At 67.1% G+C, this 108,511-nt stretch carries 121 protein-coding genes and 2 tRNA genes (2 of these 123 cut by a window edge); 83 read left to right on the forward strand and 40 right to left on the reverse strand.

What is annotated here, in order from left to right:
- On the forward strand, positions 1-471 hold the 3' portion of the coding sequence (locus E6N53_RS07930; RefSeq protein WP_142858240.1) for a S26 family signal peptidase. The gene continues 108 nt to the left of window position 1, outside the view; the window shows 471 of its 579 coding nt (coding positions 109-579); the start codon falls outside the window, past its left edge; its stop codon occupies positions 469-471.
- Between the two features lie 52 nt (positions 472-523).
- On the opposite strand, the gene E6N53_RS07935 is transcribed toward E6N53_RS07930, so the two are convergent.
- Together E6N53_RS07935 and E6N53_RS07940 are read right to left on the reverse strand one after the other, a co-directional pair.
- Positions 524-1,525, reverse strand: a complete 1,002-nt coding sequence (locus E6N53_RS07935; protein WP_136589379.1) for a cation diffusion facilitator family transporter — start codon at positions 1,523-1,525, stop codon at positions 524-526.
- A gap of 56 nt (positions 1,526-1,581) precedes the next feature.
- Positions 1,582-2,118: an HIT family protein gene (locus E6N53_RS07940; RefSeq protein WP_142858243.1), complete on the reverse strand. Its 537-nt coding sequence runs from the start codon at positions 2,116-2,118 to the stop codon at positions 1,582-1,584.
- A gap of 139 nt (positions 2,119-2,257) precedes the next feature.
- On the opposite strand from E6N53_RS07940, the gene E6N53_RS21615 reads away from it, so the two are divergent.
- On the forward strand, positions 2,258-2,458 hold the full coding sequence (locus tag E6N53_RS21615; protein WP_136589377.1) for a DUF7835 family putative zinc beta-ribbon protein: 201 nt from the start codon (positions 2,258-2,260) through the stop codon (positions 2,456-2,458).
- A 60-nt stretch (positions 2,459-2,518) separates the two neighbouring features.
- On the opposite strand, the gene map is transcribed toward E6N53_RS21615, so the two are convergent.
- Positions 2,519-3,409 (reverse strand): type II methionyl aminopeptidase, encoded by an 891-nt coding sequence (gene map, locus E6N53_RS07950; protein WP_136589376.1) that lies wholly within the window; start codon positions 3,407-3,409, stop codon positions 2,519-2,521.
- A 248-nt stretch (positions 3,410-3,657) separates the two neighbouring features.
- On the opposite strand from map, the gene E6N53_RS07955 reads away from it, so the two are divergent.
- Positions 3,658-4,353, forward strand: a complete 696-nt coding sequence (locus E6N53_RS07955) for a metallophosphoesterase family protein (protein ID WP_136601047.1) — start codon at positions 3,658-3,660, stop codon at positions 4,351-4,353.
- Between the two features lie 32 nt (positions 4,354-4,385).
- The gene (ppk1, locus tag E6N53_RS07960; RefSeq protein WP_142858245.1) at positions 4,386-6,665 is read left to right on the forward strand and encodes a polyphosphate kinase 1; all 2,280 of its coding nucleotides are present in this window, start codon (positions 4,386-4,388) and stop codon (positions 6,663-6,665) included.
- Between the two features lie 19 nt (positions 6,666-6,684).
- Here ppk1 and E6N53_RS07965 read toward each other — a convergent pair whose 3' ends face one another.
- Positions 6,685-8,355 carry an NADH-quinone oxidoreductase subunit D-related protein gene (locus E6N53_RS07965; RefSeq protein ID WP_142858247.1) on the reverse strand — a complete coding sequence of 557 codons (1,671 nt, stop codon included), beginning with the start codon at positions 8,353-8,355 and terminating at the stop codon, positions 6,685-6,687.
- A 108-nt stretch (positions 8,356-8,463) separates the two neighbouring features.
- On the opposite strand from E6N53_RS07965, the gene E6N53_RS07970 reads away from it, so the two are divergent.
- On the forward strand, positions 8,464-9,129 hold the full coding sequence (locus E6N53_RS07970; protein WP_142858249.1) for a helix-turn-helix domain-containing protein: 666 nt from the start codon (positions 8,464-8,466) through the stop codon (positions 9,127-9,129).
- Between the two features lie 21 nt (positions 9,130-9,150).
- Here the strand turns inward: E6N53_RS07970 and E6N53_RS07975 are convergent, their stop codons facing one another.
- Complete coding sequence (locus E6N53_RS07975; RefSeq protein ID WP_142858251.1) at positions 9,151-10,059, reverse strand: isoaspartyl peptidase/L-asparaginase; 909 nt, start codon at positions 10,057-10,059, stop codon at positions 9,151-9,153.
- A 143-nt stretch (positions 10,060-10,202) separates the two neighbouring features.
- On the opposite strand from E6N53_RS07975, the gene icd reads away from it, so the two are divergent.
- Both icd and E6N53_RS07985 read left to right on the forward strand, forming a co-directional pair.
- Complete coding sequence (gene icd, locus E6N53_RS07980; protein ID WP_136589371.1) at positions 10,203-11,465, forward strand: isocitrate dehydrogenase (NADP(+)); 1,263 nt, start codon at positions 10,203-10,205, stop codon at positions 11,463-11,465.
- Between the two features lie 221 nt (positions 11,466-11,686).
- On the forward strand, positions 11,687-12,400 hold the full coding sequence (locus E6N53_RS07985; RefSeq protein WP_136589370.1) for a sugar phosphate nucleotidyltransferase: 714 nt from the start codon (positions 11,687-11,689) through the stop codon (positions 12,398-12,400).
- Positions 12,401-12,425: 25 nt separating this feature from the next.
- Here the strand turns inward: E6N53_RS07985 and E6N53_RS07990 are convergent, their stop codons facing one another.
- On the reverse strand, positions 12,426-12,845 hold the full coding sequence (locus tag E6N53_RS07990) for a VOC family protein (protein WP_142858253.1): 420 nt from the start codon (positions 12,843-12,845) through the stop codon (positions 12,426-12,428).
- A 106-nt stretch (positions 12,846-12,951) separates the two neighbouring features.
- Between E6N53_RS07990 and E6N53_RS07995 the strand changes: the two genes are divergently transcribed.
- Positions 12,952-13,854, forward strand: a complete 903-nt coding sequence (locus E6N53_RS07995; RefSeq protein ID WP_142858255.1) for an ADP-ribosylglycohydrolase family protein — start codon at positions 12,952-12,954, stop codon at positions 13,852-13,854.
- 13 nt (positions 13,855-13,867) lie between these two features.
- Here E6N53_RS07995 and E6N53_RS08000 read toward each other — a convergent pair whose 3' ends face one another.
- The 3 genes from E6N53_RS08000 to E6N53_RS08010 all read right to left on the reverse strand — a co-directional run bounded on the left by E6N53_RS08000 (position 13,868) and on the right by E6N53_RS08010 (position 15,379).
- Entirely contained in the window at positions 13,868-14,266 is a 399-nt protein-coding gene (locus E6N53_RS08000; protein WP_136589928.1) for a DUF2238 domain-containing protein, read from the reverse strand.
- Between the two features lie 152 nt (positions 14,267-14,418).
- Entirely contained in the window at positions 14,419-14,862 is a 444-nt protein-coding gene (locus E6N53_RS08005; RefSeq protein WP_236642319.1) for a DUF2238 domain-containing protein, read from the reverse strand.
- 172 nt (positions 14,863-15,034) lie between these two features.
- On the reverse strand, positions 15,035-15,379 hold the full coding sequence (locus E6N53_RS08010; RefSeq protein WP_136589367.1) for a cupin domain-containing protein: 345 nt from the start codon (positions 15,377-15,379) through the stop codon (positions 15,035-15,037).
- Positions 15,380-15,431: 52 nt separating this feature from the next.
- On the opposite strand from E6N53_RS08010, the gene E6N53_RS08015 reads away from it, so the two are divergent.
- On the forward strand, positions 15,432-15,950 hold the full coding sequence (locus E6N53_RS08015; RefSeq protein WP_136589366.1) for a DUF5817 domain-containing protein: 519 nt from the start codon (positions 15,432-15,434) through the stop codon (positions 15,948-15,950).
- Between the two features lie 17 nt (positions 15,951-15,967).
- Here the strand turns inward: E6N53_RS08015 and E6N53_RS20675 are convergent, their stop codons facing one another.
- Both E6N53_RS20675 and hmgA read right to left on the reverse strand, forming a co-directional pair.
- Entirely contained in the window at positions 15,968-16,123 is a 156-nt protein-coding gene (locus E6N53_RS20675; RefSeq protein ID WP_161596526.1) for a hypothetical protein, read from the reverse strand.
- Between the two features lie 130 nt (positions 16,124-16,253).
- Complete coding sequence (gene hmgA, locus E6N53_RS08020; protein WP_142858257.1) at positions 16,254-17,501, reverse strand: hydroxymethylglutaryl-CoA reductase (NADPH); 1,248 nt, start codon at positions 17,499-17,501, stop codon at positions 16,254-16,256.
- A gap of 109 nt (positions 17,502-17,610) precedes the next feature.
- Here hmgA and E6N53_RS08025 point away from each other — a divergent pair, with 109 nt between their 5' ends.
- Together E6N53_RS08025 and pyrF are read left to right on the forward strand one after the other, a co-directional pair.
- Entirely contained in the window at positions 17,611-19,173 is a 1,563-nt protein-coding gene (locus E6N53_RS08025; RefSeq protein ID WP_142858259.1) for an amidohydrolase, read from the forward strand.
- Positions 19,174-19,243: 70 nt separating this feature from the next.
- Complete coding sequence (gene pyrF / locus E6N53_RS08030; RefSeq protein ID WP_136601059.1) at positions 19,244-20,047, forward strand: orotidine-5'-phosphate decarboxylase; 804 nt, start codon at positions 19,244-19,246, stop codon at positions 20,045-20,047.
- 24 nt (positions 20,048-20,071) lie between these two features.
- Here pyrF and E6N53_RS08035 read toward each other — a convergent pair whose 3' ends face one another.
- Complete coding sequence (locus tag E6N53_RS08035) at positions 20,072-20,179, reverse strand: C2H2-type zinc finger protein (protein ID WP_136589362.1); 108 nt, start codon at positions 20,177-20,179, stop codon at positions 20,072-20,074.
- Positions 20,180-20,357: 178 nt separating this feature from the next.
- Here E6N53_RS08035 and E6N53_RS08040 point away from each other — a divergent pair, with 178 nt between their 5' ends.
- The 3 genes from E6N53_RS08040 to E6N53_RS08050 all read left to right on the forward strand — a co-directional run bounded on the left by E6N53_RS08040 (position 20,358) and on the right by E6N53_RS08050 (position 23,719).
- Positions 20,358-20,858, forward strand: a complete 501-nt coding sequence (locus E6N53_RS08040; protein ID WP_142858261.1) for a J domain-containing protein — start codon at positions 20,358-20,360, stop codon at positions 20,856-20,858.
- A gap of 108 nt (positions 20,859-20,966) precedes the next feature.
- Positions 20,967-22,565 (forward strand): GTPBP1 family GTP-binding protein, encoded by a 1,599-nt coding sequence (locus E6N53_RS08045; protein WP_142858263.1) that lies wholly within the window; start codon positions 20,967-20,969, stop codon positions 22,563-22,565.
- Between the two features lie 47 nt (positions 22,566-22,612).
- Positions 22,613-23,719, forward strand: a complete 1,107-nt coding sequence (locus E6N53_RS08050; RefSeq protein ID WP_142858265.1) for a hypothetical protein — start codon at positions 22,613-22,615, stop codon at positions 23,717-23,719.
- A gap of 40 nt (positions 23,720-23,759) precedes the next feature.
- Here E6N53_RS08050 and E6N53_RS08055 read toward each other — a convergent pair whose 3' ends face one another.
- Genes E6N53_RS08055 through E6N53_RS08070 form a run of 4 tightly spaced genes read right to left on the reverse strand, consistent with a single transcriptional unit; the run spans position 23,760 to position 26,337 of the window.
- Positions 23,760-24,434: an HAD family hydrolase gene (locus tag E6N53_RS08055; RefSeq protein ID WP_142858267.1), complete on the reverse strand. Its 675-nt coding sequence runs from the start codon at positions 24,432-24,434 to the stop codon at positions 23,760-23,762.
- 58 nt (positions 24,435-24,492) lie between these two features.
- Positions 24,493-25,023 carry a double winged helix-containing putative transcriptional regulator gene (locus tag E6N53_RS08060; protein WP_142858270.1) on the reverse strand — a complete coding sequence of 177 codons (531 nt, stop codon included), beginning with the start codon at positions 25,021-25,023 and terminating at the stop codon, positions 24,493-24,495.
- Between the two features lie 9 nt (positions 25,024-25,032).
- Positions 25,033-25,986 (reverse strand): methenyltetrahydromethanopterin cyclohydrolase, encoded by a 954-nt coding sequence (gene mch, locus E6N53_RS08065; RefSeq protein ID WP_142858272.1) that lies wholly within the window; start codon positions 25,984-25,986, stop codon positions 25,033-25,035.
- Positions 25,987-26,025: 39 nt separating this feature from the next.
- Positions 26,026-26,337, reverse strand: a complete 312-nt coding sequence (locus tag E6N53_RS08070; RefSeq protein ID WP_142858274.1) for a thiamine-binding protein — start codon at positions 26,335-26,337, stop codon at positions 26,026-26,028.
- Positions 26,338-26,454: 117 nt separating this feature from the next.
- Between E6N53_RS08070 and E6N53_RS08075 the strand changes: the two genes are divergently transcribed.
- The 5 genes from E6N53_RS08075 (at position 26,455) to E6N53_RS20685 (ending at position 28,860) form a co-directional block, all read left to right on the forward strand.
- Positions 26,455-27,534 (forward strand): YihY/virulence factor BrkB family protein, encoded by a 1,080-nt coding sequence (locus E6N53_RS08075; protein WP_142858276.1) that lies wholly within the window; start codon positions 26,455-26,457, stop codon positions 27,532-27,534.
- A gap of 48 nt (positions 27,535-27,582) precedes the next feature.
- Complete coding sequence (locus E6N53_RS08080; protein ID WP_236642320.1) at positions 27,583-27,882, forward strand: DUF7130 family rubredoxin-like protein; 300 nt, start codon at positions 27,583-27,585, stop codon at positions 27,880-27,882.
- A 74-nt stretch (positions 27,883-27,956) separates the two neighbouring features.
- Positions 27,957-28,127, forward strand: a complete 171-nt coding sequence (locus E6N53_RS20990) for a hypothetical protein (RefSeq protein ID WP_201741096.1) — start codon at positions 27,957-27,959, stop codon at positions 28,125-28,127.
- Between the two features lie 166 nt (positions 28,128-28,293).
- The gene (locus E6N53_RS20680; RefSeq protein ID WP_161596527.1) at positions 28,294-28,470 is read left to right on the forward strand and encodes a hypothetical protein; all 177 of its coding nucleotides are present in this window, start codon (positions 28,294-28,296) and stop codon (positions 28,468-28,470) included.
- A 216-nt stretch (positions 28,471-28,686) separates the two neighbouring features.
- Positions 28,687-28,860, forward strand: coding sequence for a hypothetical protein (locus E6N53_RS20685; RefSeq protein ID WP_161570014.1), 174 nt, complete (start codon positions 28,687-28,689; stop codon positions 28,858-28,860).
- 95 nt (positions 28,861-28,955) lie between these two features.
- Here the strand turns inward: E6N53_RS20685 and E6N53_RS20690 are convergent, their stop codons facing one another.
- Positions 28,956-29,093, reverse strand: coding sequence for a hypothetical protein (locus E6N53_RS20690; protein WP_161569869.1), 138 nt, complete (start codon positions 29,091-29,093; stop codon positions 28,956-28,958).
- A gap of 463 nt (positions 29,094-29,556) precedes the next feature.
- Between E6N53_RS20690 and E6N53_RS08085 the strand changes: the two genes are divergently transcribed.
- Complete coding sequence (locus E6N53_RS08085; RefSeq protein WP_142858278.1) at positions 29,557-30,117, forward strand: cytochrome c family protein; 561 nt, start codon at positions 29,557-29,559, stop codon at positions 30,115-30,117.
- A 23-nt stretch (positions 30,118-30,140) separates the two neighbouring features.
- On the opposite strand, the gene E6N53_RS08090 is transcribed toward E6N53_RS08085, so the two are convergent.
- A complete protein-coding gene (locus E6N53_RS08090; RefSeq protein WP_142858280.1) occupies positions 30,141-31,283 on the reverse strand; it encodes a tyrosine-type recombinase/integrase in 1,143 nt (380 codons plus the stop codon).
- A gap of 166 nt (positions 31,284-31,449) precedes the next feature.
- Positions 31,450-31,520: transfer RNA gene (locus E6N53_RS08095), tRNA-Gly, on the reverse strand.
- 171 nt (positions 31,521-31,691) lie between these two features.
- Here E6N53_RS08095 and E6N53_RS08100 point away from each other — a divergent pair.
- The 29 genes from E6N53_RS08100 to E6N53_RS08240 all read left to right on the forward strand — a co-directional run bounded on the left by E6N53_RS08100 (position 31,692) and on the right by E6N53_RS08240 (position 49,435).
- Positions 31,692-32,036, forward strand: coding sequence for a nuclear transport factor 2 family protein (locus E6N53_RS08100; RefSeq protein ID WP_142858282.1), 345 nt, complete (start codon positions 31,692-31,694; stop codon positions 32,034-32,036).
- Between the two features lie 293 nt (positions 32,037-32,329).
- Positions 32,330-33,187 (forward strand): putative RNA uridine N3 methyltransferase, encoded by an 858-nt coding sequence (locus E6N53_RS08105; protein WP_142858284.1) that lies wholly within the window; start codon positions 32,330-32,332, stop codon positions 33,185-33,187.
- Between the two features lie 5 nt (positions 33,188-33,192).
- Positions 33,193-34,209 carry a 50S ribosomal protein L3 gene (locus tag E6N53_RS08110; RefSeq protein WP_142858286.1) on the forward strand — a complete coding sequence of 339 codons (1,017 nt, stop codon included), beginning with the start codon at positions 33,193-33,195 and terminating at the stop codon, positions 34,207-34,209.
- The gene (rpl4p, locus tag E6N53_RS08115; RefSeq protein WP_142858288.1) at positions 34,209-34,952 is read left to right on the forward strand and encodes a 50S ribosomal protein L4; all 744 of its coding nucleotides are present in this window, start codon (positions 34,209-34,211) and stop codon (positions 34,950-34,952) included. Before E6N53_RS08110 ends, rpl4p begins: the two co-directional genes overlap by 1 nt.
- Positions 34,949-35,203, forward strand: coding sequence for a 50S ribosomal protein L23 (locus E6N53_RS08120; protein ID WP_136589348.1), 255 nt, complete (start codon positions 34,949-34,951; stop codon positions 35,201-35,203). The genes rpl4p and E6N53_RS08120 overlap by 4 nt, the downstream gene beginning before the upstream one ends.
- On the forward strand, positions 35,204-35,935 hold the full coding sequence (locus tag E6N53_RS08125; protein ID WP_136589347.1) for a 50S ribosomal protein L2: 732 nt from the start codon (positions 35,204-35,206) through the stop codon (positions 35,933-35,935).
- Positions 35,936-35,937: 2 nt separating this feature from the next.
- Complete coding sequence (locus E6N53_RS08130) at positions 35,938-36,360, forward strand: 30S ribosomal protein S19 (RefSeq protein WP_136589346.1); 423 nt, start codon at positions 35,938-35,940, stop codon at positions 36,358-36,360.
- Positions 36,361-36,363: 3 nt separating this feature from the next.
- Positions 36,364-36,822: a 50S ribosomal protein L22 gene (locus E6N53_RS08135; protein WP_136589345.1), complete on the forward strand. Its 459-nt coding sequence runs from the start codon at positions 36,364-36,366 to the stop codon at positions 36,820-36,822.
- Positions 36,822-37,769: a 30S ribosomal protein S3 gene (locus tag E6N53_RS08140; RefSeq protein ID WP_142858290.1), complete on the forward strand. Its 948-nt coding sequence runs from the start codon at positions 36,822-36,824 to the stop codon at positions 37,767-37,769. Before E6N53_RS08135 ends, E6N53_RS08140 begins: the two co-directional genes overlap by 1 nt.
- Positions 37,770-37,976 carry a 50S ribosomal protein L29 gene (rpmC, locus tag E6N53_RS08145; RefSeq protein ID WP_136589343.1) on the forward strand — a complete coding sequence of 69 codons (207 nt, stop codon included), beginning with the start codon at positions 37,770-37,772 and terminating at the stop codon, positions 37,974-37,976.
- Positions 37,976-38,470: a ribonuclease P protein component 1 gene (locus E6N53_RS08150; protein WP_142858292.1), complete on the forward strand. Its 495-nt coding sequence runs from the start codon at positions 37,976-37,978 to the stop codon at positions 38,468-38,470. Before rpmC ends, E6N53_RS08150 begins: the two co-directional genes overlap by 1 nt.
- Positions 38,461-38,787: a 30S ribosomal protein S17 gene (locus E6N53_RS08155; RefSeq protein WP_136589341.1), complete on the forward strand. Its 327-nt coding sequence runs from the start codon at positions 38,461-38,463 to the stop codon at positions 38,785-38,787. The genes E6N53_RS08150 and E6N53_RS08155 overlap by 10 nt, the downstream gene beginning before the upstream one ends.
- A complete protein-coding gene (locus E6N53_RS08160) occupies positions 38,787-39,185 on the forward strand; it encodes a 50S ribosomal protein L14 (RefSeq protein ID WP_136589340.1) in 399 nt (132 codons plus the stop codon). The genes E6N53_RS08155 and E6N53_RS08160 overlap by 1 nt, the downstream gene beginning before the upstream one ends.
- A gap of 13 nt (positions 39,186-39,198) precedes the next feature.
- Positions 39,199-39,576, forward strand: a complete 378-nt coding sequence (gene rplX / locus E6N53_RS08165; RefSeq protein WP_136589339.1) for a 50S ribosomal protein L24 — start codon at positions 39,199-39,201, stop codon at positions 39,574-39,576.
- Positions 39,573-40,289 (forward strand): 30S ribosomal protein S4e, encoded by a 717-nt coding sequence (locus tag E6N53_RS08170; RefSeq protein ID WP_142858294.1) that lies wholly within the window; start codon positions 39,573-39,575, stop codon positions 40,287-40,289. Before rplX ends, E6N53_RS08170 begins: the two co-directional genes overlap by 4 nt.
- Positions 40,289-40,825 carry a 50S ribosomal protein L5 gene (locus tag E6N53_RS08175; protein ID WP_136589337.1) on the forward strand — a complete coding sequence of 179 codons (537 nt, stop codon included), beginning with the start codon at positions 40,289-40,291 and terminating at the stop codon, positions 40,823-40,825. The genes E6N53_RS08170 and E6N53_RS08175 overlap by 1 nt, the downstream gene beginning before the upstream one ends.
- Positions 40,822-40,995 carry a 30S ribosomal protein S14 gene (locus tag E6N53_RS08180; protein ID WP_103426607.1) on the forward strand — a complete coding sequence of 58 codons (174 nt, stop codon included), beginning with the start codon at positions 40,822-40,824 and terminating at the stop codon, positions 40,993-40,995. Before E6N53_RS08175 ends, E6N53_RS08180 begins: the two co-directional genes overlap by 4 nt.
- A gap of 2 nt (positions 40,996-40,997) precedes the next feature.
- A complete protein-coding gene (locus E6N53_RS08185) occupies positions 40,998-41,390 on the forward strand; it encodes a 30S ribosomal protein S8 (RefSeq protein ID WP_136589336.1) in 393 nt (130 codons plus the stop codon).
- Positions 41,391-41,392: 2 nt separating this feature from the next.
- Positions 41,393-41,932, forward strand: a complete 540-nt coding sequence (locus tag E6N53_RS08190) for a 50S ribosomal protein L6 (RefSeq protein ID WP_136589335.1) — start codon at positions 41,393-41,395, stop codon at positions 41,930-41,932.
- Entirely contained in the window at positions 41,933-42,655 is a 723-nt protein-coding gene (locus tag E6N53_RS08195; RefSeq protein ID WP_142858296.1) for a 50S ribosomal protein L32e, read from the forward strand.
- Entirely contained in the window at positions 42,652-43,107 is a 456-nt protein-coding gene (locus E6N53_RS08200) for a 50S ribosomal protein L19e (protein ID WP_136589333.1), read from the forward strand. The genes E6N53_RS08195 and E6N53_RS08200 overlap by 4 nt, the downstream gene beginning before the upstream one ends.
- Positions 43,107-43,661, forward strand: coding sequence for a 50S ribosomal protein L18 (locus tag E6N53_RS08205; RefSeq protein ID WP_136589332.1), 555 nt, complete (start codon positions 43,107-43,109; stop codon positions 43,659-43,661). The genes E6N53_RS08200 and E6N53_RS08205 overlap by 1 nt, the downstream gene beginning before the upstream one ends.
- Complete coding sequence (locus E6N53_RS08210; protein ID WP_142858298.1) at positions 43,658-44,314, forward strand: 30S ribosomal protein S5; 657 nt, start codon at positions 43,658-43,660, stop codon at positions 44,312-44,314. The genes E6N53_RS08205 and E6N53_RS08210 overlap by 4 nt, the downstream gene beginning before the upstream one ends.
- Positions 44,314-44,778 carry a 50S ribosomal protein L30 gene (locus E6N53_RS08215; RefSeq protein ID WP_142858300.1) on the forward strand — a complete coding sequence of 155 codons (465 nt, stop codon included), beginning with the start codon at positions 44,314-44,316 and terminating at the stop codon, positions 44,776-44,778. The genes E6N53_RS08210 and E6N53_RS08215 overlap by 1 nt, the downstream gene beginning before the upstream one ends.
- Positions 44,775-45,293, forward strand: a complete 519-nt coding sequence (locus E6N53_RS08220; RefSeq protein ID WP_136601073.1) for an uL15m family ribosomal protein — start codon at positions 44,775-44,777, stop codon at positions 45,291-45,293. The genes E6N53_RS08215 and E6N53_RS08220 overlap by 4 nt, the downstream gene beginning before the upstream one ends.
- A gap of 3 nt (positions 45,294-45,296) precedes the next feature.
- Positions 45,297-46,769, forward strand: a complete 1,473-nt coding sequence (gene secY / locus E6N53_RS08225; RefSeq protein WP_142858302.1) for a preprotein translocase subunit SecY — start codon at positions 45,297-45,299, stop codon at positions 46,767-46,769.
- Positions 46,770-46,849: 80 nt separating this feature from the next.
- On the forward strand, positions 46,850-48,148 hold the full coding sequence (locus E6N53_RS08230) for a nickel pincer cofactor-dependent isomerase, group 22 (protein ID WP_142858304.1): 1,299 nt from the start codon (positions 46,850-46,852) through the stop codon (positions 48,146-48,148).
- A gap of 74 nt (positions 48,149-48,222) precedes the next feature.
- The gene (locus tag E6N53_RS08235) at positions 48,223-49,011 is read left to right on the forward strand and encodes an SDR family oxidoreductase (RefSeq protein ID WP_136589326.1); all 789 of its coding nucleotides are present in this window, start codon (positions 48,223-48,225) and stop codon (positions 49,009-49,011) included.
- Between the two features lie 79 nt (positions 49,012-49,090).
- On the forward strand, positions 49,091-49,435 hold the full coding sequence (locus tag E6N53_RS08240; protein WP_142858306.1) for a cupin domain-containing protein: 345 nt from the start codon (positions 49,091-49,093) through the stop codon (positions 49,433-49,435).
- 1 nt (position 49,436) lies between these two features.
- Here the strand turns inward: E6N53_RS08240 and E6N53_RS08245 are convergent, their stop codons facing one another.
- The 4 genes from E6N53_RS08245 to E6N53_RS08255 all read right to left on the reverse strand — a co-directional run bounded on the left by E6N53_RS08245 (position 49,437) and on the right by E6N53_RS08255 (position 53,836).
- Positions 49,437-52,172 carry a cation-translocating P-type ATPase gene (locus E6N53_RS08245; RefSeq protein ID WP_142858308.1) on the reverse strand — a complete coding sequence of 912 codons (2,736 nt, stop codon included), beginning with the start codon at positions 52,170-52,172 and terminating at the stop codon, positions 49,437-49,439.
- 135 nt (positions 52,173-52,307) lie between these two features.
- Positions 52,308-52,904: a DUF2238 domain-containing protein gene (locus tag E6N53_RS08250; protein ID WP_142858310.1), complete on the reverse strand. Its 597-nt coding sequence runs from the start codon at positions 52,902-52,904 to the stop codon at positions 52,308-52,310.
- Between the two features lie 99 nt (positions 52,905-53,003).
- Positions 53,004-53,162 carry a hypothetical protein gene (locus E6N53_RS20995; RefSeq protein WP_201740125.1) on the reverse strand — a complete coding sequence of 53 codons (159 nt, stop codon included), beginning with the start codon at positions 53,160-53,162 and terminating at the stop codon, positions 53,004-53,006.
- A 41-nt stretch (positions 53,163-53,203) separates the two neighbouring features.
- Positions 53,204-53,836 carry a dienelactone hydrolase family protein gene (locus tag E6N53_RS08255; protein ID WP_142858312.1) on the reverse strand — a complete coding sequence of 211 codons (633 nt, stop codon included), beginning with the start codon at positions 53,834-53,836 and terminating at the stop codon, positions 53,204-53,206.
- 136 nt (positions 53,837-53,972) lie between these two features.
- Between E6N53_RS08255 and E6N53_RS08260 the strand changes: the two genes are divergently transcribed.
- The 5 genes from E6N53_RS08260 (at position 53,973) to E6N53_RS08280 (ending at position 60,563) form a co-directional block, all read left to right on the forward strand.
- Positions 53,973-54,521: a phosphopantetheine adenylyltransferase gene (locus E6N53_RS08260; RefSeq protein WP_236642321.1), complete on the forward strand. Its 549-nt coding sequence runs from the start codon at positions 53,973-53,975 to the stop codon at positions 54,519-54,521.
- Positions 54,522-54,739: 218 nt separating this feature from the next.
- On the forward strand, positions 54,740-56,350 hold the full coding sequence (locus E6N53_RS08265) for a COG1361 S-layer family protein (protein ID WP_142858316.1): 1,611 nt from the start codon (positions 54,740-54,742) through the stop codon (positions 56,348-56,350).
- Between the two features lie 9 nt (positions 56,351-56,359).
- Entirely contained in the window at positions 56,360-58,885 is a 2,526-nt protein-coding gene (locus tag E6N53_RS08270) for an efflux RND transporter permease subunit (RefSeq protein ID WP_142858318.1), read from the forward strand.
- Between the two features lie 346 nt (positions 58,886-59,231).
- Positions 59,232-59,807, forward strand: coding sequence for a TetR/AcrR family transcriptional regulator (locus E6N53_RS08275; RefSeq protein ID WP_142858320.1), 576 nt, complete (start codon positions 59,232-59,234; stop codon positions 59,805-59,807).
- A 48-nt stretch (positions 59,808-59,855) separates the two neighbouring features.
- Positions 59,856-60,563 (forward strand): hypothetical protein, encoded by a 708-nt coding sequence (locus E6N53_RS08280; protein ID WP_142858322.1) that lies wholly within the window; start codon positions 59,856-59,858, stop codon positions 60,561-60,563.
- Positions 60,564-60,593: 30 nt separating this feature from the next.
- Here the strand turns inward: E6N53_RS08280 and pfkB are convergent, their stop codons facing one another.
- A complete protein-coding gene (gene pfkB, locus E6N53_RS08285) occupies positions 60,594-61,517 on the reverse strand; it encodes a 1-phosphofructokinase (protein WP_142858324.1) in 924 nt (307 codons plus the stop codon).
- A 206-nt stretch (positions 61,518-61,723) separates the two neighbouring features.
- The gene (gene nadE / locus E6N53_RS08290; protein ID WP_142858326.1) at positions 61,724-63,490 is read right to left on the reverse strand and encodes an NAD(+) synthase; all 1,767 of its coding nucleotides are present in this window, start codon (positions 63,488-63,490) and stop codon (positions 61,724-61,726) included.
- A gap of 660 nt (positions 63,491-64,150) precedes the next feature.
- On the opposite strand from nadE, the gene E6N53_RS08295 reads away from it, so the two are divergent.
- From E6N53_RS08295 to E6N53_RS08325, 7 genes are all read left to right on the forward strand, one after another.
- Positions 64,151-64,348 (forward strand): hypothetical protein, encoded by a 198-nt coding sequence (locus tag E6N53_RS08295; RefSeq protein WP_136589314.1) that lies wholly within the window; start codon positions 64,151-64,153, stop codon positions 64,346-64,348.
- Positions 64,349-64,543: 195 nt separating this feature from the next.
- Complete coding sequence (locus tag E6N53_RS08300) at positions 64,544-64,918, forward strand: DUF8159 domain-containing protein (protein WP_136589313.1); 375 nt, start codon at positions 64,544-64,546, stop codon at positions 64,916-64,918.
- Positions 64,915-65,814 carry an alpha/beta hydrolase gene (locus E6N53_RS08305; RefSeq protein ID WP_161596528.1) on the forward strand — a complete coding sequence of 300 codons (900 nt, stop codon included), beginning with the start codon at positions 64,915-64,917 and terminating at the stop codon, positions 65,812-65,814. The genes E6N53_RS08300 and E6N53_RS08305 overlap by 4 nt, the downstream gene beginning before the upstream one ends.
- A 66-nt stretch (positions 65,815-65,880) precedes the next feature.
- A complete protein-coding gene (locus E6N53_RS08310; RefSeq protein WP_142858330.1) occupies positions 65,881-66,375 on the forward strand; it encodes a hypothetical protein in 495 nt (164 codons plus the stop codon).
- Positions 66,376-66,656: 281 nt separating this feature from the next.
- On the forward strand, positions 66,657-67,775 hold the full coding sequence (locus E6N53_RS08315) for a glutamate-cysteine ligase family protein (RefSeq protein WP_142858332.1): 1,119 nt from the start codon (positions 66,657-66,659) through the stop codon (positions 67,773-67,775).
- A 57-nt stretch (positions 67,776-67,832) separates the two neighbouring features.
- Entirely contained in the window at positions 67,833-69,101 is a 1,269-nt protein-coding gene (locus tag E6N53_RS08320) for an ornithine cyclodeaminase, nickel-pincer nucleotide-dependent (RefSeq protein WP_142858335.1), read from the forward strand.
- Between the two features lie 111 nt (positions 69,102-69,212).
- Complete coding sequence (locus tag E6N53_RS08325) at positions 69,213-69,488, forward strand: amphi-Trp domain-containing protein (protein WP_136589309.1); 276 nt, start codon at positions 69,213-69,215, stop codon at positions 69,486-69,488.
- Between the two features lie 114 nt (positions 69,489-69,602).
- Here the strand turns inward: E6N53_RS08325 and E6N53_RS08330 are convergent, their stop codons facing one another.
- A complete protein-coding gene (locus tag E6N53_RS08330; protein ID WP_142858337.1) occupies positions 69,603-70,007 on the reverse strand; it encodes a universal stress protein in 405 nt (134 codons plus the stop codon).
- A gap of 225 nt (positions 70,008-70,232) precedes the next feature.
- On the opposite strand from E6N53_RS08330, the gene E6N53_RS08335 reads away from it, so the two are divergent.
- Entirely contained in the window at positions 70,233-71,237 is a 1,005-nt protein-coding gene (locus tag E6N53_RS08335) for a DUF7490 domain-containing protein (RefSeq protein WP_142858339.1), read from the forward strand.
- Positions 71,234-71,683 (forward strand): DUF8060 family membrane protein, encoded by a 450-nt coding sequence (locus E6N53_RS08340; RefSeq protein WP_136589306.1) that lies wholly within the window; start codon positions 71,234-71,236, stop codon positions 71,681-71,683. Before E6N53_RS08335 ends, E6N53_RS08340 begins: the two co-directional genes overlap by 4 nt.
- A gap of 12 nt (positions 71,684-71,695) precedes the next feature.
- Here the strand turns inward: E6N53_RS08340 and E6N53_RS08345 are convergent, their stop codons facing one another.
- Entirely contained in the window at positions 71,696-72,124 is a 429-nt protein-coding gene (locus E6N53_RS08345) for a universal stress protein (RefSeq protein WP_142858341.1), read from the reverse strand.
- Positions 72,125-72,249: 125 nt separating this feature from the next.
- Here E6N53_RS08345 and E6N53_RS08350 point away from each other — a divergent pair, with 125 nt between their 5' ends.
- Positions 72,250-72,789 (forward strand): VIT1/CCC1 transporter family protein, encoded by a 540-nt coding sequence (locus tag E6N53_RS08350; RefSeq protein WP_136601095.1) that lies wholly within the window; start codon positions 72,250-72,252, stop codon positions 72,787-72,789.
- Positions 72,790-72,800: 11 nt separating this feature from the next.
- Here E6N53_RS08350 and E6N53_RS08355 read toward each other — a convergent pair whose 3' ends face one another.
- Both E6N53_RS08355 and E6N53_RS08360 read right to left on the reverse strand, forming a co-directional pair.
- Positions 72,801-73,658, reverse strand: a complete 858-nt coding sequence (locus E6N53_RS08355; protein ID WP_136589303.1) for a ZIP family metal transporter — start codon at positions 73,656-73,658, stop codon at positions 72,801-72,803.
- Between the two features lie 50 nt (positions 73,659-73,708).
- A complete protein-coding gene (locus tag E6N53_RS08360) occupies positions 73,709-74,389 on the reverse strand; it encodes an SDR family oxidoreductase (RefSeq protein WP_142858343.1) in 681 nt (226 codons plus the stop codon).
- A gap of 97 nt (positions 74,390-74,486) precedes the next feature.
- Between E6N53_RS08360 and E6N53_RS08365 the strand changes: the two genes are divergently transcribed.
- The 4 genes from E6N53_RS08365 (at position 74,487) to E6N53_RS08380 (ending at position 79,185) form a co-directional block, all read left to right on the forward strand.
- Positions 74,487-75,989, forward strand: coding sequence for a phytoene desaturase family protein (locus E6N53_RS08365; protein WP_142858346.1), 1,503 nt, complete (start codon positions 74,487-74,489; stop codon positions 75,987-75,989).
- Between the two features lie 4 nt (positions 75,990-75,993).
- Positions 75,994-76,887: a prenyltransferase gene (locus tag E6N53_RS08370; protein ID WP_142858348.1), complete on the forward strand. Its 894-nt coding sequence runs from the start codon at positions 75,994-75,996 to the stop codon at positions 76,885-76,887.
- A complete protein-coding gene (gene cruF / locus E6N53_RS08375; protein ID WP_142858350.1) occupies positions 76,880-77,719 on the forward strand; it encodes a bisanhydrobacterioruberin hydratase in 840 nt (279 codons plus the stop codon). The genes E6N53_RS08370 and cruF overlap by 8 nt, the downstream gene beginning before the upstream one ends.
- A gap of 62 nt (positions 77,720-77,781) precedes the next feature.
- Complete coding sequence (locus E6N53_RS08380; protein ID WP_142858352.1) at positions 77,782-79,185, forward strand: PAS domain S-box protein; 1,404 nt, start codon at positions 77,782-77,784, stop codon at positions 79,183-79,185.
- 66 nt (positions 79,186-79,251) lie between these two features.
- Here the strand turns inward: E6N53_RS08380 and E6N53_RS08385 are convergent, their stop codons facing one another.
- Positions 79,252-80,247, reverse strand: coding sequence for a phytoene/squalene synthase family protein (locus E6N53_RS08385; RefSeq protein ID WP_142858354.1), 996 nt, complete (start codon positions 80,245-80,247; stop codon positions 79,252-79,254).
- Between the two features lie 159 nt (positions 80,248-80,406).
- Positions 80,407-80,529 (reverse strand): HVO_2523 family zinc finger protein, encoded by a 123-nt coding sequence (locus E6N53_RS21440; protein WP_268952118.1) that lies wholly within the window; start codon positions 80,527-80,529, stop codon positions 80,407-80,409.
- Positions 80,530-80,669: 140 nt separating this feature from the next.
- On the opposite strand from E6N53_RS21440, the gene E6N53_RS08390 reads away from it, so the two are divergent.
- From E6N53_RS08390 to E6N53_RS08410, 5 genes are all read left to right on the forward strand, one after another.
- Positions 80,670-82,220 carry a molybdopterin-dependent oxidoreductase gene (locus E6N53_RS08390; RefSeq protein ID WP_142858356.1) on the forward strand — a complete coding sequence of 517 codons (1,551 nt, stop codon included), beginning with the start codon at positions 80,670-80,672 and terminating at the stop codon, positions 82,218-82,220.
- A gap of 30 nt (positions 82,221-82,250) precedes the next feature.
- Positions 82,251-82,526: an ArsR/SmtB family transcription factor gene (locus tag E6N53_RS08395; protein ID WP_136589295.1), complete on the forward strand. Its 276-nt coding sequence runs from the start codon at positions 82,251-82,253 to the stop codon at positions 82,524-82,526.
- Positions 82,527-82,529: 3 nt separating this feature from the next.
- On the forward strand, positions 82,530-82,826 hold the full coding sequence (locus E6N53_RS08400) for a DUF8036 family membrane protein (protein ID WP_136589294.1): 297 nt from the start codon (positions 82,530-82,532) through the stop codon (positions 82,824-82,826).
- 42 nt (positions 82,827-82,868) lie between these two features.
- A complete protein-coding gene (locus E6N53_RS08405) occupies positions 82,869-83,387 on the forward strand; it encodes a hypothetical protein (protein ID WP_136589293.1) in 519 nt (172 codons plus the stop codon).
- A gap of 103 nt (positions 83,388-83,490) precedes the next feature.
- Positions 83,491-83,847 (forward strand): hypothetical protein, encoded by a 357-nt coding sequence (locus E6N53_RS08410; protein WP_142858358.1) that lies wholly within the window; start codon positions 83,491-83,493, stop codon positions 83,845-83,847.
- Between the two features lie 12 nt (positions 83,848-83,859).
- Here E6N53_RS08410 and E6N53_RS21000 read toward each other — a convergent pair whose 3' ends face one another.
- Positions 83,860-84,846, reverse strand: a complete 987-nt coding sequence (locus E6N53_RS21000) for a coiled-coil domain-containing protein (RefSeq protein WP_201741097.1) — start codon at positions 84,844-84,846, stop codon at positions 83,860-83,862.
- Positions 84,847-85,088: 242 nt separating this feature from the next.
- Here E6N53_RS21000 and E6N53_RS08420 point away from each other — a divergent pair, with 242 nt between their 5' ends.
- Positions 85,089-86,330 carry an FG-GAP repeat protein gene (locus tag E6N53_RS08420; RefSeq protein WP_142858360.1) on the forward strand — a complete coding sequence of 414 codons (1,242 nt, stop codon included), beginning with the start codon at positions 85,089-85,091 and terminating at the stop codon, positions 86,328-86,330.
- A 192-nt stretch (positions 86,331-86,522) separates the two neighbouring features.
- Positions 86,523-87,302: a spondin domain-containing protein gene (locus E6N53_RS08425; protein WP_142858362.1), complete on the forward strand. Its 780-nt coding sequence runs from the start codon at positions 86,523-86,525 to the stop codon at positions 87,300-87,302.
- A gap of 114 nt (positions 87,303-87,416) precedes the next feature.
- On the opposite strand, the gene E6N53_RS08430 is transcribed toward E6N53_RS08425, so the two are convergent.
- Entirely contained in the window at positions 87,417-90,560 is a 3,144-nt protein-coding gene (locus E6N53_RS08430) for an adenosylcobalamin-dependent ribonucleoside-diphosphate reductase (RefSeq protein ID WP_142858364.1), read from the reverse strand.
- A gap of 667 nt (positions 90,561-91,227) precedes the next feature.
- Between E6N53_RS08430 and E6N53_RS08435 the strand changes: the two genes are divergently transcribed.
- The 3 genes from E6N53_RS08435 to E6N53_RS08445 all read left to right on the forward strand — a co-directional run bounded on the left by E6N53_RS08435 (position 91,228) and on the right by E6N53_RS08445 (position 93,539).
- A complete protein-coding gene (locus E6N53_RS08435) occupies positions 91,228-92,751 on the forward strand; it encodes an FAD-binding domain-containing protein (RefSeq protein WP_161596529.1) in 1,524 nt (507 codons plus the stop codon).
- A gap of 63 nt (positions 92,752-92,814) precedes the next feature.
- Positions 92,815-93,288: a hypothetical protein gene (locus E6N53_RS08440; protein WP_142858368.1), complete on the forward strand. Its 474-nt coding sequence runs from the start codon at positions 92,815-92,817 to the stop codon at positions 93,286-93,288.
- Positions 93,289-93,335: 47 nt separating this feature from the next.
- Positions 93,336-93,539 carry a DUF8029 family protein gene (locus E6N53_RS08445; RefSeq protein ID WP_136589282.1) on the forward strand — a complete coding sequence of 68 codons (204 nt, stop codon included), beginning with the start codon at positions 93,336-93,338 and terminating at the stop codon, positions 93,537-93,539.
- A 114-nt stretch (positions 93,540-93,653) separates the two neighbouring features.
- Here the strand turns inward: E6N53_RS08445 and trpG are convergent, their stop codons facing one another.
- The 4 genes from trpG to trpD form a co-directional block, all read right to left on the reverse strand.
- Positions 93,654-94,277, reverse strand: a complete 624-nt coding sequence (trpG, locus tag E6N53_RS08450; RefSeq protein ID WP_142858513.1) for an anthranilate synthase component II — start codon at positions 94,275-94,277, stop codon at positions 93,654-93,656.
- 89 nt (positions 94,278-94,366) lie between these two features.
- Entirely contained in the window at positions 94,367-96,013 is a 1,647-nt protein-coding gene (gene trpE, locus E6N53_RS08455) for an anthranilate synthase component I (RefSeq protein ID WP_142858370.1), read from the reverse strand.
- A complete protein-coding gene (locus E6N53_RS08460) occupies positions 96,010-96,672 on the reverse strand; it encodes a phosphoribosylanthranilate isomerase (protein ID WP_136589280.1) in 663 nt (220 codons plus the stop codon). The genes trpE and E6N53_RS08460 overlap by 4 nt, the downstream gene beginning before the upstream one ends.
- A gap of 6 nt (positions 96,673-96,678) precedes the next feature.
- Positions 96,679-97,704, reverse strand: coding sequence for an anthranilate phosphoribosyltransferase (gene trpD / locus E6N53_RS08465; protein WP_142858372.1), 1,026 nt, complete (start codon positions 97,702-97,704; stop codon positions 96,679-96,681).
- A gap of 561 nt (positions 97,705-98,265) precedes the next feature.
- Between trpD and E6N53_RS08470 the strand changes: the two genes are divergently transcribed.
- The 3 genes from E6N53_RS08470 to E6N53_RS08480 all read left to right on the forward strand — a co-directional run bounded on the left by E6N53_RS08470 (position 98,266) and on the right by E6N53_RS08480 (position 101,083).
- Complete coding sequence (locus E6N53_RS08470; RefSeq protein WP_142858374.1) at positions 98,266-100,293, forward strand: DUF7289 family protein; 2,028 nt, start codon at positions 98,266-98,268, stop codon at positions 100,291-100,293.
- A 124-nt stretch (positions 100,294-100,417) separates the two neighbouring features.
- Positions 100,418-100,492, forward strand: a tRNA-Val gene (locus E6N53_RS08475).
- A 315-nt stretch (positions 100,493-100,807) separates the two neighbouring features.
- Positions 100,808-101,083 (forward strand): hypothetical protein, encoded by a 276-nt coding sequence (locus E6N53_RS08480; protein ID WP_142858376.1) that lies wholly within the window; start codon positions 100,808-100,810, stop codon positions 101,081-101,083.
- 19 nt (positions 101,084-101,102) lie between these two features.
- Here the strand turns inward: E6N53_RS08480 and E6N53_RS08485 are convergent, their stop codons facing one another.
- The 3 genes from E6N53_RS08485 to E6N53_RS08495 form a co-directional block, all read right to left on the reverse strand.
- Positions 101,103-101,966, reverse strand: coding sequence for an ABC transporter permease (locus tag E6N53_RS08485; protein WP_236642322.1), 864 nt, complete (start codon positions 101,964-101,966; stop codon positions 101,103-101,105).
- On the reverse strand, positions 101,963-103,021 hold the full coding sequence (locus E6N53_RS08490; protein ID WP_142858378.1) for an ABC transporter ATP-binding protein: 1,059 nt from the start codon (positions 103,019-103,021) through the stop codon (positions 101,963-101,965). The genes E6N53_RS08485 and E6N53_RS08490 overlap by 4 nt, the downstream gene beginning before the upstream one ends.
- A gap of 73 nt (positions 103,022-103,094) precedes the next feature.
- Positions 103,095-104,372: a YncE family protein gene (locus E6N53_RS08495; protein WP_142858380.1), complete on the reverse strand. Its 1,278-nt coding sequence runs from the start codon at positions 104,370-104,372 to the stop codon at positions 103,095-103,097.
- A gap of 1,459 nt (positions 104,373-105,831) precedes the next feature.
- On the opposite strand from E6N53_RS08495, the gene E6N53_RS08500 reads away from it, so the two are divergent.
- Together E6N53_RS08500 and E6N53_RS08505 are read left to right on the forward strand one after the other, a co-directional pair.
- Positions 105,832-107,553, forward strand: coding sequence for a GMC family oxidoreductase (locus E6N53_RS08500; protein ID WP_142858382.1), 1,722 nt, complete (start codon positions 105,832-105,834; stop codon positions 107,551-107,553).
- A 126-nt stretch (positions 107,554-107,679) separates the two neighbouring features.
- Positions 107,680-108,511, forward strand: partial view of an NAD-dependent epimerase/dehydratase family protein gene (locus E6N53_RS08505; RefSeq protein ID WP_142858384.1) — the 5' portion only. It continues 158 nt past the right edge of the window; 832 of the gene's 990 nt are visible here — the first part of the coding sequence; its start codon is at positions 107,680-107,682; its stop codon lies beyond the right edge, outside the window.

Genomic DNA, 108,511 nt, shown 5'->3' on the forward strand with positions numbered 1-108,511 from the left:
TTCGTCGCCGTCGAGAGCGGGAGCATGGAGCCGCATCTCGAACGCGGTGACCTCGTGTACCTGACGGCGTCGGAGCGATACGCGCCCGAGTCAGCGACGGCGGCAGGCGTCGTCACTCGTGCTGCAGCCGTCGACTACCATCGACTCGGCGGGCGTGGCGACGTCGTCGTCTTCGCTCCGCCCTCACGCGGCGGTTCGCCCGTCATCCACCGGGCACAGTTCCACGTCGAGCGCGGTGAGAACTGGTACGACGAGGCCGATGCCGACTTCCTCCCGGCGTCGGTCGACGGCTGTGACGAACTCGCGCACTGTCCCGCACCGCACGCGGGGTACGTCACGAAGGGCGACGCGAACCCCTACTACGACCAGGCGGGCGAGCTCGCCCCGGTCCGCCCGTCGTGGCTCCGCGGGAAGGCGCAGACCGCGATTCCGTGGGTCGGACATCTCAGGCTGGCCCTCGCTGGCAGATGAGTTCACACGCCCGTAGCGCACGGCCGTAGACGGGCGAACGACGACGACGGCGTCACGGCCCGCTCGGGTCGGTGTCGTGGACGGCCGACGCCGAGGAGACTCCACGCTCCGACCCGGCTCCGGCTTCCGTCCCCTCGTCGTCCACCTCCCGGGAGAGGAGTTCCGTCGTCTCGTCCTCCTTCCACTCGCCCAGTTCCTTCGGGTCCACGTGGACGAAGACGTCGTCGACCTGCGGGAGCGACCGGATGGATTCGATGACTTCCGTCTCGATATCGTGCGCTTCGAGCAGCGTCATGTCACCTTCCACCTCGATGTGGAGGCTCACGTCGATCTCGGGGCCGACGTAGTGGGCGACCACGTCGTGTGCGCCCTTCACGTCCGGGTGTTCGAACGCCCGGCGGAGGATCTCGACCCGCAGCGACTCGGGCGGGGCGGCTCCGACGAGGTAGTTGACGTTGTCACGGACGATCTCGTATCCCGTGTACAGGATACCGAGCGAGACGAGACCAGCAGCAGCCGGGTCGAGGATGGGTGCGCCCATCGACGCGCCGACGACACCGACGAACGCCGCGCTCGCGGTGAGGATGTCGTTGCGGTTGTCGAGCGCCGTCGCCTCCAGTGCGGGCGAGTGATAGCGCTCGCCTACCCGGAGACAGTACCGGTAGAGGCCGAACTTCACCGCAGCGCTCGCCCCGAGGACGGCGAGGCCGAGCGGCCCGGCGGCTCCCCCGTAGTTCCCGGTGAGCACCGACGAGGTGGCCTGCCAGAGAACGGCGAACCCCGCAGCGAAGACGCCGAGAGCGATGACGAGCGAGACGAACGGCTCGATGCGTTCGTGCCCGTGCGGATGCTCGAAGTCCGGCGGCTGGGTCGTGAGGTACAGCCCCGCGAGGATGACGACGCTGTAGACGACGTCGGCGAGGCTGTTGACCGCCTCCGACCCGACCGCGAGGCTCCCCGTGAGGAACCAGACGCCACCCTTGGCGGCGACGAGCGCGACGTTCACCACCAGGATGACTGCACCGACCCGCCGTACCGCGTCAGACCGGTCCATCGACCGTCGTTGGACCGAGAGGGACAAAGACGCTTCGCCCGACGCCGCGGCGTGACTCAGTCGAAGTGGAGCCGAACCGCGCCGCTGTCGGCGACGGCCGCTCCCGGTTGTGCGCCGAACGCCTCGTGGACGCGCTCGTAGGTGTCGTCGATCGCCTCGACGATGACCGAGGTGTCCGAGACGACGGGCATGAAGTTCGTGTCGCCGTTCCACCGCGGGACGACGTGGGTGTGGAGGTGGTCCTCGATGGAGCCGCCGGCCGGGCCACCGAGGTTCAACCCGGCGTTGAACGCGTCGGGACCCAGCGCCGCCTCCAGCGCGTCGAAGGTCCGGGCCTTCAGCCGGGCGTGGTCGAGGAGTTCCGCATCGGAGAGGTCGCCGTACGTCCCCGTGTGTCGGTACGGGATGACCATCACGTGGCCCGGGTTGTACGGGTAGTTGTTGAGGAGCACGAACGCGCGGTCCGAACGGGCGACGACGTTCGTCTCGACGTCCGCCCCGCGCTCGGGGAGCGCACAGAACGGGCACTCGTCGCCCCCGTCGCTCTCGCGTTCGACCCACTCGATGCGCCACGGCGCGAAGATCTGGTCCATACGACCGGGAACGACGGCGGGCGCTTAGTCCTGTCCGTCCCCACGGTGGCCCCCCGTCCTCGGGCCGACCGCAGACCGGTATGATTCCTGGCGTGTGCAGGAAGTAAATTAATGAGAGATGAATCCTTAGGTCCGGTCGATGGCTACGCGACCATCAGACACAGACGGCATGACCGAACCCTGCGAGGAGTGTGGCCGTGAAACACTCCACCAGGTGCAGGTCGAGCTTCGAACGGAGAGTTCGAAGCCGGAGAACGCGGAGTACTCGCGCGAGCCATATCGCGTGTCCACCTGCTTCGAATGCGGTGTGACCTCCGCTCAGCGGATGAACGACGCCTAGTTGGGGCAGGCGTTTCACCTTCTTTCGACGTACCGGTGCTCGCGACCGAGTAGCCGCGTCTCAGGCGGTCGTAATCTCACAGCCGTCTTCGGTGACGATGACCGTGTGCTCCGCCTGGCTCACCATCCGACCCTCCTCTTCTTTCAGCACCGGGTAGCCGTGGAGGACGCCCTGTCTCGATAGCCGGGAGATGGCCATCTCAGCCCGGGGGGTGTCGACCCACCGTGCCGCGAAGGGCAGCGTCCGGTAGTGTTCGGTGACGTGTTCGAGCACCTCGCGGGCCTGGCGGTTGCGGACCGACCGCTCGCGTTCGAGGCTGTATATCTCCTCTTTCGACCCCTCGCCGACCTTTCCGCGCCCGTCGGTCGCGAACGGCTCGACGGCGACGACGTCACCGACTTCGAGTTCGACGCCGCGCTCGGTCCCCCGGTTGGGGATGTTGGGCCCGGTGTGGGCGTCGTACTGGGCGACGCCGTGGCCCGAGAGGTTGAGGACGGGTGTGAAGCCGTACCCGCGGATGACGTCCTCGATGGCCTGCCCCACGACGCCCGTCTCCACGCCCGGGCCGATCTCGTCGAGGGCGGCGTCGAGTGCCTGCTCTGCGGCCTCCGTCAACTGGTCCTCCCCCGCGAGGTCTACCGTGACGGCCGCGTCGGCGATGTAGCCGTCGACGTGCACGCCGAGGTCGAGACAGACGAGGTCCTCGCCGAAGGTGGTCTCGTCGTCGCGGGCGGGCGTCGAGTGCGAGGCCTCCTCGTCGACCGAGATGTTCACCGGAAAGGCACAGCCGTCGGCGAGTTCGTCGATGCGAGACTCGGCGTGTTCGGCTACTTCGAGATGGGTCACCCCGGGTTCGACCAGTTCGCGTGTCTCGTCCATCACCGTCTTCAACACCTGGCCTGCCTCGCGGTACTTCTCGACCGTGTCGTCGTCGAGGGGTCCGATGCTCATAGCCTCCGCTTTGAGAGAGGAGCGGAAAGAGGTTGCGGGCCACCCGGCGCGACGACCGAGCGTCGCAGCCCGAACGCTCACCCTTTCGCGCGACTCCTCGGTCAGCCGTGCGACGGTCACGGTCGCCCGCCTCGGATGCGTCCCGACTCGAGACCACGTGAGGCGTCACCGTGGCATCGTTTATCTATATAGTTAACTTAGCAATCCTTTAGATGCGTTCGGCCCAGGCATCTACAAGACATCTACTTATGACCGTCCCCGTGTTCAACCATAGCGTCGAGGCCCAGCACACTCGAATCGACGCGGACGAGTGGGATGACGTCTACGTCGTCGGCGACGTCCACGGCTGTCTCCGCGAACTCCGGACGCTCGTCGACCGCATCGGTCCGTCGGACCGGGACCTGTTCGTGTTCGTCGGCGACCTCGTCCGGAAGGGCCCCGACAGCAAGGGTGTCGTCGACTTCGTTCGCGAGCACGACAACATGGTCACCATCCGCGGCAACAACGAGGAGAAGCTCCTCCGGGGGACGAAAGAACTGCCCGAACTCACCCACGACGACCTCGCGTGGATCCGCTCGCTCCCCGTCGCCATCTCCTTCGAGGACGCCCTCGTCGTCCACGGCGGCGTCGACCCGCGCAAGCCGCTGGACGACCACGACGTCGACGAACTCCTGGAGATGCGGTCGCTGTCGAGCGGCTACGAGCGGCCCTTCTGGTGGGAGACACACGACGGTCCACAGACGGTGTTCTTCGGCCACACCCCCCTCTCGGCTCCCGTCGTCCGCGAGCACGCCGTCGGGCTCGACACGGGCTGTGTCTACGGCGGGTCACTGACGGCGTACAGCTGGTACGACGAGGAGGTCCTCGAACTGGGGACCGACCGGACGGTCGAACACCGGCCCGCGTCGAAGTTCGTCGCCCCCCAGCTGCAGGCCTCCCCGTGAACTCAAGACGTCCGGCGGCGTAATGACCGACGATGTCACAGGAAGAGGTGTCCGACGACCCCACGACGTCGGACGACGGCGACGTCGGCACGGGCACCGACACCGACACCGGGACCGGCACGGCGGTCGACACCCACGTCGCAGTTGACCTCGACGACCCGGGCGCGGTCGACCTCGACGACCCGTCGCTGTATCTCAACCGCGAACTCTCCGAACTCGCCTTCCAGCGCCGCGTCCTCCACGAGGCGCTCGACGAGCGGAACCCCCTCGTAGAGCGCGCGAAGTTCCTCGCCATCGTCACGCGCAACATGGACGAGTTCTTCATGAAACGGGTCGGCGGCCTGAAACAGCAGATGGACGCCGGCGTCACGGAGCTGACGCCGGACGGCCGAACCCCCGACGAACAGTGGGACGCCATCCTCGAGGCGTCGCGCGCGCTCTTCTCGCGGCAGGCCGACTGCTACGCCGACGTCAGGGCGGCGCTCGCCGCCGAGGGCGTCCGCATCGTCGACTGGGACGACCTCTCGGCGGGGGAACAAGCCGACCTCGCGGACTACTTCGAGCAGTCGGTCCTCCCCACGCTCACGCCCTTGACCTTCGACCCCGCCCACCCGTTCCCGTTCATCTCGAACCTCTCGTTGTCGCTGGCGGTGCTCACGAGCGACGGCTCGGACGTGAAGTTCTCGCGGGTGAAGATTCCCCGGAACCGTCCCCGACTCGTCCCCCTCGGGGACGACGCTCGGTACGTCCGGCTCGAACACGTCATTGAGGCGAACCTCGACCGGCTCTTCCCCAACGTGGAGGTCGTCGACACCTCGCTGTTCCGGGTGACGCGCAACGCCGAGGTGCGACGGAACGAGGAGGTCGCCGAGGGGCTAATAGACATGATCGAGGACGTCCTCCGTCAGCGGCGGTTCGCGACGGTGGTCCGGCTGGAGGTCTCCGCCGACACCCCCGACCGGGTGCGTGACCTCCTCGTCGAACAGCTCGGCGTCTCCGAGCGCGAGGTGTTCACGCTCGACGGCCTCCTCGACTACACCGCCCTCTTCTCGCTCGCCGACCTCGGACGCTCCGAGTTGACGCTCGAACCGTGGTCGCCACAGGTCCACCCGCGCTTCGCCGGCGTCGACCCCGAGGACCCCGACGAACTGTTCGCCGAGATACGCGAGAAGGACGTCCTCGTCCATCACCCGTACCACTCCTTCTCGACGACGGTCCAGTCGTTCCTCGACGCTGCCGCCTCGGACCCCGACGTCCTCGCCATCAAGGCGGCCATCTACCGCACCGCGTCGGACTCGAAGGTCATCGAGAGCCTCATCGAGGCGGCGAAGAACGGCAAGCAGGTGGCGGTGATGGTCGAACTCAAAGCGCGGTTCGACGAGGAGAACAACCTCCGGTGGGTCAAACGACTCGAAGAGGAGGGTATCCACGTCGCCTACGGCACCATCGGGCTGAAGACGCACTCGAAGACGGCGCTCGTCGTGCGCGAGGAAGACGACGGCGTCCAGTTGTACTCGCACGTCGCCACCGGCAACTACCACTCCGAGACGGCCAAGACCTACACCGATCTGGGCCTGCTCACGACGGACCGCGACATCGGCCAGGACCTGGTGAAGCTGTTCAACTTCTTCACCGGCCACTCGCTGCACGAGTCGTACCGCAAACTGCTCGTCGCGCCCGAGAACATGCGTCGGGAGTTCACCCGACTCGTCCGCCGCGAGGCCGACCACGCCCGCCAGGGGAAAGAGGCGAAGGTCGTCGTGAAGATGAACTCGCTGGAGGACCCCGAGATGGTCGAAGAACTCTACCGTGCGTCGATGGCCGGCGTCGACATCGACCTCGTCGTCCGCGGTATCTGTCGGCTCCGCCCCGGCCTCGCGGGCGTGAGCGAGACGATCGACGTCTCCTCCATCGTGGGTCGGTTCCTCGAACACTCGCGGGTCTTCTACTTCGCGAACGACGGCGACCCCGAGTACTACATCGGCTCGGCGGACTGGATGACGCGCAACCTCGACCGGCGTGTCGAGGCTGTCACCCCCGTCGAGGACCCCGACCTCCGCGAGGAACTGCAGTTCGTCCTCGACGCGGCCCGCGAGGACAACCGCAAGCGGTGGGCCATGGCCGCCGACGGGAGCTACGAACAGGTCCGCCCGGCCGAGGGAGAGCCGGTTCGCAGCAGCCACCAGCGGCTGATGGAGCGCGCCCGGGCGGCGGTCCCCGACGAACATCCCACGTCCGTCATCCAGGCACACGGGGGCGCGAAACGCGAGTCCAGCGTCGACTTCACGGACGTGTTCACCGACGACAGTTGAGTCGACGCGCGTCGAACCGTCAGCGGTCGACTTCGCCCATAATCGTATCCAGACTCCCCAGCGACGCGATCATATCCGCCACGTACTCACCCTCCGCCATCTCGGGCAGTGCCTGCAGGTTCGAGAAGGAGGGACCGCGAATCTTGAACCGCGCCGGCGTGTCCGTCCCGTCGGCGCGCAGGTAGATGCCGAGTTCGCCCTTCGCCCCCTCGACCGCCCGGTAGAGTTCCGTGTCGTCGTCCGGGCGGATGGTCCGGGGCACGTTCGCCTGAATCTCCCGTTCGGACTCGGGCCAGTCCTCGAGCAGGTCGACGCACTGTTCGATGATCTTCGCCGACTCCTCTATCTCGCGCAGACGGACCAGCAGGCGCGAGAAGTTGTCGCAGCCGTCCTCGGTGACGACGTCCCAGTCGAGGTCGGCGTAGTAGCCGTAGGGGTCGTCCCGACGGAGGTCGTAGTCGATGCCCGACCCGCGGGCGACCGGCCCGGTCGCGCCGTAGGACTTGGCGACCTTCGGCGGCAAGACCCCGGTGTCGAGCGTCCGTAGCTGCATGAGTTCGTTCGCCGTCAGCAGGTCGTGGTACTCCGAGAGTGCCGTGGCGAGGTGGTCTGTGAGGTCCCGAACCTCCTCGAAGAAGTCCTCGCGGGGCTCGGGGAGGTCCCAGACCACTCCCCCTAACCGGAAGTAGTTGAACATCAGCCGTTGACCAGTGAGGTCCTCGAGGACGCTCTGGACCTTCTCGCGGTCGCGAATCGCGTACATGAACGTCGCCGTGAACTCGCCGACGATGTCCAGCGCGTAGGTCCCGACCGCGAGGAGATGCGAGAGGACCCGGGAGAGTTCGGCGCTCATCGTCCGGACGACCTGCGCGTAGTCGGGCACCTCGATGTCGGCCATGTCTTCGGCCACTCGCGCGTACGCCCACTCGTTCAGGAGGCCGGCCCCGCTCCAGTCCCAGCGGTCGGGGTACGGCATGATCTGATAGCGGTAGGTCCCCTGCTGGCACAGTTGCTCCTCACAGCGGTGGATGTAGCCGAGGTCGGGTTCGAGGTCGACCACCTGCTCGCCACTGAGCGTCGCCTCGACGTGGAGGACGCCGTGGGTCGCCGGGTGGTGGGGACCGACGTTGATGAGCATCGTCTCGCCGTCGTCCGCCTCCGCGTCGGCCTCGATGGGGTTGCGGTTCTCGGTGTAGGGGACGATCTGCGGACGATTTTGGTCGTAGTCGAGGCCGAGGGGGTGACCCTGCCACGTCTCGGGGAGGAGGATGCGTCGGAGGTCGGGGTGACCCTCGTACTCGATACCGACCAGGTCGTACGCTTCGCGCTCGTGCCAGTCGGCGGTCCGGAACACCGGTTCGGCCGTCTGGCTCTTGGGGGCGTCCTTGGCGGTGGGGACGACGACGCTCGCCTCCCGCGTGCGGTCGTCGTAGGAGGTGAGGTGGTAGATGGACTCGTAGCGGTCCTCGTACTCCTGTGCGGTGACACACGAGAGGTGGTCGAAGCCGGCCTCCTGCTTGAGCGTCGAGAGGACGTCCTGGACGGCGTCGGGGCGAATCTCGAAGCCGGGCGCGTTCAGGTGGTCGTCGCGCCTGATGACGTGGTCGTCGACGAGCGACGCAGCGTCATCGAGCGGGGTCGAGTCGGCTGTTCGGCGGTCGAGGGACGAGGAGGTGGATGCGTGCGACATGGTCGGGGAAACGCCGTCGAGGGCGTCTCCCCGTTCGCCCGTCTCGAGCGTGGGCGTTCTGCCACACGCGTGAGGTCATTTATATACTCTCCGCCGCACCTCGGGAGCATGAAGACGCTCCGGCTTCGCCTCGAACTCGACGAGGCGACGATCCATCCGATGCACGCCTTCGTCTGCCGGCGTGAGGAGTTCTCCCGGAGTCGCTTGCTCCACTGGAACGTCGGGGGCGACGGGACGGTGTCGATGATCTTCCACGTCAACGGGACGGCCCCCGACGCGTACGCCGCCGCGCTCGCCGAGGTCGAGTCGGTCGCGGCCCACCAGGTGGCCGTCCGAGGCGACGAGTCCTTCTACGTCTACGTCCGAGACGACCTGCGAGACGCCGACCAGCGGCTCCTGGGAACGTACCGCGGCGACAGTCTGGTGATCGTTCCGCCCGTGACGTACCGCGCCGACCGCTCGATGCTGTTCACGCTCGTCGGAACGGCCGAGGCGGTCCAGGCGGCCGTCTCGGAGACACCGGACGACGTCGCGGTCGACGTCCTCTCGGTTCGCCCGTACGACGCCGGCGCGGTCGACTCGCTCCTTCGGCTCACGGACCGACAGCGTGCGGCCGTCCGCGTCGCAGTAGACGTCGGCTACTACGGGGCGCGACGAGCGGGCTCTGTCGCGGCCGTCGCCGAGGAGCTCGGCTGTTCGACGGCGACGGCGGCAGAACACCTCCGGAAGGCGGAGGCCGAAATCATGTCGCGGGTCGTCGACCGGCGGCTGTGAGGCGGGCCAGCGTGACGGGAGTCACCGCCGGGCGACAGCGGTCTGCATCGCCTCGCTGTTGTAGGCGCTCCCGACGCCGTCAGCCGAGAGCACGATGAGCCCCGCCGTCGACTCGGTCTCCGCCGCGAACCGTTCGAGTGCCGCCTCGGCGGCCGCCTGTGGGTCTTCCCCGGCTTCCAGACCGTCGACCGCTCGCCGCGCCAGCGTCGCGCGGGTGATGTCCTCGCCCGCCCCCGTCGCCGAAGCGCCGCCGGCGGGCGTGCAGTAGAAGCCGGACCCGGCCTGTGGGACGTCGCCGACGCGCCCGGCGAGCGCGAACCACCGGCCGCCCGTGGAGGTCGCCGCCGCGAACCGGTCGCCGTCGCCCGCGACGGCCCCGACAGTGTCGTGGTCCGTTCCCCTGGTTCCGTCGCCGTCGCCGTCTCCGACGGTGGGGTCTGCCCCGCCCGTGTCGTCGCCGAAGTGGTCGCGGACCCACGCGACCTGTGCGCTCGGCTCAGACGGGGGGTCAGCGGCCGCGAACCGCTCGCGGGTCGCCGCCGTGAAGAGGTCGACGTCGGTCTCGACGCCGACGTGCTCGGCGAACGCCACCCCGCCGTCGCCAGCGAGCAGGACGTGCGGTGTCTCCTCGCAGACGGCACGGGCGACCGTGACGGGATGTTCGACACCGGTGAGCGAGGCGACGGCACCGACCGCTCGCGTCGAGGTCATCACGCCGGCGTCGACGCGTACCGTGCCGTCGGCCTGGACGGCGCCTCCGCGGCCGGCGTTGAACCGCTCGTCGTGTTCGAGCACTCGAACCGCGGATTCGACCGCGGCCAGCGGTGTCGACGTCGCGGCCCCGGCAGCGGCTGCGTCGTCGAGGACGCCCTGTCTCGCCGTCGGCGCGGCCGGCGCGCTGCCAGCCCCGCCGTGAACGATGACGTGCATGCGCCGGTGCTCTCGCGGCGACGACTAAACACTGGCTCTCGCTGGCCACGGACGGCCGCACCGACCGTCCTGGTCGCTCGGTGTCAGCTCCCGGACGGAGAACGGCAGGCATTTTAGTGAGCTACGGAAATCCGTGATTGTTCATGAGCTACGACAAGGTCGAGGTCCCCGAAGACGGCGAGGCCATCACGCTCGCCGACGAGGAGACCGGAGAACTCGACGTACCGGACAACCCCATCATCCCGATCATCCACGGCGACGGCATCGGGACGGACGTCGGGCCGGCGGCCCAGCAGGTGCTCGACGCCGCCGCCGAGGCGACGGGCCGTTCCATCGCGTGGATGCGCCTGTACGCCGGTGCCTCCGCCCGCGAGAAGTACGACGAGAACCTCCCCGAGGACACGGTCACGGCCATCCGCGAGCACCGCGTCGCCATCAAGGGGCCGCTCACGACGCCGGTCGGTGCCGGCTTCCGCTCGCTGAACGTCGCGCTCCGACAGAAGCTCGACCTCTACGCCAACGTTCGCCCCACCTACCACCTCGACGGCGTCCCCTCGCCCGTGAAGAACCCCGGCCAGATGGACATGGTCACCTTCCGTGAGAACACGGAGGACGTCTACGCCGGCATCGAGTGGGAGGCCGAGACCGACGAAGTCGAGCAGGTCCGCGAGTTCGTCGAAGACGAGATGGGCTTCGATTCGACCATCCACGACGGCCCGGTCGGCATCGGTATCAAGCCCATCTCCGAGTTCGGTTCGAAGCGCCTCATCCGCGAGGCCATCGACTACGCACTCGAGAACGACCGCGACTCCGTCACCCTCGTCCACAAGGGGAACATCATGAAGTTCACCGAGGGCGCGTTCCGCGACTGGGGCTACGAGGTCGCAGAAGAGGAGTACGGCGACCACGTCATCACCGAGGACCAGCTGTGGGAGGAGTACGACGGCGAGGCCCCCGAGGACACGCTCGTCGTCAACGACCGCATCGCGGACAACATGCTCCAGCAGCTGCTGACCCGGACGGGTGACTACGAGGTCATCGCCACGATGAACCTCAACGGCGACTACATGTCCGACGCCGCCGGCGCGCAGATCGGCGGTCTCGGCATCGCCCCCGGTGGCAACTTCGGCGAGGGCCTCTGTCTCGCCGAGCCGGTCCACGGCTCCGCCCCCAAGTACGCGGGCGAGGACAAGGTCAACCCGACGGCGATGATTCTCTCGGGCCGCATCATGCTCGAGTACATGGGCTGGAAGGACGCCGCGGAACTCGTCAAGGACGCCGTCGAGCAGACTATCTCCGCCGGCACCGTCACCTACGACCTCCACCGCCAGATCGAAGGCGGCACCAAGGTCGCCACCAGCGAGTTCGCCGACGCCGTCTGCGAGAAGATTCACGAACTCGCGTAAGCGATTCGTGAGCCTGCCCGGCGTAGCCTGACATCGTCGAAGAACTCGCGTACGCACCCCGGCCGACCACACTCGGTTCTTTATGCCGCGCCGCGCTCGGACAGCGACGCCGCCGGCGTGCGTTCGCGTCCACCCGGTGGTCGGCGTGGGCGGGCGAACCGGTGACGCCTGGCCGGGCCGCGGCCGCGACGTTTTACCGACGCGACACGCTACTGGACGGTGTGTACGGCGTCGTCCCCGCGGCCGGCGAAGGCACCCGCCTGCGCCCGCGCACAGCCTCGAAACCGAAGGGCCTCGTCGAGGTGGCCGGCCGGCCACTCTTGACGCACTGCTTCGAGACGCTTCGCGCGCTCGGCGTCGAGCGCCTCGTCGTCGTCGTGGGCTACCGGGGGGACGACATCGTCGCCCACTACGGTGACCGCTTCGCGGACGTCCCGCTCACCTACGTCCGCCAGGACGAACGGACGGGGCTCGCAGACGCGCTCCGCACGGTCGAACCCCACGTCGACGGTGACTTCGTGTCGATGAACGGTGACAACGTCTGCCGGGCGAACCTCGCGGCCGTCGTCGACAGACATCGGGACTGCCGTGCGGACGCGACCCTGCTCGTCGACCGGGTGTCACGGGAGGCCGCCGCGAACACGGGCGTCCTCGCGTTCGACGACGCCGGGCGGGTGACCGGCCTCGTCGAGAAGCCCGCGGAGCCGCCGTCGACGACGGTTCCCCGGGGCTTCTTCGCCTTCTCACCGCGGGTCTTCGAGGCGTGCCGCGCCATCGACCCCGCCCCGACCGGGGAGTACGAACTCACAGCCGCGGTCGACTGGCTCGTCTCCCGGGGTGGTCGCGTCGAAACCGTCCCCCTCGACGGGTGGTGCGTCAACGTGAACACCGAGGCCGACAGGCGGCGCGCGGCGGCCCTGCTTCGAGACGGGTGAGACGCGCCCGTCCGACGCGGCCCGCTCAGGGCTCCAGCACTTCGACGAGGTTCCCCTCCGGGTCGCGGAGGAAGCAGATCTTCGTGCCGCTGGCCGTCCGCTGGGGCGGGCTCTGCGTCTCGACGTGGTCGGGGAGCGACTCGTAGAACGCGTCGAGGTCTGCCGTCGAGAGCCCGACGTGGACCGCGCCGGGCTGGTTCACGACCTGCTCGTCGCAGTTGTCCCCTTCGGGGTCGTACGAGACCAGTTCGATTCGAGCGCCGCCGGCGTCGAGGTGTGCGAACTCGGCGCTCGCCCCGTCGACGCCGACACCCGTCGCGAACGCCTCGCCGTCGACTGAAAAGCGCGCGAGCACGTCGAGGCCGAGGACCTCCCGGTAGAAGTCGACGACGCGGTCGAGGTTCGCGACGGTGACGCCGACGTGGTGGGCAGTGAGTTCCGGCATGGTTGATGCCCGGTGGGTCGCCGGATACCGGTTTCGGTCCGGACCCCGAAACCCCGCCGGGTTCGGCATCACGTACGTTTTTGGTCGATAGGGTCAGATGTCGGGTATGCAAGACGACCGCGCAGCGGGGGTGCTGGTCGGCCTCGCCTGTGGCGACGCGCTCGGCCGACCGGTCGAGTTCGAGACGCCCGCCCGCATCCTCGCCCAGTACGGCGAGGTGACGGAGATGCTCGGAGACGGGACGTGGAGCAAGCCCGCGGGGACGGTCACCGACGACACGGCCATGGCGCTGTGTCTCGCACGGAGCCTCGTGGACCGGGGAGAGTTCGACCCGGCTGACGTCGCCGCCCGCTTCGTCGCGTGGTACGATTCGGGGCCGTTCGACGTCGGGAACATGACGGCCAACGCGCTCTCGCGGATTCGGGACGGCGAGTCGTGGGACGTCGCCGGCCGGCACGTGTGGGAGCAGTCGCCGGAGGGCTCGAACGCGGGCAACGGGAGCGTGATGCGGGCAGCGCCGCTCGCCGTCGCCTTCGCGACCGACGAGGGGCGGCTGGTCGACGCGAGCGAGGCGAGTTCGCGGATCACCCACGCGGACCCGCGCTGTACCGCGGGTTGTGCCGTGTTGAACCTCACCGTCGCCGGACTCTGCCGCGACGGTGCCGACCCGCTGGCTACTGCGCTCGACCGGGTGTCTCTCCCGCCCGCGCTCGACGAGGCGCTTCGCCCGGTCGTCGCCGGCACCCTCGACCCCGACACCCTCTGCTCGACGGGCTACGTCGTCGACACGCTCCAGACCGCGCTCTGGCACGGACTCCACGCCGAGTCGCCCGAGGCGGCCCTCGTCGACGTGGTCAACATGGGCGGTGACGCTGACACGGTCGGGGCGGTCACCGGAGCCCTCGTCGGCGCGCGGTTCGGCGCGGACGCGCTCCCCGCGCGGTGGCTGGACGAACTCGACGAGTGTGCGGAACTCCGTTCGCTCGCGACCCGCCTCGGCGCGCTCTGACCCGGGCGTCGAGTCAGAGCCGCTGGGGGCCATCCGGGTAGCCCCACACCCGGCTCCGGACCCAGAGGAAGAGCGAGAAGACGACGGCACCGGCGGTGTCGGCGACGAGGTCGACGCCGGTGTCTTCGAGATAGAACGCGCGGCTCCAGTTGACCCAGAAGTCGGTGAACAGTCTCTCGTAGACCTCGAACCACGTCCCGATGGCGAGCACCAGCAGGGGTAAGACGACGAAGACGGCGAACGCGCCGCGGGCGAGTTGTGGGCGGTAGACGTAGAGGACGGCCGCCACGCCCAGCCCCGAGAGGGCGTGGACCATCACGTCCCACCACCAGATCTTCGAGTAGAGGAACAGTCCCATGCTGGCGAAGTGTAGACCGGTGACGCCGACGCCGAACCCCCCGACCGCGTACACGTCTTTGGGGCGAAGCGCTCGGCGTCGACTGAACGCCTCGACCCAGCGTGTCGAGCGGGCGAGCGCGTCGGAGCGCGGAAGCATACCTCCCCCTCGGAGAGGCGACAAAAAAGCGTTTGCCCCCGGTTATCACGACTGGCGACGACGGCCCGTCACGACCGCCGGACGCGGCTGTACAGCCTGAGGACGACACCGAAGGTGACCGCCCCGAGCGTGTCGACGACGAGGTCGACGGCGGTGTCTTCGAGGTAGAAGGCGTTGGACCAGCCGTACCAGAAGTCCTTGAACACCCGCTCGTACACCTCGAACCACGTCCCGATACAGAGGACACAGACCGGGAGGACGACGAAGAGGCCGACCCGCGAGCGGAACCCCTCGGTCCAGGCGAGATACAGCAGGGCGGCGACGCCGAAGCCCGACGTGAAGTGGGTGAGGAGGTCCCACCACCACAGTTCGGTGTAGATGCCGTACGCGAGACCCGCGAAGTGGAGGGCACTGACGCCGACACCCCAGGCGAGCGCCGCCGCCCACGCCCCCCGGCGGTGGCGACGGTAGCGGACGTCTATGTCGCTGACTCGGGTGTCCGTCAGCGACATCGCTCCCCCTCCACACGAGCGAACCGCGGTCGTCGACGCCGACGCTGGCGGCGCTGTCGCCGCGCCGTCTCGCGAATGGAGGGGCTCGCCGCGCCGACCCACGCCGGACGTCTGCGCATACTCCTCTCTCGTTCACCCGGACGTAAATACGTGTCCGGCGGTCCACAGCGGCCTAGTCTTCGCCGTCCCAGTCGGGGTTCACTCTGGGCGGTGCGAAGATATCCACGCCCTCCACCGTCGTGTCACCACGGTTCTCCACTGCGTGTGGCTCCCCGCCCGGAATCGCGTAGGAGTCGCCGGCCGAGACGGTGAGTTCCTCGCCGTCGACGAGGAAGGTGAGCGTTCCGGCCGTGAGGTAGCCGGTCTGTTCGTGCGGGTGGCTGTGCTCGGGGACCGTCGCGCCGGCCTCGATGCGGAAGTGCTGGACGCTCATCTCCGTCCCGGCGGCGAGCTGTGCGAGGTGGACACCGTCGACGGCCTCGGTGGCCTCGACGGCGGACAGTGGAACGCGCTCCATGGCAGTCCCGCGACGGCGAGCGATATAAGGGTGGGGGCCGCAGAGTGAGGGTATGTACGCGGTCGTCGGCTGTACCGACTGTGCGGCGCTGTGGCTGGTCTCCGACCCCGAGTCGTCGAAGACGGCGCGGTGTCCTCGCTGTGGCCGCCGCCACCAGACCCGAACGTTGCGACGCTTCTTCGAGTCCGACGACCGGGACGCCGCCCGACAGGCGCGAGCGGCGTTGCTCGCGAAGAAACAGGGCGCATCGGAGGCGTTCTCGAGCCTCGACTCCGTCGCGCAGATGGAGGCACAGACGGACGAACCCGTCGTCGACGACCGGGAGTATCTGGAGCGGTCGGGGCTCGACGCCGACGAGGTGGCGGCCGCGGGAACGGAGACGCAGCAGTCGCGCACCCGTGACCAGGTGGTCCGCGACGCCATCCGCGAGGGCGACCGCCCGGACGAAGACCGAGTCGTCGCCTACGCGGTCGACAACGGCGTGCCCGCGGAGGCCGCCCGCGACCTCCTGGAGAAGCTCACGCGCCGCGGCGAGGTCTCGGAGAGCCGCGGTCGCTACCGACTGCTCTGACTCCGTCTTTCGACGGCTCAGACGACTCCCAGCAACCGAAGCGCCGTCAGGGCCGAGACGAGGACGCCCAGGGCGAGTTTCGCGAGTCGGAGTGTCAGGACCGCTCTTCGATAGTCGTCACGCCCGTCGGTGGCGTCGCTCGCGCGGGTCGGGTCTGTCGTATCTGTGCGCATGGTGGACGCGCCCGCCGGTGCTCGCCGACGGGCGCGTGACGACCATCGAGCGCGAGGTGAAAAAGCGCGAGCCAGCCGCGTGGTGGAAGTGGAAGTGAAAGTGGGAGTGAACCTGAAACGGTCTCGGCGGCTACCGGCCGAGGGACTCGTGCGCCGACGAGAGGTGTCTCGACGCCAGCGCCGACAGCAAGGAGAGTTCGCCCGCGAGCGCACCGACCGCGATGCACTCGGCGAGCGCGTCGGCGTTCGCTCCCGGCGGGTCGCCGCCGCCGCGGACCCCAAGCACGTCGAGGCCCTCCGCCTGCGTCGGGAGCTTCGTCCCGCCGCCGACGGTGCCGACCTCGAGTGAGGCGAGTGAGACCGACGCGTAGAGTCCCTCCTCACGGACCTCGGCCGTGGTGATGGCGTTCGCGCCTTCGACGACCTGCGCCGCGTCCTGTCCCGTCGCGAGGAACATCGCGGCGACCACGTTGGCGACGTGGGCGTTGAAGCCGAACGACCCGGCCTTCGCGCTGCCGACGAGGTTCTTCCGGGTGTTGATCTCCGCGACCGCTTCGGGCGTGGTGTGCAGGCGCGCTTCGACGACGTCGCGCGGGATGAGTACGTCCGCGGTGACGCTTCGGCCCCGCCCCTCGACGGCGTTGATTGCGGCGGGCTTCTTGTCCGTGCAGAGGTTCCCCGACAGGGCCACGAGCGAGGCCGGCGTCTCCCGTTCGACCACCTCGCACGCCGCCTGTGTGGCGATGGTCGCCATGTTCATTCCCATCGCGTCCTTCGTGTCGTATCTGAACCGCAAGAAGACGTTGTCGCCGACGACGTACGGCTTCACCGCGTCTAGCTCCCCGTGGCTCGTGGTCTCCTCGGCGGCCTCTTTCAGTTTCGACCCGTTGTCGCGGACCCACGACGCGAGCGCCTCACCCTCGACGACCGACTCGACGCGGAAGACGGGCGCGCGGGTCATCCCCGTCGCGGTCACGCGGGCAGTGGCCCCCCCGGCGCGGTCGATAACGGAACAGCCGCGGTTGACGGAGGCGAGCAGTGCACCCTCGGTCGTGGCCATCGGGAGGTAATACTCGCCGGCGGCGGCGCCGCCGTCGACGGAGACGGGGCCGACGACGCCGGCGGGAATCTGAACCGTGCCCGTCATGTTCTCGATGTTCGCGTCGGCGTCGGCCGCGTCGAACGAGTAGGCACCGACGTGGTCGAGCGACGCGCCCGACTGCTCCTCGACGAGGAGTCGCCGGACGCTCGTCGCGGTGTCGGCGTCGGTGTGCTCCTCGAGCGCGTGAAAACGGATGTCGCCCGCGCGGACGCGTTCGGCGAGCGCTTCAGCCTCTGCCTCCGCCTCCCCCTTCGTGTCCGTGTTCGAGTCGGTCATACGCCCACGTCTCCCTCGCGGGGCTAACGCTTGTCGGTCCACTCTCGACGCCGTCTCCTCGTTTCCCGACTCCCGAACGTTCTTGCCCCTCCATCACACCTGAGGGTGTATGACCGCGGCCGCCGACCTCATCCTCACCGACGCGGAGGTACACACCCTCTCCGACCCCGACGAGACGTACGAGGCCCTCGCCGTCCGCGACGGTCGAATCGTCCGCCTCACGAACGCCTACGACGTCGACTTCCTCGCCGGTACCGACACCCGCGTCGTCAGCCTCGACGGCCGAGTGGTCCTCCCGGGCTTCGTCGACGCCCACACGCACCTCCCGATGGTCGGACGACGGCTCGTCCACGCCGACCTCTCCGTCGACGCTCGAGACGACGCGCTCGACCGCCTCCGCGAACGCGCGGTCGCGGTTGCCGTGAGAGATGACGGCCGGGACGAGGCGGCGCGGGGACGCGAGTGGGTCCAGGGCTTCGGCTACGACGAGTCACGCTGGGACGACGACGGCTATCTCACCCGGGCGGAACTCGACGCGGTGTCCGACTCCCTCCCAGTCGTCGCCTTCCGCGAGGATATGCACGTCGCCTCCGTCAACTCGGCCGCACTCGACCGGCTCGGTCTCGCCGCCGGCGACCACGGGGGTGACGTACAGGGCGACGACGAGGCGACCGGCGTCCTCGTCGAGTCGGCGGTCGACGACGTCTGGGACGCCGTCGCCCCCTCCCGCGCGGAGACGCGCGACCTCCTGGCGGCCGCACAGCGCCACGCCAACGAGCGCGGCGTCACCGGTGTCCACGACATGGTTCGGAACTCTCACGCCCCCGAGGTGTACCGCGACCTCGAAGCCGCGGACGAACTCTCACTCCGCGTTCGACTCAACTACTGGTCGGACCACCTCGACTGCCTGACCGACGTCGGCCTCCGGACGAACCACGGGGCGGGGCTCGTCACGGTCGGTGCCATCAAGACCTACACCGACGGGAGCTTCGGCGGCCGGACGGCGAAGCTGTCCGAACCCTACGCAGACGCCGACACGACCGGGCAGTGGGTCGTCCCGCCCGAGGAACTCCACGACCTCGTCCGTCGGGCCGACGCCGCGGGCTTTCAGCTGACGGCGCACGCGATCGGCGACGAGGCGGTCGACGCCGTCCTGGACGCGTTCGAGGCCGTCGACGGCGACGGACAGCGACACCGCATCGAACACGCGGAACTCACCGACGACGAGGCGATCGAGCGGATGCGAGCGGCCGGCGTCGTCGCCTCGGTCCAGCCCAACTTCCTGAAGTGGGCCGACGAGGGCGGACTGTACGAGCGACGACTCGGCGACCGACGAACCGAGACGAACCGCTACCGCGCGATGGTCGACGCCGGCGTCCCGCTCGCGTTCGGGAGCGACTGTATGCCGCTCGACCCGCTGTTGGGCGTCGACCACGCCGTCACCGCCCCTGCCGCGGAACAGCGCCTCACGGTCACCGAGGCGCTCCGGGCGTACACCGTCGGCGGCGCGTACGCGGGCTTCGACGAGGACCGACTCGGGACGCTCGCGCTCGGCACTCGGGCGGACCTGGTCGTCCTCGACGAGTCACCGTGGGATGCGGGACGCATCCGCGACATCGACCCCGTGTTGACCGTCGTGGACGGGCGGGTGGTGTACGACGCACTGGCGTGACGGCCCAACAGTCACGGCACACACGGCCGAACCCGAACCCTCTTTGAGTCCCCGGGGAGGATACGCGGCAATGACCGAGCGCTTCTTCGACCGCCTCCGCGACCGTATCACCCGCGTCGACAGCGTCGTCTCCGTCGGACTCGACCCCGACCCCGCGCGTCTCCCCGACCACCTCCACGAGTACGACCTGCCGCGGTGGGCGTTCAACCGCCGCATCATCGACGAGACGCACGAACACGCCGCCTGCTACAAGCCGAACGTCGCCTTCTACGAGGACGGCGACGGGTGGCGCGCGCTCCGTGAGACCATCGCGTACGCCCACGGAAAGGACGTCCCCGTCCTCCTCGATGCGAAGCGAGCCGACATCGGCAACACCTCCCGACAGTATGCGAAACTCCTCGAGTACGCCGACGCGATTACGCTCAACCCCTACCTCGGACGGGACTCGCTGGAGCCGTTTCTCTCCCGAGCAGACAAGGGCGTGTTCGTCCTCTGTCGCACCTCCAACCCCGGCGGGAGCGACCTGCAGGACCTCGAACTCGCCTCGGGTGACCGGGTGTACGAGCGGGTCGCCGCGCTCGCAGAGCTGTGGAACGGGAACGAAAACGTCGGCCTCGTCGTCGGGGCCACCACGCCCGAGGAACTCGAGTCGGTCCGCGAACAGGTGCCCGACCTTCCGTTCTTGGTTCCTGGCGTGGGTGCACAGGGTGGCGACGCCGAGGCCGCGGTCACCCACGGCCTCGCCGACGGGGTCGGCCTCGTCAACTCCTCTCGCGGCATCATCTTCGCCGGCGAAGACCAGGGGGAGGCGTTCGCCAAGGTGGCCGGCGACGCGGCGAAGCGACTCAAGAAGCGGCTCAATCAGTACCGCTGAGCGCCGCTCGCCCCGTGTCCGCGCTCAGTCGACGAGTCCGACGGCGTGGACGTGGGCTCTGAGGGCGCGCTTCGTCTCGAACTCCTTCCCACAGACCTCACACCGGTACGAGTCGCTGTCGTCGCCGTACATACTCTCGTGTCAATCGACGGCACATCGACATGAGCGTTCCGCCCGGTGGTCGACGCCACACACAGCCGTCGTCGTCACTGGGAGTCTGCCCGGCATCGGTGTCGGCGGACGCACGCCACCCTCGTCGTGGCGTCGCCGGGTGCGAGACGCTTACAATCCCGCGCGCCCAAGCGGGGGTGTGGACCGAGACCGACTCGTCTTGGGGCTCGCGGCCGTCTTCGCCGGCCTGACCGTCCTCCTAGTGGTGCTCTCGTTCACCCAGCAGCTGTTCTTGCTCGTCCTCGCCGTCCCGTTCGCCGCGACGACCTACTTCATGTGGTATCAGGCGAGCGGCCGACTGCAAGAGCGGACGCGGACCCGGCGCGTTCGGGCCGGCAGTCGATTCCGCGGCCCACAGGGTGGCCAGGCCGGGCCCACCGGGCCCGGCGGGTTCGGTGCCGGTGCCCAGCGCCAGGGACAGAGCCAGTCCCGATTCGGCGGCCAACAGGCGTCCTCGGGGCCCTCACAGCGCGAGGCGTACCGGACGCTCGGACTGGACCCCGGTGCCGACGAGGCGGCCGTTCGGAGCGCGTACCGTGAACGCGTCAAGGAGGTCCATCCGGACCGCCCGTCGGGCGACGAGGACGAGTTCAAACGCGTCAACCGGGCGTACGAGCGACTGACCGAGGAGCCGACGTGACCGCTCGGCTCGGCCGACTCGCTTCCGGCCCCCGTTCACGAGCGCTCCTGTGACACGAGGACTCGTACCACGGAAAGTCTTAACGTGGGTGGTTTCCTACGCGCGGACATGAGCGCTGACCGGGCCGTTCTCGACGAGGCCCTCGAGCGCGGAGAGGAAGAGGGCGGCTACATCGAGTTCAAAGAACGGCTGTCCCGCAGCGTCCATCTCTCGGAGGGGCGGATGGAGAGCCTCGCAGCACAGTTGCGCCACCGCGTCCTCTCGGGCGACGGCACGGCGACCTACGTCATCGGTGTCACCGACGACGGTGGCATCGCCGGTATCTCCCGGGAGGAGTTCTCGGAGTCGATGGACGTCCTCTCGCTCCTGGCGGAGGAGGCGGGCGCCCACATCCACGACGTCGAGACGTGGGGTGTCGGCGACGACGGCCTCGTCGGCGTCGCGACCCTCCACGAGGGAGCGATGCTCGACGGCGACGACGACCACATCGTCGTCGGCACGGCCGGTCACGTCGACCACGGCAAATCGACCCTCGTCGGTTCGCTCGTGACCGGCCGGTCGGACGACGGCGAGGGCGCGACTCGTTCGTTCCTCGACGTCCAACCCCACGAGGTCGAACGCGGGCTCTCCGCCGACCTCTCGTACGGCGTCTACGGCTTCGACTCGGACGGGCCGGTGCATATGGAAAACCCACACCGGAAGGCCGACCGCGCGCGAATCGTTCAGGAGGCGGACCGCCTCGTCTCGTTCGTCGACACGGTCGGCCACGAGCCGTGGCTCCGAACGACGATCCGTGGACTCGTGGGCCAGCGACTCGACTACGGCCTCATCGTCGTCGCCGCGGACGACGGGCCGACCCGGACGACGCGTGAACACCTCGGTATCCTGCTCGCGATGGAGCTCCCCACGATCGTCGCGCTCACCAAGGTCGACGTGGTCTCCGACGAGCGCGTCAGCGAGGTCGAACGGGAGGTCGAACGGCTCCTTCGCGACGTCGGGAAGACGCCGCTCAGAATCGAACGCCACGGGGTCGAGACGGCCGCTGAGGAGATCGGCGACGCCGTCGTCCCCATCCTCAGGACCAGCGCCGTGACGAAACAGGGGATCGACGAACTCGACTATCTGTTCGAGTTCCTGCCGAAGACGACCCGTGAGGACGGCGACTTCCGGATGTACATCGACCGCTCGTACTCCGTCACGGGCGTCGGGGCCGTCGCCTCCGGGACGGTGAACGCCGGGACTGTCGAGGCCGGTGACGAACTCCTCGTCGGCCCGATGGCCGACGGTGCCTTCCGGGAGGTCGAAGTCCGCTCCATCGAGATGCACTACCACCGTGTCGACCGCGCGAAGGCCGGCCGTATCGTCGGCATCGCGCTCAAGGGTGTCCGCGAGGCCGACCTCGAGCGCGGGATGGTCCTCCTCCCGGCCGACGCCGACCCCACGCCGGTCAAGCGGTTCGAGGCGGAGGTGATGGTGCTCAACCACCCGACCAGAATCGGCTCGGGCTACGAGCCGGTCATCCACCTCGAAACCATCAGCGAGGCGGCGGTGTTCCGGCCCGCGGGTGGGCAGTTGCTCCCCGGCGACAGCGGGACGACGGATATCGAATTCAAATTCCGCCCGTACCTGGTCGAGGAGGGTCAGCGCTTCGTCTTCCGCGAGGGACGGAGTAAGGGCGTCGGGACGGTTACGCAGGTCTACGACTGACTTGGTATAGCCGGGATTTACTACTCGACGGCTATTCGTGCAGCGGGATGACTGATTCCGATAACGAAGGGATCAACTCCATGCGTAGCCGATTAGGATGGTACCTCGGCTGGCTCTTGGTGTTCGTTGGTGGGCTGCTTCTCGCGGCGACATCTCCGACGAAGACTGCGGTGTCAGAGCGGACACCACACTCAAATACAGCCGTAGAATCAGGCACCGATGCGGACGTCGAGGCGGAATCCGAAACGAGTGCACTACTCGGGGCGTTCTGGGGGACCAGCCTCTCCGGTGCACTTCTCTATTTAATCGTACTGACAGTTGCCATCTTGGTCGACCACCTGTTCGGTGTGTTGGACGGCCCGCTCCCCTTGGCCGGTATCCCCCTCTCCCAGCCACTCACTGGACTCCTCGTCCTGGTTAGCATTGCCTTCGTTTCCCTCTGTCTCTGGGTGGGACTCGTCTTCGCCCTCGTACAAGCCAAATTGGTTTTGCCTACGCACGCGGCTGACGGCCTCCCTGCCGCGCTGAAAGCCCACTTCCTTCTCGGACTTCCGGTGCTCGTCGGGCTCATTTACGTGTTCATCATCTTCCTGCTGCTCCGGACAGGGTCAGTCTTGCCAGCAGTCGGTGGACTGTTCCTCTGCACGTTTGTGATTGCCTGCCTGTTGTACGTCGGTGGAGGGGCTGTTTCGATTGATTCTGAAGAACGTGTCGGCATCGCGGTGGTGACCGGAATCGGGCTGCTTGTCGTGACTGTTCCTCTCGTGGCACCCGGTGCGATCGCCGACGTCCTCAACACGGTATTCGGGCTGGAACTCCCGACGAAGTACGACCTGGCGACTAAAGCACAGTTGTTTGCTGCAACCGTCCCCGTGGCCGTTGGCAAGATGTTTGCGGCACTCGTCCACGCATCCTCGCTTGCGAGCCTCCAGCGGGGTGGACAACGAGTATTGGTGATGCTCTCGGAGCTCCTAGTGGGGGCCGTCGTCGCGGTGGTTGCCTTTCTGCTCGTCGTTCTGTTCGGCTCGCTGATTACTTCAGCTCCGCTCCCCTCTCGGATTTCGGTGGTCGCGTTCGCCCTCACGCTGTTTATCGGCTTCGTCGCCGACCTCTCACGGAACGGCCTTGTCAGCGTGACTACGGACGAGCTTTGAAGATCACCTCAAGACGGGCGGGGTAGGACCCATCGTATCCTCACCATGATAGGTTTTGCAACGACCAGAGGGAATCGAGACGGTAGTGCGGCTTGATCGTCGCCTCCTCCTCGTACGCGGGAATCCAGACACTCCGGAGCCCCGCCGCGTGTGCGCCGGCCACGTCGGACGCGAGCGAGTTGCCGACGTGGACGGCCGTCTCGGCGTCCGAGTCGAGCGCCGACAGGGCCCGGCGGAACGGCTCGGCGGCCGGTTTCGGCTCGGTGTCGTGACCGGCGAAGACGACCGTCTCGAACGTCTCGTCCAACTCTGCGCTCGCGAGCTTCGGCCGCTGGACCGCCGGCATCCCGTTCGTCACGATTCCCAGTCGATACTCGCCGGCAAACGCGTCGAGTACCTCGCGCGCGCCCGGCAGGAGCCTGACGTCGCCGTGGTCGCGACGCGCGTTGAACGCCCGGGCGACGTCGCGGCCGAGCGTCGAGTCGTACCCGTTGTCGGCGGCGATGGCGGAGAAACACGCCTCTCGAAGCCCCTCGATGGAGTCGGTCACCGGCAGGAACTCCTCGTAGCGCGAGAAGTACGCCTCGGCGGCGAAGAACGGGTCGACGCCGACGGCCGCGAACGCCTCGTCGAGCACCTCGGCCGTGCTCCTGTTGTAGGTCACCAGGGTGTCGTCGAGGTCGAACAGGACGGTGTCGACCGGGGGGTTCGTCATCAGTGTGCCGTAGGGGCGGTTCGGAGAAAAGCCGTGTGCCCGGCGGGTGGGTGCGTGGTCAGCGCCCGCAATCTGCCCCGTCGCTCCCGACCGAGCGACCGGTCTCGTCGACGACGTACCCCTCCGCACGGCGCTCGGCGAGACCGAGCAGGACGAGCCAGTCGAGGATGAAGCCGACGCGTTCGCGCCACGTCTCGCGCCACCCCGACGGGTCCTTGTGGTGTTCCCACACCGGAACGCGCGCCTCGAACCGCGCGAAGACGGCGTCGGCGTCTCGCGGCTCCGCGGTGAGGGCGTCGCGCACTTCGCGCGCGCCGTACACGCGGTCGAGAAACGCGCTTCGGAGATGCGCCGGTGTCGGCTCCTGTGAGCGACGGACGAACCCCGTCTCGCGTTCCTCGGCGAGTTCCAGTGCGCGGAGGAACGTGAGCCACGTCCGCGCCACGTCCCGGCTCGGGAACTCGAGCCGTCGCATGAGCCGTGCACAGCAGTCGTCCTCGGTGCCCGGGACGAGCGGGACGGCACGCTGTGCCTCGGCGACCGCCTCGACGCGCTCGGGTGGCTCCGGAACGAGTTTGAACCGCGTCATCTCGACCCCCTACGCGAACCCGAACGACTCCGCGAGCAACTCCTCGTCGGTCCCGCCCAGCACCCGCGTCGGGCCGTCGACGACGTCGACGGTGACCTGTGCGGGGGCGAACACCGACCCGGGGACTTCGTAGAAATCCCAGTCGGCCTCCTCGAAGACCGTCTCGAACGGGGTGCCGTACTCCTCGGCGGCGGTCGAGGGGAGTTCGTCGAAGACGTCACTGTCCTCGCGGACCTGTATGTACACCTGCCCGCCGTACGCGAGCGCGTCGTTCGTCCGACCCATCGCGACGCCCTCGTCGTAGCTGACGGGCGCGACGGGTGCCGACCCCGAGACTGTGAGCACGTCCGTCGGGTCGTAGCCGAGTTCGAAGAGACGGAAGACGGCGAGTTCGGCTGCCCGTGCGGCCATCGTCACGCTCCCGACGGTCGACCCGGTGGCGAACGTCGGCAAGAAGACGCCCGACGGCTCGACGCCCGTGAGCTCCGAGACGTGTTCGGCGACGGCGTCGTCGGGCAGGTCGATGCTCTCGACGGTGAGAACGGTGAGGTCGAACTCGTCGTAGTAGCCGACGGCCTGGAACTCGCTCTCTTGACCGACCAGCGCACGGGCCGGGCCGGACCCGAGGCCGTCGAACCCCGGCCCCCCCTCCTCGCCCTCGAACGCGAGTTCCCAGCCGGCCTTCTGCGAACAGAGCAGCGCGAGTGCCGGGTGGTCGGTCGTGAGTTCGACGTGGGGGACGGGCGCGCCCGCCACCTCGTCCATTCGCGTCTGTACGGTCGCGAGACCAGCCGTCTGCACCTCCGTGAGGAGGAGGCCCGCCTCCAGGCCGGCCTCGGCGTCGACGCCACAGTCGATGACCGTCGCGCCGGAGTCGAGTTCGTAGACGACGACCCCGAGTTCGTCGGCGAAGTCCAGCACCTCGTCGACGAGTTCGATGGCCATCCGGTTGAGACTCTCCATACCTCGTCTTCCGCGGCCTCGGATAAATGGTGCCGGGTTCTATCGGGTGCGTCTCGCCTCGCGCCCCAGTTCCGCTTCGACCCGGCTGACCTTCTCGCTCGCTTCCTGCGTCCGGGTCCGCTTGTCGTCGATCTTCAGGAACGTCGAGACGCGGTCGCCGTCGACGGCCTTGTGTGCCGCAGCGACGGCGTCGAGGAGGGTGTCGACGTCGTCGGCCTCGACGACGGTCCCCATCGGGTTCGTCTCGTAGGCGACGTCGAAGTCGTCGAGCGCGGCGATGGCCTTCGCCACCTCCGAGGCCATGCTCCCTTCGATGACTGGTGCCACACTCAGCATCGCGATGACGGTCATGGTCGGGAGACGCGGGCAGAGAACGTAACTGTCGGTGGTCGGGTGACGCCGCGCCGCGACCGCGCCGACACCCGTGTGCCCTGTCAGGTTATCTTCCTCCCGACCGTATCCGATTCGATGTCCGTCATCTCTCGCGCCGTCGCTGCAGACCCGCGGGTCGAGCGTGCGTTCGTCCTCCTCCGCGCCATCGTCCACGAGATCCGTGCCGAGCGACTCACCTTCATGGCCGGGAGCATCGCCTACCACGCGTTCGTCTCGCTGCTCCCACTACTGCTCTTGGTGCTCGCCGTCGTCGCCCGCATCGGCGACCAGAGCCTCCAGGCGGCATTCGAGCGGTTCGTCGCCTCGGTCATCACGCCCGGCGCAGCGCCCATCTTCGTCGGCGAACTCTCCCAGGCTGGCGGCTCGGCGGGGCTGTCGCTGTTCGGACTCGTCTTCCTCGTGTGGGGGACCCTCCGCATCTTCCGCGGGCTCGACACCGCCTTCTCCGATATCTACGAGTCCGAGGCGGCCAACACGTTCGCCGATCAGGTCTCGGACGGCATCCTCGTCCTCGTCGTCTTCGGCGTCACCATCGTCGTGGCCATCGTCGTCGAATCACAGCTGTCGTTCGGGGCCTCCGGGGTCGCCTGGGTCGCCCACCGCCTCGTGCTCGTCGCCCTCATCGGCGTCGCCCTCTTCCCGATGTACTACGTCTTCCCCGACTCGGACGTCAGTGTCGTCGAGGTCCTCCCCGGCGTCGCCTTCGCCGCCGTCGGTCTGGCGTCGTTCGAGACGCTCTTTCAGCTCTACGCCTCCGTCAGCTCGAAGGCCCAAGACCCCAGCATCGTCGCGGGCATCCTCGTCCTCCTCACCTGGCTGTACTTCTCGGGGCTGGTCATCCTCCTCGGCGCGGCCATCAACGCCGTCCTGTCGAACCGCTCCCGCGACGTCAACGTCCGGCCCCTCCTGGGCGGCGTCGACTACGACAACTCGACGGGGCCCGCTCGCGACGAGGTGACCGACGCGCTCGAAGCACTCGAACACGCCCTCGAGGCGGCCACCGAATCCGCAGAGAGTGACGAGGTCGTGGTGACCGTCGGCAACCGCCGAATAACCCTTCCCCTCCCCGACGCCGTCGTCGCCCGGACCGACACCGGCCTGTTCGCCGGTCCGGTCACGCTCGAACTCACCTGGTCGCCACGAGAGTCAGAGTAACCGACGGGTACGCTCCGTGTTTAATATTATGGCGTGCGTCTCGCTACCATGGCTGTTCGAACACCGAGCCCGATGACCCCGGGGACCGTCCGTCACGAGGAGCACACCGAGACCCAGACGCAACGGTTGGTCGACAGCGGGACGGAGACGGCTAGCGCGGTCACCGAGTCGCGCGCGGTTCGACCGCCCGTCTCGGTGCGAAACAAGCGGCTCCCGAACGAGTTCGGCGAGGCGTTCCTCGTCTGGCGCTGCCTCGACTGTGGCGCGCTCGGGTCGCTCGATGCCCTCCCCGCACGGTGTGAGTGTGGCGCTCGGCGCGAGGACCTCGTGTACGTCCTCGAGGACTGAGACCGTCCCCGACTCGTCGCCGACGTATCGGCTCCGAAGATAGTTTCAAATACGCCTCGGGCGTAGGGGCGAGTATGGCGATCACTCGCCGCTGTTCTGGCTGTAACGCGCTCTTGCAGACCAAGCGCGACCTGACGAAACTCGAAGGCGTGACGAAGCCCTCGTGGCGCTGCCGTCGCTGTCAGACGACCGTCCCCGGTATCGTCGCCGAACGCCTGAAACACCAGAAGCAACACGAGTTCTGACGCCGCGGCGTCGACGGTGCCGACGGTCGTAACCCGCGCAGACGGCGCTCGCTCGAACCGTGTGTGCCCGTGTCGTTCACGGGTAATCGTGCTCGTCTGTGGTCGTCCGTGATAGTTTACTACTGAAATAGTAAACGTTTAACGTTCGAGTCGGCTCCCATCGAGTATGAGCCGTATTCTGACACTCACGGAGTCGCTCCGCGGCTTCGACGCCGGTACCGAGTTCGACCGTGTTGCGACGTACGACCACTGGCACGTCTCGACCGCGAAGCTCGAAACGGTCGACGGAACGGGCCGCCTCGAGGTCACCGCCGACGAACTCCTCAAGTTCTTCGCCGCGTAACCGGTCTGCACACCCGTTCGAGCGGTGCAGTCTCAGTTTTCGCCACGCGTCACGCCCACAGAGCGTCGGCTGACCGGCATTCCGGACGTCGTGGGAGTCGTCTGAGATAGAATCTCTCGAACGTCTACCGAATGTGGCCGTTCCTGAACGAAGATGAATATTTTAATTCGTTTCATAGTAAGTCTTTAACCCTCGAAGCGCGTTCGAACGGATGTGATGAACAAAATCACCCTCCAGAAAGACTACCGCGGCTTCGAGGCCGACACCGAGTTCGAGCGCGTCGCCGAGTACGGCAGCTGGCACGTCTCGGCCGCGAAGCTCGAGACGGTCGACAGCACGCGCCGGCTCGAGGTCACCGACGAAGAGCTCACGCAGTTCTTCGCGGCCTGAACGCCTCGTCCGCTCCGCTCGACGTCCGCCTCGGTCGTCGGCCCGTTCGTCACTGGGACGACGACCCGCTTACGTTCGACCGGAACGCTCCTGTGTCACTCGTGGTCCGCCTGCGGGCTGTGGGTTCTCCGGTACATCGCGACCATCCGCCACAGCGTCCCCTCGACGTCACCGTCTGTCGTTTCCGTCTCGAGCTGGGTGTAGAGCTCGTCCGAGATGGTGAGTTCGGGCATCCCACCTGTGGTAACACGGCACAGGAACAAGTATTTTGAGTTACACGTTCTCGAGTGAACGTCTCGGCGACGCGTCGAGTGAGGTCGTGAGTCACGGGCGGTCCACTCGCTGGTCGCTCGACGACCTTCACGCACCGACTCTCACCAGCGCGAGCGACACGCGGAGCGGTCGCTCGCCGTCTTGTGTTCGAGAGAAGTGCGCTGGCTGGGATTTGAACCCAGGTTGTGACCATGGCAAGGTGTTCTGCGATACCCTCGAAAATACGCGCTGAGAGGCATTATTTCGAGCGATGCCGTCGATACAGTGGACAGAATCCGGAAATCACTAATTGAGTTCATATCCCTCTCGTGAGCCTAATTAGGAGTCCACTGGAAATCATAGTATTCTGATAATCCAATGGTCGGTCAAGGTTAACTGTATTCCACGAAAGTTCTATTTCCCAACAGAACCACTCCGATAATAATGCGACGCATAGCTATTCTCTCAGTAGTCGCCCTGGCACTCTTCTCAGGTATCTCAGTGTCACCAGCACTGGCACAAGATAGCCTATCGTGTAATGCTCAGGAGAACTCTGAAATTTGTATCACTGAGTTCAATATAACTCAAAATGTGATAAAAAGGGGTTCAAATGTGGAAGGGGTGTTAGAGGTCAAGAATATCGGAAACGCTACTGGGGAGGCAGTCATTCTGGTTGCGACTGACAGACCAGATGCTATGACAAAATATCAAGAATATAAACAATTTTCGCTCGATGCGGGACAAACCAGGGAGATACCGTTGGCGTTCACCACGGGGGAAAGCTCTCTCGGAGAGCATCGAGTGAATGTTCTCGTTTTGGACGAGGACAGTAACCACCTGTACGATGCAACAGGCTACTCACAGTCGGTGATAATTAAAAAAGACCCACTGACCTTGAGCGAAATAGCCGAGTTCATCCAGACTACTCGTGCCCTTTGGGTATTGGTGACTGGCGTCCTAACCTTTCTCGCATTTCTAATAGGTAAGGGTGGGTCTAGACGGTGACTTGTAACAAATCAGCCACAGTCTCACCACATCGAGTCGGCCTTCTCTCCCCGAATCTTTGAGTCAGAGTGGACGTATCGCATAGTCGTACTACTACTCTTGTGACGCAACTGGTCGCGGGCGTGGTGGATTCCCTCGTTGTTGGCCCACAGAGTCGCAACACCGTGGCGAATCGAGTACCACGAGAGGTCGCGCCCCTGGCTGTCTATGTCAGCTTCTTCCAGCAATTTGTCAAGCAAGTAGTTGAGCGAGTTCGAGTCGTAGGGGTTCGCGCGTTGAGTCAGCCAGAGGTCGTCACGGCCGTCGTAGTCTTCGTAGACCTGCCGTTCGTTCATCCAGCGTCCAAGCGCATCGACCGTCTTCTGTGAGAGGGCGCACGACCAGTTCTCGTAATTCTTCGTCGATTCTTCTTTCGGGATATTGAGTTCCCCATGTTGGAGGTTCACCCAGTCGACCGTCGCGCGGCCGACCTCGATGGGCCGAAGTCCAGTATCAAGCGTGACGGAAACAAGAGATGGGACCTTCCAACAGTTCGCCCGTTTGAAGTGGTCGGGACTGATATGTTCCTTCTCGACTCCGAACCGTTGCGCTAAGTGAATTTTCAGATTCTCCCGCTCTTCAGGTGTCATCGTGCTGTTGTTGTAACTCTTGACTGTGTTGTACGAGAGTGCCGCTTCATAGAGCGCGGGGAATTCGCTCTGACGGAAGTAGTCCCGAGTGTTACTGGTGGTCGCTTGTGAGAGCTGAACCTTGCAGTCCCACTCGTGGTCAGTGTTCTCCTGATGGTTCTTGTACTTGAACAGGCGTTTGATTGCCTTCACGAAGGTCAGGAGGGTCGAGTCGGCGTAATTACTCATCAACGCTAACTCTTCCATCATCTCGTCCGCGTGCGTGGGACCGAAGTTGAGACTGTACTTCCCTTCAGTGCGCCAGAGCCAGCGGTACGCTTTATCGACCTTGTAGTTCGTCGTCTTGAGTGTCGTAGCTGAGTATCCTCGGCGGCGGGTCGGGTTCTTCCCCAGAGTGGAGAGCCACTTCAGGAAGTCCTGTTTGAACTTGCGATAATCTGCATCGACGCGCGGGCCGAACTCATCGAGCGCGGATTCAGTCTGCTGTGCGACGATACGGAAATCGTAATCCGGGGATTCGTCTGTGTTTGAGTCCATCGAGCGGGTGTGAAACTGCTATAGTGTCTGTAGGAAGCCCTACAGTAACGGTAATCGCGTGACTACGGAGGGTTCGAAAATTAGCGTCTTCTGGATTCTTCGACGTTCATTGTTGCGCCACCAAGGTCAGCGAAAAATGGCGTCAGAGTGCCCACAAGGGCGGAAGTGCGCTGGCTGGGATTTGAACCCAGGTTGTGACCATGGCAAGGTCACGTGATACCACTACACTACCAGCGCGTCCTGCGCGTTCTACGCATTAACTGCTAATGCCACGGTCATATAAAAATCCGTCCTTTCACCGACGCCGTGGCAGAGAAACACAGGACGAGAGCCTCGCTGTGACACTGTTCGCTCCCCGAACCAAACATTGATGATAGTTCTCACCCATTGACATATGAGGCACCCTACATGACGACGAAAGAGATTCTGGACCACCACTGGGATGCGTTCACGACACAGGACCTCGACATGGTGATGGAAGACTACGACGAGGGGTCTGTCGTCATCACGAACATGGGCACGTTCCGTGGACTCGACGAGATCGAGGGCCTGTTCACGAACATCTTCGACGAGTTCTCACAGGCGGGGTCGACGGCCGAACTGGAGATGGAAGAGATCGAAGGCGACACCGCGTACATCGTCTGGCACGGCGAGACGCCCGACAACCACTACGCGTTCTGCACGGACACGTTCCGCATCGAGGACGGGGTCATCACGATGCAGACGTTCGCCGGCGACGTCCAGCCGAAGTAAGCCAGGCGGGGGACGAGCGCCACCGAACGAGAACCGCTGCGAACGACTCTCCGTCCGACTCTCCTCGGCTTTCGGTTTCTCTGATTCGCGCCCGCGCGCGAGGAGTTATTCTCTGCACGCCCCTCGGGATGTCCCCCGAACGCGTGTGGGGCCCCCACACGTGAACTCTACACACGGATTCTCGTGTTTACGAGACTGTCAGGGCCTCACACCCCCACACACGATTCGCTACCCTTTTCAACGAGGCTCAGGTACGTTGGGTACAGTCTAGACGCGACGATGGACGGCTCGGCATGACACTCAGCGTACTCGTGCCGTCTTCCCTCGTCCGGGAAGCCGAGGACCAACGCGAGGCGACTCGCAAACTCGGCTACGTCGCCCGTGCGGCGACGGTGTTCCGGGCGGACCGCCTCGTCGTCTTCCCCGACCGGGAAGGCGAGACGAGGTGGGGAGGCGGGTTCGTCGAAACCGTACTCCGGTACGCCGCCACACCACCCCACCTCCGAAAGGAGGTGTGGGACAGGCGGGACGAACTGGCGTACGTCGGTGTCTTGCCGCCCCTCCGAATCGCGTCTACGACCGGCTCCGACTCGGACGAGTCGGGGTCGTTAACACAGGGAATCGTGACTGAGGTCGGACCTGAAGGCCGCGTTCGGGTCACTTGCGGACTGCAACACCCGATCTCGCTCCTCGTCCCCCCCGAGATGGCGGTCGAGGAGGGAGAGCGCGTCACCATCAGGATCTCTTCGAGAGAGCCGGTCCGTGCGCGGATCGTCGACGCCCCACAGCCGGGGTACGACGTCGCCCGTATGGACCTCGCGGAAGCGTTGGCCCGCCCCGACGCCGGGATTCGCGTGGCGACATCCCGCTTCGGGCGGCCGTTGTCCGCCGACGGTGTGGCGGACCTCTCCCGACAGGTCGCCGGAGGCGCGACAGTCGCCTTCGGCGCACCGGGTCGGGGCCTTCCGGACATCCTCGGCATCGAGACCGAGGCCGTCGCCGCCGCGGAAGGTGGCGAAGTCGAACCCGACGATCCGGGGTTCGACCTCTGGCTGAATACGATTCCGAATCAGGGCAGCGAGGTCGTGCGGACCGAAGAAGCCATGTTCGCCTCCCTCGCGTCCCTGACACTCCCAAGCCAGACGGAGTAACACACATGCCACAACCAAGCAGACCACGCAAAGGCTCGATGGGCTACAGCCCGCGAAAGCGCGCGGAGAGCGAAGTTCCGCGGTTCCGCTCGTGGCCCGACGACGAGGGGTCCCCTGCACTGCAGGGATTCGCCGGCTACAAGGCCGGAATGACCCACGTCGTCATGGTCAACGACCAGGCCAACTCCGCCCGCGAGGGGATGGAGGAATCCGTGCCGGTGACCGTCGTCGAGACGCCGCCGATGCGCGCCGTCGCCCTCAGAGCCTACGAACAGACGTCGTACGGTATGAAGCCGACCACCGAGGTGTGGGCGAGCGAGTTCCACGAGGACCTCTCGCGTACGCTCTCGCTGCCGGCCGAAGACACGTTCGACGAGGACGCCGACGACCTCCGTGCCCTCCTCGACGAGGGGGCGGTCGACGACCTGCGGATGATCACCCACACGGTCCCCGGCGCCCTCGCGAACGTCCCGAAGAAGAAGCCCGACGTGATGGAGACGCGCGTCGGCGGCGGCTCGCTCGACGAGCGCGCCGACTTCGCGCTCGACCTCCTCGCCGAGGGCGGTGAGCACGCCGTCAACGACGTGTTCCGCCCCGGTCAGTACCTCGACGTGTCGGGTATCACGAAGGGGAAGGGCACCCAGGGCCCCGTCAAGCGCTGGGGCGTCCAGAAGCGCAAAGGGAAGCACGCCCGCCAGGGGTGGCGCCGACGTATCGGCAACCTCGGCCCGTGGAACCCCTCGCGCGTGCGCTCGACCGTCCCCCAGCAGGGGCAGACGGGCTACCACCAGCGCACCGAGCTCAACAAGCGCCTCATCGACGTCGGGGACGGCTCCGACGCCAGCGTCGACGGCGGGTTCGTCAACTACGGCGAGGTCGACGGCTCGTACGCGCTCGTGAAGGGCTCGCTCCCGGGGCCGAACAAACGGCTCCTCCGATTCCGCCCGGCCGTCCGGCCGAACGACCAGCCGCGCCTCGACCCCGAGGTGCGCTACGTCTCTACCGCTTCGAACCAAGGATAATGAACGCAACAGTACGCGACCTGAACGGCGACGATGCGGGCGAGGTCGACCTCCCCGACGTGTTCGACACGCCCTTCCGCCCGGACCTCATCCAGCGGGCGGTCGTCTCCGCACAGGCCAACCGGAAGCAGGCGTACGGCGCCGACCCCTTCGCCGGGATGCGAACCCCGGCCGAGTCCATGGGTAGTGGGCGCGGCATGGCCCACGTGCCCCGTGAGAACGGGCAGGGCCGCCGCGTTCCCCAGACCGTGGGTGGCCGCAAGGCCCACCCGCCGAAGGCCGAGAAGGACCAGGGGAAGCGAATCAACGACAAGGAACGGCAGCTCGCCGTGCGGTCGGCCATCGCGGCCACTGCCGACGTCGACCTCGTCCGCGAGCGCGGGCACCAGTTCGACGACGACGTCGAACTCCCGCTCGTCGTCAGCGACGAGTTCGAATCGCTCGTCAAGACGAAAGAGGTCGTCTCCTTCCTCGAGGCCGTCGGCCTGGACGCCGACATCGAGCGCGCGGACGAACGGAAGGTCCGTGCCGGCCGCGGGAAGACCCGCGGTCGCAAGTACACGCGCCCCACGTCGATCCTCTTCGTCACGAGCGAGGAGCCGTCGAAGGCCGCTCGGAACCTCGCCGGCGTCGACGTCGCCACCGCGACGAACGTCTCCGCCGAGGACCTCGCGCCGGGCACCCACGCCGGTCGACTGACCGTGTGGACCGAGAGCGCCCTCGCGGAGGTGGCAGAGCGATGAACGGTGTCATCCACCACCCGCTCGTCACGGAGAAGGCGATGAACGAGATGGACTTCGACAACAAGCTCCAGTTCATCGTCCACCTCGACGCCACCAAAGACGAGATCAAAGCGCAGGTAGAGAGCCGATACGAGGTCACCATCGACAAAGTGAACACGCAGGTGACTCCGAAAGGTAAGAAGAAGGCGACCGTGCGTCTGTCCGAGGAGGACGACGCGCAGGAGATCGCCTCCAGAATCGGGGTGTTCTAGATGGGACGACGAATCCAGGGACAGAAACGCGGGCACGGCTCCTCGACGTACCGAGCGCCGTCGCACCGATACAAGGCTGAACTGTCGCACAAGAAGAGCGAGGAGAAGGACACCGTCTCGGGCACGGTCGTCGACATCGAGCACGACCCCGCCCGCAGCGCGCCCATCGCCGCCATCGAGTTCGAAGACGGCGACCAGCGCCTCGTCCTCGCGCCCGAGGGCATCACGGTCGGCGACACCATCCAGGTCGGTGTCTCCGCCGAGATCAAGCCCGGAAACACGCTCCCGCTCGCGGAGATCCCCGAGGGGGTTCCGGTGTGTAACGTCGAGTCGTCCCCCGGCGACGGCGGGAAGTTCGCCCGCGCGTCGGGCACCTCGGCACAGCTCCTGAGCCACGACCGCCGCGTCGCGGTCGTGAAGCTCCCCTCGGGCGAGGTCAAGCGCCTCAGCCCCGAGTGCCGAGCGACAATCGGCGTGGTGGCCGGCGGCGGTCGAACGGAGAAGCCGTTCGTCAAGGCCGGTAACAAGTACCACAAGATGCGCTCGCGCGGCTCGAAGTATCCGCGCGTTCGCGGCGTCGCGATGAACGCCGTCGACCACCCGTTCGGTGGCGGCGGTCGACAACACCCCGGCAAACCCAAGTCCGTCTCGCGTAACGCGCCGCCGGGCCGCAAGGTGGGCGACATCGCCTCCAAGCGGACCGGTCGTGGCGGCAAGGCAGGGAACAAGTAATCATGAGTTCGGAATACCGTACCGGCCGCGAGGGTGACTTCACCTACCGCGGTCACACGCTCGACGAGTTGCAGGATATGGAGCTCGACGAGGTCGCGGAACTGCTCCCCGCTCGCCAGCGGCGAACCATCACCCGAGGGCTGACGGCCCAGCACGAGAAGCTCCTGGAGAACGTCCGCGACGCGGACCCCGAGGAGACGGCCAACAACCCGATTCGGACGCACCTGCGCGACATGGTCGTCGTGCCGTCGTTCGTCGACAAGACGTTCGCCGTCTACAACGGCCAGGAGTTCGAGCGCGTGCGTATCCAGCCCGAGATGATCGGGCACTACCTGGGCGAGTTCCAGCTGACGCGGACGTCCGTCGAGCACGGCCAGGCCGGCATCGGTGCGACCCGCTCGTCGAAGTTCGTGCCACTCAAGTAAACCATGGGAATCAACTACAGCGTCGAGGCCGACCCGGAGACCACCGCCAAGGGGATGCTCCGCGACCGGCCCATCAGCCTCAAGCACAGCAAGGCCATCTCCCGTGCCATCAAGGGGAAGACGGTCACCGAGGCCGAGGCGTACCTCGAGGCCGTCATCAACGAGGAGCGCTCGGTCCCGTTCAAACAGCACAACTCCGGTGTCGGACACCGCTCCGACATCGAGGGCTGGGACGCGGGTCGCTACCCCGAGAAGGCGTCGAAGGATTTCCTGAAGCTCATCGAGAACGTCCGCAACAACGCGGACGAGCAGGGCTTCGAGGGGTCGGAGATGACCATCAAGCACGTCGCCGCCCACAAGACGGGCGAGCGTCCCGGCCGCAAACCGCGCGCGTTCGGTCGCGCCGACCCGTGGAACACGACGCTCTGTGACGTGGAACTCATCATCGAGGAGGCCCAATAATGGCAGACGAACACCAGTTCATCGAGAACGGACTTCAGCGCTCGCAGATCGACGAGTTCTTCGCGGACGAACTCGGTCGCGCCGGCTACGGCGGGATGGAGGTCGCGAAGACGCCGATGGGCACCCAGATCGTCCTCAAGGCCGAAAAGCCCGGGATGGTCATCGGGAAGGGCGGGAAGAACATCCGCAAGGTGACCCGCGAACTCGAAGACCGGTTCAACCTGGACGACCCCCAGATCGACGTCCAGGAGGTCGACGAACCCGACCTGAACGCCCGCATCGTCGCCGACCGCCTCGCCAACGCGCTCGAGCGCGGCTGGTACTTCCGGAAGGCCGGCCACACGACCATCGACCGCATCATGGAAGCCGGCGCACTCGGCGCCGAGATCGTCCTGAGCGGGAAGGTCACGGGCGCTCGCTCGCGCGTCGAGAAGTTCAACCGCGGCTACATCAAGCACAACGGTGAGCCCGCGGAGGAGATCGTCGACGAGGGTCAGGGCGTCGCCGTCATGAAGCTCGGTACCATCGGTGTCACGGTGAAGATCATCCCGCCGGGAGCCGAACTCCCCGACGACTTCTCCATCGAGGAGGACGTCGAGGTCGAGGCCGTCGAGCAGGTCGCCGAGACCGGCGGCGAGAGCGTCGAGGAACTCCTCGAGGAAGAGCCCGAGGAGGTCCCCGACTTCTCCGAGGAAGACGTCGAGGTCCCCACCGACGAGCCCGACGAGGTGCTCGACGAGGAGGTCGTCGAGGTCGAAGAGGAAGTCGTCGACGAGGCCGACGAGGAAGTCGTCGACGAGCCCGACGACACCGAGGCCGACGAAGCGGCTGCCGAGGCAGCCGCCGAAGAGGCGCTCGACGAGGAGGTCGAGGCGGAAGCCGCCGACCTCGTCGCCGAGATGGAAGCGGCCGACGACGACGAAGCCGACGAGGAGGAGGACGCGTAGATGGCGATCCTCTACACCGCGGAGATCCGCGACATGACGCCCGCCGAGCGACAGGCCGAAGTCGAGGAGCTCGAGACCGAGCTGCTCAACGCGAAGGCCGTCCAGGCGGCGGGTGGCGCGCCGGACAACCCCGGTCGCGTGAAGGAACTGAAGAAGACCATCGCCCGGATCAAGACGATCCAGACGGAAGAAGGCGACCTCGAATAATGCCGCTCACGCCCGAGACCCTGACTCGACACGAACTCAACGGCCTCCCCGTGGAGGTCAAAGCGGCCGCGAACCCCGACCTGGTCGGGATAGCGGGGCGTGTCGTCGTCGAGACGATGCGAACGCTCCACATCGACGATGGCTCTCGGGTGCGGCAGGTCCCCAAGCAGGGGACGACCTTCGAGTTCCGCCTCACGACCGCAGAGACGGCCGAAGCCCGGCCAGGCGACGCCCCTACCGTCGCCGCCGGTGCTCGGTCACGACCCGCAGACACAGATGAAGCCGCCGAAGCTGCGAAGGCTTCGGGGACCGCGTCCGAACTGGTTTCGGGACCCGCAGAATCCGCCACCGACGCCGACTCCAACGGTGAGTCGGTCGAGGCGGCACGGGTCGAAGCTGGCGAGGGCGTGGCCTACGTTACGGTGGATGGCACACAGCTGCTCTCACGACCCGCGCTCCGCACGGAGAACGCAGGTGAATCAACATGGCGTTAGGACTTAACGTACCAGAACCGGAGGAGGCCTGCTCCGACCAGCACTGTCCGTTCCACGGATCGCTTTCCGTGCGCGGACAGACGCTGGAGGGCACCGTCGCCTCCACAGACATGGACAAGACCGTCGTCGTCGAGCGCGAGTACGACGTTCGCGTCCCCAAATACGACCGGTACATGAAGCGTCGGAGTCGGATTCCGGCCCATGCACCGCCGTGTCTGGGACTCGAGCCCGGCGACACGGTCCGTATCGCAGAGACACGACCGCTCTCGAAGACGAAATCGCACGTGGTCGTCGAACGCGTCGGGGGTGACGACTGATGGAGGCACTGAAGGCCGACGTCACTCGTGGCCTCAATCGCGGCGCGCTCGTCACGTGTGCGGACAACACCGGAGCCCGTGAGCTGAAGGTCATCAGCGTCCACGGCTACTCCGGCACGAAGAACCGACAGCCCTCGGCGGGTATCGGCGACAAGGTGACCGTCTCGGTCACCAAGGGTACCCCCGAGATGCGCCGTCAGGTGCTCGAGGCCGTCATCGTCCGACAGCGGAAGACGATTCGACGACCCGACGGCACGCGCGTGAAGTTCGAAGACAACGCGGCCGTCGTCATCGACGAGATGGAAGAGCCGCGTGGGACCGAGATCAAGGGTCCCATCGCGCGCGAGGTTGCCGAACGCTTCGGGAGCATCGCATCGACAGCGACGATGATCGTCTAACCATAGAACAGCAATGACGAAACAACCACGAAAACAGCGAAACCGGACGCGCGACGCGCCGCTCCACGAGCGGCACAAGCAGGTCCGTGCCACGCTTTCGGACGACCTCCGCGAGGAGTACGGTCGGCGCAACGCCCGTGTCAACGAGGGCGACACCGTCGAAGTGCTCCGCGGGGACTACGCCGGCGAGTCCGGCGAGGTCATCGCGGTCGACCTCAAGAAAGCGGTCGTCCACGTCGAGGACGTGACCGTCGAGAAGGCCGACGGCGAGGAAGTGCCGCGGCCGCTCGACGCATCGAACGTCCGCATCACGACACTCGAGTTCCACGAGGACGACGACCGCCGCGAGGCGCGACTCCGCGCGACGGAAGCGGAGGAGGATAACGAATGACGCGACACCAGAAGCGACTCTCGGTCCCGAACACGTGGCCGGTCGAACGGAAAGAATCGACCTGGACCGTCAAGGCCGGCGCCGGCCCGCACGGTGAGGCGGGGGTTCCCCTGCTCATCCTGCTGCGGGACGTCCTCGGCTACGTCGACTCCAAGAAGGAAGCGCGCTACGCGCTCAACCAGGACAGTGTGCTGGTCAACGGCGTCGCGGTGTCGGACGAGTCCCGTCCCATCGGGATGTTCGACATCGTCGCCTTCACCCAGCGCGACGAGTACTACCGGGTCTTCCCCGACGAAGGGGGCCGCCTGGCGCTGACGCCCATCTCTGCCGACGCGGCCGACAGCCGCCTCGGCAAGGTGGTCCGCAAGCAGCAGGTGAAAGGTGGTGCCTTCCAGCTCACGCTCCACGACGGGACGAACGTCCGCGTCGAGGAGGGGAGCGACTACTCGACGAACGACTCCGTCGTCGTCGACAACGAGACGAAGGAGATCGTCGCCCACTTCGGCTACGAGGAGGGCGCGCTCGTCACGGCCGTCGACGGCCAGCACGCCGGCGAGATCGGCGAGGTCGCCGAGATCACGGTCACGCCCGGCAGCGGCTCCAACACCGTCCGCGTCGTGCGCGACGACGACAGCGAGTTCGAGACCATCGAACAGTACGTCGTCGTCATCGACGAGAACTTCACCGGCGGGTCGGAGGAGGGTGACGACTGATGTCGTCTGACTCCGACGCGGGCTTCCACGAGATGCGACAGCCCGCCGTCGAGAAGGTCGTCGTCCACATGGGCGTCGGCACCGGCGGCCGCGAACTCGCGAACGCCGAGGACATCCTCGGCGAGGTCGCGGGCCAAGAGCCGGTCCGGACGCAGTCGAAGCGTGCCAGCCAGGACTTCGGTGTCCGCCGGGGCGAACCCGTCGGCGCGAAGGTCACCCTGCGCGGGACGGTCGCCGAGGAGTTCCTCGAGACGGCGCTGCCGCTGACGGAACTCTCCGCCACGCAGTTCGACGAGTACGGGAACTTCAGCTTCGGCGTCGCCGAGCACACCGAGTTCCCGAGCCAGGAGTACGACCCCAACATCGGGATCTACGGGCTGGACGTGACGGTCAACCTCGTCCGCCCCGGCTACCGCGTGCGCAAGCGCGACAAGGCAGCCAGTTCCATCCCGTCGCGCCACAAGCTCACTCCCGAGGACGCCATCGCGTTCGTCGAGAGCGAGTTCGGCGTCGACGTGGAGGTGAGCGAAGAATGAGCGAAAGTGAGACAGAGACGGGCGAGCACGCCTCGCGACGCACCGGCATCGAGCGCGAGTGCCGTCGCTGCGAACGGAAGCAGGGCCTGGTCGGGAAGTACGACATCTTCCTCTGCCGGCAGTGCTTCCGCGAGGTCGCCCGCAACATCGGATTCAAGAAGTATCGATAACCATGGCGGACAACGATCCACTCAGCAACGCGCTCTCCGGCGTGAACAACGCCGAGAGCGTGGGCCATCTGAGCCACACGGTACAGCCCGCCTCGAACGTCATCGGCTCCGTCCTCGAGGTCTTCTACGACCGCGGGTACATCGACGGCTTCGAGTTCGTCGACGACGGCAAGGCCGGTAACTTCGAGGTCGAACTGAAAGGCGCGATCAACAAGTGTGGCGCCGTGAAGCCCCGGTACACCACCGGAGCCGACGAGTACGAGAAGTGGGAGAAGCGATACCTCCCGGCCCGCGACTACGGGACACTCATCGTCTCGACGAGTCACGGTGTCATGAGCCACTACGAGGCCCGTGAGGAGGGCCTCGGTGGCCAGGTGATCGCCTACGTCTACTGATCATGACGCGAATAGAACTCGACATCCCCGACGACGTCTCCGCCGAGATGGACCACCTCACGCTCACCGTCGAGGGGCCGGAAGGAAGCGTCTCCCGACGCCTCTGGTACCCCGACATCAGCGTCAGCGTGGACGACGGCGTAGTCGTCATCGAATCGACGGCCGAAGACGCAAAGACCAACGCGACCGTGGGCACGTTCGAGAGCCACGTGCGGAACATGTTCCACGGCGTCACCGAGGGGTGGGAGTACAAGATGGAAGTCTTCTACGCTCACTTCCCGATGCAGGTCTCTGTCGACGGTGGCCACGTGGTCATCGAGAACTTCCTCGGCGAGAAGGCCCCGCGCCGCGCGCAGATCCGCGGCGACACCGACGTACAGGTCGACGGCGAGGAAGTCACCCTCTCCGGTCCGAACAAAGAGGACGTCGGCCAGACCGCGGCCGACATCGAGCAGCTCACCCGTGTGAAGGACAAGGACACCCGCGTGTTCCAAGACGGCGTCTACATCACGGAGAAGCCGACGGCGGCAGGAGGTGCCTAGATGTCCGCTGACGAAGAAGGACCCATCGAACTCGAAGACATCAGTGGTGTCGGCCCGTCGAAAGCGGACGCGCTCCGCGAGGCCGGCTACGAGTCGGTCGAGGACGTCAAGGCCGCGAGCCAGTCCGAACTCTCGGAGGTCGACGGTATCGGCAACGCGCTCGCCGCGCGTATCAAAGCCGACGTCGGCGGCCTCGAAGTGTCCGAGGAGACCGAGGCAGAGGTCGAAGACGAGACCGAAGCCGAGGTCGAAGCCGAAGAGGCCGAAGACGTCCCGACGAAGACCGTCCCCCGCGGCCACGCGGACAAGACGCCGGAACTGGACGACGCGACCGAGCGGGCGCTCACGCAGAAGCACCGCGAGGGCAAGCCGCAGTTCAACCGGCAGGACTACCACATGAAGAAGCGGACGCCGACGTCGTGGCGGAAGCCACGCGGTAACCTCTCGAAGCAGCGCCGCGGCTACAAAGGCAAAGGCGACATGGTCGAGGCGGGCTTCCGCTCGCCGAAGGCCGCACGCGGACTGCACCCCTCGGGCTTCGAGGAGGTCCGCGTCCACAACACGGACGACCTCGAGGGTGTCGACGGCGACACCCAGGCCGTCCGCATCGCCTCGTCGGTCGGTGCCCGCAAGCGCGAGCGCATCGAAGACGAGTGCGAGGACCGTGAGATTCGCGTCCTCAACCCGACCTACATCGAGGTCGAAGTGGAGGGAGACGAATGACGGACCTGAAAGCCCAGCGACGGATGGCCGCCGACGTCCTCGACGTCGGTGCCGACCGCGTCTGGATGGACCCCGAGGAACAGGCCGAGATCGCCGACGCCATCACCCGCGAGGACGTCCGCGACCTGGTCGACCAGGGAACCATCCGCGTCAAGGACGCGAAGGGCAACTCGAAGGGACGCGCGCGCGAGCGCAAGGCCAAGCGCGACTACGGCCACCGCAAGGGTGCCGGTTCACGTCGCGGGAAGGCGGGTGCCCGCCAGAACAAGAAGAAGGCATGGATCAGCCGGATTCGCGCACAGCGGAAACGTCTCCGCAACCTGCGCGACGACGGACCGCTGTCGGCCTCCGAATACCGCACGCTCTACAACAAGGCGAGCGGTGGGGAGTTCGACAGCGTCGACCGGCTCGAATCGTACATCGAGACGCATTACGGATACGAGGTGAAATAATGGCGACAGGACCACGGTACAGAGTACCGATGCGTCGTCGCCGCGAGTCCCGAACCGACTACCATCAGAGGTTGCGCCTGCTGAAATCAGGTAAGCCGCGGCTTGTCGCTCGCGTGAGCAACAAGCACGTCAGGGCGCAGCTGGTCACCCCGGGACCGCAGGGCGACGAGACACACGTGAGTGCCTCGAGCGAGGACCTCGCCGACTACGGCTGGGAGGCTCCCACGGGGAACCTTCCGAGCGCCTACCTCACGGGCTACCTCGTGGGCCTTCGGGCCCGCGAGGCCGGCCTCGAGGAAGCGGTGCTCGATATCGGCCTGAACACGGCGACGCCTGGCAACAAGGTGTTCGCAGTACAGGAAGGCGCAATCGACGCCGGGCTCGACATCCCGCACAACGAGAGCGTGCTGGCGGACTGGTCGCGTAACCGCGGCGAGCACATCGCCGAGTACGCCGAGCAGCTCGACGAGCCGCTCTACAGCGGGGAGTTCGACGCCACGACACTGCCCGAGCACTTCGACAGCGTGCTCGAGCGACTTCAGGAGGACGCATGAGCAGAAGCAACAACGGATGGGAGCCGCGCACGCGGCTCGGCCGTATGGTACAGGACGGCGACATCACATCGATGGACCAGGCCCTCGAGTCGGGCCTCCCCCTCAAGGAGCCCGAAATCGTCGACCAGCTCCTCCCCGGACTGGACGACGACGTGCTCGACATCAACATGGTCCAGCGCATGACCGACTCCGGCCGCCGGGTGAAGTTCCGGTGTGTCGTCGCGGTGGGTAACCGCGACGGCTACCTCGGCTACGCCGAGGGCCGCGACGACCAGGTCGGCGGCGCGATTCAGAAGGCCATCGAGGTCGCCAAGCTGAACATCATCAAGGTCGACCGCGGCTCGGGCTCGTGGGAGGACCGCGCCGGCGGGACCCACTCGCTCACCCGGAAGGCAGAGGGCAAGGCCGGCTCCGTCACCGTCGAGATCATCCCCGCCCCGCGTGGGCTGGGGCTCGCGGCGTCGGAGACGACCCGGAGCATCCTCGAACTCGCCGGCGTGCAGGACGCGTGGACGAAGTCCCACGGCAACACCCGGACCACCGTGAACCTCGCGAAGGCCACCTACAACGCGCTGCGCAACGCGTCGCAGTCGCGCACGCCGCGCCGCGCGCGGCAGGTCCAGGCCGACGCCGAAGGGGAGGTGTCCGAGTGATGCAGGCCATCGTCCAGGTCCGCGGCGAGGTCGACATGAGCTCGGGCGTCCGCGACACGATGAAGATGCTCAACCTCCACGGGGTCAACCACTGCACGTTCGTCCCCGAGGAGGACACCTACCGCGGCATGATCACGAAGGTGAACGACTGGGTCGCTCACGGTGAGCCCTCGGTCGACGTCGTCGAGACGCTCCTCAGAAAGCGCGCCGAGCCCATCGAGGGCGACGCCGACCTCGACGAGGCGTGGCTCGCAGACAACACCGACTACGACGACTTCGCCTCGCTCGCGGCGGCGCTCGTCGACGAGGAGACGACGCTGCGTGAGCAGGGTCTCTCTCCCGTGCTTCGGCTTCATCCCCCGCGTGGGGGCCACAAGGGCCTGAAGCACGCCGCCCCCGAGGGTGGTCAGCTCGGTAAGCACTCGACTGAACAGATCGACGACCTCCTGGAGGCCATGCGATGACATCGAAGAAACGACGCCAGCGTGGCTCCCGGACGCACAGTGGCGGCACCCACAAGAACCGGCGTGGCGCCGGTCACCGTGGCGGTCGCGGCCGTGCGGGTCGGGCCAAACACGAGTTCCACAACTACGAACCGCTCGGCAAGCACGGCTTCAAGCGTCCCGAGGAGACGACGGACACCGTCAGCGAGGTTCGCGTCCAGAAGCTCGACGAGGACGCCGCACTCCTCGCTGCGGACGGGGTCGCCGAGGCCGACGGTGACGCGTACCACATCGACGCGCGCGACGTCGCCGAGGACGGCTACTCGGTCGACGTCGTCAAGGTGCTCGGCGGCGGGCAGGTCCGCAACGAACTGCACGTCGTCGCCGACGCCTTCACCAGCGGGGCGCGCGAGCTCATCGAGGAGGCCGGCGGCAGCGCCGAGCTGACAGAGCGCGCACAGGAAGCGGCCGAGGCCGAGGCCGACGCCGAGTCGGAAACCGAAAACGCTTCAGACGACGAGGCGAACGGAGAGTAACCCATGGGATGGAAGGAGGCCGCCGAACCGGTGCTGACGCGGATGCCCTCGGTCACCCGCCCGGAGGGGCACGTGCCCTTCCGCCGCAAGCTCGGGTGGACCGCGGGCATCCTCGTCCTGTATTTCTTCCTGACGAACGTCACCCTGTTCGGGCTCGCGACGGGCTCGGAGGACTTCTTCGGGCAGTTCCGCTCGATCCTGGCGGGGTCACAGGGGTCGATCCTCCAACTGGGGATCGGTCCCATCGTCACGGCGAGCATCGTGCTCCAACTGCTCGGCGGGGCCGACCTGCTCGGCCTCGACACGTCCGACCCCCGCGACCAGATCCTCTACCAGGGGCTGCAGAAGCTCCTGGTCGTGGTGATGATCGTCCTCACGGGGCTGCCGATGGTGTTCGCCGGGAACTTCCTCCCCGCGGACCCGGCGGTCGCGCAGTCGCTCGGCGTCGGTTCCAACAGCGTGAAGGGGCTCATCTTCGCGCAGATCGCCGTCGGCGGCATCCTCATCCTGTTCATGGACGAGGTCGTCTCGAAGTGGGGCGTCGGCTCCGGTGTCGGGCTGTTCATCATCGCCGGCGTCAGCCAGCAGCTCGTCGCCGGGCTGTTCAGCTGGGAGGCGCTCGGCCGGACCTCGGGCTTCTTCCCGACCTGGTTCGGCATCATCACCGGCTCCACTGAACTGCCGTCGGTCCTCACCGCCGAGGGCCTCCAGGCGCTGTTCCTCGGACAAGGGCAGATCCTCGCGCTCATCACGACGCTGCTCATCTTCGGCATCGTCGTGTACGCCGAGTCCGTCCGCGTCGAGATTCCCCTCTCGCACGCCCGCGTGAAGGGTGCCCGCGGTCGGTTCCCGGTGAAGCTCATCTACGCGAGTGTCCTGCCGATGATTCTCGTTCGCGCCCTGCAGGCGAACGTCCAGTTCCTCGGCCGGATTCTCAACTCCCAACTCGCGGCGATGCCGGCGTGGCTCGGTCAGTACAACGCGAACGGACAGGTCACCGGTGGCCTGTTCTACTTCCTCGCGCCCATCCAGACCCGTGCGGACTGGATGTGGTTCCTCGGGCTCACGTCGAACGAGCCGTGGGAGATCATGATCCGGATCCTCGTGGACCTGACGTTCATGATCATCGGCGGTGCCATCTTCGCCATCTTCTGGGTCGAGACGACGGGGATGGGCCCCGAAGCGACGGCCCGGCAGATCCAGAACTCCGGGATGCAAATTCCCGGCTTCCGGCGGAACCCACAGGTCATCGAGAAGGTCATGGAGCGGTACATCCCGCAGGTGACGGTCATCGGCGGGGCGCTCGTCGGCCTGCTCGCCGTCGCGGCGAACATGCTCGGCACCATCGGCCAGGTCTCCGGAACGGGGCTGCTGCTGACGGTCTCCATCACGTACAAACTGTACGAGGAGATCGCCGAAGAGCAGCTGATGGAGATGCACCCGATGATGCGCCAGATGTTCGGCGGCGGTAACTGACCACTGCCTGCCGACCCTTCTGGCGGTTCTTTCTTCCCGGCGCGAGGCTCTTTAGTCGCGCGTCCGTGTTCTCACGCGAGATGGAGTTTCCCGACCGCGACGTCGTCGCCTCGCTCCTCGACGCCCAGCCGCTGCCGTCGTTCGTCCGCGTCGACCACGACCCGTCGTCGACGACACTCTCCGAGCCGACGACCCACGTCCGCGATGCGCTCGCGCGGCTCGACCTCGATTCGCTCGCCCCCGGCGCGCGCGTCGCCGTCGGTGTCGGGAGCCGCGGCATCCACCGCATCGACGAGTACGCGGCAACCGTCGTCACCGCACTCACCGAACGGGGGTTCGACCCGGTCGTCGTCCCGGCGATGGGGAGTCACGGGGGAGCCACCGCCGAGGGCCAGCGCGAGACTCTGGCGTCGCTCGGTGTCACCGAGACGCGCGTCGGTGCCCCCATCGACGCGCGGATGGACGTCGAGCGGGTCGACGAGGTCCGCGTCGGGGAGACGTCGTATCCGGTGTTCGTCGCCTCGGCCGCACTCGACGCGGACGGGGTCGTCGTCATCAACCGCGTGAAGCCCCACACGAACTTCTCGGGCCGCATCGAGAGCGGCCTCTGCAAGATGCTCGTCGCGGGGCTCGGTAAACAGCGGGGCGCGAGCGCCTTTCACGCGACGGCGCTCACCGAGGGCTACGTCCCGGCGCTGGAGGCGGCGTTCGCGGCCATCTCGTCGGCCGTCCCGCTGGTGGGCGGCATCGCACTCGTCGAGAACGCCGACGAGGAGACCGCACACGTCGAGGCCCTCTCCGGGGCCGAGCTACTCGACCGCGAACCCGCGCTGCTGGCACGCGCCTCCGAGGAGATGGCGACCCTCCCGGTGGACGATATCGACCTGCTCGTCGTCGACGAACTCGGCAAGGACGTCTCGGGGGCGGGGATGGACACGAACGTCATCGGTCGCTACCGCGTCCTGAACGCGCCCGACCCCGACACCCCGCGAATCAAACTTATCTACGCACGGGGGCTCACCGACCGCACAGAGGGCAACGGCAACGGAATCGGCCTCGCCGACCTCACTCGCCGGGTCGCCGTCGACCAGCTCGACTTCCAGAAGACGTACGCGAACGCGCTGACGAGCGGGTCGCTGGCCAAAGCGAAGCTACCCGTGGTCGCGCCCGACGACGAACTCGCGCTTCGCATCGCGCTGTCCGCGCTGGGGAGTCCCGCCCCCGAGACGGTCCGGGTCGTCTGGATACACGACACACAGGAGCTGGGTGAGCTGTTCGTCTCCAGCGGCGTCGTCGACGACCTCCCGGACACGGCGACGGTGACTGGCGAGGTGGCACTCGCGTTCGACGACGGGACGGCCCGGTTCGACCCGCGCTGACGCGCCGTCGGCTCGGCTCCGACCCGATTTCCGCTACGGCTAGTTTTTCACCGCTCTCGGGGGTACGGCGTGACATGGACTTACACATCGAGGGAAACGCGGCGCTCGTGACCGCGTCGTCCAGCGGGCTGGGAAAGGCATCCGCGAAGGCACTCGCCCGCGAGGGGGTGAACGTCGTCGTCAACGGACGTGACGAGGCGCGCCTCGCGGACGCGGCGGCCGAGGTCCGGGAGGTCGCGACCGGCGAGGTCGTCGCGCAGCCGGGAGACATCACGGACCCCGAGGACGTCTCGACGCTGGTCGCGACCACCGTCGAGGAGTTCGGCGGGCTCGACCACCTCGTGACGAGCGCCGGTGGGCCGCCGTCGGGCGCGTTCCTCGACACCGACGACGAGGACTGGTACGACGCGTACGACCTCCTCGTCATGAGTGTCGTCCGCCTGGCACGCGAGGCCGCCCCGCACCTGCGTGAGGGTGACGGCGGCACCATCGTCACCATCACCTCCCGGAGTGTCAAGGAGGCGCTCGATAGCCTCGTGCTCTCGAACTCGGTCCGGATGAGCGTCATCGGGCTGGAGAAGACGCTCTCGAAGGAGTTCGCCCCCGAGGTTCGGGCGAACGCCGTCCTGCCGGGCGCACACGAGACAGCGCGCATCCGCGAACTGGTCGAACAGGCCGTCGACCGCGGCGAGTACGACTCCTACGAGGCGGGCGTCAGCGGGTGGGCGGACAACCCCCTCGAACGCGTGGGCGACCCGATGGAACTCGGCAACACGGTCGCGTTCCTCTCCTCGCCGCAGTCGGGGTTCATCAACGGCACCGCCATCCCCATCGACGGCGGGAGTTCGGGGTCGAACCTGTGATGAAGAGTGTCGTACGTCAGCGCGGTACTCCGCCGGTCCCGCAGTCGGCGGCACCCGATGAACAGGGACAACAGTCCTCATGAAGCCCGTCGACTTCGACGACGCGGCGTCGTACGAACCGGACGAGGGCTGGCGTCGCGTCGCGCTGGCGGGGAGCGACCAGTTCTCGTTCGAGTGGTTCGAGAAACCGCCGGGACACGCCTCGCCGATGCACGACCACGAGAACGAGCAGGTGTGTGTCTGTCTGGAGGGGGAACTGACGGTCGAGACCGATTCGGGGTCGGTCTCCCTCGGGGCGTACGACTCGGTCCTCTTGGAGGCGGGGGAGCCACACCGCGTCGAGAACACCGGCGACGAACGGGCCGTCGGGCTCGACGTCTTCGCGCCGGGCCGGTCGTTCGACTTCTGGACCGACCGGGACTGACCTACTTCTCGCGGTTCTCGCGGTTCTCGCGGCCGACGAGAAGGAGGTTGACGCCGAGAACGACCGCCACCGCGACACCGATACGCGTCCAGTCGGCGGGCGTGGGCACCACGACGCCGAAGAGCCCCGACAGCGGGGTGTAGAGGACGAGCGCGTGTAAGATGAGCGACGCGGCGACGGCCGCGAGCAGCCAGGGGTTCGACGCGAACGAGTGGCCGAACCGCCGGCGGATGATCTGGACGAGTCCCATCTCCGAGACGACGAAGAAGGTGAACAAGACGGTCTGTGCACGCGCGAGCGACCCGAACGTCGAGAGCGACTCGAAGAAGAGGACGACCCCCACGGCGGCGAGCGTCAGTCCGATGGTGATGATGGACACGGCGACCCCGCGGTCGATGACGCCGTCGTCGGCCTCCCGGGGGTCGCGTTCGAGCACGTCTTCGGCGGTGGGGTCGACCCCGAGCGCCAGCGCCGGCGGGCCGTCGGTGACGAGGTTGATCCACAGGAGCATCACCGGGGTGAGAATCAGTGCCTCGGTCTGGGCGGCGAACAACTGCGGGAAGAGGATACTGCCGACCAGCACCCCCACGAACACCGTGAACACCTCGCCGGCGTTCGCAGAGAGGAGGAAGGTGACGAACGCCCGGATGTTGTCGAAGATGCCTCTCCCCTCGGAGACGGCGTCGCGGATGGTGGCGAAGTTGTCGTCACGCAGCACCATGTCCGAGGCGTCGCGCGTGACGTCCGTCCCGCGCTGACCCATGGCGACGCCGACGTCGGCCGTCCGGACCCCGGGCGCGTCGTTGACCCCGTCGCCCGTCATCGCGACGGTGTGTCCGTTCGCCTGGAGCGCCTTGAGGACCCGGACCTTCTGTTCGGGGGTCGCTCGGGCGAACACCTCCACGGACTCGACGCGGTCGCGCAGTTCCTCGTCGGACAGGGCGGCGAGTTCGGTCCCGGTCATCGCGCCCGTCGGGTCGAAGCCGACCTCCGCGCCCACCGCCTTCGCCGTCTCGACGTTGTCGCCGGTCACCATGACGACGCGGATGCCCGCCTTCCGGCAGTCGGCGACGGCGTCGGGCACCTCCTCCCGTGGGGGGTCGATCATCCCCTGCAGACCGAGGAAGGTGAGCCCCGTCTCGAGTTCCTCCTCGTCGGCGTCGGGGTCGACACCCGCCTTCGAGGCGAAGCCGAGGACGCGCAGCGCGTCCCCCGCGAACTCGTCGACGGACGCGAGGAACTCCTGGCGGTGCTCGTCGGTCAACTCCCGTGTCTCTCCGTCGACGAGGACGGTGTCACAGCGGTCGAGGACGACCTCTGGTGCGCCCTTCGTGTAGGCGGTGTGGTCCCCCTCCTCCCGGACGACGACCGTCATCCGCTGGCGCTCCGAGGAGAAGGGGACCTCGGCCACTCGCTCGCTGTCGTCTTCGACACCCGCCTTCAGCGCCGACACGAGCAGGGCGACCTCCGTCGGGTCACCGATGTACTGCTTCTCGGCGTCACCACTCGCGTCCTCGACGCGTTCGGCGTTGTTACAGCAGAGGCCACAGCGGAGGATGGGTTCGAGGGGCGACACCGACGCGGACTCGCCGTCGACGTGGAACTCCCCGTCGGGGTCCAGTCCCGACCCGGTCACCTCGTACGTCGTCTCCCCGGTCGCGATGCGCGTGACCGTCATCTGGCTCTCGGTCAGGGTGCCGGTCTTGTCCGTGAGGATGACGTCGACGGAGCCGAGGCTCTCGACGACGGGGAGCCGTCGCACGAGGGCGTTGCGGTCGACCATCCGCCGCGCGCCGAGTGCGAGCGTCAGCGTCACCACGGCCGGCAACCCCTCGGGGACGGCCGCGACGGCGAGCGTGATGGCGGTCAACAGGACGGCGACGACGTTCGCCTCCGTGAGGAGCAGTTGGACGGCGACGACGAGCACGATGAGCGCGCCGACACCGAGGCCGATACGGCGACCGAGCGTGTCGACCTCGCGCTGGAACGGCGTCTCGTTGTCGGGGGCCGACTGCAACTGCGTCGCGATACCGCCGACCTCGGTGTCCATTCCGGTGTCGACGACGACGGCGACGCCGCGGCCAGCGACGACCGTGGTGTTCATGTAGACCATGTTCTCCCGCTCGGCCAGCGGGGTCTCCGCGTCGACCTCGCCGGTCGTCTTCGAGACGCTCGCGCTCTCGCCCGTCAGCGCCGCCTCGTTCGCCGCGAGCGCCCCCGCCTCGACGAGACGGGCGTCCGCGGGGACGGCGTCACCCGCCTCGAGGACGACGACGTCGCCCGGAACGACGGTCGTCGCGTCGACGACCTCCCGTGTTCCGTCCCGGACGACGGTCGCGTCCGGCGTCGACATCGCTCGAAGCCGCTCCAGTGACTGCTCGGCGCGGTAGTCCTGGACGAAGCCGAACACGCCGTTGCCGAGGAGGATGAGCAGGATGAGGCCGGCGTCGACGTAACTCGGCTCTTCTCCCGGCAGGAGTCCCGTCGCGAGCGAGAGCCCCGCGGCGAGGATGAGGAGGTAGATGAGCGCGTCCTGGAACTGGGCGACGAACAGCGCCAGCGGTGAGACCTCCGTGTCGTCGTGAATCTCGTTGGGGCCGTACTCGTCGAGTCGACGCGCCGCCTCCTCGTCTGTCAGACCCGACTCGCTCGTCTCGAACGCGCCGAAGACCTCGTCGAGCGCGCGTGCGTGCCACTCACCCTGCTCGTCCCTCGGACGTGTCTGTGCCTCACTCATCCGTGACCCAGGCTGTGTCGGGGTTCACCGTTCCGCGGCGATTCGAACGTGCAGGTGGTGACGGCGAAGCGGACATAGCGATTCCTGTCGGTACAGTCACAGGGATGTGGTTTAGCTACTGCGCCGCCGACTGCGTCACTCCTCGGCAGGGTCGACCGTGTCGGCGTCGTGGCCGCGGAAGTTCTCGAGCAGGCCGTCGGCGAACACGACGACCACGAGCGCGCCGACCAGGTCGAACACCAGGTCGAGGGCCGTGTCGACCCGTCCGTACGAGACGAGGACCGGTTCGATGCCGACACGCCGAGAGAGCCAGTGGGTGATGTACTCGGCGACCTCCCAGAGGACGCCCCCGGCGACGACGCCGGCGAGGACGTGCGGCCGCGGGTCGCGCCCCATGCGTCGCGCGACGGTGTGGGTGAGGCCTCCGAGGAGTGTCGCCGCGTGGACGTGTGTCAGGTGGTCCCACCACCAGACGTCGTCGTAGGGGCCGAGCATGCCGACGGCGTGCGTGAGCATCGCCGACTCCGTGTAGACGCGCTGCCACGGGCGAAACGCCACCGGGTAGCGCCGCTCGACGACGTCGGGCAGGAAACTCCCCGCGAGCGCGAGGAGCGCGTTCACGACCGCGCCGTAGTCACGCCGGCGGATTCCGACGGCGAGGACCGCCACGATGCCGACGCGGATGGCTCGCTCCACCGTCCGCGTGACCGCTTGCCGGATATCACTCGACACGTTCGCTCACCGTCAGTGTGACCCCGCGGGGGTGAAAACGTTCCGTCCGACCGACCCGCCGGTGGCGTTCGGGCCCGGCGTGCCGTGTCGCGCCGCCGCTCACCGGCTGAACCGGAGCTCCTTCGCGGGGTCTTCTGCGACCACCCACCAGCGGACGTCGGCCTTCGGGTGTCGGCGCTCCACGTGGCTCTCGAGTTCCTCGCCCGTCTCGAAGTCCCGTCCACAGAGGTTACAGCGATGGTGTCGTTTCGATGCCATGTGTCGAGGGAGGCCGTCCACAGTAATGACGGTTTCTCCGGTCAGGCGAGTCGCGTCGCGAACCAGTCCGCCGCGAGGTCGGCCACTCGTTCGAGTTCCCCGGGCCCCTCGAAGAGGTGTCCGGCCCCGTCGACGACTTCCAGTCCCTTCGCGCAGGTGAGGCGCTCGTAGGCGTCGCGGTTGAGCGCCAGCACGTCGGTGTCCGCGCCACCGACGATGAATAGCGTCGCGGCCGTGACGCGCGGCAGGTGGTCGGACGCGAGGTCGACCCGCCCGCCGCGTGAGACGACCGCCCCGACGTCGTCGCCGCGCTCGGCCGCGGCGCGGAGTGCGGCGGCCGCCCCCGTGCTCGACCCGAAGTAGCCGAGGTTCATGCGCGCCGTCTCCGGGCGTTCGCGCAGCCAGTCGGTCACGCCGAGCAGGCGCTCTGTCAGGAGGTCGATGTCGAACCGCGTCTCGTACGTTTCGTCCTCCTCGGCGGTGAGGAGGTCGAACAGGAGCGTCCCCACCCCGTGGTCGCGAAGGACCGACGCGACGGCGGTGTTGCGTGGGCTGTGCCTGCTGCTCCCGCTCCCGTGGGCGAACACGACCAGTCCCGTCGCGGCGTCGGGGATGCGGAGTTCGCCGTCGAGGCGGACCGCGTCGACGGGAATCTCGACTGTCCGGGCTGTCATGCGTGGAGTGACGCGCGCGGAACATGTCAACGTATCGTCGGGCGGGTGGAACGGGTCGGCGACCCCGCCTGCGTCCGGCCACCGGCTCCCCGCAGTGACAGGTACCTATACCACCGTGGAGCCAGAAGACGCCGCTGTGACGGACACTGACCGCACGGCCATCCTCGGCGGGACGTTCACACCGATCCACAACGGTCACCGTGCGCTCTTACACGCGGCGTTCCAGACTGCCAGCCACGACGGGCCCGGAGACGGGCACGTCGTCGTCGGGCTCACGTCCTCGGACCTCGCCACGCGGACCCGAAGCGACCCCGAACAGGCGGCCCTCTTCGGTTCCTACGCCGAGCGCCGCGCCGCGCTCGCCGACGAACTCGACCTGCTGAGCCGCGCGTACACCGCCTCCTACGAGATTACGAAGCTGACCGACCCGCGGGGGCCGGCCGCGACGGACGACGACATCGACGCGCTCATCGCCTCGCCCGAGTCGAAGGCACAGCGCCGTGCCCACGAAATCAACCGCCAGCGGCTCGAACAGGGGTTGTGTCCACTGGAGGTCCACACCGCCCCGTTCGTCGTCGCCGAGGACGGCACCCGAATCAGCAGCACGCGCATCCGCCGCGGCGAGATAGACGTCCACGGTCGCGTCCTGGGCGGCCGCGGCGAGGACTCGTCGCCGACGGGGTGAGCGAACGGTGTCGGCCGTGTTCCGCCGTCGCGCCGTCGTGTGAACGGTCGGTTCGTTCTTTCACCGACGAGAGACGCCGCCGAGCCGTCCGTTCGACGCCGGTAGCTCTGTCGCCATCGTCTGTGACAAACTCGTTCGCAGTTTATTCACGTTTCACACCGCTTAAGTCTCCACCGCCGATTGACTAACCGAACGCTCGTTCAGTTCACACAGTCCATATGAAACCGACAACAACTGCCCTTCTCGGGCTCTGTCTCGCGGTCGTCTTCGCGTCGGCGGGAGCGCCGCTCGTCAGCGCCGAAGAACAGGTGATCGGGCGTCCGAACGTCGACGTGTACGTGCCGAACAACCAGGTCACACCCGGCGAGGAGACGACGCTCGACGTCTTCCTCTCGAACGACGGTGAACTCCGCCAGGACGGCGCTCCGGAGTACGTCGACCGCGTCACCACCGCGCGCGGGACCGTCGTCGAACTCGACGCAGCGAACAGCCCCATAACGTTCGACACGGGCGCGATTCCCGTCGGCACGCTCCCGACGGGGACCGCCGGCCCACTCGAGGTCTCGCTGACGGTCCCCGAGGGGACCCCACCGGGGACCTACGAGGTACCCGTGGAGGTCCGCTACAGCTACACGCGCCTCGTCACGTACGGTGACGGGGAGCCCGAGTTCTCCGAGTCCTCCTTCTCGGGCGAGCAGACCGTCACGATTCGCGTCGTCGACGCCCCGCGCTTCGAAGTCGTCGACACCCAGTCGACGACACAGATCGGAGACCGCGGCGAGGTCACGCTGACGCTCCGGAACGTCGGGACCGAACCCGCACGGGATGCGCGGGTCTCGCTCGCGTCGTCGAGTGACGAACTCGCGTTCGGGACCGATTCGAGCAGCGCCGACTCCTTCGTCGGAAGCTGGCGTCCCGGCGAGACGAAGCAGGTGACCTACGCGCTGTCGGCGACAGACGACGCCATCGAGCGTGAGTACTCGCTGACGTCGACGGTCGACTACACGGACGTCGACGGCGTTCGACAGACCTCCACCGAGCTCGTGACGGGCGTCACCCCGCGCGCCGAGCAGTCGTTCGCGCTGTCGGCGCTCGACTCGACGCTCCGTGTCGGCCAGGAGGGGACCATCTCGGGCACCATCACGAACGAGGGCCCCTCGACGGTCACCGAGCCCGTCCTCGTCGTCTCCGGCGGGTCGCAGAACCTCGACTTCACCGAGACGGAGTACGCCCTCTCCACGCTCGCGAGCGGCGACAGCGAGTCGTTCTCGTTCGAGGCGGACGTGAGCGACGCGGCGACCGCGGGTCGCCAGCAGTTCAGCTTCCAGGTGCGATACCAGAACGGCGTCGGTGACGACCGCACCAGCGACACGCTCCGACGGGCCGTCGACGTGGACACACAGCGTGACCGCTTCACCGTCGAGCCGGTCCAGTCGACGCTCGAACGGGGCGGCTCAGACACGGTCACGCTCCGTGTCACCAACAACGGTGCCGAGCCGGTGACCGAGGTCAGCGTGAAGACGTACTTCACCGACCCGCTCTCCAGCAGCGACGACGAGGCGTTCGTCCCGTCGCTCGACCCCGGCGAATCGGCCGAGATTCAGGTGGCCGCCAGCGCCGGTAACGACGCGCTCACGAAGCAGTACCCGATGTCGGCCGACATCCAGTACACGACTCCCGACGGCGATACGGAGCTCTCGAACACGTACAAGGTCGCCATCGACGTCGTCGCCGCGGACGGTGGGGGTGGCGGCCTGCCGCTCCCGGCCATCTTCGGTGTCGTCGCCGTGGCCGCCGTGGGACTCGTCGTCTGGCGTCGCCGGGGGTAAGCTCCCTCGATGAGGCACCAACAGCTCATCGACCGTGTCGACGACTGGATCGTCAACCGCCCGCGGGCGGTCATCCTGGCGTTCGTCGTCGTCACGCTCGTCATGTCGTCGGGGCTCGGAATGACGGCGACCGAGTCGGGGACCGACCAGTTCACCGAGGACATCCCGGCGCAGGAGGCCGCCGAGGAGATCAACGAACGGTTCGAGACCGAGAGCTTCACCGACGGGACCGCCTCGACACAGCTCATCCAGTCGAACAGCAACGTCCTCTCGAAGTCGAGCCTGTTGCGGATGCTGGAGGCACAGCACCGTCTCGAAGAGACACCCGACCAGCGCGTGGTCGCCACCGCGAGCGTCGCCCGCGCGGTCGCACAGGAGATCGACCCGGAGGCGACCACGCTCGACGCACAGATCGACGCGCTCGAACGCACCCCGGCGTCGACGGTCCGCGCGCACACGCGGTCAGTGCTCGGTGACCGACCTGGACTGGTCGCCCTGCTCAGCGAGGACTACAACCGCGAGTCGGTGACCGCGTCGGCGACCATCGGCACCGTGACGCACTCGCTGCCGGACGCCGACAGCGGTGGCGGTGGTGGTGGCGGTGACAGCCCCGCCCAGGCGATTCAGCTCCAGGCCGAAGACATCGTGGCGACCGCCGGCGGCGACATCCGGGTCTTCGGCTCCGGGCTGCTCTCGGCCGAGTTCGGCAACGTCATCGGCGACTCGCTGCTCATCGTCGTCCCCGCCGCGGTGACGCTCATCTTCGTCTTCCTCGTCTACGCCTACCGCGACCCCCTCGACCTCCTCGTCGGGGTGGTTTCGCTCGCGATGGCCATCCTCTGGACGTTCGGCTTCATGGGACTCGCGGGCATCGCGTTCACGCAGATGCTCATCGCGGTGCCGCCGCTCCTCTTGGCCGTGGGAATCGACTTCGGCATCCACGCCGTCAACCGCTACCGCGAGGAGCGCGTCCAGGGCATCGGTATCGTCGACTCGATGCGGACCGCCACCGACCAACTGCTCGTGGCCTTCTTCATCGTCACGGGCACGACCGTCATCGGCTTCAGCGCCAACCTGACGAGCGCGCTCCCGCCCATCCAGGACTTCGGCCTCGTCGCCGGCATCGGCATCATCTTCACCTTCCTCATCTTCGGCATCTTTCTCCCGGCTGCGAAGGTGTACGCCGACCAGTGGCGGGCGCGAGTCGGCTTCCCGCAGTTCGGGAGTCAGCCGCTCGGCACCGAGGAGTCGGTGCTCGGGAAGGTCCTCCCCGCCGGTGTCACTATCAGCCGGGTCGCGCCTCGGCTGTTCCTCGTCGTCTTGATCGTGAGCACGAGCGGCCTCGCGTACTACGGGTCGGGCGTCGACTCACGGTTCACGCAGGAGTCGTTCCTCCCGCCCGAGGACAACCCCGACTGGCTCGAACAGCTCCCCGAGCCCTTCGCGCCCAGCGACTACGACACGCCGGCTGTCCTCAACTATCTCGAAGAGACGTTCGAGAGCGGCGAGGACGACACGGTCACGGTGTACGTCGAGGGACCGTTGCGCCAGGACGACGCCCTCGAACAGCTCGCGCGGATGGGCGAGACCGCGCCGGAGAGCTTCGTCACCCGTGATGGGCGGACGGACTCGACGAGCATCGTCACGGTCATCCGCGAGCGCGCCGCCAGAGACGAGGAGTTCGCCGCGCTGGTGCGGCGGAACGACGCGAACCGAAACGGCATCCCCGACGACAACCTCGAGACGGTGTACGAGGCGCTGCTCTCGTCGCCCGCGCGCGACAGAGCGCTCAACTACATCACCGAGGATTACCGCAGCGCGCGCGTCCAGTACGCGGTGAAAGCCGACGCCTCACAGGCCGAGATCACGCGCGATAGCCGCGAGGTCGCCTCTCGCATCCGCTTCGAGGCGACCGCGACGGGGACCATCATCGTGTTCAAGGCCGTCTCGGACGTCATCACCGACTCCGCGCTCACGAGCCTCGCGCTCGCGCTCGGAGCGACCGCGGTGTTCCTCGTGGGCATCTACTGGCTCCTCGAGGGGCGGCCGCTGCTCGGCATCGCCAACACCGTCCCCATCGCGGTCACCGTCGCGGCCATCGCCGCCTCGATGCGCTACGGGGACATCCCGCTCAACGCCCTGACCGGGACCATCCTCTCGATCGCTATCGGCCTCGGCATCGACTACTCGGCCCACGTCGTCCACCGCTTCTCCGAGGAGTTCGACGACGACGACGACGTCTACGAGGCGCTCGAGGCGACGGTCCGCGGGACCGGTGGGGCGCTCACCGGGAGCATGCTCACCACGGTCACGGGCATCGGGGTGCTCGTGTTGGCCATCACGCCCATCCTCGGCCAGTTCGGCCTCCTCACCGGGTTGAGCATCCTCTACTCGTTCCTGGCCTCCATCTTCGTCCTCCCTTCGACGCTCGTCGTCTGGGCGCGGCTCACCGGCCGCGGCGGGACCCCGGCCGACGACGCGCCCGCGGCTCCCAACTCGACCACCCCCGCTGACGGCACCCCCTCCAACGCATGACCCCGACACCATCTGCGACCGCAACGGCCGTCCGCTCCGCCGTCGAGTCCCGACACGGCTCGCGACGGTCACGGCCGTCACCCCCCTCGCTGACGCGTTCCCCCCTCCACCCCCACCCTCATCCCCACCGCCCCCTCCACTGCGGTCCCGCTGACGCGCGTTCGCCCCTGGCTCTCCACCACACCCGTGGCCGCCCCTCCGACACGACACCTCGTCTCTCGTCCGTCTCGGCGACGACCCAGTCCACCCCGGCCGCCGCGCGGTTCACGACCCTCCGAACGACCCACGCTCATGACACACACTACGACACGGTTCGAGAACCGACCCCGAGAGAGGGCAGAGACCGATGACCTCGACTGAAACGCGGATCATGGAGGCGACGTTCCGCGTCCTCGTCGAGGTCGGCTACTCCGGCCTCTCGATCAGACGCATCGCCGACGAGTTCGACGGGAGTCAGTCGGCCATCTACTACCACTACGACGACAAGGAGGACCTCCTCGCGGGCTTTCTCGCGTACCTCCTCGACGAGTTCGAGTCCCAGATCGAGGCGATCGAACCCGCCGACCCCGTCGACAGGCTCACCGCGCTCGTCGAACTGGCCGTCCCACAGGCGGACGACCCCGCGCATCTGCCGTTCCAGCAGGCGCTCGAGGAGATTCGGACGCAGACGCCGTATCACGACCGCTACGACGACCTGTTCCGCGACATCGACGCGACGCTCCAGACGGAACTCGAGACGACCATCCAGCGCGGAATCGACGAGGGCGTCTTCACCGGTGTCGACGCCGAGACCGCGGCGGACCGACTCATGTTGCTGCTGTACGGTATCTCGACCCGGTACGTCCCGATGCGCGACTGGGAGGGTATCGAACGGTCCCAGGCGCTCGTCGAGGCCGACATCGAGTCGTGGCGCGTGGACTGACCGCGCCCGCCGCTCGTTTTTTGTCCCTTCGCGGCGCGCTCTCGACCGATGGGTACGCTCGCACTCGACATCGAGACGGCCAGCCCGTTCGAGTCGCCGGGTGGCGACGACTTCGACGACACGCGCTACTTCGAACTCGTCGCCGTCGCGCTCGGATACCGCGCCGCCCCCGACGCCGACCCGGAGACGACGGTCCTCCTCCGGCAGGGTGACTGGGCGGACGAACACACCGCGGCCCTCCTCGAGCGAGCGATCGCGTGGTGTACGGCGCGGGAGGTCGACCGCCTCCTCACGTACAACGGCGAGGGGTTCGACCTCGTCCACCTCCGCCACTGGGTCGACGAAGCCGAGGCGGCCGGACACACGCCGCTCGTGGAGCCGTTCGACCGCCTCGCCGCCGTCCATCGGGACCTCAAACACCCCGCGACAGAGCGGTATCGTGACCGGCTCCCCGGGCGTGCGTCGTTCCACACGCTCGAGCGCGTCTGTCGATGGGAGGGGGTCGACGTCACGGAGACGCGCTACGCCGACTACGACCTCAACCCGGACTTCCTCCGGGGGGCGAGCGTCCCCGAACACGACGCCGTGGTCGAAGGGAGACACGTCGGACGCGGTCTCGGGGCGGCCTACGTCGAGGGGATCGCCGCCGGCCTCGACGACAGGCTCACGTACCGCGAACTCGGGCGACTCCTCCGCGACTACGCGCGGTCGGACGTCGCGGTGCTGTTCGGCCTGGCGGACGCGCTCGGCAACTGAGCGACCGGATGACCGACGCTCGCCGCCGGCTCAGCGTGGCTGGACGCCGCGGTCGTCGGTCCCGACGAGATTCGCGACGGCCGAGGCGGCGGTGCCAGCGGTGCTGACGACGCACGCCGCGACGTCGACGCCGAACTGGAGGGCTGCGTCGTCGTCGTCCCCGCGCACCCAGCCCGCGAGGACGCCTGACAGGAGCGCGTCGCCGGCACCGACCGTGTCGACGACGTCCACGTCAGCCGCGGGGACGTGCGTGCACGTCGCCTCGGAGACGAGGAGCGCGCCGTCGGGGCCGAGCGAGGCGACGACGCGCTCGTACCCCCGTTCGCGGAGCGCCTCCGCGGCGTCGATGCAGTCGTCGACGGTCTCGACGGGCAGTCCGGTCGCCTCGTGCAGTTCCTCCCGGTTGGGCTTGCACGCGGCGTACGTCGCATCGAGGCGAGCGAGGGCGGTGCCGTCGACGTCGACGACAGTCTCCCAGCCGCCCGCGTCGGCGATGGCGTCGACGACGCTGACGTCGAGCCCCGGTGGGAGGCTCCCGCCGACGACCACGGTCTCGGGACCGTGCGCCTCGATGCGGTCGATGACGCGTGCGACGGCGTCGGCGTCGACCGTCGGGCCGTCGTGGTTGACCTTGTACTCGGCGTCGGAGGTGGAGAGGGTCACGTTCAGCCGCGTGTTCCCGGGGATGGAGACGAAGTCGTGAGCGATGTCGGTCTCGTCCAGGCGGGTGCGGATGAACGACCCGGTAAAACCGCCGAGGAGACCTGTCGCCACCGACGGGACGTCGAGTGCGTGGAGGTACCCGGCGACGTTGATTCCCTTCCCGCCGGCGTCGAACCGGGCGTCGTCGGTCCGGGCGACCTGCCCGTCGGCGAGGGGGCCGGTCCGGACGGTGTAGTCGATGGCCGGGTTGAACGTGACGGTGACCACTGGTGGGGAGTCGGCGTCGTCCATCGTCATCGTCCCCGCGTGCGGGCCACGTGGTCGCGTCCGGGGGTCGGAGCGCGCGCGTGGTCGGACGCGACCTGGTCCGTGAGTCGGTACGGGTGGACTGGTGGACTCATCTCGCGCGACCGTTCACGCGGTCCGGCAAAAGTACTGGTGAACGTGTTCGTTCTCGAGGACACGCGTGGAACGACTCGGGCCCGGTCGCCGAGACGTCACCGACCGTCCCAGCCGTTGATGATCGGCTCGCGGAAGTCGGTGCCGAACGCGCGGCCGGAGACGGCGACGACCGGCGGCGTCTGGACGCGCTTGAACGTGTTCTGTTTCATCCGGCGGTAGGTGTCGTAGACGACTGTGGAGAACCCCTCGGCGTCGAACTTGTCGTACACCGTCCGGCCCTCGTCGTCGGGTCGGTACCGTTCGGGGTCCAGCGCTCGCCGCTCGAACCGCGCGACGACCTCGGCGGGGCTCAGCCGGCCTTCGAGGAGGTCGCTGACGACGGGCGCGACGACGTCGTAGTCGAAGGGGTCGACCTGGTCGGCACTGAGTTCGGCGCTCGGGGGGATGTCGAACACCGCCTCGGGGATGACCGCCTCTCCGGCCCGTTCGTTGACGTACCGCGCCACGTCGTAGACGTCGCGCTTCGAGAGGTCACCCAGGATGGAGAGCCCGCCGCAGGCGTCGCCGTACAGCGTCACGTAGCCGAGCGCCATCTCCGTCTCGTTGCCGTTCGTCACGAGGAGCCCGCCCGAATCGTTCGAGGCCAGCATCATCAACAGGCCGCGCACGCGTGCGTAGAGGTTCTCCTTCGCGACCCCGCGGGAGACAGGGCCGGCGTGGGACTCGTAGGTGTCGAGGAGTTCCTCGAACGACGACTGGACCGGGACGACGCGGTAGTCGACGCCGAGGTTCGCCGCCAGGTCGGCGGCGATACCCTTCGTCGTCTCGGTGTTGACCGAGGAGGGGAGGTTGTACGCGACGACGTTGTCGGGCCCCAGCGCCTCGACACAGATGGCGAGGCCGAGCGACGAGTCGATTCCACCCGACACCGACTCGATGACCGTCTCGAATCCGGTCCGCCGGGCGTACCCCCGCAGCCCGAACGCGAGCGCCTCGAACAGCTCTCTCTCCCGCCGCTCCGGCTTCACCGTCTCGCCGGCCGGCACGAGCGGACCGTCGGCGGCGGCGACGCCCCCCGAGACGTGCTGTCCGACGCCGTCGTCGTCGAGTGTGACGGTGAGCAGGTCGGTGTCGAACTGCGCGCCACGAGCGACGAGCGCGCCCGTCGCGTCCACCGCGAGGGAGTCGCCGTCGAAGACGATGACGTTCCGGCCGACGTCCGCGACGCCGGCGGTGTTGACGTACAGGACGGGAACGCCGGTCGCGTCGACGTGGTCGCGGACGACGCGCGCGCGGTCGGCTCGCTTGCCGACCTCGAACGGCGACGCGTTGAGGTTCACGACCACGTCCGCACCGCCGTCGACCAGTTCTCTGACCGGTCGGCGGTCGTACGCGTCGTCCCACAGGTCCTCACAGACAGAGACGCCGAGTGAGACCGTCGTGTCCCCGACGTCGACCGCGATGGGGGCGACCTCCTCGCCCGGCTCGAAGTACCGCTCGTCGTCGAAGTAGCGGTAGTTCGGCAGGAGGACTTTTCGAGCGGTGCCCGCGACCTCGCCGTGCTGGCAGACGGCGGCGGCGTTGTACCGCGCCTCGCCGTCGCGGTCGACGAATCCGACGACGGCAGCCGTCTCACCGGTGCGTGTGGCGAGTTCCGACAGCGCCTCGCGGTTCCGGTCGACGAACGTGTCGTCCTCGACGAGGTCGAGGATGCAGTAGCCGGTGACCGCCATCTCGGGGAAGACGACGACGTCCGCGCCCGCTCGAACCGCGCGGTCGTACGCGTCTGCCAGTAAGCCGGTGTTGTGGCCGATGTCGGCGGTGGTCGGGCCGAGTTGGGCGAGTGAGACGGTGAGCGTCATGCGAGAGATACTCCCTGGTGGCGTGACCCACCGTTGCTGATGGGGGGTCAGTGTCCGAGCGGCTTATACTGTCGGTCGGTTCGCTCGGGGCGGCCGTTCGGTGGGGGGCGGTCACCCGACCCGGTGGTGTCGACTCGGTACCGCGCCAGCGCCGCCGTGCCGAGCCACTCGTAGTCGGTGTCGAACGTGAGCGCGTCGAGGAAGTACGTGCCGGCGACGGCATCGAGCGCGACTGCGCGCGCGTGACCAACACCGCGCGACAGCCACGCTCGCGACGAGGCCCACCGCCGCGTTGGCGGCGTGGTAGCGGACGAACAGCGCGTGGAGACGGAGGACGTCGAGCGGGTCGACCGTCTCTCCGACGCTGGCGACGGTCCACGTGGCGTACACCGCCGTCTGGTGGTGGCGACGCGGCTGAGCCCCGGCCCGCCCGCACCCTGTCGATTCTCTCATTTGATGGCGAATTTCGTGGAAAAAGACGTATCCGGACGCCGCCGCGCTACTGTATTCTCACCCACGATAACCGGTACCACACGTTTATATACCGAAAGGTCACAGGTGTATCTGTGCCCGGCACGGGGGCACCAGCGGAAACCACACCCACCACAGACAACACCCAACCGCCCCCGTCGGGACACCCACCAACCCCACCACCAGACCATGAGCGCCATCGAACCGTCGAAACAGAGCCAGCACACCCACCTCGAGGAACTGCCGCAGTTCGACCTCGAATACCTCTTCGACGACGACGAGAGTCCGACAGAGGTAACCGTCTTCTCGGACGACCCCGAGAGTCTCTCGACGCGATGGATCACCATCGACCGTGAGTTCTCGGTCCCGCTCGAAGAGGTCCGCTGACGCTCGAGCCGACGGTTCCGGTCTCGTGTGTGACGGTCAGCACAGTCCGACGACCACCATCGATTCACCGATCACCCTGCCAGCCACGCCGTGCGGGACACGGCACTCGGCTTTTCATGTGACCACTCGACGCGAGCGCAGCGACCGCCGCGCGCCGCGGCAAGGATTTAGCCATCCCCTGACATAGTGGCAGGTATGTCAGACGTCGTCGACGGCCTCGAGGGAGACCTGCGAAGCAACGGAATCAGTGTCGAAGCGCTCAGTGTCGACGAACGGGTCGACCTCACGTATCTCACCGCGTTTCCCGGCGCGCGAGTCAACCACCAGGAGATGGGCCGGGCGTGCAACACGTTCATCGACCGCGCCGAGACCGGCGACTGGTCGCCTCGTCGGGTCGAAGCGACAGTGCTGCGGTCGGACGACGACGTCCTCGGGTCGTGGCACATCGAACCCGAGTGGATCACGGGGTACACCGAGTACCGCCTCAGCGACGAGGACTTCTCCGAACGCGTCCTCGACACGCTCACCCACGAACACGAACACGAGGGGGAGACGGAGGCCCAGTCGTGAGCACCCCGCGCCCCCGCCTCGTCGACCGTCCCTCGAAGTTCGACTACTCGCGCGTCACCGTCACCTTCGATAGCGCCGGAGACGCGTGCACCGGCTGGCTGTACCGCCCCGACCGCCCGGCGGACGCGCCCGTCGTCGTGATGGCCGGCGGCCTGGCGCTCCCGCGGACCGTCCTCGAACCCATCGCCGAACGGTTCGCGGAGGCGGGCTACGCGGCGTTCGTCTTCGACTACCGCGGCATCGGCGACAGCGACGGTGACCCGCGCGGCCTGCTCGCACCCGCCCGCGGCGTCACGGACTGGGAGGAGGCCGTCGCGCGCGTTCGCGAACTCGACGGAATCGATACGAGACGGCTGGTGCTCTGGGGCCACTCGCTCGGCGGGTCGTACGCGCTCTCGGTCGCGGCCGACGACCCGCGGGTTCGCGCCGTCGTCGCGCTCGCGCCCGTCCTCTCCGGCACGACATTCCTGCGTGCGCGCCCACTTTCGGGCGTGGTGAAGGCGCTCGCTGCGGGCGTCCGCGACACGGTCCAGGGACGGCTGCCGCGTCTGGGACCGCACACGGTTCCGCTCGCCGGCGACGACGAGAGCGGGGCGCTCGTCCCCGACACCGGGTTCCGCGGGTCGTACCGGCGGCTCACCGACATCCCGGACGTTCCGGCCCGGTCGTTCCTGGCGCTCTCGGGCTACGGAGTCTCGCTCGACGAGGTCACCTGTCCCACACTGTTGATCGCCGGGAGCTACGACGACCTCGCGCCCGCGGACGCGCTCGCGGACGCCGCCGCCGAGCGCCCCGACGCGACGGTCCTTCGCGTCCCCGCCACCCACCTCGACCTCCTCGACGACGAGGGCGCGCTCGAACACGCGCTCGTCTTCCTCGACGGCGTCTTCGGCTGACGAGTCAGTTTCGACGTTGAGAACCGGGCGCGAACCCTTATGAGCTCACCTCTCCTCAGCAGTCGCATGACACTCAGTGTATCGAGAACGACTGCGCTCGTCCTCGCGGCTCTCCTCGTCGCGAGTCTCGCGACGCCGGCCGCGGCACAGCAAGAACAGCCGTGGGACGAGGAGCTCTACGACCGGATGGTCGAGATGCGCGAACCGTACAACGAACAGGCCGCGTCGCTCGACCTCGGTCTCGCGGACGGGATGCTCGCGGACGAGCGCATCACGTTCGAGGTGACCCGAGGGGCCGAGACGGAGTACTTCTGGCTGGAGACCGACGGACAGAAGCGAATCACCGAGATGGACCGCGGCCAGCACCCGAATCCGACGCTCGTCGCGAAGACCGACTACCAGACCATCCGCAGCGTCGCGTCCTCTGAGATGCCCGCCTCCGCCATGGCCTCGGCCGTCGAGTCAGGCGACATCACCTTCACCGGACAGGGTGCCGGCAAGTGGACCGCCACCACGGTGTTCAACATCGCGCTCAGCGTGAAGAACGCCCTCGGGCTCTGAACCGGCGCTGCCGTTCGACCAGTCGACCCACGTTCTCTCCGTTCTGCGCCGTCCACTGGTGATGTTCAGCGCGGGTCGTCCGTCTCGCGTACAGATACTATGTATCTTCGGTTAATCGGCAACTCGGGGGTTGTTTTCTCACACTTCTGAGGACTCGTTGGATGAACGTCGAAGAATTCATGTGGTAGTTGTACGTAGGGGGCTTCGACGGAGCCAGTCACCGGTCGCGTGGTCGGTCGCTGGCCGCGCGGGCGGTCCGCTGCAACCGAACCGAGGAAACCGTGTCAGTATCCGAGTCCGGACCGATCAGACGGAGCATCGAGGTCGAGTACTGGGTCATCGACCGCGAGGGACGACTCACCGAGCCGGGAGCGCTCGTCGAGACGTCGCCCGGCGTCGAGCGGGAGTTCGTCGCACCACTCCTCGAGGTCAAGACGACACCGTGTGAGACGACATCGGCGCTCGAGGCAGAGCTGTACGACAGGCTCGGGCGGCTCTTGCAGCGAGCCGACGAACTCGGTCTGGGGCTCGTCCCGCTCGCGACGCCGCTGAACCACGAGGAGGTCGAGGAACGCCCGAGCGAACGAACCCGGGTGCAGAACCGGGTCGTCGGCGAGGCCTTCGAGTACGTGCGACACTGCGCGGGGACACACGTCCACGTCGAACAACAGCCCGGCTCCGAAGTCGACCAGTTCAACACGCTCGTCGCGCTCGACCCCGCGCTCGCGCTCGTCAACACCTCGCCGTACTTCCGCGGCGAGCGGCTGTGTGCCGGCGCGCGCTCGAAGCTCTACCGCCGGATGGGGTACGACGACGTCCCACACCAGGGCTGGTTGTGGCGGTATCTCGACAGCGTCGACGAGTGGGACCGCCGCCTCGAACGCCGGTACGACGACTTCGTGCGGCGAGCAATCGACGCGGGTGTCGACCGCCGGACGGTCGAGTCGAGTTTCGACCCCGAGAGCGCCGTCTGGACGCCCGTCCAGTTCCGCGCGGCGTTCGATACGGTCGAGTGGCGCTCGCCCGACACCGCCCTCCCGAGCCAGGTGGTTCGGCTGGCCGACAGCCTCGCCGGCGTCGTCGAGCACCTCCACACGACGGACGCAACCGTCCGAATCGAGGGTGACACGGGACGCGTGACCGACGACGCGGTCGTCCTCCCCGAGTTCGACGCGGTCTTGAGATACGTCGAGGCGGCGATGGAAGACGGCCTCGAATCGCCGGCTCTGCGGTCGTACCTCGACCGGATGGGGTTCGACGTCGGGGCGTTCGAGCCACTGTCACACGAGTTCGACCGCCACGACCCCGTCTCTCGCGAGGAAGCGCGGGAGCTTCGACTCCAGTACGCCGAGCGACTCGAACGGGACGTCTCGCGCGCGACGCCGGTCCGCAGCGACTGAGACACCCGCCACCGCCGACCCACAACTCTCATACCCCCGACGCACGTCCCTCCGTCGATGACAGCCTCCCGCACGGTCGAACTCGAAGGCCACATCATCGACTCGGGGATGATGCAGCAGGCCTTTGGTATCGTTATGGATATGGGCGGCAACTTCGACGTCGAGGAGTTCGACGTCGGGACCCACAAGGAGGCGGAGTCGTACTGCCGGATGGCGGTGTTCGCCGACTCCGACTCCGAGTTACAGGAGATCCTGCACGAACTCCACCAGATCGGCGCGAACCTCACCGACCCCGTCGACGCCCACCTCGAAGCCGCGCCCGCAGACCGCGTCGTCCCGACCGGCTTCTACTCGACGACGAACCACCCGACGCAGGTGCGGTACCAGGGCGAGTGGGTCGACGTCGAGAACATCGAGATGGACTGTGCCATCGTCATCGAGGACGGCGACGACCCCCGCGCGTACACGAAAGTCCTCAACGCCATCCGCGAGGGCGACCTGGTCGTCACCGACGAGGCGGGCATCAGAGTCGACCCGCCCGAACGCCCCCGCGACTCCTCTGGCCCGTTCGGCTTCATGCAGGGTGGTGTCTCCTCGGAGCGCCCCTCCGAGTCACTCATCCGGCAGGTGGCCGACGCGATGAAGCAGACGAAGGAAGCGGGCGGAAACATCCTCGTCGTCACCGGCCCCGCGCTCATCCACGCCGGCGCTGGCGACGACCTCGCCCGCCTCGTTCGAGAGGGGTACATCGACATGCTCTCGGCGGGCAACGGCTTCGCGGTCCACGACATCGAGCGTGGGCTCTACGGGACGTCGCTCGGGATGGACATGGAGACGCTCGAACACCCGCGAAAGGGCCACAAACACCACATCTACACCATCAGCGAGGTCATCCGAGCAGGCGGCATCGCCGAAGCCGTCGACGAGGGCCTCATCGGCGAGGGCGTGATGTACGAGTGCGTCACGAACGACGTGCCGTACGTGTTGGCGGGGTCGATTCGCGACGACGGGCCCCTCCCCGACACCATCACCGACTCCGTCGAGGCGCAGAACGCCATCCGCGAGCAGGCCCATCAGGCCGACATGGTACTCATGCTCTCGACGCTGTTGCACTCTGTCGCCGTCGGCAACTGCCTCTCCTCGACGACGCGCGTCGTCTGCGTTGACATCAACCCCGCCACGGTGACACAACTCCTCGACCGGGGGAGTTCGCAGGCCATCGGGATGGTGACCGACATCGGGACGTTCATCCCGACGCTAGCAGAGCAGGTCCTGGGTGAGGTCGAACCCGAAGCCGCGAACGACGCCGCCGCGGACGACGACTGAGCGCGACGCTCGCCGTCCCGGCGTCTCGATGCTCATATTCCAGCCGTCGTCTCTCGCGTTCGGTCGAGTTACTGCGCGTCTTTATGTGTGTAGACGCCGACTAGTCTGTGCATGCCAGAAGAGACCTTATTCAAGTCCGAGACCGTTCACGACCGCGGCGAGGTCGCCGACTACCTCCGGCGGGTCGCCGACACCCTCGACGCCGGTGAGGGCCTCACCCTGACTGCCGGCGACCAGTCGGTGACGATGGACCCGCCGCCGCGCCTCACCTTCGAGGTGAAAGCCGAGCGCGAGGGGCCAGCGGGCCAGCCCGGCGAGTTGAGCGTCGAGTTCGAGTTGGAGTGGGACGAAGACGGCGGCAGCGACGGGCCACTCGAAATCGAGTAACCCGACGGCGACAGCCTCGTCGGCGCGCCTCGGTCCGTCTCCAGTGGTGCGTCTCACCGCTGGGGTGCACCGCGGCGACCGACCACGGCTCGAAGCGCCGCCGAGCGGACCGCCTCACGCGTCCCGTGTGAGCGGGACGACGGCCATCGGGACCGACGAGTTCAACAACACGGCCTGCGCCGTCGAGCCGAAGACGACCTTCGAGGTCGGGTTCCGTTTGCGGATGCCGATGACGAGTTCGTCAGCGTCGAACTCCTCGGCCGCCTGGAGGAGGTCCTCCTCGGGTTTCTGGTCGCGGATGTACTGGTGGGTCTCGACGGTACAGTGCGCACCGAGACGCGAGGCGACCGCGTTGAGCGCGTCCTCACCGTCGCGAGCGTCCTCCGCGGAGGTGTCGTCACCCCCCTTGAGGGAGTTGACGGCGACGACGGTGTCACCCTCTCCTACGCGGGTCTGCAGGTAGTCACAGAGCGTCGCGGCGGTGTGGACGGATTGAGCTCCGACGACGTAGGTCGTCATATCTGACGGAGTGCGACCCGGGACCAAAAAACCGCCCCTCGGTTCTCGATTCTCGGCGCGTCCGCCGGTGGCCGCCCCGACACACTCCCCCTCGGCAGTCGGTCGAGGCCGGTTCGGACGGACCTCGAACCAGCCGTCCTGCCCGTTCGCGGACACCGCTGCGCGTTTCTTCCGCCCCACCCACTGCAGAAGACATATACCGGAGAGTGTTTTGCTCGCACACGTATGCCCCGTGACAGAACGCTAGCGGCGGGGGCGGTCGGACTCGTCACCGTGGCGCTCCTCGTCGCCGCGGTGGTTCCCGGCGTCCTCGCCGACCCCACCGACGACGGCCCGACTCGTCCCGGTCCGGTCCGCATCGCCGAGACGAGTATCGCCCCCGGGACGGTGTCGGGTCAGACGACCGTCCTCCACGTCCAGACCCGACTCGACCACCGCGGGAATCCCACGCCGAACGTCACCGTACGCTTCCGCGCGACCGACGCCGACTCGGGCTTCGTCGCCGCCACGGAGACGGTCGACGTCGGGACCCTCGACGGCGACGGCGAGACGCTCGTCGAGACGAACCTCACCGTCGAACGCGAGGGCGGTTACCGCATCGAGGCGACCGTCTTCCGCGACGGCGAGCGCATCGGTTCGGGCGGCAAGACCGTCTCCGGCCTCCAGGCGCTGACCCCCGAGTACGCTCGGACGAGCGTCGGGTTCACCGAGTCCGCGGCGCTCCCGCCGGTCTCGTTCTCCGTCGCCTCGGTGAGCCAGAACCGAACGACGCTGGACCTCGCGTCGACGCTGACGAACCGTGGTGACGAGCCTTCCGAGGACCTCCGCGTCACCGTCGTCCTCCGGCAGGCCGACTCGAACATCGTCGCCGCGCGCTCGGAGGCTCCCGTCGGGACCATCCGCCCCGGGCGAACCGAGACCGTCGAGACGCAGGTGACCGTCCCCTCCGAGTACAACTACTACATCGACGCCGTGCTCTGGAAGGACGGCGTCGTGGTCGACACCGCCCGCTCGGCGGCGAACCTCGACCCCACAGAGCGGATCAGCGTCAACGAGACCGAACGCGAGGTCGAACTCCGCGTCGAGGACTTCTCGGGGAGCGACGACGAGCGCCCGCGACCCGAGGCCACCGAGGCAGCGACCTCGACGAGCGCGCCCGGGTTCGGCGTGGGCGTCGCCGTCGTCGCCCTCCTCTCGCTCGCGCTCCTCACCCGGAGGTGGGACGCATGAGCGACACCGAGCCTGAGTCGTCCGAGCGCGACACCGCCGGGCGCGTCCGCCGCGGGCTCGACTACGCCCTGCTCGGCGGCCTGGTCCTCCTCGGCGCGTTCGCGGCCATCCAGTTCTACTTCGCCGCCGACCGCACCATCAACGTCTGGGTGACGAGCGAGTACCGGCCGCCGTTCAAGATGCTGTTCAACCTCGTCGTCCTCCTGGTGGTCGGCATCGGCCTCTCGCGACAGGTGCGGCGGCTGACGACCGCGGACGACGCCACCGGCACCGACGCGAACGACGAGCGCGACGCGGGCACCGATGCGACCGCCGACGGCGGTGTCGACTCGGCGTCGACGGACGCGGCCGAACGGTCCGCCCCGACACCCACGACCGCACGCGAGCGCGCCGAGGACGCGGATGCGCCGGGCGACGAGCCCCCCTCGGACGCCGACCGCTCCTGACCCCGCGTTCGCTCATCTGACGACCGTCACGGGCACCGGCGAGTGGCGCATCACGGCCTCGGCAGTGCTCCCCATCACGAGTCGCGAGACGCCCGTGCGACCGTGGCTCCCCATGACGACGGCGTCGGCGTCGTACTCGTCGACGGCCTCGAGGATTTTGCGCTCCGGTTTGCCGGTCGCACTCGCCGTCGTCACGTCGCCGGCGTGGTCGGCGGCCGTCGATTTGGCTTCCTCGAGGAGACGCGTCGACACGTCCGCGACGTCGTCCGGCCACCGCTTTGCCTGGGCGGGGCCGCCGAACTCGGCTTCGTACACCGCGTACACCGGATCGACGACGTAGAAGACGAGGAGGTCGTCGTCGGGGAACTTCCTGAGGGCGTACTCGAGGGCGCGCTGAGCGAGCGGTGAACCGTCGTACGCGACGAGCGCGAGGTCTCCCATGCGACTCGTACAACGGTCAGTGACAAGTACCCACATGCTCGACCGGGGTCCGCCATCGCGTGGCGTGTCCGTGCTCGCCGGTGGGTCTATGCGAGCCGCAGGCGTCGGTAAGTGTCGAACGACCCATGCTCGAGACGCTTCTCGGTGACGACGTCGACGATTCGGGAAAGTACCTCGCAGAGGTCATCTACGGGGCGAACGACGGCATCGTCACGACGTTCGCGGTCGTCGCCGGCGTCGCCGGTGCCGCACTGAGTCCCTCGATCGTCCTCGTCCTCGGCATGGCGAACCTCCTCGCCGACGGGTTCTCGATGGGGATGAGCAACTACCTGAGCCGACGCTCCGAGATGGACTACCAGCGCGCCCGCGGGACCCACGACGCCGGCGACGACGGGGGTAAGTCGCCGGCGTCGACCGCGTTCGTCACCTTCCTCGGGTTCGTCCTCGCCGGTGGAACACCGCTCGTCCCGTACGCCCTCGCGCTCGAACCGCTCTTCCCGCTGTCGATCGTGTTCACCGGCGTCGCGTTCTTCACTGTTGGGGCGAGTCGGAGTCTCGTCACGGCGCGTCGGTGGTACATCAATGGCGGAGAGATGTTCGTCGTCGGGATGGCCGCGGCGACGGTCGCGTTCGTCGTCGGAACGCTGCTGAAAGGAATCGCGTGACCGGGGGTGACTCAGGCGAGCGTGAGCCACGCGACGAAGACGACGAGGCCGCCGAGGACGGTGCTGGCGACGGCGTGGAGACGGAGTCGGTCGAGCAGGGCGTGCGCGTCGCCGTCGACGGAGAGGGCGTCGTGGACCTCGCTACCCAGTTCACAGCGCGGCAGGAAGTCCATGGCGACGTGGAGGAAGATGCCGGTCGCGAAGCCGAAGACGATGCCGCGCAGCGCGGGGTTCGTCGGTAACTGGAGCGAGGCGGCCGTGATGGCGGTGAGGCCGACCCCGACCGACGGGAGGAGGATGGCGGAGACGTTCCCGCCGTCCCGTGCGAGTCGGGAGGCCGCCGCGTAGCCCGCCGGGCCCTTGTGTGAGACGATGGAGAGTCCTAAGAGGAGTCCGAGGTCGGGCATGTTGCCGTAGACGACGCCGATGACGACGCCCGCCGCGAGCGCGTGCGCGGAGAGTTCGGCGACGGTGCGGTCGAGCGGCATGTCGAGGTGAGCGAGGCGGTGGCCGATGGAGTGTGACCCGAAGCCGACCAGCACCCCGAGCGCGACGCCGAACCCGCCGAACTGGGCGTGGTGACCGATAGCCGAGGGGAGCAAGAACACCGCCGCGGAGGTGATCATCGCACCCGAGGCGAGGCCGTACCCCCACACGAGGACCGTCGGGCTCTCCCCGCGGGTCCGCCCGCCGAGCGCGGCCGCGCCGGCCATCGCGGCGAACGCAGCCCACGATATCCCGAGCAGCTTCCACAGTCCCGCGGAGACGGCGTACGCCGAGAGCGCGACGAGGAGCCCCACGGCACCGAGGCCGAGCCGCGAGCCCTCCGGGTTGGATATTAACTCCCGTGTCTCGGTTGTTAATCCCATGGTTAACAATCATCTCGCCCTCGTTAATAAGGCCTCTGGTCGGAGGGCGTCTAGCGTGTCGCTTTCTTCCACGCCCGCAGGTCGACGACCTGTCCGTCGAGGTCTGCGGCGGGGCAGTCGGTCGCCGCCCACAGGAACATCGGTGCCACGTCCTCGGCCTCTCGCCCCTGGCCGCCGGTGACCTCCGTCGCGACGAGGCCGGGGTCGACGATGCCGACCGACTGGTCGATGTCGGTGGCGAACCCTCGGACCAGCGCCTCCGCGCCCGCCTTGGAGATGGCGTACGCGCCCATCCCCGGCTTCGCCTCCCGAGCGATGGAGCCGGAGGGGACGAGCAGTCGCGCCCCCTCGGAGAGGTGGGGGACGGCCTCCTTGATGGTCGTGAAGACGCCGCGAACGTTGGTCCGCAGCGTGTCGTCGAACCGCGAGTACGGCTCCTCGGCGAGGTTCATCTGCCCGGGGGGTCCGTGGTTGATGCCCGCGTTGGCGACGACGACGTCGATGGTGCCACCGAGTCGCGCCGCGGTCTCCATCAGCCGCTCGACGTCGTACTCGTCGCGGACGTCGGCTCGGACGGCCTCGACCGTCTCGAACTCGGCCGCCATCGTCTCGATGGCATCGGTCTCTCTCGCGCACGCGACCACCGTCGCGCCCTCGCTCGCGAACGCCCGGACGCAGGCCGCGCCGATGCCGCTGCTCCCACCGGTGATGACTACTGTCGTGTCGTCCATAACGTGCCGTAGGACGGACGCGACTTGACCTCTTCCCCTCCTCACCGATTCCCGCTCCGGTCAGTCGATTTATGCCCCCGACGCCCTTAGCCGAGGTATGAATTCGGTCTCGGACCTGTCGGCGCTCGACGGTGCCTCGGTTGTCGTCGTCGGGGGCGGTTTCGGTGGACTCTCTACTGCGTGTTATCTCGCGGACGCCGGTGCCGAGGTAACGCTCCTCGAGAAGAACGACCAGCTCGGCGGGCGCGCCTCCCGGCTCGAACGTGACGGGTTCCGCTTCGACATGGGGCCCTCGTGGTATCTCATGCCCGACGTCTTCGAGCGCTTCTTCGGGTACTTCGACCGGACGCCCAGCGACTACTACGGGCTCACGCGCCTGGACCCGCACTACCGCATCTTCTTCAAGGACGGCGACCGGGTCGACATGGTCCCGGACCTCCAGGAGAACCGCGAGACGTTCGAGGCGTACGAACCCGGCGCGGGCGCGAAGTTCGACGAGTATCTCCGCAAGTCGGAGCGGAACTACCAGATCGGGATGGAGCACTTCGTCTACGAGGACCGCTCTCGCCTCCGGGACTTCCTCGACCTCGACGTGGCGAAGAACGCGTGGGGGCTCTCGCTCATCGGGTCGATGCAGGACCACGTCGAGAAGTACTTCTCGCACCCGAAGCTCCAGCAGATCATGCAGTACACGCTGGTCTTTCTCGGCGGGTCGCCGAAGAACACGCCGGCGCTGTACAACCTCATGAGCCACGTCGACTTCAACCTCGGCGTCTACTACCCCGACAACGGCCTCGGTGGGGTCGTCGACGGCATCGTCGAGATGGCCGAGGAACTCGGCGTCGACTTCCACACGGGGACGCCCGTCGAGGAGATTCGGGGACGGTCGGGCGCGTTCGTCGTCCGCACCGCGAACGGTGAGTTTCTCGCGGACTACGTCGTGAGCGACGCCGACTACGCCCACACCGAAAGAGAGCTCCTGCCGCCGGAGAAACGGCAGTACTCCGACGCCTACTGGGAGTCGCGGACCTACGCCCCCTCCGCGTTCTTGCTCTACCTCGGGGTGGAAGGCGACGTCGACCCGCTCGCACACCACACGCTCGTGCTCCCGACCGAGTGGGACGAACACTTCGAGAAGATCTTCGACGACCCCGCGTGGCCGGACGACCCGGCGTACTACCTCTGTGTCCCCTCCGAGACCGACGACTCGGTGGCCCCGGCGGGCCACTCGAACCTCTTCGTGCTCGTGCCCGTCGCCGCCGGCCTCGAGGACACGCCCGCGCTCAGACGGGAGTACCGCGAACTCGTCCTCGACGACATCGCCGCCAACACGGGTGTCGACCTCAGAGACAGAATCGTCGTCGAGGAGTCGTTCTGTGTCTCCGACTTCGCCGCCCGATACAACGCGACGAAGGGGACCGCGCTCGGTCTCGCACACACCCTCCGGCAGACCGCCATCTTCCGCCCGCCGAACGCCTCACAGAAGATGGACGGGCTGTTCTTCACGGGGTCGTTCACCCAGCCCGGTATCGGCGTCCCCATGTGTCTCATCAGCGGACAGCTCACGGCAGAACGGATGGCCGAGACAATCGGTGAGTGACGGGATGGACACGAGCACGACCACCGAGGAGGGACGGGCGAACGCCACCTCGAACGGGGGTGTCCAGGAGACGGGTCGCTATCTCCTGACCCTGTCGCGGCCGCGCTTCTGGCTGTATCTCGCCGGCCCCGTCGTCGTCGGTGTCGCCGCCGCCGCTCGCACGCCAGGGGAACTGTTCGCCCCGCTGGCCGTCGCCTTCTTCGCGTACTTCCTCGTCCCGGCGAACCTCTTCCTGTACGGCGTCAACGACGTCTTCGACGCCGACGTCGACGCGGAGAACCCGAAGAAAGAGGGCCGAGAGGCGCGCTGGCAGGGTGACCGGACGGTTGTCGCCACCATCCTCGTCTCGGGCGCGCTCGGCTTCGGACTCACCGCCGCGACGCCCGCCGTCGCGTGGCCGTACCTCGCCGGCTTCTTCTTTCTCGCCGTCGAGTACAGCGCGCCACCGCTGCGGTTCAAGACGACGCCGTTTCTGGACTCGCTGTCGAACGGGCTGTACATCCTGCCCGGGGCGGCCGCCTTCGCCACCCTGACGGGGACCCACCCGCCGCTGGGCGCGCTCGTCGGCGCGTGGCTCTGGACGATGGGGATGCACACCTTCTCGGCCATCCCCGACATCGAACCCGACCGCGAAGCGGGAATCGCAACGACGGCGACGGTCCTCGGCGAGGAGCGGACGTACGCCTACTGCGGGGCGGCGTGGCTCGCCGCGGCCGTCGCCTTCGCCGTCGTCGACGCGCGCATCTCCTTGCTCCTCCTCGCGTACCCCGTCGTCGTCTTCGCGCTCTACTGGTCTGACGTGCCGACCGACCGCGCGTACTGGTGGTACCCCGCGTTGAACACGCTGGTCGGGATGGTCCTGACCATGGGGCTGCTGTGGAGGCTCATCTATGGATAGACACGACGTGGAGGCCCGACTGGAGCGACTCGTCCGCGAGAACCGCTTCACCATCTCCGTGTTCTTCCCGCTGAACGGGGCGGTCCTCCTCGTCGCCAGCGCCGAGGGCCTCCTCCCGGCACCGCTGTCGTTCAACCCGCTTCTCATCCTCTTTGGGACGCTCGTCATGCGGTCGCCGCTCGTCGTCGGTGTCCTCCCGCTCGTCGCCCGGCGGGCGGCGCTCGCGCTCGGCGCGCTCGTCGCGTACTCGTACGCCATCGAGTACATCGGTGTCCACACGGGCTACCCGTACGGCGAGTTCTTCTACGGCGTCGACCTCGGCCCCACCCTGTACGGGGTGCCGCTCGGCCTCCCCGTGTTCTTCATCCCGCTGGTGATGAACGCGTACCTGCTCGTCTCGCTCCTCCTGGGCGAGAAGGCGGCGTCGCGACCGCTCCGGCTCGTCAGCGTCATCGCCGCCGTCCTCGCGATGGACCTCGTCCTCGACCCCGGGGCCGTCGCACTCGGCTTCTGGGTGTATCCGGCCGGCGGACTCTACTACGGCGTCCCGCTGTCGAACTACGCGGGGTGGGTGCTCTCGGCGACCGTCGCCGTCGTCGCCCTCGACGTCGCGTTCTCCCGTGAGGCGCTCCTCGACCGCCTCCGGTACACCGAGTTCATGCTCGACGACCTGGTGAGCTTCGTCATCCTCTGGGGCGGTATCAACGCCTGGTTCGGCAACTGGGCCGCCGTCGCCATCGCCGCCGTCTTCGGCGTCGGCCTCGTCCGGACCGAACGCTTCGACTCCCGGCTGCTCCGGGTCCCGCGCCCCCGACTCGACCGGTTCTGGTAGGGTGACGTGACCTTCTCTGAGAACGTTATGTATATAAGATATCCAATAAAACATGAGAGTCGATGACCGCTGGAGAGGGGGAGATACAGTCATGTGCGGGGTATCGCGCGTTGCTCGACCACGTCTCGGACCTCGTGCTGCTCGTCGACGACGCCGGGACGGTCAGCTACGCCAACGCGACAGCGGCGCGCACGCTCGGTGTCGACCCCGACGCGCTCGTCGGTGAGTCGCTTCTCGACCGCGTCCACGAGGCAGACGTCGACGAACTCGAGTCGCTGCTGGCCGCGACCGAGGCGCGGGCGGCCGACGAACGTCTCAGCGCCGAGGTGCGCGTCAGGACCGGAGACGGCGAGTGGACCTGGCAGTCGTTCAGCCGCGAGGGCACCCAGCCGACGTCGCTCGACGGCGTGGTCGTCACCGCCCGCGACGTCACGGCACAGCGACGTATCGAAGAACGGTTCAGACACCTCGTCGAGACGGCCTCCGACCTGTTCGTGGTGCTCGACGAAGACGGCACCGTGACGTACGCGACGCCCGCGGCGAGTCGCGTCCTCGGATACGAACACGACGAACTGGTCGGGGAGAACGTCCTCGAGCATATCCACCCGGACGACCGCGACGCGGTCGCCACGGAACTCCACCACGGACTCGACGACCCCGGCTACACCGCTACCATCGAGCACCGCTTCCGAACGAAGAGCGGCGAGTGGCGCTGGCTCGAATCGCGGGGCCGGAGCCTCCCCGACGCGCCCGCACTGGAGGGCCGTGTCGTCGTGGTCACGCGCGACATCACCGACCGCCACCGTCGCGAGCGACAGATCACCGCACAGAACGAGCGGCTGAACGCCTTCACCGCCATGGTCTCACACGACCTCCAGAACCCGCTCGCCGTCGCCAGCGGGAGCCTCGAACTCTACCGGCAGACGGGTGACGAGGCCGCCCTCGACCGCGTCGACCAGGCCCTCCGGCGGACGTCGGAGCTGACGTCGGACCTGCTCAGCCTCTCTCGTCAGGGACGCACCGTCGAGGACCCCGTCCCGGTCGACATCGCCGACTGTGTCACCGCCGCGCTGGAGACGAGTCCCCTCCCGGCCGACACCGTCACCGTCGCCGCGGGGCTCCCGACGGTGCGCGGAGACGAGAGTCGCGTCCGGTCGCTGTTCGAGAACCTCTTCCGCAACGTCGCCGACCACGCCGGTGACGACCCGCGGGTGTGGGTCGAACCGCTCGCTGGCGCCGATGGGGTGGGTTTCGCCGTCGAAGACGACGGTCCGGGCATCCCGGTCGACGCCGCCGACTCGGTGTTCGAACTCGGCCACTCGTCGGACCGCGACGGCACCGGCATCGGGCTGTACATCGTCGACACCATCGCGGCGGCGCACGGCTGGGACGTCTCGGTCACGACGGGGCGAGACGGTGGCGCGCGCTTCGAATTCACGGGCATCGACGTCGTCTCGGCGGCGTAGTCGCGCGGCAGAAGAGCCAGCGCCGACACCGTCGTGTCGAACGCGGCATAAGCGGTAGCGACAGCGTCAGATGAGGTCGCGGACCCACGAGGCGAAGCGGTCCCCACGCCCGCTGCCGGGGCGTCTGTCGGGGTCGCGTGCGGTGTGGGTGCTGGGATATGGGACGACGCTGACCCGCCGGAACACCGTCTCGGGGTCGCGCGTCCGCATCCACGCCAGCCGCGTCCGCGCGAGGAGCCAGAGCTTCCGGGGGGTCGACAGCGAGGGGGTCGTCGACAGCACGTCGTAGTCGTGGCGCCGGATGGCGCGGTGGTGGTCCGCGTACAGCACCGCCGCCAGCAGGACCGCGAACTGGCAGTCGTCGGGGAGGTACTTGATGCCCGCGACGCCCTCGCGGTAGAGTTCCTCGGTCCGGGCGAGTTCGTCCTCCATGACGGCGCGGAACCGCTCGGAGAACTCGAACGCCTTGACCTCCTCCTCGCTCACGCCGTGTCGACGGAGCGTCTCCTGGGGGAGGTAGACCCGGTCGCGCTCGACGACGTCCTCGCGGACGTCACGGAGGAAGTTCGACATCTGGAACGCCTCTCCGAGTTTCGTCGCGTGCGGGAGTGCGCGCTCGCGTGCCGGCGGGTCGGGGTCCATCACGGCGGTCATCATCCGGCCGACGGCGGCGGCCGAGCCGTCCATGTACGCCTCGAGTTCGTCGTAGGTCTCGTACCGACTCGTGTCGATGTCGGAGCGCATCGCGTCGACGAACACCTCGACGTCCTCGTCGGCGATGCCGTTCCGTTCGCAGACCTCGTTGAACGCGGCGAGCACCGGGTCCGTCGGCTCTCGCTCCCCGAGCGCCTCCGCCCGCAACCGCTCGAGTTCCGCCCGTTGTTCCTCGGGCGGGGCGGGGTCGGCCGTGTCGACCACCTCGTCGGCGACGCGGAAGAACGCGTACAGCACGTAGGTGGCGTGTCTGACGCGTTCGGGGAGGAGTCGGGTCGCGAGGTGGAACGTCTTCCCCGTCCGCTGCTGGATCCGTTTGCTCTGTTCGACCTGTCGTGTGTTTACCATTGTGTGCGAGGAGACGAGAGGGTGGTCTGTCCGTGACGCCGCGAGCGGAAGAGCATCGTATTACATACGCCTACGGACTCTCGTAACATAACGCTTGAGGCTGTCCGACACCCGTGGTCGTCACTCGATTTCGGCGGCGACACGGGGCCTTCGCGAGGGTCACCAGAAGGTGTCACTACAGTCGTAGACGACCCCGTGTTCGGGGCAGATGTACTTGCAGTGGCGGTGGTCCATCGAGGCCCCACAGAGTGGACAGGGACGGCCTCTGATATCCGGCTCCATACGCGGAGGGGCGGACTCGCCGACAAAGACTGTTTCTCTCCCTCGCGGCCCGCCGTCGCGTTCGAAGTTGGGACTGATTTGGAAGAGAGTGTGAGGTGAGTTCGGCCAAGGGATATCCCTGCGTGCGCCAACTACCGGGTATGGAGTCGAACTCGACGCGTCGACGGCCAGTCCGCACGCGGGCACTCGAGGGGGCCGTCGCGGTCGCCGTCGGCCTCGGTGCCGTCTCTGGCTCGTACGCCGCCGTCGGTGCCGACCCGACGTTCCTCGCCGCGCCCGTCGCCGGCTGGGTGACGGCGCTGACGCCCGACGCCGTCATCACGTGGGCGATCTTGACCCTCGGGAGCCTCGGCCAGTCGCTGGGGTTCGCCCTCGCCCTCGGCGTGAGCGCCGTCGGTGTCGGCGTCGTCGCCGCAGGGAGCCGCATCCTCGCCAGAGCGACGGACGCCGACCCGCTCGTGCGACACGCACTCACCGTGGTCGCCGTGGGTGCGGTGACGCTCGTCCTCACCGGTGGCCTGCTGTCGGCGGTCGGTGCAGCACTCGGGGCCGGAGTGGTCTCGCTGTCCGCCCACCGACTTCGGCCGACGGCGACCGCCCGAACCGACCGCCGCGGCTTCCTCCGCGCCGTCGCGGCCGCCGCCGCGGTCACGGGCGCGGGTGCCCTCCTCGGGACGCGGTCGGGGACCGACAGCGCGACCAGCGACGTCGAGAGCGCGACGACCGGTGGGGACACCGACCCCGTGGTCGACGACCTGCTGGCGACAGCGTCGGCGCGGACGCTCGACCTCCCCGACCTCGACCCGCTCGTCTCGCGGGAGTTCTACCAGGTGGACATCAACAGCGTCGACCCCGACCTCTCGGTCGCGGCGTGGTCGCTTCGGCTGACCGGCGCTGTCGACGAGCCACGCGCGTTCGACTACGACGAACTCACGAGTCTCCCCGCCGAACACCGCTTCGTCACGCTCCAGTGCGTCGGTGACGGGCTCAACGGGAAGAAGATCGACACCGCGCTGTGGACCGGCGTTCCCATCGTCGACCTCCTCCCCGACCTCCCCGACGAGTGCTGCGTGATGCTCCGGGCAGCGGACGACTACTACGAGGAGTTCCCCATGGAGGCGTTGCGGAACGGCTTCATCGCCTACCGGATGAACGGCCGGCCGCTGCCGCGCGGACACGGCTACCCGGTTCGGGCGCTCATCCCGGGCCACTGGGGGGAGATCAACGTGAAGTGGCTCACCGAAATCGAGGTGCTCGAAGAGCCGGCCGACGGCTACTGGGAGGAGCGCGGCTGGCACGGTACCGGCCCCGTCAACACCGTCGCGAAGCTCCACTCGGTGTCCAGCGCGGGCGACGGGGGGCGGGTGCGGGTCGGCGGACACGCCTACGCCGGCACTCGCGGTATCGAGCGGGTCGAGGTGTCGACGGACGGCGGCACCTCGTGGGCCGAGGCGACGCTCTCGGAACCGCTTCCGGGTGCGGTCGACGCGCGGACGGGCGAGGCCCGCCGCGAGGAAGCCGAAGACGCCTGGCGGATGTGGGCGTACGAGTACGCCGCCGCCGACCCACACGAGGTGGTCGTCCGCGCCGTCGACGGCACCGGCCAACTACAAGAGGAGACCGAACGACGGGCGTTCCCGCGCGGGCCGACGGGCTGGGTCTCTCGGCGTGTCGACCCACGGAGATTATAAGCCGACTGTGAGAAGAGTTCACAGCCTCAGATGGAGAAGGCGCTCTGGTATCTGCTCACGGCGACCCGCGGCGGTGAGAACCGCGTCCGCCTCATCCGTGCGTTATCGGAGCGCCCGCGCAACGCGAACAAACTCGCGGAGGAACTCGACGTGAGCTACAAGACCGTCCGCCACCACCTCGACATGCTCGAAGACCACGGCGTCGTCGAGAGCGGCGGGAACGAGTACGGGAAGCTCTACTTCCTCACCGATCGGTTCGAGACGAACCGCGAGACGTTCGAGCGCATCACGGAGCACATGGACTAACCAATGGCGATGGAACCCACGATACAGGCGGCGAGCCTCCTCGCAGCAGTGAACATCATCTTCCTCACCGCGCTGTCTGCGGTGTGGCTCCGCAACTACCGCACCTTCCGCACGCCGCTCGTCCTCGGCCTGGTCGCGTTCGGCGGCGTCATGCTCGTCGAAAACGCCCTCGCGGTGTACTTCTTCTTCACGATGCAGAGCTTCTACTCGGGCGACGCACACGTCCAGCAGGCGGTACTGGTGCTGCGGGGACTCCAGCTCGTCGCGCTCGGCTTCTTGACCTACGTCACGCTGCGCTAGGCGAGGGATACGCTCTTTTCGCTCCTCGCCCTCACCTCGCACGTGTTCCGCCGCCTCCGCAAGAACGGTCCGATCCTCTTGGTCCCGCTCGCGTGGACGTTCGTCACCGTCGCCCACCTCGGTCTCGTCGCCCGCGAGACGGTCGTCATCGCCCACGTCGTGATGACGACCGTCTTCGTGGTCTTCACCGCCGCCTCGTGGTCGGAGATGCGTACGGGCGTCCTCTACGCGTGGCAGGTCGTGTTGCTGGTCGGCACCGGTGTCACGCTCGTCGGGTTGGCCGCGCTCGCCGTCGCCCCAGCGTACACCGAACCCGTCGCGGTGATGCTGTCGGCGTGGATGCTCGCCCCCGCCGCGGCGTACGTCTACACCGCCCGGAACGTCGACGCCGACACCGCCCCCGCCGTCTACCAGTTCGCCGCGATACTCAGCGTCGCCGGTTGGATTGTCTACTTCTGTGGTCCGCTCGTCGGGCTCGGCACGACCGCCGCCGTCGCCGGGCTCACGCTCGTCAACGTCGGCCAGACGGCCGGCATCGCCAACGCCGGCTACCAGTACTGACCGCACATATCGTCGACGCCGCGTGCTCCCCGCTGACGACTGCACCGCGTCAGCATTCCTCACTCGAGATTTATGCCCTGACCCCACGAGATGACAGTCGATTATGCAGTTTGCCCTCCCTCCGGTGACAGACCTCGTCGCGTTCGGCTTCCTCGCGCTCGTCGTCCTCGCTACCATCGGCTTCTTCGCCGCCGTCCTCTACGCCGAACACCGCAAGACGATGGCCCTCATCGAGACTGGCCAGTACGCAGACGCCCGCGACGACCCCACGTGGGTCCTCGCGGCCGGCCTCCTCCTCGTGGCCATCGGCGTCGGGCAGGCGGTGGAGGCGCTCGCCGCCGGCGCGCCGCTCGAGGGGCTGACCGTCGCGCTCGTCGGTGTGGCGGCGCTCGCGTACTACGGCATCCAGCGCCGCTCGCGGACCGACGCCGACCGCTCCCGGGGACAGCCCGAACGGTGAGCGGGGGGGGGCCTAGCTGGTCGGCGTCGCCGTCGTCTCACCGGCGATTTCCCGTGCGTCCCGTGTCTTGGCCGCGGCCATCTCGACCAGTTGCGTCGTGATCGGCTGCAGCGAGGCCGCGTCGTCGCCGATTCCCTCTAAGACGTTCCGGAGCCCCGTCTCGGCGCTCTGGAGCTGCTCGACGGCCTGACTGGCCGTCTCCGCCGCACTGTCGGAGTTGTTCGCCTCCTGCTGTCGTGCCGTCTGGAGTCTGTCGACGCCCCGACTCAGTGTCTCCGCGGGCGAACGGAGCCGCCTCATCGTCGATATCTCGGCGCTGAACTGCGCCACCTTCGCCTCGTACGCCGTGGTGTCGATGCGGTCGATGACGCTGACGCTCGCGGCGTCGGTCTCCGAGCGGAGCTGTTCGAGAAGCGGCACGGCGAGGCGTCGCTCGTTCTCCATCCGCTGGAGGCGTTCGCGCGCGTCGCTCCCTTCCTCTTCACTCAGGGCGGCGCGGGCGCGGTCCAGCGCGAAGAAGGCGTTGTTCAAGGCGATCTGAATCTGCGTCGCGAGGTCGAGAAAGCGAATGGTGACGGCGAGGCGGTCGACGGTCCGCTCTTGCTGGCGCGTCACCACCCGCTCGCGGGCGACGTCGAGTTCCTCCTCGGCCTCCGAGAGCGAGCCCTGGATGCGCCCGCTCTCGAACTCCGCCGAGGACGCGTCCGTCCCCAGGAGGCTGTCGCTGTCGGGGCCGCCGTACACGGCGACGACGTTGTTGAGCGTCTTCTCCACCTCGGCGATGGCCGCGTTACCCTCCCGCTCGGGGCCCCCCGGCGTCGCCGTCTCCGTCGCGGTCGGTGTCTCGGTCGCGGTCGCGGTCGGTGTCTCGGTGTCTGTCGGACTCGCGGTGGTCGTCGGGGTCGGCGTCTCCGTCTCTGTCGTCCCCTGTCCCCCACAGCCGGCGGCGAATCCGGTGACGGGAACACTGAGAAGGGCGAGGACCTGTCTGCGATGCATACACGTCCCCTCCTCTCTGGAGGAGTATCAGTGTATCCCGGACGTCTCGACAGCCACGGCGAGCGCTCGGCCACGCTGTCGAACCCCTCGAAGCACCAGTTCCACGCGCGATTTGACGGTGATCCCCTCGATTTTATCCAGGTTTCGTGACAACTCTCGGCCCTCAATGCGCGGAACGTCCCGTTCTCACCGGGAGAAAATCACCACCGAATGCTATGTGATGTGGTAACAAACACTGGTGTATGGGGGAGAACGTGGATTCGTCGTTCAGTGGAATCGCTCGTCGACCGTTCCTCGCCGGCACGGCGACGCTCGCCGCGGGTGCGCTCGGAACCCGATATGCGGTCGAGCGTGTCTCGGCGGCGTCGGCCGACTCGCTCGGTAGTGCCGTCGCGATCAGCATCCGCCCCAAGTTCGGGGTGTACTACGCCGCCGGCGCACCGGGCGACGACGCGGTGCGTCCGAACGCGGGCGCAGTGTCCGTCTTCCGCCGTGGGAAGACCGGCCCGACCGACGTCTCGCGACTCACGGCCGCGGACGGTGGCGTCGGCGACCGCTTCGGCCACGCCGTGAGCATGGACGCCGCCGGGAAGATGCCGTACGTCTTCGTCGGCGCACCGGGTGAGAGTGCGCAAGGAAGCAACGCTGGCGCGGTGTACGCATACCGTGGCAGACCCGGCAATCCGACGGACTGGAGCCAGCACTGGAAGTTCACCGCGCTCGATGGGAGGCCCGGCGACGAACTCGGGCACGCGCTCGCCGCCGCAGGCGACTTCATCGTCGTCGGCGCGCCGGGGGCTGACGGGAACGTCGGCGTGGCGTACGTCCTCGATTACCGGGGGAAACAGCTCTACCGACTGGTGCCCCGAGACGGTGCGTCGGCCGACCGGTTCGGGACCGCCGTCGCGACCGACGGCCGGTACTTCCTCGTCGGCGCGCCGGGTGCGGGGAACACGGGTGCAGCGTACCTCTTCGACGGTAAGAAGCAGGCCGCGAAGCTCGTCCCGTCCGACGCGGCAGGTGGTGACCGGTTCGGCGCGGCTGTCGCCAGCGGGTGGTACTTCGTCATCGGTGCACCGAACGCGTCGACGGAGAACGGGAGGACGGGACGCGTCTACGTGTATCGGGACGCGAAACCGACGCCCCTCACGACGCTCGACCCAGAAGACGGTGCGCCCGGCGACCGCTTCGGTGCCGCCGTCGACACCGAGGGCACGTCCATCCTGGTCGGCGAGCCAGGTGGCAGTTCCGGTGGGGGAGGAAACGCCGGTGCGGCCTTCCTGTACACCCTCAAGGGGGACCGAGTCGGGACGTTTACCGCGACCGACGCCGACCAGGGCGATAACCTCGGCACCGCCGTCGCCATGACCGCCAACGAACTCATCGTCGGGAGCCCCGGCGACGACGACGTCGCCGCCAACAGCGGCGCCGCGTACGTCTTCGAGCTGCGGTACGACCCGCTGCTGTCGAAGTTCACCGGCTGACCCCGTCGGCCGTCTGCATCGAACAACGCGTTCGCGGCCACCGTGAACCCGGGGACAGGTGCGACAGTCACGCTCTCGTGACTGGGTCCGAGTTACCCCGCATTCGGCGGAGAGTTGGAAGAGAGTGGGCGCGAAGTCGACCCACATCTTGGAAAATGGATATGATTCGACCGCGCCTCGGTCCGGCTGTCGATGACCAGTGATTCCCGACTCCCGACGTCGCGCAGAGCGTTCCTCGCAGCCACCGGTGCTACCGTCGGTGGCCTCGCCCTCGGTGGAACTGCCCTCGCCCAGCAAGACGGCGGCAACGGTGCGAACGGCAACGCCGCCCGCACGTATCGCGTCACCGTGACCAACCTCACCCCGTACCAGCCCTTCACCCCGCCCGCCATCGCGCTCCACCGACCGAGCGTCGAGGTGTTCCCCGTGGGCGACCCCGCGAGCACGGCCGTCCAGGAGATTGCCGAGAACGGCAACCTCGACCCACTCCTCGACGTCGTCTCTAGCACGAACGCTATCCGCGGTGCCGCCGTGGGCGACGGCCCGCTCGTTCCCGCGAGCGACCCCGGTGACACCGGCCTCCCGTACGTCGCCGAACTCGAGGTCGGTGCCGACGCCAGCGCCCGCTACCTCTCGTTCATCTCGATGCTCGTCGCGACGAACGACGGCTTCGTCGGCCTCGACACGGTGCCGCTCCCCGTCGACGTGAACGGCTCGCTCACCTACTTCGCACAGGGGTACGACGCCGGTACCGAGACCAACACCGAGCAGTTCGCCGACCTGGTCCCGCCCGCACAGGCGCTCACGGGTGAGAACCGCGAGGGAATCGACGGCACGGGGACGAGTGACCCGGCCCTCGCGGAGGACGGCGTCATCACGCCCCACCCCGGCATCACCGGTATCGGCGACGTCCCCGAGGCGTTCGACTGGCCCGAACCCGCGGCCTCGGTCGTCGTCGAACGCATCAGCTAGCGCGTGGGCGACAGCGGTGAGAAACCCGCGACACGAACCGAGCAGCACAGGGACGCGAGACCGAGACCGCGTCCGTTTTTCAGGCGCGTTTCAGCGCTTCAGCGGTTCAACGCTTCAGCACTCCGACCAGCCGCAGGACTCACACGTCTTGCAGCCTTCGGAGAAGTACAGCGTCATGTTCCCACACTCGGGACACTCGGGGCTCTCGCCCGCGTCGAGGAGGTCCTGCGTGGCGTCCTGCGCCGCGTCGGGCGCGCCCTGCATGTCCTCACCCGGAGCCGGGGGTGCGACTGCCGCACCGCCGTCGGTCTCGCTCTGGGTGGCGCGTTCGGTCTCGCCCTCACGGGCGCGCGCCTCCGCTTCGAGTTCGGAGAGGTTCTTCTGCTGTGGGTACTGCTTGTCGATCTCGCCGTCGAGGTAGCGGCGCATGGCCGTCCCGATGGCGTCGGGGATGGAGTTGATCTGTTCGCCCTTGTCCCAGGCGACCTTGGGCGACCGGATGCCCTGGAGTTCGCTCGCGATCTCCTCGGGGTCCACACCGGAGCGCAGCGCCGTCGAGATGGTCTTCGCCAGCGCCTCGGTGAAGGAGGCGGTGAAGCCACCGGAGTTACCGATGTTGGCGAACAGCTCGAAGGCGTTGCCCCGCTCGTCCTCGTTGATGTTGACGTAGAGCTTCCCGTAACCGGTGTCGATGCGCTGGGTCACGCCGTACAGCACGTCGGGACGCGGCCGTTTCTTGCCGAGCTTCTGCTCGCTGCCGAGGAGCGACTCGACGTCGGCTTCGAGCTGGGCGCGGACCTCTTCGTTGTCGAGGAAGCCCTCGATGCCGCCGAAGACCTCCTCGATCTGTCCGACGATGGCCTCCGCAGCCTCCTCGTCGTCGGCGAACTCGGTGTTCTTCGCCCGCGTCGTGAGCACCTGCTTCGAGCGCGTGCCGTCGCGGTAGACGGTGACGCCCTTCCCGCCGTTGTCGTAGATGTAGCGGTAGACCTCGTCCATGTCCTCGCGGGTGGCCGCGTTGGGGAAGTTGCAGGTCTTCGAGATGGCCGAGTCCACGCCCTCCTGGCAGGCGCACTGGACGGCCGCGTGGTCTTTCCCACTCAGGTCCGCCGTGACGACGAACAGCTCGCCGATGGCGTTCGGGACCGACGAGAGCCCGTCGACGCCGTCGAACTCGTTGCTCTGCATCTGCTCGACGGCCTCTTGCTTGACGCTCTCGACGTCGATGTCGTTCGCCTCTAACACGCGGAGGAAGTAGTCGTCGAACTCGACGAGCATCTCGTCGCCCTGGACGTCGTCGGAGACGTTCTTGAAGTACGCGACGGAGAAGATGGGCTCACAGCCACCGGAGGTGTTGCCGATCATCGACGTCGTTCCGGTGGGGGCGATGGTCGTCGTGTTGTGGTTGCGGATGGGGAAGCCGTCGGCCCACTCCTCGGCGGAGCGCCCGGTGTGGTGTTCGAACCACTCGCGGTACTCGAGAGGGTCGGCGTACTTCGAGTCGGCCCAGTCGTCGAAGCTCCCGCGCGCCTCGGCGAGTTCGTGGGAGGCCCACTTCGACTCGTGGTTGATGTGTTTCATCAGCTGGCGGGCGACCTCGTTGCCCTCGTCGGAGCCGTACCGGACGCCGAGCTGGATGTACAGCTGTGCCAGCCCCATCACGCCGAGGCCGATCTTCCGCATCTCGCGGACCTTCTTCTCGATCTTGTCGACCGGGAAGTCCGACATCGTGACCACGTTCTCGAGGAATCGGGTCCCGTACTCGATGCGGTGGTCGAACTCCTCGAAGTCGATGGCCGCCTGCAGGAAGGCGTCGACGGCCTCGTCGAGCGAGTCGTACTCGTCGGCGTGTTCGTCGGACCAGACGCGCCAGTCGGGCGCGTCGAGGTCGGCGACCGTAGATAAGTTAATATGGCCGAGATTACACGCTTCGTACTCTTCGAGCGGCTGTTCGCCACAGGGATTTGTAGCTAATATACGATGTTCTGGATGTTTGTCCACATCGAACGAGTGTTCTTTGTTCACCCGCTCGAGGTAGATGACGCCCGGTTCGCCGTTCTCGTAGGCACCTTCGACCATGTGGTCCCAGAGTTTATCGGCGGGAATCGAGAGGACCTCGCCGACCTCGACGTGCTCGCCGAGGCCGAACATGTCGTACAGCTCCTTGGTCTCGGGCGTGGCGATGTGCGGCTCCTCGGTCCGGGGGTTGGTGAAGACGAACTCCTCGTCGTTGTACAGCGCCTCCATGAAGTCGTCGGTGACGCCGACGGAGATGTTGAAGTTCGAGAGATGGCCCTCGACGGCGTTCCGCAGATGCTTGGGGACGCGACCCTCCTCGTCGATGAGTTCGCGCGCCTCCTCGAGCGCGTCGGCGAAGGAGGTGTGGGTGAAGTCGTCGGGATCGTTGAGTCGGAGCGAGTGTGCGAGCGAGACGTCCTTGTTCTTCGCGTGGATGAACTGGATGACGTCGGGGTGTGAGACGCGCATGACGCCCATCTGTGCGCCGCGGCGGGCGCCACCCTGGGCGATGGTCTCACACATCTGGTCGTACGTCCGCATGAACGTAATTGGACCAGAGGCGATTCCACCTGTCGAGCCGACGGCGTCGCCGTAGGGGCGGAGTCGCCAGAAGGCATATCCCATGCCGCCGCCGGACTGGAACACCTCGGCGGCCTCTTTCGCGGTCTGGTGGATGTCGGTGATGTCGTCGTCGGGCGAGTCGACGAAACACGCCGAGAGCTGCTGGAGTTCGTCGCCCGCGTTCATCAGCGTCGGCGAGTTCGGCATGAACGACAGCGACTCCATCAGCTCCTGGAACTCCTCGCGGTAGCTGACGACCGCCGCTCGAACCTCGTCGGGGAGTTCGGGGACGACGGTGTCGTACGCGAACTTGTTGACGTTGTGGACCGAGAGCGTGGTGGTGACGTCGTCGTCGGCCGTGACGCCCTTCCCGAAGACCTCCGCGGCGAGTTCGTCCCGGCGGGGATGACCGGGCTTCAACTGCGCGGGGGTGACCTCGATGGTCTCGTCGTGCTGGTCGGCCGCGTAGACGGCCTCGGCGAGCGCGATGTTCTTCGCGACGCGCGCGAACAGTTCTTCCTGGCTCTCGGTGACGTTCCCGTCGGCGTCCTTGCGGAGGTAGCGCGCGGGGAGGATGTTGTTGTACGCGTTCGCCGTGAGCCGGTCTTCGAGGGTGTCGCCCTCGGTTCGCTTGATGGGTCGGACGAGTTCGTCCGCCTCGATATCCGCGTTGCTCATCTCACTGTGCCTCCTGCCCGGAACCGGTGGTCCGAGTCGTCTGTACTGGGTATAGTCCGCTCATTCGTGACGATATCTTTGTGGGTGACTGCTGCGGTTAACTCTTGGGACTCCCGTCTACAGCCCCATACCTCTCTGATTCGTTACCGTTTCAGCGTGGACCGCGTTCGCCCGCGAGTCCGCGACGCCCGTATGAATGGACGGCACCGTCTTAACGGATGCTAAACCGGAGTGAAAGTGATTTTTCACTCCCCAAATCCGGCAGACAGCACTGTAGTGTGCAGTAGAACGAAGGGGGGGTTCACCACGCGTACAGATTGGGTCTTGACCCCCATCTCGGGCCGTCTGACGACCCCTCGCCCGCGCCCGGATTCGATTACATCCGCCGGAATTATTTGAATTTAGTCATGTAATATAGATATCTATTCTGGGGCCTGACGAACGGTCGCGTCGCTCGATTCGCCCCCTGTCGACTCCCGTCGTTCGTCGGCGGTTCTGTTCGCTGCCGAGGACGTCTCGTATCGCGACACTGTCGTGTCTCCCCCCGGCCACAACGGTCATGCGTCGCGCGTCCCTCCGCCGACGCAGTGACTCCTCAGGCGTCACCGTCTCGGCGGAAGGCTCGGACGGCGCGGTCGGCTCAGTGCGCTCGGGGAGGGGGCGGACCGTGAGTGCCCCGGACGCCATCGCCTCGCCCTCCGGCGACGGCTGTGTGGTCTGGCACCGCCGACAGCTCCGGACCGCCGACCACCTCGCCGTCGCACGAGCGACCCGCGAGTACGACGTCGTCTGTCCCCTCTTCGTCTTCGACCCCGCGTTCCACGACGACGGCCTCGCCTGTGACAGCCGGATTCGGTTCCTCCACGAGTGTCTCGCCGACCTACAACGCGCGTACGACCGACACGGGACGACGCTCGTGTTCGCCCACGACGACCCGCTGTCGACGCTCGAGGCGTTCGTCGCCGCCGGTTGGGACGTCGTCGCCACCGCCGACCCGACGGGTCGATACGGACTCCACCGCGACGAGGCGGCGGCCACGCTCGGAGTCGACTTCGTCGCCGACGACGGCATCAAGCGCGACGGCGACAGCCGCGAGGGCTGGAGCGACCACGCCGAGGCCTACCTGACCGACGAGACGCACTCCCCGGATGCGAGCGCGTTCGGCGACCACGGAGTGTCGAGCGACGTCACCATCGACGCCATCGAGGCCGAGTACGACGTCTCGCCGTCGAAGTCACGCGTGCCCACCGGTGGACGCGAGGCCGCACTCGACCGCCTCGAGGCGTTCGTCGCCGACATCGCGACGTATCCCGAATCCATCTCCGCTCCGTCGAAAGCCGAGTCGAAGACGAGTCGGCTCTCGCCGTCTCTCCGCTTCGGGTGTCTCTCGGTCCGCGAACTCTTCCAGTACGTCGACGACCACGCCGACGACGGCCGCGCCCGCGAACTGTTCGTCTCAAGACTCTACTGGAACCGCCACTACACCCAGAAACTCGAAGACTGGCCAGGGTGGATGGACCACGCCGTGAACCCGGTGTTCAGGGGATTCAACCGGTCCCGTCACGACTCGGCCCTCGTCGACGCGTGGAAACAGGGACAGACGGGCTTTCCGATGGTCGACGCGTCGATGCGGTGTCTGCGAGCGACGGGCTGGCTCAACTTCCGGATGCGCGCGATGTGTGCCTCGTTCTTCAGCGACATCCTCCACCAGCCCTGGCGCATCGGTGCCGACTACTTCTACTATCATCTCGTCGACGCCGACCCCGCCATCAACTACACCCAGTGGCAACAGCAAGCGGGCGTCACGGGCGTGAACGCGATGCGCATCTACAACCCGCGCAAACAGGTCCGCGACAACGACCCCAACGGGACGTTCGTCCACGAGTGGGTGCCCGAACTCCGCCCCGTCCCGCCCGAGTACCTCGACCGCCCCGAACGGCTTCCACTCCACCTCCAGACGGAGTTCGGCGTCGACGTCGGCACCGACTATCCCTACCCTCTCGTCGACTACGAGGCCCGGCGCGAGGAGACCACGGACCGCCACCGTGCCCTCGACGACCGCGCGCACGAAGCGCTGTCCGACCCCGAGATTCGGCGGCGCGCGTCGCTCTCGCGGCGGCGTCGCCGCCGACGGTCCTCCGACGACTCGTCGACCCCGGGTGACCAGACGGACCTCTCGGAGTTCGGCTGAGGCTCGCGTCGCTCGCTCCCGGTGAGACCGTCAACCACATACCTCCCGACTCCAACGCCTCCCATGAACCTCACTCCGCTCGTGACGACGCTGTCGGTGCCGCTGCAGTTCGTCGTCGGTGTCGTCGCAGCCGTGATCGCGACGCGCGTGATGGACGTCGTGATGGCCCGGCTCCCGGAAGGAGAGACGTCACCGTTCGTCGCCTCGGGCGTCCTCACCGACAGCCGACCCAGTGTCGCGCCCGCCCGCCTCGCGAGTGTCGTCCACTACGTTGCCGGGCTGCTGACGGGCCCGCTGTTCGTCTGGGTGCTCCTCGCGAGCCAGGGGCTCCTGGGCGGCCCCTCGCTCGTGGCGACACTCCTCGCCGCGGGCGTGCTGTACCTTCTGATGGTCGGCTTCTTCGCTGTCGTGGTCCTCCCGCGCTCGCAGATCGCAGGCCAGCGTCTCGGCCCCGTCCGGCGCGACTGGGCACTCTCTGCCGCGGCGTATCTGCTCGTCCTCGTGCCACTCGTCGCACTGGGCTCGACTCTCGTCTGAGCCGCCGACGCCCCCAGACTTATGCCGCCGATGACTGAGAGGTGCGTATGGACCTCGCCACGACACCACTCCAGTTCGGCCTCGCGTCCGGGAACCCGCTCGTCCAACTCCTCGTTTTGATCGCCGCGATCGGCGTCGTCGTCCTCGTCGGACGCATCGTTCTCAAGGTCGCGTGGCGACTCGTGACTATCGCTGCGGTCGTCATCGGCCTGCTCCTTCTGGCGTCGATGGTCCTGCCGCAGATACTCTGAAACCGTCGGCGCTCCCGACTGCTGTGCTGTATCGAATCGTCTCATCGACACCCACAGCGTGGGCTCCGGTGTGTGTCGAGCGTCCCGCTCGACTCGATATCGACTCCGTCCCGCTCAGGATTCGACGGTGTCGGTGACGGCCTCCTCGTCGAGCCCGACTCGAGTGAGAAAGTTCCGCACGACGTCGTGTCCCACCGCGGTGAGCACCGACTCGGGGTGGAACTGCACGCACTCGATGGGGTACTCGCGATGTCTGATTCCCATGACGAGTTCGTGTCCCTCGTGGTCCGTCGTCGCCGAGACGACGAAGCACTCCGGGACCGCGGTCGCGACGAGCGAGTGGTAGCGGCCGGCGCGGAAGCCCTGGTCGAGCCCCGCGAAGACACCCTCGCCGTCGTGGTCGACGGGGAAGGCCTTCCCGTGGATGGGTTCGGGCGCGTGTCCGACGGTCCCGCCGTAGGCGTAGACGGCGGCTTCGAGGCCGAGACAGACACCGAGGGTGGGGACCGTGGGTGAGAGTTCGCGGAGGACGTCGTTCGTCACGCCGACGTCGCGGTCGTTCTTCGGGTGACCCGGGCCGGGGCTGATGACGAGCGCGTCGGGGTCGGCCGCCTCGACGTCGGCGAGCGACGCCGTGTTCTTGAACACGACAATCTCGGGGGCGGGCTCCTGCTCGGAGAAGTACTCCACGAGGTTGTACGTGAACGAGTCGAAGTTGTCGACGACGACGAGCGTCATGCTGCCCTCGTCGCCGGGTTCGACGTGTGCACCCGCCTCGCGTAGCCGAGCGAGTCGTTCGTCTCCAGCGTCGGGAGTCGTCGTCGAACTCATCGCGACGCCTCCTGTCCCGCGACGGGCTCACCCTCGGTGTCGTCGGTGCCGCCCTCGCCGTCGGTCTCGATCGCCTCGAGCGCCGCCAGTACGCCGCCCATCTTCTGTTCGGTCTCCTCGTACTCGCTCTTGGGGACGGAGTCGGCGACGATGCCGGCCCCGGCCTGGACGGTGACGACGTCTTCGGTCGCGCCGTGCTCGTCCCCCTCGATGGGAACACCGTGTTCGATGGTCGCCGTCCGGATGACGATGGCGAAGTCGGCGTCGCCGGCCCACGAGTAGTAGCCGACGCCCCCGCCGTACACCCCGCGTGGCTCGCGTTCGAGGTCGTCGATGATTTCCATCGCACGGACCTTCGGCGCGCCCGTGAGCGTCCCCGCAGGGAACGTCGCACGGGTGGCGTCGAAGGCGTCGTTCTCACCCGCGAGCGTCCCGGTCACCGTCGATTCGATGTGCTGGACGTGTGAGTATTTGAGGACGCTCATGAACTCCTCGACGCGGACCGAACCAGGCTCGGCGACCCGACGCACGTCGTTGCGCGCGAGGTCGACGAGCATCGTGTGTTCGGAGCGCTCCTTCGCGTCGGCGAGCATCTCTCCGGCGAGTCGGCGGTCCTCGACGGGCGACGAGCCACGGGGGCAGGTGCCGGCGATGGGGTTCGACACGACGTGTGAGCCCTGGACCGAGACGAGCGTCTCGGGGGACGCACCGACGATGGAGCGGTCGTCGTGTCTGAGGAGGTACATGTACGGCGAGGGGTTGACCTCCCGGAGCGCCCGGTAGAAGCCGCGGGCGTCGACCTCGCCGCGGAGTTCGCGCTTGCGGGAGATGACACCCTGGTAGATGTCGCCGTCGAGGACGTGCTCTTTCGCGCGGCGCACGGCGTCCTCGTACGCCTCGCGCTGCCCCGTCCGTTCGCTCCGCGGGACGAAGCCGCCGGGTTCGTCGGCCTCGTGTGTGGCGAGCGTCTCCGCGACCGACGCGGCCTCGGCGACGAGGTCGTCGTACACCGCTTCGCCGTCGGCGGCGCGCACGACGGGGGTGAACACGAGCGAGACGGTGTCGGCCGCGTGGTCGAAGACGAGCGTCCGCGTCGTCAGGACGAACTGCGCGTCGGGGACGATGGGCTCGGGGCGCTCGATGCCGACCTCTTCGAGCCAGAGGTCGTAGACGGCGTCGTAGGCGAGAAAGCCCACGAGGCCGCCGTCGAGTTGCTGGCGCTCGCGCGGCGGGAAGCCGACGCGGGGAAGGTCCGGTAGCGCCGCGCGAAGCGAGTCGAGCGTGTCGCCGCCGTTCGGCGTCACGTACGCTGCTGCGGCCCCACCGAGGTCTTCGACCTCTGTCTCCTGGGGCCAGACGGAGACGACGGCGTCGGGGTCGTAGCCAACGAACGAGTAGCGCGCGTGCCGGTCGCCCGCGCCGTCGGGGTCGAACGCGCCGTCGGGGTCCGACGACGGCGTCTTCTCCGCGGACTCGAGGAGGAAGCCGTAGTCGCTCTCCCCCGACAGCGCCGTGTAGGCCGCCAGCGGCTCGATGTCGACGTCGAGCGTCGCCTCCAGTCGGGCGACGACGGGCTCTTCGTCGACTCCGTCGAGCAGCGACGCGAACTCGTCGGCCGAGCGGTCGAACGACACGTCGGTCATACGGCCACCTCGCCTTCGCCCTCGGCGTCGGCCTGTCGCACCGCGCGGACGAACGCGTGGACGGCGCGGGCGTCTTTCGTCCCGCCGTCGCTCTCGACGCCGCTCGCGACGTCGACGCCGTACGGCTCCGCGGTCGTGACCGCTTCGGCGACGTTGTCGGGGGTGAGTCCCCCCGCGAGGATGACGGGCGAGTCCAGTGCCGACGCGAGGTCGCGCGTGGCGTCCCAGTCGTGGGTCTCGCCGGTCCCGCCGGCCCCGTCGTCCGTCGTGGAGTCGACGAGGAGCGCGTCGGCGACGTCGTCGAGGTCGTGCGCCCGTTCGCCTTCCGTCGCGTCGACGGTGACGACGAGCTTCGTCGACGACTCCGCGCGGACGAACTGCAGTTCCTCGCGGTCGAAATCACAGTGCAACTGGAGGACGTCCGGCTGGATGGTCCGAGCGAGCGTGACCGCGTGGCTCGGCGACTCGGGCATGAGCACGAGGGTCGTCGTCACGAACGGGGGCGTCGCGGCGACGAGGTCGGCGGCCGTACAGGAGTCGACCTCGCGGGGGGTGTCGACAGGGACGTCGGCGATGAACCCGACCGCGTCCGCCCCGGCAGCGACGGTCGTTTCGAGGTCTTCCTCGGACGTCAGCCCGCAGACTTTCACGCGCGTCATCGAGGGTTACGCCTCCGAGGCCTGTTCGGCCTCGTCGGTCCCCGCACAGAGGTCGGCGAGTTTCTCCGCCGCGCTCCCCTCTTCGATGGCGACGCGGGCCGCCTCGACCCCGTCTTCGATGGAGTCGGCGCGGCCGGCAACGTACACTGCCGCGCCCGCGTTCGCGAGGATGATGTCGCGCTTCGGACCCGTGACGTCGCCCGTGACGATTCCGCGGAGGTCCGCGGCGTTCTCCTGGGGTGTGCCGCCCGCGACGGCGTCGACCGGGGCGGTCTCGAGGCCGATGTCCTCCGGGACCAGGGTGTACTCGTCGATCTCCTCGCCGTGCACCTCGGCGACGGCCGTCTCGCCGTGGAGGCCGATCTCGTCCATGCCCGCACCGTGGACGACGAGGGCGCGCTCGACGGGCATATGCGCGAGCGCGCGGGCGATGATGGGAACGAGGTCGGCGTCGTAGACCCCGAGCACCTGTGCCTGCGCGCCCGCGGGGTTCGTGAGCGGGCCGAGGATGTTGAACAGCGTCCGCATCCCCAGCTCCTTGCGCGGGCCGATGACGGCCTTCATCGCGGGGTGGAACACCGGCGCGAGCATGAAACCGATGCCGTCGCGCTCGATGGCGCGTTCGACCGACGCAGGCTCGGCGTCCACGTCGACGCCGGCGACGTCGAGCACGTCCGCGCTCCCCGACGAGGACGAGACGGAGTAGTTGCCGTGCTTGGCGACGGCGACGCCCGTCCCGGCCGCGACGATGGCGCTCGTCGTCGAGACGTTGATGGTGTTGTAGTCGTCGCCGCCGGTCCCGCACGTATCGACGAGGGGCCGTCTCGCGGGGTCGATGGTGCGCGCCGCGTCGCGCATGCCCTGGGCGAACCCGGCAATCTCGGCTTCTGTCTCACCCTTCGCCCGGAGCGCTGTCAAGAGCGCGCCGATCTGTGCCTCCGTCGCCTCCTCGAAGACGAGGCGGGCGGCTTCTCGTGCCTCCTCGATTGTGAGGTCCTCTCCGTCGGTCACGCGTCTGATGTACTCCTGCATTGGTAGTCACCGATGTATGTATTCGGGTTGTGATGGACAAATCAGTACATCTGCTTAAGACTGTCGGGTTGACGGTTCGACCGTCGACGACACCGTGTCAGAATCTCGCCCCTCGAATACCGAAGTACATCGGCATCAGAGTTATTCGGTCTAGCAGCGTTCGTTCGAACGTCCCTCCGAGGGTGACCGTCGAAGGACTTCGACCCGGATGTCACCGTCTTGGGGACCAGTGGGGGGAGGGGATGTTTCGCCAGCCGGCTGGGGAGGGCGCGGTCGGTCCTCGTGGCTCACCCCGTCCGTTGGGAACGACGGCGTCAACGGCGATGGGGGTAGTCTGCCGTCGGCGCCGGACACGGCTCGGGCCGCGCTTCGGCCCGTTCACGGTCGTTCAGCGTGAATTCCCGCGGCCGACACTCCGTCCGTCCGACGTCACACGCTGACGATGTGTTATCTACTTTGATACTCCCCACCGAGTGTTGATTACCTCCGGATGCTAGCTCGACGCATGCATCGTCCGCCAACTGGGTTCTCGTACACGGGGCGTCCGGCGTGGTCGTAAGCATGCCGACGGATCGCGCACAGGCGAACATCGTCGGGTTCGCGCTGCTCATCGGGCTCACCCTCGTGAGCGTGACTGGCATCGTCGTCATCGGGGCACAGGGAATCGGAGCGCTTCAAGACCAGGCGAGCGGGACGCAAGTCGAACACGCCTTCACCCAGCTCGACTCGGTCGGTGCGGAGGTGGCACTCGGTCGGTCGGAAGCCCGGACCGTCGAGCTCGGCGTCCGTGACGACACCGTCCGCACGGTACCGGCGGGCGAACTCCGCCTCACCTACGAGGACGGCCCTACCATCCACACACAGCAACTCGGGGCCGTCGTCTACCGTCGCGGTGACACCGTCGTCGCCTATCAGGGCGGTGGCGTCTGGCGGGGCACCGGGACCGAGTCGCGGATGGTCTCGCCGCCGGAGATTCACTTCCACGACGGCACGCTGACGATGCCGCTCATCGCCGTCCGCTCGGGTGGGCCACGCTCCGGTGACGAGGTGGTCGTCCGCCGACTCGCCCAACAGCCGAACCTCGGCCCCGGGACGGTCCAGAACGACGTCGTCCGCCTCTCGGTCACGAGCGACTACTACATGGGCTGGGCGCAGTACTTCGAGACGCGCGTCGACGACGCCCACGTGACGGTCGACCACGACACGCGGACGACGACCGTCGAACTCGGTCGCCTCGAGTTCGACACGACCTTCGAGGACGCCATCCAGGCGCACGGCGGCGGCGTCGAGGTGTCGACCGGCAACGCGGAGGTCAACGGTCCCGTCACGTCCGAGGGACCCATCACCGTCGCACAGGCCGGAAGCATCAGCGGGGTGACGGCAGCCCACCAGTCGCTGTCGACGCCAGCCATCGATGGAGTGATCGAGCAACGGGTCGGTGACGCCGCCAGCGACCCCGACGTGACGACGCAGGACATCGCGGCAGGACAGACGCTGACGAACGGGACGTACTACGACAGTGACGGCTTCGCACTGAGCGGAACGACGACCGTCGACCTCTCCGGCGGGAACGTCACGCTCCTCGTCGACGGCGATATGAACGTCGATGGGGGCGAACTCCGCGTCGTCAACGCCGGGACGACCCACCGACTGCGGGTGTTCACGACCGGCGACCTCACCATCAAGGGAGGGAACGTGTACGTCGCACCGCGCAGCCCCGGTACTGATACCGACATGGACGCCGACCGACTGGTCATCTACGGCACCTCGGCCATGCAGGTGGCGATGGTCAACGGCGGGGCGTACTTCGAGGGTGTCATCTACGCGCCGCGCCAGGCAGACGCCCCCGGCATCAACGACGCGATGCCGACGTCACAGACACAGTGTGCACTCGCCGACGGGAGCTACGCCGACACCTGCCTCGGGACGGGTAACTTCGTCGTCGACGGCGCCATCGTCGGCGGCCCGGCCGTCGTCAAGCAGTCGACGGAGGTGAACTACGACGACGACCTCGACGGACTGACCATCACCGTCACCGCCGACGAGGTGCTCGCACCCGAGTTGACGTATCTGCACCTCTCCGTGAACGAGATCGCGATCGAGGGTGGGGCCGTCGCGGGTGGGACTCTCACCTCGACGGCGACGCCGACGCCGACGCCGGCCACCTCGACCCCCACTCCGGGCTCCGGACCGACACCGACCACCGCGACGCCGGTACCGCCAAGCGACGAGGACGGCGACGAGTCGCCGGAGGCGGACGTCGACTCCCTCGACGTCGACCGGTACGACACCCAGCCCGGTCCGAACACGAAGTACCAGGACGACGTCACGGTCGACTGGGACGTCGCCGACGAGAACGGCGACCTCGACACGGTCGAACTCCGCATCGAGGACGTCAACGGTGCGTGTGGCGTCCGGACCCTCACGCCCGACGTGAACGGGGGAGCCGCCGCGGGCGTGGAGACTGTCACCTTCGGCAGCTACACCGGGCCGTCGAAGTGTACTCCTGGCGGGGTGTACGAGGTGACCATCACGGCCACGGACGAGAACGGGAACACCGCCAGCGAGACCGAGTCCGAGACCGCCTGACGGCATCGGGACAGCCCGCTCGAACTCTCCGGAATCGCTTGCCGACTCCTGACTTCGCAACCCTTAATTAGGTCCCCCGGATACGGAGTAATGCGTTCGAGACGAACGCTGCACGCAGCCAGACGGGTTGGTGGTCTAGTCTGGTTATGACACCTCCTTGACATGGAGGAGGCCGGCAGTTCAAATCTGCCCCAACCCACTTCTCAGCTCTTCCACAGTCAGAGTGGAACGTTCCGGTCGGATGCGTGATTAGTACAGCGAGTCGAGCACCCGGCGATTCGTTCTGCTACCTGTTGCTTGCCGGTCGGAGAACCTCGCCGTTCGACTCGACAAGACGCTGTCAGATTTACAAGGCTCGAAGACGAAGCGGATACCGCCCCCTGCAACGTGCCACCCGTCCCTCCACAGTCGCTCGACCTGTTCGACAGTGACAGCGATAGCGGCAGCACTCGGGCCACTGGCCGCCGAGTGCGGGCACGAACGCGCGGGTGTACATCACGGAGTGACACCACCCATGCAAGACATCACCACCCTGGTTCCCGGTGACCTCGTCAAAGTCCCCGTCGAAGACCAAGCAGACAAACGACTCCTCATCGTCGACAAACGGTTCCCCGACCGCGACGGGACCGTCCCACTCCTCGGTAGGCGAGGTGGACAGTATCACCTGGAGCAGACGAAGGACGTCGTCCATCTGAACCACTACACGCATCGGCGCAACGACTGGGTCGGTGCGGAGACGTTCGCTGTCGACCGAATCGAGGTCAATCCCGACGTCGAAATCGAACGCTGACGGCGAGGACGGCGTTCACTCAGTAATCACCCAGGACGCCCAGCCGGCGTGCTCGGCGGGTCGCGACCTGGAACACCACGTATCCCAGTAGCATGTAGGCCACGGCCACGACGAGCAGGACCGCGAGGTCTGTCAGCGGGAACTCCCAGAGGCGTGTGCCGTCCACCATCGCCCGCTGAAGCAGGGCACTGCCCTGTGCGAGCGGGAGGAACCGGGTCCAACCGAGGTCGAACGCGGGCGCGGAGATGAGGACGATGAAGCCGAACTGAAGCAGGTTGAGCCAGTTTCCGATGCGCTTGTAAAGAATCGAGACGCCGCCCGCGGCGAGACCGAGGCCGAGCACCGAGACGATGGCCAACACAGCCACGGGGACCACGGTCACGACGTTCAACTCGAGCGTGGTGCCGCTGATGAGAAGCATCGCCGCGAGGATGACACTCGAGGTGATGAACGTCCGGACCACCTTCGCCACACCCTTGAGGAGGACGACGGGCGCGAACCCGAACGGGGTCATGAGATGTCGCTCCAGCGTGCCCCACTGCACCTCGCTCGCGATGTCGTTCGAGATGGCGCTGTACGCGCCGACAGAGAGCGTCCACAGGAAGTAGCCGACGATGATCCCCTCGAGTGAGTCTGTCAGCGCCTGCCCGGCGACCATCCGCCCGCCGTAAAAGAGGAGGCCGAAGAAGAACAGCGAGATGACGATGCCACCGACGGCGTTCGCGGGGTAGCGCACGAAGATGAGGTACTCGCGGTAGAGGACGGCACGGGTGAGATGCCAGTATCCCGCCGAGCGCGGCGTCTCGCCGACCGTCCCGACTGCCCCGTCGGTGGTGCCAGCAGCCTCGCCGTCGACGGCCGCACGCGACTCGCGCGAGGTCACTGGTGTGGTCTCCCGGAGCGTTCCGTGTCCGGTCCACCGGTGAGCTCGACGAACACCGATTCGAGGTCGCGAGCGACAGTGGTGACCGAATCGAGGGTCACGTCGTGGTCACGGAGGGTGTCGACGAGGCGGTAGAAGCCGTCGCTATCGACGCGGACGTCGACGTGCGCCCGGCTATCGAGTCGGTCGACGCCGACGACCTCGAACCGCGCTTCGAGAGCGGTGAGTGTCGCGTCGTTGAGGTCCGAACTGGTGATGCGGTACGTCTGCGTCCCCGACCGGTGGAGCAGGTTCGACACGCTGTCGTCCGCGATGACCCGTCCGTCTCGCATGATGACGACGCGGTCACAGACGTCCTCGATGACGTCCATGTCGTGACTGCAGAGGACGACCGTGAGGTCGCGCTCGTCGACGATTCGGCGGAGTTCACGGCGGAGCGTGAGCGAACTCTCGACGTCCAACCCGAGGGTCGGCTCGTCGAGGAAGACGATGTCGGACTCCGTCGCGAGCACGGACGCGAGCGACACCTTCTGTTTCATCCCCCGGGAGAGCTTCCGCACCGGAGTGTCCGCCTTGTCGGCGAGGTCGAGCTGGTCGAGCAGCCGGTCGTGTCGCGCGCTGATGGAGTCGGGGTCGACGCCGCTGATAGTTGCGAAGTACCGGAGGTTCTCGCGGACGGTCAGCCGCCAGTAGTCGTTGCGCGCGCCTTCGAGCATCGCGTCGACGTGGGCGTACGCCGTCCGCGGCTCGTCGTACACGTCGTGGCCGTGGACCGAGACCCGCCCCTCGTCGGGGAGGATCATCCCGAGGATGCACTTGATGAGCGTGGTCTTCCCGGCACCGTTCGGGCCCAACAGGCCGACCACGGAACCGCGCTCGATGGAGAGAGAGACAGAATCGACCGCAGTGACCGTGTCCGGGGCACTTCCGAACCGCTTCGTGACCCCGTCGACGACGATCGCTGGCGAGGTGGTAGTGTTCGCGCTGGCGTCCGACGATTTCCCGACCGGGTCCGTCAGCTGTCCGTTTCCCACATGGGCCCCCGAGCGAGTCATTACCCGAGTCAGGGGCCTGAGACACATAAACCGCCGCACGACGTCCGCTAGTATCTCGGTCACCGCCGAGCTACTAAAGCCGGTGTCCGCACGCGCAGTTACCGATACAGTACGTGGTCTCGGTCTCGCGGAACGACACGCCCATGGTGGCGAGCGCGGTGACGATGTCGTTCGACGTCTCGAACTGTGGCCGGACGTTCGCGGCCGTCGCTCCGTACGGACGCGCCCCGACGGGAATCTTCGCCGTGATCTCTCCCGACGCGTGGTCGACGACGGCCACCTCGTCGTTCGTCTGCACCGGGACGTACAGCTTCTCGTGAGCGGGGTCCCAGGTGCCGACGAACGCCGACCCGCCGAGGTCGAGCCGCTCGCGCACTGACCCCTCGACGAGGTCGACGACAGTGACATCGTTCGTTCCCGGGGTGAACACGTAGCCCGTCTCAGAATCCGGGCCGATTTCGTTCGTCAGTGGACCCTCTCCGAGGTCATCGTCGCTCGTGAGGCGGACGCGTTCGTCAGGAGCGGCCGGGTCCGACAAATCCCAGATGCTCTCTGTCCCAGTCGCGCCCTCGTTGTGCTCGACGAGGAGTGTCTCGCCGTCGGGCGCGACCGTCGCCATCCAGGGTCGGGCGTACCCACCAGCGACCGGTTCGACGTCGACCTGTGTGACGATTTCGAACGCCTCGATGTCGAGGACGGTGAGCGTGTCGCCGAAGAGGTCCGGGACGTACGCGTACTGTCCATCTGGATGGATCGTCACGTCACACGGTCCCGGACCGTCGTTGTCCCCGGTTCCGCCCTCACTCCGGCGGTCGAGTTCGGCCGTGACCTCACCGAACGTCTCCGAGGAGGGGTCGGCGTCGAGACGGATTTGTCTGTGCGCGGGCTCGCGCGCACTGACGACGAGTGTGGTCCCGTCCGGGGTCTGCTCGAGCCAGTTCGCCCCCGACCCGGTCTCGACGGCGACCCGCTCGGCGAGCGACCCGGCCCCGAGGCCGCGAACCCCCCGGCCGACGTTGAGCCAGAGCGTGTCTTCGGGACTGTCGGTCAGCGCGGGAGTGTACTGGTTCGAGGGGAACGACGACGTGAGTCCGAGGTGCTGAGTAGTGAGGACCTCGTCCGTCGTCGGGTCGATGACGCTGACGGTACTGTCGCCGGTGTTGAAGACGAAGACGGACGGGCGGGTGCGCTCGTCGGCGCTATCGCCCGTTCTGTTCCCCGTACAGCCGGCCGTGGCTGCTGCGCCCGCGGCGACAGACCCCGCGAGCAGTCGTCGTCGGGAGACGTCCCGACGCGGGCGAGCGCCGTCCGCGTTCGGATACAGGACGGGGTCTCGGTCGGAGTCGCTCATCGTGGGTCGCCCCCGGTGTGGTGTTCGCTGGTGAACGGAGGACGCCGACGACAGGGAGGGCCAATCGTTTCGGTGCATCGTGGCTGGCTGGCCGGAGAACGTCGTGGAGAGTGAGGGCGTCTGACGGTCACTGTCTGTTCCTCTGTGGCTGAATCGTCATAAGCAGTCGTCTCGATGGACTCGGCCGTGCACGGCCGTTCGTGCTGTCTCCAGCCGCTATCCATTTTATCGGAAATAGTATCGAAACGACAGTCACAGTGGGTCTCATATCGCGCGTGAACGTGGCAACGAGGCTGTGATAGGGGGCGGCGATGTTTTGTAGTCACTAAATATCTGATTTGATTTCTGGCCCGATTGTTGTAAATACGGTTCGTCGAAAGTATCGGTATCAATGTCAGGCGGAGGGACGCACTCCACGTGCGCGAGAGACATCTCTCGATTGAGAGGCGGGCAGCCATGAGCAGCCGACATGACCGCCCTCGACCGGGTTCGCGGCAGCCGAAGATGCGTGATGATGGGGCGTACCGGCCCGACGTGCGTGTCGTCGGTGGGCTCCCTCGGCCGACGTGGCGGGAGGCGGCGACCATCGTGTCTGTCCCCATTCTCCTACTCACCGTTCACTTTCTCGTCCAACCGATGTTCGACACGTGGATGCGACTCAAATACGTGAGATACACTGTCGCGCAGACGATCCCGGTGCGTCGGCTCGCACCAGAGCCGTTCACTCCGTACGCGTGGGCCTGGCACGAACTCACCCGCGTTGCGCACGCGTTAGTTCACGACCCGTCAGGGTACCATACCCACGTCATCGGTAACGTCGTCCTCATTATGCTGGCTGCTTGGGTACTGCTCCTGTTCCTCGCCACGATAGGATTACGTAGTTGGTTTACTGTTATCTATTGGGAACTCGTTTTGGTATCTCCCATCGTTGGGTCGTATGCGTTTGATCTCTTTGGGATGACCACACACGGCTATGGTGCCTCCACAGTTGGATTCGCATTTCTCGGAACAACATTAACAATTGGTATATTTACACTTTGGAGTCAGGTGAGATCACCTCTCGGCCAACAGACCTGTTCATCTCGTGATTTTGTAAGCGGCAACAGTTTCACACCGAGTCCCCTGATGGTTATCACCCTCTTGTTCGTCGTCGGTCTCGTAATCGCACTGGATTTATTTACTGGGTCACCTGCAACACCTGTCCACCAGTCAGGGGCTGGTTTCGGTGCACTTGTCGGAAGTGTCACGGTTGTTGCCCTGCGAGGGTCGGTCTAATTCAGATGAATTATATACGAACCGAGTGGCTTCCATCCAACAAGGACTTTTGCTTGGCTATGCTATACACGAATACTCATGACATACGTGTCGTCTCTGAAATCTACGAACGAGTATGTCTCTTCCGTCGTATCCCGTGAGGTTGGCGCCTCGTGTTCTTTGAGATGGATTGAACCGACCGTTTATGAACTCTTCACTGAATCCAGGCGGTGTAAATAAATTGACAGAGACTACTCGAACGCCTTCGTCTAAAGCGGATGTCTGTATCATCGGTGCGGGTCCTGCGGGGGCTCTCGTTGCACACTCTCTATCCCAACGTGGTCACAGCGTAATCCTGCTCGAGGCAGGGAAGTCGTTCGAGTCGACTGACCGTCCCGAGAGAATGGAGAGGTTTCTCCGCCCCGGTGGGGAAAGGCGGTCTGTGTGGGATGTTGATGAGGAGCGTGACGCGTTCTCCTCGAGTGGACGCGAACGCTACACCTTGAACACGAAGCGAGTGAAAGGTGTCGGGGGATCGACTTTACACTGGGGGGGACGGGTTGAACGATTCCCGGAGAAGGATTTCGAGATGGAGACGCGGTACGGTGTCGCATCAGACTGGCCACTCAGCTATGACGACCTTGAGCCGTACTACGCACTCGCCGAACGAGAGCTCGGTGTTGCAGGTACCGATGATAACCCGGTAACACCTCGACACGAAGAGCCGTATCCGATGGAACCCTTCCCCCCGAGCTACTCCGACGAGCTGTTCGTTGAGGCTTGTGAAAAACTCGGTATCGAGACACACTCAGTTCCGAACGCACGGAATTCGAGAGGGTACGATGGGCGGTCTTCCTGTGTCGGATACGGAACCTGCTCGCCGGTCTGTCCGTCGGGTGCGAAGTATAGCGCGGACGTACACGTAGAGAAGGCACAGGACGAAGGGGCTCGACTAATCGACCAGGCAGCCGTTCGCCGACTTGAGTACGACTCAAGTGCCAACCGAGTCACAGCCGCGCTCTATCAGACACCAGAAGGTGATCTCTATCGACAGGAAGCCCGACAGTTCGTCCTCGCAGCAGGGGCCGTCGAAAACGCACGTCTCCTCCTCTTGTCTCGCTCTGACGCCTTCCCCAACGGATTAGCCAATTCATCCGGGGCGGTAGGGCGGTACTTCATGGAGCACCCATATGTCGGTGTCATCGGGCGACTGGCCCAATCGACTGGTCAACATCGAATTGGATTCGGAACCACCGAGTCGTATCAGTTCTACGAACCAGAGGGTCCTCCTCCTGGGTCGTTCAAACTGGAGTTCGAGAACGAAGCAGGTCCGAAAGTCCTCGACATCGCATTGCAACAGCGTGGGACACTGGCTGACCTCTCAAACGTGCTCGCCGACCCAAGTCGATCAACGCTAGCTGAACCGTTAAAGAACAATCAACCAGTAATCTGGGGGGATGAGCTATTAGATTCCGTTCGAGACCACTATGGTAACTACTTCGGTATCTCTGCCGAAATTGAACCGCTACCGGACCCGAATAACCGTGTGACACTGAACGACGACCAGACAGATGCCTTCGGAGATCCCGTTCCTGATGTCTCGTGGAGCCCCGGTTCGTATAGTAAGCGAACTGCCGAGCGTGCGTTCGATGTGATCGAAGAAATCGTCGACACCCTTGACGCAACGGTGGAAGCGGTCGAACGCGTCAGCTTTTGGGATGGCGCTGGTCATTCGTCTGGAACGACACGAATGGGAACTGACCCCTCGGAAAGTGTGGTCAACCCAAATCTCCGGACTCACGACGTGGAGAACCTGTATGTCTCCGGTGCAAGCACCTTCGTCACGATTGGAGCGACCCAGCCAACGCTCACGATCGCAGCAACAGCGCTTCGGTTGGCTGAGCATCTCGATTCAGAAGTCCTCTGAGTGACGAAATAGTCGGTGATACTACAGCCGTCTGAGAATTGGATTCTTCCCGAACGTGGGCAAATACGACTTTGCTTTTGTGATATTCCAGAGGATATATCATCGTAGGCGAGTCCCCTAACAGATATGGAAATCTTAGTGACCGGGGGAGCGGGGTTCATCGGTGGGCACCTCTCGGCACGATTCATATCCGAAGGGTACAGTGTCGTCGCTTTGGACGAAATGCATCCGTACTACGACCTCGACATCAAGCGACACACAATTGACCAATGCGAGCGTCTCGCAGCCGAGACAGATGGTGCTTACGAGTTCGTTGAGGGTGACATTCGCGATTCCTCGCTGGTAAGCCAGCTTGTAAAGACAGCAGACTACGTCTATCATCAAGCTGGCCGAGCTGGCGTCCGAGATTCCGTTGCGGAGCCCCGTGTGTACAACGAGGTAAACGTCGATGGAACTCTAAATATTCTCGATTCCGCACGAGAGTGGGGGATTGAACGTATGGTGATGGCGTCGTCGTCGTCTGTTTACGGTGGACGCGAAGAGTACCTCCCGTTTGGCGAGACCGACCCCACTCTACCGGTGAGCCCGTACGGCGCGTCAAAATTGGCCGCAGAGCGATACCTTTGCTCGTATCATCAAGTATACGACCTTCCTACGGTCGCACTCCGCTACTTTACTGTCTACGGTCCGCGGATGCGCCCCAACATGGCAATCTCGAACTTCGTTTCGCGATGCACAAATGGGGACCCACCAGTCGTTTATGGTGACGGAACTCAAACTCGTGACTTCACCTTCGTCGACGACATCGTAGATGCTAACGTCTCCTTACTCTCGACTGATTGCGCCGATGGGGAAGCGCTCAATATCGGATCTGCGGATAATATCGCGATTCGTGACCTCGCGACCGAGATTCGTGACCAGATTGACCCAGAGCTTGAACTGGAATATGCCGACCGAT

Source organism: Salinigranum halophilum (assembly GCF_007004735.1).
Taxonomy (GTDB): Archaea; Halobacteriota; Halobacteria; order Halobacteriales; family Haloferacaceae; genus Salinigranum; species Salinigranum halophilum.

What these genes read in the sequence shown, in the direction of transcription:
- E6N53_RS08345 (WP_142858341.1), bottom strand. Translation starts at nt 72,124, where the DNA reads ATGGGAGACCTCGCGCTCGTCGCGTACGACGGTTCACCGCTCGCTCAG.
- E6N53_RS08365 (WP_142858346.1), top strand. Translation starts at nt 74,487, where the DNA reads ATGAATTCGGTCTCGGACCTGTCGGCGCTCGACGGTGCCTCGGTTGTC.
- E6N53_RS08010 (WP_136589367.1), bottom strand. Translation starts at nt 15,379, where the DNA reads ATGGAGCGCGTTCCACTGTCCGCCGTCGAGGCCACCGAGGCCGTCGAC.
- E6N53_RS08090 (WP_142858280.1), bottom strand. Translation starts at nt 31,283, where the DNA reads ATGGACTCAAACACAGACGAATCCCCGGATTACGATTTCCGTATCGTC.
- E6N53_RS08035 (WP_136589362.1), bottom strand. Translation starts at nt 20,179, where the DNA reads ATGTACGGCGACGACAGCGACTCGTACCGGTGTGAGGTCTGTGGGAAG.
- E6N53_RS08460 (WP_136589280.1), bottom strand. Translation starts at nt 96,672, where the DNA reads ATGACGCGCGTGAAAGTCTGCGGGCTGACGTCCGAGGAAGACCTCGAA.
- E6N53_RS08400 (WP_136589294.1), top strand. Translation starts at nt 82,530, where the DNA reads ATGGCGATGGAACCCACGATACAGGCGGCGAGCCTCCTCGCAGCAGTG.
- rpl4p (WP_142858288.1), top strand. Translation starts at nt 34,209, where the DNA reads ATGAACGCAACAGTACGCGACCTGAACGGCGACGATGCGGGCGAGGTC.
- ppk1 (WP_142858245.1), top strand. Translation starts at nt 4,386, where the DNA reads ATGTCACAGGAAGAGGTGTCCGACGACCCCACGACGTCGGACGACGGC.
- E6N53_RS08140 (WP_142858290.1), top strand. Translation starts at nt 36,822, where the DNA reads ATGGCAGACGAACACCAGTTCATCGAGAACGGACTTCAGCGCTCGCAG.
- E6N53_RS08325 (WP_136589309.1), top strand. Translation starts at nt 69,213, where the DNA reads ATGCCAGAAGAGACCTTATTCAAGTCCGAGACCGTTCACGACCGCGGC.
- trpG (WP_142858513.1), bottom strand. Translation starts at nt 94,277, where the DNA reads ATGACGCTCGTCGTCGTCGACAACTTCGACTCGTTCACGTACAACCTC.
- E6N53_RS08230 (WP_142858304.1), top strand. Translation starts at nt 46,850, where the DNA reads ATGGAGTTTCCCGACCGCGACGTCGTCGCCTCGCTCCTCGACGCCCAG.
- E6N53_RS08205 (WP_136589332.1), top strand. Translation starts at nt 43,107, where the DNA reads ATGGCGACAGGACCACGGTACAGAGTACCGATGCGTCGTCGCCGCGAG.
- E6N53_RS08025 (WP_142858259.1), top strand. Translation starts at nt 17,611, where the DNA reads ATGACCGCGGCCGCCGACCTCATCCTCACCGACGCGGAGGTACACACC.
- E6N53_RS08500 (WP_142858382.1), top strand. Translation starts at nt 105,832, where the DNA reads ATGAACTCTTCACTGAATCCAGGCGGTGTAAATAAATTGACAGAGACT.
- E6N53_RS08150 (WP_142858292.1), top strand. Translation starts at nt 37,976, where the DNA reads ATGCCGCTCACGCCCGAGACCCTGACTCGACACGAACTCAACGGCCTC.
- E6N53_RS08125 (WP_136589347.1), top strand. Translation starts at nt 35,204, where the DNA reads ATGGGACGACGAATCCAGGGACAGAAACGCGGGCACGGCTCCTCGACG.
- E6N53_RS08100 (WP_142858282.1), top strand. Translation starts at nt 31,692, where the DNA reads ATGACGACGAAAGAGATTCTGGACCACCACTGGGATGCGTTCACGACA.
- pyrF (WP_136601059.1), top strand. Translation starts at nt 19,244, where the DNA reads ATGACCGAGCGCTTCTTCGACCGCCTCCGCGACCGTATCACCCGCGTC.
- trpD (WP_142858372.1), bottom strand. Translation starts at nt 97,704, where the DNA reads ATGCAGGAGTACATCAGACGCGTGACCGACGGAGAGGACCTCACAATC.
- E6N53_RS08120 (WP_136589348.1), top strand. Translation starts at nt 34,949, where the DNA reads ATGAACGGTGTCATCCACCACCCGCTCGTCACGGAGAAGGCGATGAAC.
- E6N53_RS08185 (WP_136589336.1), top strand. Translation starts at nt 40,998, where the DNA reads ATGGCGGACAACGATCCACTCAGCAACGCGCTCTCCGGCGTGAACAAC.
- E6N53_RS07965 (WP_142858247.1), bottom strand. Translation starts at nt 8,355, where the DNA reads ATGTCGCACGCATCCACCTCCTCGTCCCTCGACCGCCGAACAGCCGAC.
- E6N53_RS08110 (WP_142858286.1), top strand. Translation starts at nt 33,193, where the DNA reads ATGCCACAACCAAGCAGACCACGCAAAGGCTCGATGGGCTACAGCCCG.
- E6N53_RS08255 (WP_142858312.1), bottom strand. Translation starts at nt 53,836, where the DNA reads ATGACAGCCCGGACAGTCGAGATTCCCGTCGACGCGGTCCGCCTCGAC.
- E6N53_RS08105 (WP_142858284.1), top strand. Translation starts at nt 32,330, where the DNA reads ATGACACTCAGCGTACTCGTGCCGTCTTCCCTCGTCCGGGAAGCCGAG.
- secY (WP_142858302.1), top strand. Translation starts at nt 45,297, where the DNA reads ATGGGATGGAAGGAGGCCGCCGAACCGGTGCTGACGCGGATGCCCTCG.
- E6N53_RS08135 (WP_136589345.1), top strand. Translation starts at nt 36,364, where the DNA reads ATGGGAATCAACTACAGCGTCGAGGCCGACCCGGAGACCACCGCCAAG.
- E6N53_RS07975 (WP_142858251.1), bottom strand. Translation starts at nt 10,059, where the DNA reads ATGCACGTCATCGTTCACGGCGGGGCTGGCAGCGCGCCGGCCGCGCCG.
- E6N53_RS07935 (WP_136589379.1), bottom strand. Translation starts at nt 1,525, where the DNA reads ATGGACCGGTCTGACGCGGTACGGCGGGTCGGTGCAGTCATCCTGGTG.
- E6N53_RS08385 (WP_142858354.1), bottom strand. Translation starts at nt 80,247, where the DNA reads ATGGTAAACACACGACAGGTCGAACAGAGCAAACGGATCCAGCAGCGG.
- icd (WP_136589371.1), top strand. Translation starts at nt 10,203, where the DNA reads ATGAGCTACGACAAGGTCGAGGTCCCCGAAGACGGCGAGGCCATCACG.
- E6N53_RS08340 (WP_136589306.1), top strand. Translation starts at nt 71,234, where the DNA reads ATGAGCGACACCGAGCCTGAGTCGTCCGAGCGCGACACCGCCGGGCGC.
- E6N53_RS07970 (WP_142858249.1), top strand. Translation starts at nt 8,464, where the DNA reads ATGAAGACGCTCCGGCTTCGCCTCGAACTCGACGAGGCGACGATCCAT.
- E6N53_RS08015 (WP_136589366.1), top strand. Translation starts at nt 15,432, where the DNA reads ATGTACGCGGTCGTCGGCTGTACCGACTGTGCGGCGCTGTGGCTGGTC.
- E6N53_RS08070 (WP_142858274.1), bottom strand. Translation starts at nt 26,337, where the DNA reads ATGACCGTCATCGCGATGCTGAGTGTGGCACCAGTCATCGAAGGGAGC.
- E6N53_RS08235 (WP_136589326.1), top strand. Translation starts at nt 48,223, where the DNA reads ATGGACTTACACATCGAGGGAAACGCGGCGCTCGTGACCGCGTCGTCC.
- E6N53_RS08050 (WP_142858265.1), top strand. Translation starts at nt 22,613, where the DNA reads ATGACTGATTCCGATAACGAAGGGATCAACTCCATGCGTAGCCGATTA.
- E6N53_RS08265 (WP_142858316.1), top strand. Translation starts at nt 54,740, where the DNA reads ATGAAACCGACAACAACTGCCCTTCTCGGGCTCTGTCTCGCGGTCGTC.
- nadE (WP_142858326.1), bottom strand. Translation starts at nt 63,490, where the DNA reads ATGACGCTCACCGTCTCACTCGCCCAACTCGGCCCGACCACCGCCGAC.
- E6N53_RS08130 (WP_136589346.1), top strand. Translation starts at nt 35,938, where the DNA reads ATGAGTTCGGAATACCGTACCGGCCGCGAGGGTGACTTCACCTACCGC.
- E6N53_RS08430 (WP_142858364.1), bottom strand. Translation starts at nt 90,560, where the DNA reads ATGAGCAACGCGGATATCGAGGCGGACGAACTCGTCCGACCCATCAAG.
- E6N53_RS21615 (WP_136589377.1), top strand. Translation starts at nt 2,258, where the DNA reads ATGGCTACGCGACCATCAGACACAGACGGCATGACCGAACCCTGCGAG.
- E6N53_RS08280 (WP_142858322.1), top strand. Translation starts at nt 59,856, where the DNA reads ATGGGTACGCTCGCACTCGACATCGAGACGGCCAGCCCGTTCGAGTCG.
- E6N53_RS20680 (WP_161596527.1), top strand. Translation starts at nt 28,294, where the DNA reads ATGAGCCGTATTCTGACACTCACGGAGTCGCTCCGCGGCTTCGACGCC.
- hmgA (WP_142858257.1), bottom strand. Translation starts at nt 17,501, where the DNA reads ATGACCGACTCGAACACGGACACGAAGGGGGAGGCGGAGGCAGAGGCT.
- E6N53_RS08310 (WP_142858330.1), top strand. Translation starts at nt 65,881, where the DNA reads ATGACACTCAGTGTATCGAGAACGACTGCGCTCGTCCTCGCGGCTCTC.
- E6N53_RS08320 (WP_142858335.1), top strand. Translation starts at nt 67,833, where the DNA reads ATGACAGCCTCCCGCACGGTCGAACTCGAAGGCCACATCATCGACTCG.
- E6N53_RS08495 (WP_142858380.1), bottom strand. Translation starts at nt 104,372, where the DNA reads ATGAGCGACTCCGACCGAGACCCCGTCCTGTATCCGAACGCGGACGGC.
- E6N53_RS20685 (WP_161570014.1), top strand. Translation starts at nt 28,687, where the DNA reads ATGAACAAAATCACCCTCCAGAAAGACTACCGCGGCTTCGAGGCCGAC.
- E6N53_RS08200 (WP_136589333.1), top strand. Translation starts at nt 42,652, where the DNA reads ATGACGGACCTGAAAGCCCAGCGACGGATGGCCGCCGACGTCCTCGAC.
- E6N53_RS08355 (WP_136589303.1), bottom strand. Translation starts at nt 73,658, where the DNA reads ATGGGATTAACAACCGAGACACGGGAGTTAATATCCAACCCGGAGGGC.
- E6N53_RS08215 (WP_142858300.1), top strand. Translation starts at nt 44,314, where the DNA reads ATGCAGGCCATCGTCCAGGTCCGCGGCGAGGTCGACATGAGCTCGGGC.
- E6N53_RS08490 (WP_142858378.1), bottom strand. Translation starts at nt 103,021, where the DNA reads ATGACTCGCTCGGGGGCCCATGTGGGAAACGGACAGCTGACGGACCCG.
- E6N53_RS08445 (WP_136589282.1), top strand. Translation starts at nt 93,336, where the DNA reads ATGGACCTCGCCACGACACCACTCCAGTTCGGCCTCGCGTCCGGGAAC.
- E6N53_RS08295 (WP_136589314.1), top strand. Translation starts at nt 64,151, where the DNA reads ATGAGCGCCATCGAACCGTCGAAACAGAGCCAGCACACCCACCTCGAG.
- E6N53_RS08360 (WP_142858343.1), bottom strand. Translation starts at nt 74,389, where the DNA reads ATGGACGACACGACAGTAGTCATCACCGGTGGGAGCAGCGGCATCGGC.
- E6N53_RS08275 (WP_142858320.1), top strand. Translation starts at nt 59,232, where the DNA reads ATGACCTCGACTGAAACGCGGATCATGGAGGCGACGTTCCGCGTCCTC.
- E6N53_RS07955 (WP_136601047.1), top strand. Translation starts at nt 3,658, where the DNA reads ATGACCGTCCCCGTGTTCAACCATAGCGTCGAGGCCCAGCACACTCGA.
- E6N53_RS08270 (WP_142858318.1), top strand. Translation starts at nt 56,360, where the DNA reads ATGAGGCACCAACAGCTCATCGACCGTGTCGACGACTGGATCGTCAAC.
- E6N53_RS08175 (WP_136589337.1), top strand. Translation starts at nt 40,289, where the DNA reads ATGTCGTCTGACTCCGACGCGGGCTTCCACGAGATGCGACAGCCCGCC.
- E6N53_RS08425 (WP_142858362.1), top strand. Translation starts at nt 86,523, where the DNA reads ATGACCAGTGATTCCCGACTCCCGACGTCGCGCAGAGCGTTCCTCGCA.
- E6N53_RS07995 (WP_142858255.1), top strand. Translation starts at nt 12,952, where the DNA reads ATGCAAGACGACCGCGCAGCGGGGGTGCTGGTCGGCCTCGCCTGTGGC.
- E6N53_RS08005 (WP_236642319.1), bottom strand. Translation starts at nt 14,862, where the DNA reads ATGTCGCTGACGGACACCCGAGTCAGCGACATAGACGTCCGCTACCGT.
- E6N53_RS08440 (WP_142858368.1), top strand. Translation starts at nt 92,815, where the DNA reads ATGAACCTCACTCCGCTCGTGACGACGCTGTCGGTGCCGCTGCAGTTC.
- E6N53_RS08480 (WP_142858376.1), top strand. Translation starts at nt 100,808, where the DNA reads ATGCAAGACATCACCACCCTGGTTCCCGGTGACCTCGTCAAAGTCCCC.
- E6N53_RS08370 (WP_142858348.1), top strand. Translation starts at nt 75,994, where the DNA reads ATGGACACGAGCACGACCACCGAGGAGGGACGGGCGAACGCCACCTCG.
- E6N53_RS08210 (WP_142858298.1), top strand. Translation starts at nt 43,658, where the DNA reads ATGAGCAGAAGCAACAACGGATGGGAGCCGCGCACGCGGCTCGGCCGT.
- E6N53_RS08085 (WP_142858278.1), top strand. Translation starts at nt 29,557, where the DNA reads ATGCGACGCATAGCTATTCTCTCAGTAGTCGCCCTGGCACTCTTCTCA.
- E6N53_RS08300 (WP_136589313.1), top strand. Translation starts at nt 64,544, where the DNA reads ATGTCAGACGTCGTCGACGGCCTCGAGGGAGACCTGCGAAGCAACGGA.
- E6N53_RS08220 (WP_136601073.1), top strand. Translation starts at nt 44,775, where the DNA reads ATGACATCGAAGAAACGACGCCAGCGTGGCTCCCGGACGCACAGTGGC.
- E6N53_RS21000 (WP_201741097.1), bottom strand. Translation starts at nt 84,846, where the DNA reads ATGCATCGCAGACAGGTCCTCGCCCTTCTCAGTGTTCCCGTCACCGGA.
- E6N53_RS08045 (WP_142858263.1), top strand. Translation starts at nt 20,967, where the DNA reads ATGAGCGCTGACCGGGCCGTTCTCGACGAGGCCCTCGAGCGCGGAGAG.
- rplX (WP_136589339.1), top strand. Translation starts at nt 39,199, where the DNA reads ATGACGAAACAACCACGAAAACAGCGAAACCGGACGCGCGACGCGCCG.
- rpmC (WP_136589343.1), top strand. Translation starts at nt 37,770, where the DNA reads ATGGCGATCCTCTACACCGCGGAGATCCGCGACATGACGCCCGCCGAG.
- E6N53_RS08390 (WP_142858356.1), top strand. Translation starts at nt 80,670, where the DNA reads ATGGAGTCGAACTCGACGCGTCGACGGCCAGTCCGCACGCGGGCACTC.
- E6N53_RS20675 (WP_161596526.1), bottom strand. Translation starts at nt 16,123, where the DNA reads ATGCGCACAGATACGACAGACCCGACCCGCGCGAGCGACGCCACCGAC.
- E6N53_RS08060 (WP_142858270.1), bottom strand. Translation starts at nt 25,023, where the DNA reads ATGACGCGGTTCAAACTCGTTCCGGAGCCACCCGAGCGCGTCGAGGCG.
- E6N53_RS08055 (WP_142858267.1), bottom strand. Translation starts at nt 24,434, where the DNA reads ATGACGAACCCCCCGGTCGACACCGTCCTGTTCGACCTCGACGACACC.
- E6N53_RS08245 (WP_142858308.1), bottom strand. Translation starts at nt 52,172, where the DNA reads ATGAGTGAGGCACAGACACGTCCGAGGGACGAGCAGGGTGAGTGGCAC.
- mch (WP_142858272.1), bottom strand. Translation starts at nt 25,986, where the DNA reads ATGGAGAGTCTCAACCGGATGGCCATCGAACTCGTCGACGAGGTGCTG.
- E6N53_RS08170 (WP_142858294.1), top strand. Translation starts at nt 39,573, where the DNA reads ATGACGCGACACCAGAAGCGACTCTCGGTCCCGAACACGTGGCCGGTC.
- trpE (WP_142858370.1), bottom strand. Translation starts at nt 96,013, where the DNA reads ATGACCGACGTGTCGTTCGACCGCTCGGCCGACGAGTTCGCGTCGCTG.
- E6N53_RS08380 (WP_142858352.1), top strand. Translation starts at nt 77,782, where the DNA reads ATGACCGCTGGAGAGGGGGAGATACAGTCATGTGCGGGGTATCGCGCG.
- E6N53_RS08350 (WP_136601095.1), top strand. Translation starts at nt 72,250, where the DNA reads ATGCTCGAGACGCTTCTCGGTGACGACGTCGACGATTCGGGAAAGTAC.
- E6N53_RS08180 (WP_103426607.1), top strand. Translation starts at nt 40,822, where the DNA reads ATGAGCGAAAGTGAGACAGAGACGGGCGAGCACGCCTCGCGACGCACC.
- E6N53_RS08080 (WP_236642320.1), top strand. Translation starts at nt 27,583, where the DNA reads ATGGCTGTTCGAACACCGAGCCCGATGACCCCGGGGACCGTCCGTCAC.
- E6N53_RS08160 (WP_136589340.1), top strand. Translation starts at nt 38,787, where the DNA reads ATGGAGGCACTGAAGGCCGACGTCACTCGTGGCCTCAATCGCGGCGCG.
- E6N53_RS07990 (WP_142858253.1), bottom strand. Translation starts at nt 12,845, where the DNA reads ATGCCGGAACTCACTGCCCACCACGTCGGCGTCACCGTCGCGAACCTC.
- E6N53_RS08155 (WP_136589341.1), top strand. Translation starts at nt 38,461, where the DNA reads ATGGCGTTAGGACTTAACGTACCAGAACCGGAGGAGGCCTGCTCCGAC.
- E6N53_RS08470 (WP_142858374.1), top strand. Translation starts at nt 98,266, where the DNA reads ATGCCGACGGATCGCGCACAGGCGAACATCGTCGGGTTCGCGCTGCTC.
- E6N53_RS08410 (WP_142858358.1), top strand. Translation starts at nt 83,491, where the DNA reads ATGCAGTTTGCCCTCCCTCCGGTGACAGACCTCGTCGCGTTCGGCTTC.
- E6N53_RS20690 (WP_161569869.1), bottom strand. Translation starts at nt 29,093, where the DNA reads ATGCCCGAACTCACCATCTCGGACGAGCTCTACACCCAGCTCGAGACG.
- E6N53_RS08420 (WP_142858360.1), top strand. Translation starts at nt 85,089, where the DNA reads ATGGGGGAGAACGTGGATTCGTCGTTCAGTGGAATCGCTCGTCGACCG.
- E6N53_RS20990 (WP_201741096.1), top strand. Translation starts at nt 27,957, where the DNA reads ATGGCGATCACTCGCCGCTGTTCTGGCTGTAACGCGCTCTTGCAGACC.
- E6N53_RS08335 (WP_142858339.1), top strand. Translation starts at nt 70,233, where the DNA reads ATGCCCCGTGACAGAACGCTAGCGGCGGGGGCGGTCGGACTCGTCACC.
- E6N53_RS07940 (WP_142858243.1), bottom strand. Translation starts at nt 2,118, where the DNA reads ATGGACCAGATCTTCGCGCCGTGGCGCATCGAGTGGGTCGAACGCGAG.
- E6N53_RS08075 (WP_142858276.1), top strand. Translation starts at nt 26,455, where the DNA reads ATGTCCGTCATCTCTCGCGCCGTCGCTGCAGACCCGCGGGTCGAGCGT.
- E6N53_RS08395 (WP_136589295.1), top strand. Translation starts at nt 82,251, where the DNA reads ATGGAGAAGGCGCTCTGGTATCTGCTCACGGCGACCCGCGGCGGTGAG.
- E6N53_RS08330 (WP_142858337.1), bottom strand. Translation starts at nt 70,007, where the DNA reads ATGACGACCTACGTCGTCGGAGCTCAATCCGTCCACACCGCCGCGACG.
- pfkB (WP_142858324.1), bottom strand. Translation starts at nt 61,517, where the DNA reads ATGGACGACGCCGACTCCCCACCAGTGGTCACCGTCACGTTCAACCCG.
- E6N53_RS08190 (WP_136589335.1), top strand. Translation starts at nt 41,393, where the DNA reads ATGACGCGAATAGAACTCGACATCCCCGACGACGTCTCCGCCGAGATG.
- map (WP_136589376.1), bottom strand. Translation starts at nt 3,409, where the DNA reads ATGAGCATCGGACCCCTCGACGACGACACGGTCGAGAAGTACCGCGAG.
- E6N53_RS21440 (WP_268952118.1), bottom strand. Translation starts at nt 80,529, where the DNA reads ATGGAGCCGGATATCAGAGGCCGTCCCTGTCCACTCTGTGGGGCCTCG.
- cruF (WP_142858350.1), top strand. Translation starts at nt 76,880, where the DNA reads ATGGATAGACACGACGTGGAGGCCCGACTGGAGCGACTCGTCCGCGAG.
- E6N53_RS20995 (WP_201740125.1), bottom strand. Translation starts at nt 53,162, where the DNA reads ATGGCATCGAAACGACACCATCGCTGTAACCTCTGTGGACGGGACTTC.
- E6N53_RS08240 (WP_142858306.1), top strand. Translation starts at nt 49,091, where the DNA reads ATGAAGCCCGTCGACTTCGACGACGCGGCGTCGTACGAACCGGACGAG.
- E6N53_RS08195 (WP_142858296.1), top strand. Translation starts at nt 41,933, where the DNA reads ATGTCCGCTGACGAAGAAGGACCCATCGAACTCGAAGACATCAGTGGT.